The 115343-nt window shown below is 54.5% G+C and carries 106 protein-coding genes, 3 tRNA genes and 1 pseudogene (2 of these 110 running past the window's edge); 35 read left to right on the top strand and 75 right to left on the bottom strand.

Features of this window, described 5'->3' with window-relative positions; genetic code table 11:
• Positions 1-672 carry the 3' portion of an MFS transporter gene (locus tag LLF79_RS03710; protein WP_032675029.1) on the top strand. The gene continues 702 nt to the left of window position 1, outside the view, so the window shows 672 of its 1374 coding nt (coding positions 703-1374); its start codon lies off the left edge, out of view; the stop codon is at positions 670-672.
• A 50-nt stretch (positions 673-722) separates the two neighbouring features.
• Here the strand turns inward: LLF79_RS03710 and htpX are convergent, their stop codons facing one another.
• The 4 genes from htpX to LLF79_RS03690 form a co-directional block, all read right to left on the bottom strand.
• Positions 723-1604 (bottom strand): protease HtpX, encoded by an 882-nt coding sequence (gene htpX / locus LLF79_RS03705; RefSeq protein ID WP_014884290.1) that lies wholly within the window; start codon positions 1602-1604, stop codon positions 723-725.
• 193 nt (positions 1605-1797) lie between these two features.
• Positions 1798-3846, bottom strand: a complete 2049-nt coding sequence (prc, locus tag LLF79_RS03700; RefSeq protein WP_008500478.1) for a carboxy terminal-processing peptidase — start codon at positions 3844-3846, stop codon at positions 1798-1800.
• A 19-nt stretch (positions 3847-3865) separates the two neighbouring features.
• The gene (gene proQ / locus LLF79_RS03695) at positions 3866-4552 is read right to left on the bottom strand and encodes an RNA chaperone ProQ (protein WP_014884292.1); all 687 of its coding nucleotides are present in this window, start codon (positions 4550-4552) and stop codon (positions 3866-3868) included.
• A 99-nt stretch (positions 4553-4651) separates the two neighbouring features.
• Positions 4652-5146, bottom strand: coding sequence for a GAF domain-containing protein (locus LLF79_RS03690; RefSeq protein ID WP_227879108.1), 495 nt, complete (start codon positions 5144-5146; stop codon positions 4652-4654).
• 132 nt (positions 5147-5278) lie between these two features.
• Here LLF79_RS03690 and yebS point away from each other — a divergent pair, with 132 nt between their 5' ends.
• From yebS to LLF79_RS03670, 4 genes are all read left to right on the top strand, one after another.
• Positions 5279-6562 carry a membrane integrity lipid transport subunit YebS gene (gene yebS, locus LLF79_RS03685; protein ID WP_021240425.1) on the top strand — a complete coding sequence of 428 codons (1284 nt, stop codon included), beginning with the start codon at positions 5279-5281 and terminating at the stop codon, positions 6560-6562.
• A complete protein-coding gene (locus LLF79_RS03680; protein WP_227879107.1) occupies positions 6531-9164 on the top strand; it encodes a PqiB family protein in 2634 nt (877 codons plus the stop codon). Before yebS ends, LLF79_RS03680 begins: the two co-directional genes overlap by 32 nt.
• Before the next feature lie 77 nt (positions 9165-9241).
• Positions 9242-10684 (top strand): 16S rRNA (cytosine(1407)-C(5))-methyltransferase RsmF, encoded by a 1443-nt coding sequence (gene rsmF, locus LLF79_RS03675; protein WP_227879106.1) that lies wholly within the window; start codon positions 9242-9244, stop codon positions 10682-10684.
• Between the two features lie 106 nt (positions 10685-10790).
• Positions 10791-11030, top strand: coding sequence for a YebV family protein (locus LLF79_RS03670; protein ID WP_008500472.1), 240 nt, complete (start codon positions 10791-10793; stop codon positions 11028-11030).
• Positions 11031-11064: 34 nt separating this feature from the next.
• Here the strand turns inward: LLF79_RS03670 and pphA are convergent, their stop codons facing one another.
• Complete coding sequence (gene pphA, locus LLF79_RS03665) at positions 11065-11709, bottom strand: protein-serine/threonine phosphatase (protein WP_227879105.1); 645 nt, start codon at positions 11707-11709, stop codon at positions 11065-11067.
• A 176-nt stretch (positions 11710-11885) separates the two neighbouring features.
• Here pphA and LLF79_RS03660 point away from each other — a divergent pair, with 176 nt between their 5' ends.
• On the top strand, positions 11886-12827 hold the full coding sequence (locus LLF79_RS03660; RefSeq protein WP_227879104.1) for a VirK/YbjX family protein: 942 nt from the start codon (positions 11886-11888) through the stop codon (positions 12825-12827).
• Positions 12828-13232: 405 nt separating this feature from the next.
• Here LLF79_RS03660 and LLF79_RS03655 read toward each other — a convergent pair whose 3' ends face one another.
• The 3 genes from LLF79_RS03655 to yobA are packed head-to-tail and all read right to left on the bottom strand — an operon-like array spanning position 13233 to position 14830.
• Positions 13233-13571 (bottom strand): YebY family protein, encoded by a 339-nt coding sequence (locus tag LLF79_RS03655; protein WP_008500468.1) that lies wholly within the window; start codon positions 13569-13571, stop codon positions 13233-13235.
• Positions 13572-13587: 16 nt separating this feature from the next.
• Positions 13588-14457 carry a copper homeostasis membrane protein CopD gene (gene copD / locus LLF79_RS03650; RefSeq protein ID WP_063435833.1) on the bottom strand — a complete coding sequence of 290 codons (870 nt, stop codon included), beginning with the start codon at positions 14455-14457 and terminating at the stop codon, positions 13588-13590.
• 1 nt (position 14458) lies between these two features.
• Positions 14459-14830 carry a CopC domain-containing protein YobA gene (yobA, locus tag LLF79_RS03645; RefSeq protein ID WP_069598484.1) on the bottom strand — a complete coding sequence of 124 codons (372 nt, stop codon included), beginning with the start codon at positions 14828-14830 and terminating at the stop codon, positions 14459-14461.
• Positions 14831-14967: 137 nt separating this feature from the next.
• Here yobA and LLF79_RS03640 point away from each other — a divergent pair, with 137 nt between their 5' ends.
• The 3 genes from LLF79_RS03640 to exoX all read left to right on the top strand — a co-directional run bounded on the left by LLF79_RS03640 (position 14968) and on the right by exoX (position 16646).
• Complete coding sequence (locus LLF79_RS03640) at positions 14968-15198, top strand: DNA polymerase III subunit theta (RefSeq protein ID WP_008500465.1); 231 nt, start codon at positions 14968-14970, stop codon at positions 15196-15198.
• Positions 15199-15308: 110 nt separating this feature from the next.
• Positions 15309-15959, top strand: a complete 651-nt coding sequence (locus LLF79_RS03635; RefSeq protein WP_008500464.1) for a carbon-nitrogen hydrolase family protein — start codon at positions 15309-15311, stop codon at positions 15957-15959.
• A gap of 24 nt (positions 15960-15983) precedes the next feature.
• The gene (gene exoX / locus LLF79_RS03630; RefSeq protein WP_227879103.1) at positions 15984-16646 is read left to right on the top strand and encodes an exodeoxyribonuclease X; all 663 of its coding nucleotides are present in this window, start codon (positions 15984-15986) and stop codon (positions 16644-16646) included.
• On the opposite strand, the gene ptrB is transcribed toward exoX, so the two are convergent.
• On the bottom strand, positions 16643-18703 hold the full coding sequence (ptrB, locus tag LLF79_RS03625; RefSeq protein ID WP_023293953.1) for an oligopeptidase B: 2061 nt from the start codon (positions 18701-18703) through the stop codon (positions 16643-16645). The genes exoX and ptrB overlap by 4 nt on opposite strands.
• Before the next feature lie 85 nt (positions 18704-18788).
• Positions 18789-19439, bottom strand: a complete 651-nt coding sequence (locus LLF79_RS03620) for a tellurite resistance TerB family protein (RefSeq protein ID WP_021240435.1) — start codon at positions 19437-19439, stop codon at positions 18789-18791.
• A 171-nt stretch (positions 19440-19610) separates the two neighbouring features.
• Here LLF79_RS03620 and purT point away from each other — a divergent pair, with 171 nt between their 5' ends.
• The gene (purT, locus tag LLF79_RS03615; RefSeq protein ID WP_025910065.1) at positions 19611-20789 is read left to right on the top strand and encodes a formate-dependent phosphoribosylglycinamide formyltransferase; all 1179 of its coding nucleotides are present in this window, start codon (positions 19611-19613) and stop codon (positions 20787-20789) included.
• Between the two features lie 41 nt (positions 20790-20830).
• Here the strand turns inward: purT and kdgA are convergent, their stop codons facing one another.
• The 3 genes from kdgA to zwf form a co-directional block, all read right to left on the bottom strand.
• Positions 20831-21472: a bifunctional 4-hydroxy-2-oxoglutarate aldolase/2-dehydro-3-deoxy-phosphogluconate aldolase gene (gene kdgA, locus LLF79_RS03610; protein WP_008500459.1), complete on the bottom strand. Its 642-nt coding sequence runs from the start codon at positions 21470-21472 to the stop codon at positions 20831-20833.
• 39 nt (positions 21473-21511) lie between these two features.
• Positions 21512-23323, bottom strand: coding sequence for a phosphogluconate dehydratase (gene edd / locus LLF79_RS03605; protein ID WP_023325516.1), 1812 nt, complete (start codon positions 23321-23323; stop codon positions 21512-21514).
• A gap of 233 nt (positions 23324-23556) precedes the next feature.
• Positions 23557-25032 carry a glucose-6-phosphate dehydrogenase gene (zwf, locus tag LLF79_RS03600; RefSeq protein WP_008500457.1) on the bottom strand — a complete coding sequence of 492 codons (1476 nt, stop codon included), beginning with the start codon at positions 25030-25032 and terminating at the stop codon, positions 23557-23559.
• A gap of 356 nt (positions 25033-25388) precedes the next feature.
• Here zwf and LLF79_RS03595 point away from each other — a divergent pair, with 356 nt between their 5' ends.
• Both LLF79_RS03595 and pyk read left to right on the top strand, forming a co-directional pair.
• Positions 25389-26258, top strand: coding sequence for a MurR/RpiR family transcriptional regulator (locus LLF79_RS03595; protein WP_008500456.1), 870 nt, complete (start codon positions 25389-25391; stop codon positions 26256-26258).
• Between the two features lie 137 nt (positions 26259-26395).
• Entirely contained in the window at positions 26396-27838 is a 1443-nt protein-coding gene (gene pyk / locus LLF79_RS03590) for a pyruvate kinase (RefSeq protein ID WP_008500455.1), read from the top strand.
• A gap of 45 nt (positions 27839-27883) precedes the next feature.
• Here the strand turns inward: pyk and lpxM are convergent, their stop codons facing one another.
• The 3 genes from lpxM to znuA form a co-directional block, all read right to left on the bottom strand.
• Complete coding sequence (gene lpxM / locus LLF79_RS03585) at positions 27884-28855, bottom strand: lauroyl-Kdo(2)-lipid IV(A) myristoyltransferase (protein WP_008500454.1); 972 nt, start codon at positions 28853-28855, stop codon at positions 27884-27886.
• 120 nt (positions 28856-28975) lie between these two features.
• On the bottom strand, positions 28976-30295 hold the full coding sequence (gene mepM, locus LLF79_RS03580; protein ID WP_008500453.1) for a murein DD-endopeptidase MepM: 1320 nt from the start codon (positions 30293-30295) through the stop codon (positions 28976-28978).
• A 15-nt stretch (positions 30296-30310) separates the two neighbouring features.
• Positions 30311-31255, bottom strand: coding sequence for a zinc ABC transporter substrate-binding protein ZnuA (gene znuA, locus LLF79_RS03575; protein ID WP_025910050.1), 945 nt, complete (start codon positions 31253-31255; stop codon positions 30311-30313).
• Positions 31256-31332: 77 nt separating this feature from the next.
• On the opposite strand from znuA, the gene znuC reads away from it, so the two are divergent.
• Positions 31333-32088 carry a zinc ABC transporter ATP-binding protein ZnuC gene (gene znuC, locus LLF79_RS03570; protein ID WP_023344425.1) on the top strand — a complete coding sequence of 252 codons (756 nt, stop codon included), beginning with the start codon at positions 31333-31335 and terminating at the stop codon, positions 32086-32088.
• Positions 32085-32870: a zinc ABC transporter permease subunit ZnuB gene (znuB, locus tag LLF79_RS03565; protein ID WP_021240439.1), complete on the top strand. Its 786-nt coding sequence runs from the start codon at positions 32085-32087 to the stop codon at positions 32868-32870. The genes znuC and znuB overlap by 4 nt, the downstream gene beginning before the upstream one ends.
• 52 nt (positions 32871-32922) lie before the next feature.
• Here the strand turns inward: znuB and ruvB are convergent, their stop codons facing one another.
• The 6 genes from ruvB to aspS form a co-directional block, all read right to left on the bottom strand.
• The gene (gene ruvB / locus LLF79_RS03560) at positions 32923-33933 is read right to left on the bottom strand and encodes a Holliday junction branch migration DNA helicase RuvB (protein ID WP_008500449.1); all 1011 of its coding nucleotides are present in this window, start codon (positions 33931-33933) and stop codon (positions 32923-32925) included.
• An 8-nt stretch (positions 33934-33941) separates the two neighbouring features.
• Entirely contained in the window at positions 33942-34556 is a 615-nt protein-coding gene (gene ruvA / locus LLF79_RS03555) for a Holliday junction branch migration protein RuvA (RefSeq protein ID WP_008500448.1), read from the bottom strand.
• 80 nt (positions 34557-34636) lie between these two features.
• The gene (gene ruvC, locus LLF79_RS03550) at positions 34637-35158 is read right to left on the bottom strand and encodes a crossover junction endodeoxyribonuclease RuvC (protein WP_003859749.1); all 522 of its coding nucleotides are present in this window, start codon (positions 35156-35158) and stop codon (positions 34637-34639) included.
• Between the two features lie 34 nt (positions 35159-35192).
• On the bottom strand, positions 35193-35933 hold the full coding sequence (locus tag LLF79_RS03545) for a YebC/PmpR family DNA-binding transcriptional regulator (RefSeq protein WP_008500447.1): 741 nt from the start codon (positions 35931-35933) through the stop codon (positions 35193-35195).
• A 27-nt stretch (positions 35934-35960) separates the two neighbouring features.
• A complete protein-coding gene (gene nudB, locus LLF79_RS03540; RefSeq protein WP_008500446.1) occupies positions 35961-36404 on the bottom strand; it encodes a dihydroneopterin triphosphate diphosphatase in 444 nt (147 codons plus the stop codon).
• Between the two features lies 1 nt (position 36405).
• On the bottom strand, positions 36406-38178 hold the full coding sequence (gene aspS / locus LLF79_RS03535; RefSeq protein ID WP_025912290.1) for an aspartate--tRNA ligase: 1773 nt from the start codon (positions 38176-38178) through the stop codon (positions 36406-36408).
• A gap of 263 nt (positions 38179-38441) precedes the next feature.
• On the opposite strand from aspS, the gene LLF79_RS03530 reads away from it, so the two are divergent.
• The 5 genes from LLF79_RS03530 to cmoB are packed head-to-tail and all read left to right on the top strand — an operon-like array spanning position 38442 to position 42022.
• A complete protein-coding gene (locus LLF79_RS03530; RefSeq protein ID WP_227879102.1) occupies positions 38442-39008 on the top strand; it encodes a hydrolase in 567 nt (188 codons plus the stop codon).
• Complete coding sequence (locus LLF79_RS03525) at positions 39005-39823, top strand: DUF72 domain-containing protein (protein WP_227879101.1); 819 nt, start codon at positions 39005-39007, stop codon at positions 39821-39823. Before LLF79_RS03530 ends, LLF79_RS03525 begins: the two co-directional genes overlap by 4 nt.
• 51 nt (positions 39824-39874) lie before the next feature.
• Positions 39875-40270, top strand: coding sequence for an MAPEG family protein (locus LLF79_RS03520; protein WP_021240443.1), 396 nt, complete (start codon positions 39875-39877; stop codon positions 40268-40270).
• A 40-nt stretch (positions 40271-40310) separates the two neighbouring features.
• Positions 40311-41054: a carboxy-S-adenosyl-L-methionine synthase CmoA gene (gene cmoA / locus LLF79_RS03515; RefSeq protein ID WP_045908204.1), complete on the top strand. Its 744-nt coding sequence runs from the start codon at positions 40311-40313 to the stop codon at positions 41052-41054.
• Positions 41051-42022: a tRNA 5-methoxyuridine(34)/uridine 5-oxyacetic acid(34) synthase CmoB gene (gene cmoB, locus LLF79_RS03510; RefSeq protein ID WP_227879100.1), complete on the top strand. Its 972-nt coding sequence runs from the start codon at positions 41051-41053 to the stop codon at positions 42020-42022. The genes cmoA and cmoB overlap by 4 nt, the downstream gene beginning before the upstream one ends.
• A gap of 175 nt (positions 42023-42197) precedes the next feature.
• Here the strand turns inward: cmoB and cutC are convergent, their stop codons facing one another.
• Both cutC and LLF79_RS03500 read right to left on the bottom strand, forming a co-directional pair.
• Positions 42198-42941, bottom strand: a complete 744-nt coding sequence (cutC, locus tag LLF79_RS03505; protein WP_023344430.1) for a copper homeostasis protein CutC — start codon at positions 42939-42941, stop codon at positions 42198-42200.
• Positions 42942-43010: 69 nt separating this feature from the next.
• Positions 43011-43580: a VOC family protein gene (locus tag LLF79_RS03500; protein WP_023325525.1), complete on the bottom strand. Its 570-nt coding sequence runs from the start codon at positions 43578-43580 to the stop codon at positions 43011-43013.
• A 239-nt stretch (positions 43581-43819) separates the two neighbouring features.
• Here LLF79_RS03500 and argS point away from each other — a divergent pair, with 239 nt between their 5' ends.
• Positions 43820-45553, top strand: coding sequence for an arginine--tRNA ligase (gene argS, locus LLF79_RS03495; protein ID WP_227879099.1), 1734 nt, complete (start codon positions 43820-43822; stop codon positions 45551-45553).
• A 58-nt stretch (positions 45554-45611) separates the two neighbouring features.
• Here argS and LLF79_RS03490 read toward each other — a convergent pair whose 3' ends face one another.
• The 14 genes from LLF79_RS03490 to LLF79_RS03425 all read right to left on the bottom strand — a co-directional run bounded on the left by LLF79_RS03490 (position 45612) and on the right by LLF79_RS03425 (position 60994).
• Complete coding sequence (locus LLF79_RS03490; protein WP_025912283.1) at positions 45612-46004, bottom strand: flagellar protein FlhE; 393 nt, start codon at positions 46002-46004, stop codon at positions 45612-45614.
• Positions 46004-48082 (bottom strand): flagellar biosynthesis protein FlhA, encoded by a 2079-nt coding sequence (gene flhA, locus LLF79_RS03485; protein ID WP_008500434.1) that lies wholly within the window; start codon positions 48080-48082, stop codon positions 46004-46006. Before flhA ends, LLF79_RS03490 begins: the two co-directional genes overlap by 1 nt.
• Positions 48075-49223 carry a flagellar biosynthesis protein FlhB gene (gene flhB / locus LLF79_RS03480; RefSeq protein ID WP_021240449.1) on the bottom strand — a complete coding sequence of 383 codons (1149 nt, stop codon included), beginning with the start codon at positions 49221-49223 and terminating at the stop codon, positions 48075-48077. Before flhB ends, flhA begins: the two co-directional genes overlap by 8 nt.
• Before the next feature lie 148 nt (positions 49224-49371).
• The gene (gene cheZ / locus LLF79_RS03475; protein WP_008500432.1) at positions 49372-50016 is read right to left on the bottom strand and encodes a protein phosphatase CheZ; all 645 of its coding nucleotides are present in this window, start codon (positions 50014-50016) and stop codon (positions 49372-49374) included.
• 10 nt (positions 50017-50026) lie between these two features.
• Positions 50027-50416, bottom strand: coding sequence for a chemotaxis response regulator CheY (gene cheY / locus LLF79_RS03470; protein ID WP_008500431.1), 390 nt, complete (start codon positions 50414-50416; stop codon positions 50027-50029).
• Positions 50417-50433: 17 nt separating this feature from the next.
• A complete protein-coding gene (locus LLF79_RS03465) occupies positions 50434-51483 on the bottom strand; it encodes a chemotaxis response regulator protein-glutamate methylesterase (RefSeq protein WP_008500430.1) in 1050 nt (349 codons plus the stop codon).
• The gene (cheR, locus tag LLF79_RS03460; protein WP_008500429.1) at positions 51480-52346 is read right to left on the bottom strand and encodes a protein-glutamate O-methyltransferase CheR; all 867 of its coding nucleotides are present in this window, start codon (positions 52344-52346) and stop codon (positions 51480-51482) included. Before cheR ends, LLF79_RS03465 begins: the two co-directional genes overlap by 4 nt.
• Before the next feature lie 19 nt (positions 52347-52365).
• Entirely contained in the window at positions 52366-53967 is a 1602-nt protein-coding gene (tap, locus tag LLF79_RS03455; protein ID WP_023344434.1) for a methyl-accepting chemotaxis protein IV, read from the bottom strand.
• Positions 53968-54011: 44 nt separating this feature from the next.
• Positions 54012-55679: a methyl-accepting chemotaxis protein II gene (gene tar, locus LLF79_RS03450; RefSeq protein WP_025912282.1), complete on the bottom strand. Its 1668-nt coding sequence runs from the start codon at positions 55677-55679 to the stop codon at positions 54012-54014.
• Between the two features lie 84 nt (positions 55680-55763).
• Positions 55764-56729, bottom strand: a complete 966-nt coding sequence (locus tag LLF79_RS03445) for a spore coat U domain-containing protein (protein WP_023293967.1) — start codon at positions 56727-56729, stop codon at positions 55764-55766.
• Complete coding sequence (locus LLF79_RS03440) at positions 56726-59110, bottom strand: fimbria/pilus outer membrane usher protein (protein WP_227879098.1); 2385 nt, start codon at positions 59108-59110, stop codon at positions 56726-56728. The genes LLF79_RS03445 and LLF79_RS03440 overlap by 4 nt, the downstream gene beginning before the upstream one ends.
• Entirely contained in the window at positions 59086-59844 is a 759-nt protein-coding gene (locus LLF79_RS03435; protein ID WP_032652515.1) for a molecular chaperone, read from the bottom strand. The genes LLF79_RS03440 and LLF79_RS03435 overlap by 25 nt, the downstream gene beginning before the upstream one ends.
• A 16-nt stretch (positions 59845-59860) precedes the next feature.
• Positions 59861-60409 (bottom strand): spore coat U domain-containing protein, encoded by a 549-nt coding sequence (locus LLF79_RS03430; protein WP_227879097.1) that lies wholly within the window; start codon positions 60407-60409, stop codon positions 59861-59863.
• A gap of 12 nt (positions 60410-60421) precedes the next feature.
• Positions 60422-60994, bottom strand: a complete 573-nt coding sequence (locus LLF79_RS03425) for a spore coat protein U domain-containing protein (RefSeq protein ID WP_008500422.1) — start codon at positions 60992-60994, stop codon at positions 60422-60424.
• A gap of 430 nt (positions 60995-61424) precedes the next feature.
• Between LLF79_RS03425 and LLF79_RS03420 the strand changes: the two genes are divergently transcribed.
• Positions 61425-62690: a dicarboxylate/amino acid:cation symporter gene (locus LLF79_RS03420; RefSeq protein WP_008500421.1), complete on the top strand. Its 1266-nt coding sequence runs from the start codon at positions 61425-61427 to the stop codon at positions 62688-62690.
• Positions 62691-62786: 96 nt separating this feature from the next.
• On the opposite strand, the gene cheW is transcribed toward LLF79_RS03420, so the two are convergent.
• From cheW to flhD, 6 genes are all read right to left on the bottom strand, one after another.
• The gene (gene cheW, locus LLF79_RS03415; RefSeq protein ID WP_008500420.1) at positions 62787-63290 is read right to left on the bottom strand and encodes a chemotaxis protein CheW; all 504 of its coding nucleotides are present in this window, start codon (positions 63288-63290) and stop codon (positions 62787-62789) included.
• A 19-nt stretch (positions 63291-63309) separates the two neighbouring features.
• Positions 63310-65346 carry a chemotaxis protein CheA gene (gene cheA, locus LLF79_RS03410; protein ID WP_023293970.1) on the bottom strand — a complete coding sequence of 679 codons (2037 nt, stop codon included), beginning with the start codon at positions 65344-65346 and terminating at the stop codon, positions 63310-63312.
• Positions 65347-65350: 4 nt separating this feature from the next.
• Positions 65351-66280, bottom strand: a complete 930-nt coding sequence (gene motB / locus LLF79_RS03405) for a flagellar motor protein MotB (protein ID WP_008500418.1) — start codon at positions 66278-66280, stop codon at positions 65351-65353.
• A complete protein-coding gene (motA, locus tag LLF79_RS03400) occupies positions 66277-67164 on the bottom strand; it encodes a flagellar motor stator protein MotA (protein WP_008500417.1) in 888 nt (295 codons plus the stop codon). The genes motB and motA overlap by 4 nt, the downstream gene beginning before the upstream one ends.
• 123 nt (positions 67165-67287) lie before the next feature.
• Positions 67288-67866 carry a flagellar transcriptional regulator FlhC gene (gene flhC, locus LLF79_RS03395; protein WP_008500416.1) on the bottom strand — a complete coding sequence of 193 codons (579 nt, stop codon included), beginning with the start codon at positions 67864-67866 and terminating at the stop codon, positions 67288-67290.
• A gap of 2 nt (positions 67867-67868) precedes the next feature.
• The gene (gene flhD / locus LLF79_RS03390; protein WP_008500415.1) at positions 67869-68219 is read right to left on the bottom strand and encodes a flagellar transcriptional regulator FlhD; all 351 of its coding nucleotides are present in this window, start codon (positions 68217-68219) and stop codon (positions 67869-67871) included.
• Between the two features lie 795 nt (positions 68220-69014).
• On the opposite strand from flhD, the gene uspC reads away from it, so the two are divergent.
• Positions 69015-69443 (top strand): universal stress protein UspC, encoded by a 429-nt coding sequence (uspC, locus tag LLF79_RS03385; RefSeq protein WP_227879096.1) that lies wholly within the window; start codon positions 69015-69017, stop codon positions 69441-69443.
• Between the two features lie 15 nt (positions 69444-69458).
• Here the strand turns inward: uspC and otsA are convergent, their stop codons facing one another.
• The 5 genes from otsA to araF form a co-directional block, all read right to left on the bottom strand.
• Complete coding sequence (gene otsA, locus LLF79_RS03380) at positions 69459-70883, bottom strand: alpha,alpha-trehalose-phosphate synthase (protein WP_227879095.1); 1425 nt, start codon at positions 70881-70883, stop codon at positions 69459-69461.
• Positions 70858-71661, bottom strand: coding sequence for a trehalose-phosphatase (otsB, locus tag LLF79_RS03375; protein WP_008500412.1), 804 nt, complete (start codon positions 71659-71661; stop codon positions 70858-70860). Before otsB ends, otsA begins: the two co-directional genes overlap by 26 nt.
• Before the next feature lie 176 nt (positions 71662-71837).
• Entirely contained in the window at positions 71838-72827 is a 990-nt protein-coding gene (gene araH / locus LLF79_RS03370; protein WP_171843394.1) for an L-arabinose ABC transporter permease AraH, read from the bottom strand.
• Between the two features lie 11 nt (positions 72828-72838).
• Positions 72839-74353 carry an L-arabinose ABC transporter ATP-binding protein AraG gene (araG, locus tag LLF79_RS03365; RefSeq protein ID WP_008500410.1) on the bottom strand — a complete coding sequence of 505 codons (1515 nt, stop codon included), beginning with the start codon at positions 74351-74353 and terminating at the stop codon, positions 72839-72841.
• 71 nt (positions 74354-74424) lie between these two features.
• Positions 74425-75414, bottom strand: coding sequence for an arabinose ABC transporter substrate-binding protein AraF (araF, locus tag LLF79_RS03360; protein WP_008500409.1), 990 nt, complete (start codon positions 75412-75414; stop codon positions 74425-74427).
• Between the two features lie 788 nt (positions 75415-76202).
• Here araF and LLF79_RS03355 point away from each other — a divergent pair.
• Positions 76203-76706, top strand: a complete 504-nt coding sequence (locus tag LLF79_RS03355; protein ID WP_008500408.1) for a non-heme ferritin-like protein — start codon at positions 76203-76205, stop codon at positions 76704-76706.
• Between the two features lie 156 nt (positions 76707-76862).
• A complete protein-coding gene (locus LLF79_RS03350) occupies positions 76863-78206 on the top strand; it encodes an anaerobic C4-dicarboxylate transporter (RefSeq protein ID WP_008500406.1) in 1344 nt (447 codons plus the stop codon).
• Between the two features lie 42 nt (positions 78207-78248).
• On the opposite strand, the gene LLF79_RS03345 is transcribed toward LLF79_RS03350, so the two are convergent.
• Both LLF79_RS03345 and azuC read right to left on the bottom strand, forming a co-directional pair.
• Entirely contained in the window at positions 78249-78500 is a 252-nt protein-coding gene (locus LLF79_RS03345; protein WP_008500405.1) for a DUF2766 family protein, read from the bottom strand.
• Positions 78501-78608: 108 nt separating this feature from the next.
• Positions 78609-78692: a stress response protein AzuC gene (gene azuC, locus LLF79_RS03340; RefSeq protein ID WP_014884364.1), complete on the bottom strand. Its 84-nt coding sequence runs from the start codon at positions 78690-78692 to the stop codon at positions 78609-78611.
• 234 nt (positions 78693-78926) lie between these two features.
• Between azuC and yecR the strand changes: the two genes are divergently transcribed.
• Positions 78927-79265, top strand: a complete 339-nt coding sequence (gene yecR, locus LLF79_RS03335; protein ID WP_021240460.1) for a YecR family lipoprotein — start codon at positions 78927-78929, stop codon at positions 79263-79265.
• A gap of 203 nt (positions 79266-79468) precedes the next feature.
• Positions 79469-79966: a non-heme ferritin gene (gene ftnA, locus LLF79_RS03330; RefSeq protein ID WP_063417227.1), complete on the top strand. Its 498-nt coding sequence runs from the start codon at positions 79469-79471 to the stop codon at positions 79964-79966.
• 36 nt (positions 79967-80002) lie between these two features.
• Here the strand turns inward: ftnA and LLF79_RS03325 are convergent, their stop codons facing one another.
• Entirely contained in the window at positions 80003-80344 is a 342-nt protein-coding gene (locus LLF79_RS03325; RefSeq protein ID WP_045354288.1) for a hypothetical protein, read from the bottom strand.
• Between the two features lie 229 nt (positions 80345-80573).
• Here LLF79_RS03325 and tyrP point away from each other — a divergent pair, with 229 nt between their 5' ends.
• Positions 80574-81785: a tyrosine transporter TyrP gene (gene tyrP, locus LLF79_RS03320; protein ID WP_227879094.1), complete on the top strand. Its 1212-nt coding sequence runs from the start codon at positions 80574-80576 to the stop codon at positions 81783-81785.
• A gap of 33 nt (positions 81786-81818) precedes the next feature.
• Here the strand turns inward: tyrP and LLF79_RS03315 are convergent, their stop codons facing one another.
• Positions 81819-82487, bottom strand: a complete 669-nt coding sequence (locus tag LLF79_RS03315; protein WP_023293977.1) for a YecA family protein — start codon at positions 82485-82487, stop codon at positions 81819-81821.
• Positions 82488-82911: 424 nt separating this feature from the next.
• Here LLF79_RS03315 and LLF79_RS03310 point away from each other — a divergent pair, with 424 nt between their 5' ends.
• The 6 genes from LLF79_RS03310 (at position 82912) to LLF79_RS03285 (ending at position 88078) form a co-directional block, all read left to right on the top strand.
• Positions 82912-84033: a branched-chain amino acid ABC transporter substrate-binding protein gene (locus LLF79_RS03310; RefSeq protein ID WP_227879093.1), complete on the top strand. Its 1122-nt coding sequence runs from the start codon at positions 82912-82914 to the stop codon at positions 84031-84033.
• 99 nt (positions 84034-84132) lie between these two features.
• Positions 84133-85047: a branched-chain amino acid ABC transporter permease gene (locus tag LLF79_RS03305; protein WP_008500397.1), complete on the top strand. Its 915-nt coding sequence runs from the start codon at positions 84133-84135 to the stop codon at positions 85045-85047.
• Between the two features lie 11 nt (positions 85048-85058).
• Entirely contained in the window at positions 85059-86333 is a 1275-nt protein-coding gene (livM, locus tag LLF79_RS03300) for a high-affinity branched-chain amino acid ABC transporter permease LivM (RefSeq protein WP_025912272.1), read from the top strand.
• Positions 86330-87205, top strand: a complete 876-nt coding sequence (locus tag LLF79_RS03295) for an ATP-binding cassette domain-containing protein (RefSeq protein WP_021240464.1) — start codon at positions 86330-86332, stop codon at positions 87203-87205. The genes livM and LLF79_RS03295 overlap by 4 nt, the downstream gene beginning before the upstream one ends.
• On the top strand, positions 87202-87918 hold the full coding sequence (locus LLF79_RS03290; RefSeq protein WP_008500393.1) for an ABC transporter ATP-binding protein: 717 nt from the start codon (positions 87202-87204) through the stop codon (positions 87916-87918). Before LLF79_RS03295 ends, LLF79_RS03290 begins: the two co-directional genes overlap by 4 nt.
• A gap of 1 nt (position 87919) precedes the next feature.
• Positions 87920-88078 (top strand): hypothetical protein, encoded by a 159-nt coding sequence (locus LLF79_RS03285; protein ID WP_021240466.1) that lies wholly within the window; start codon positions 87920-87922, stop codon positions 88076-88078.
• A gap of 118 nt (positions 88079-88196) precedes the next feature.
• Here LLF79_RS03285 and LLF79_RS03280 read toward each other — a convergent pair whose 3' ends face one another.
• Positions 88197-88874 carry a DUF2076 domain-containing protein gene (locus LLF79_RS03280; RefSeq protein WP_063618094.1) on the bottom strand — a complete coding sequence of 226 codons (678 nt, stop codon included), beginning with the start codon at positions 88872-88874 and terminating at the stop codon, positions 88197-88199.
• Positions 88875-89025: 151 nt separating this feature from the next.
• Here LLF79_RS03280 and LLF79_RS03275 point away from each other — a divergent pair.
• Positions 89026-89250 (top strand): annotated as a pseudogene (locus tag LLF79_RS03275) (hypothetical protein); the annotation flags it as partial.
• Positions 89251-89546: 296 nt separating this feature from the next.
• Here the strand turns inward: LLF79_RS03275 and mzaE are convergent.
• From mzaE to uvrY, 18 genes are all read right to left on the bottom strand, one after another.
• Positions 89547-91343, bottom strand: a complete 1797-nt coding sequence (mzaE, locus tag LLF79_RS03270) for an MZA anti-phage system associated AIPR family protein MzaE (RefSeq protein ID WP_025912268.1) — start codon at positions 91341-91343, stop codon at positions 89547-89549.
• Positions 91330-92358: an MZA anti-phage system associated PD-(D/E)XK motif protein MzaD gene (gene mzaD, locus LLF79_RS03265; RefSeq protein ID WP_025912267.1), complete on the bottom strand. Its 1029-nt coding sequence runs from the start codon at positions 92356-92358 to the stop codon at positions 91330-91332. The genes mzaE and mzaD overlap by 14 nt, the downstream gene beginning before the upstream one ends.
• Positions 92342-95200, bottom strand: a complete 2859-nt coding sequence (mzaC, locus tag LLF79_RS03260; RefSeq protein WP_025912266.1) for an MZA anti-phage system associated Z1 domain-containing protein MzaC — start codon at positions 95198-95200, stop codon at positions 92342-92344. Before mzaC ends, mzaD begins: the two co-directional genes overlap by 17 nt.
• The gene (gene mzaB / locus LLF79_RS03255; protein ID WP_032667403.1) at positions 95197-96699 is read right to left on the bottom strand and encodes an MZA anti-phage system associated ATPase MzaB; all 1503 of its coding nucleotides are present in this window, start codon (positions 96697-96699) and stop codon (positions 95197-95199) included. Before mzaB ends, mzaC begins: the two co-directional genes overlap by 4 nt.
• Positions 96696-98747, bottom strand: coding sequence for a sigma-70 family RNA polymerase sigma factor (locus LLF79_RS03250; protein WP_025912264.1), 2052 nt, complete (start codon positions 98745-98747; stop codon positions 96696-96698). The genes mzaB and LLF79_RS03250 overlap by 4 nt, the downstream gene beginning before the upstream one ends.
• Before the next feature lie 434 nt (positions 98748-99181).
• Entirely contained in the window at positions 99182-100363 is a 1182-nt protein-coding gene (locus LLF79_RS03245) for a restriction endonuclease (RefSeq protein ID WP_227879092.1), read from the bottom strand.
• A 103-nt stretch (positions 100364-100466) separates the two neighbouring features.
• Positions 100467-101594, bottom strand: a complete 1128-nt coding sequence (locus LLF79_RS03240) for a PD-(D/E)XK nuclease family protein (RefSeq protein WP_025912263.1) — start codon at positions 101592-101594, stop codon at positions 100467-100469.
• A gap of 103 nt (positions 101595-101697) precedes the next feature.
• The gene (locus LLF79_RS03235; protein ID WP_155267964.1) at positions 101698-102189 is read right to left on the bottom strand and encodes a hypothetical protein; all 492 of its coding nucleotides are present in this window, start codon (positions 102187-102189) and stop codon (positions 101698-101700) included.
• Positions 102190-102230: 41 nt separating this feature from the next.
• Positions 102231-102986: a M48 family metallopeptidase gene (locus LLF79_RS03230; RefSeq protein ID WP_025912261.1), complete on the bottom strand. Its 756-nt coding sequence runs from the start codon at positions 102984-102986 to the stop codon at positions 102231-102233.
• The gene (locus tag LLF79_RS03225) at positions 102983-106267 is read right to left on the bottom strand and encodes a type I restriction endonuclease subunit R (RefSeq protein ID WP_227879091.1); all 3285 of its coding nucleotides are present in this window, start codon (positions 106265-106267) and stop codon (positions 102983-102985) included. Before LLF79_RS03225 ends, LLF79_RS03230 begins: the two co-directional genes overlap by 4 nt.
• Positions 106268-106288: 21 nt before the next feature.
• Positions 106289-107554, bottom strand: a complete 1266-nt coding sequence (locus LLF79_RS03220) for a restriction endonuclease subunit S (protein WP_025912259.1) — start codon at positions 107552-107554, stop codon at positions 106289-106291.
• Positions 107544-109067: a type I restriction-modification system subunit M gene (locus LLF79_RS03215; RefSeq protein WP_025912258.1), complete on the bottom strand. Its 1524-nt coding sequence runs from the start codon at positions 109065-109067 to the stop codon at positions 107544-107546. Before LLF79_RS03215 ends, LLF79_RS03220 begins: the two co-directional genes overlap by 11 nt.
• A gap of 260 nt (positions 109068-109327) precedes the next feature.
• Positions 109328-109414 (bottom strand) — tRNA-Leu (locus tag LLF79_RS03210).
• 11 nt (positions 109415-109425) lie between these two features.
• Positions 109426-109499, bottom strand: a tRNA-Cys gene (locus LLF79_RS03205).
• A gap of 46 nt (positions 109500-109545) precedes the next feature.
• A tRNA-Gly gene (locus LLF79_RS03200) sits at positions 109546-109621 on the bottom strand.
• A 152-nt stretch (positions 109622-109773) separates the two neighbouring features.
• Positions 109774-110322, bottom strand: coding sequence for a CDP-diacylglycerol--glycerol-3-phosphate 3-phosphatidyltransferase (pgsA, locus tag LLF79_RS03195; protein WP_008500348.1), 549 nt, complete (start codon positions 110320-110322; stop codon positions 109774-109776).
• Positions 110323-110378: 56 nt separating this feature from the next.
• The gene (uvrC, locus tag LLF79_RS03190; RefSeq protein ID WP_039024164.1) at positions 110379-112211 is read right to left on the bottom strand and encodes an excinuclease ABC subunit UvrC; all 1833 of its coding nucleotides are present in this window, start codon (positions 112209-112211) and stop codon (positions 110379-110381) included.
• A complete protein-coding gene (uvrY, locus tag LLF79_RS03185) occupies positions 112208-112864 on the bottom strand; it encodes a UvrY/SirA/GacA family response regulator transcription factor (protein ID WP_023293888.1) in 657 nt (218 codons plus the stop codon). The genes uvrC and uvrY overlap by 4 nt, the downstream gene beginning before the upstream one ends.
• Before the next feature lie 465 nt (positions 112865-113329).
• On the opposite strand from uvrY, the gene LLF79_RS03180 reads away from it, so the two are divergent.
• On the top strand, positions 113330-113554 hold the full coding sequence (locus tag LLF79_RS03180) for a DUF2594 family protein (protein ID WP_008500345.1): 225 nt from the start codon (positions 113330-113332) through the stop codon (positions 113552-113554).
• Positions 113555-113620: 66 nt separating this feature from the next.
• On the opposite strand, the gene sdiA is transcribed toward LLF79_RS03180, so the two are convergent.
• The 3 genes from sdiA to tcyL form a co-directional block, all read right to left on the bottom strand.
• Positions 113621-114343 (bottom strand): transcriptional regulator SdiA, encoded by a 723-nt coding sequence (gene sdiA, locus LLF79_RS03175; protein ID WP_227879090.1) that lies wholly within the window; start codon positions 114341-114343, stop codon positions 113621-113623.
• Positions 114344-114564: 221 nt separating this feature from the next.
• Positions 114565-115317 (bottom strand): L-cystine ABC transporter ATP-binding protein TcyN, encoded by a 753-nt coding sequence (tcyN, locus tag LLF79_RS03170; RefSeq protein WP_008500343.1) that lies wholly within the window; start codon positions 115315-115317, stop codon positions 114565-114567.
• A protein-coding gene (tcyL, locus tag LLF79_RS03165) for a cystine ABC transporter permease (RefSeq protein WP_227879089.1) crosses the window boundary here: on the bottom strand, positions 115314-115343 show its 3' portion. 639 nt of this gene lie beyond the right edge of the window; 30 of the gene's 669 nt are visible here — the last part of the coding sequence; its start codon lies beyond the right edge, outside the window; it ends in the stop codon at positions 115314-115316. Before tcyL ends, tcyN begins: the two co-directional genes overlap by 4 nt.

Genomic DNA, 115343 nt, shown 5'->3' with positions numbered 1-115343 from the left:
GGCGCGGAGCTCATCGCCCTGCTGGCGATCGGCTTCTTCTTTGTTCGCCGCCAGCTCACCCTCCCCGCGCCTTTGCTGCCCGTTGATCTGCTGCGTATTCCCCTCTTTTCGCTCTCCATTTGCACGTCCGTCTGCTCTTTTTGCGCCCAGATGCTGGCTCTGGTTTCTCTGCCCTTCTTTCTGCAGAGCGTGGTAGGCCGGTCAGAAGTGGAGACCGGACTGCTGCTCACCCCCTGGCCGCTGGCGACCATGGTGATGGCCCCGCTGGCAGGTTACTTAATTGAACGCGTTCATGCCGGTTTACTCGGGGCGCTGGGGCTGGCGGTGATGGCGACAGGCCTTTTCGCACTGGCACTGCTGCCCTCGTCGCCTTCCGATCTGGACATCATCTGGCGCATGATCCTCTGCGGCGCGGGGTTTGGGCTGTTCCAGTCCCCCAATAACCACACCATTATCACCTCAGCACCGCGACATCGTAGCGGAGGGGCCAGCGGCATGTTGGGAACCGCGCGTCTGCTTGGGCAAAGCACCGGTGCGGCGCTGGTCGCCCTGATGTTTAACCTCGCAGGCCAGAACGGCAACCATGTTGCCCTCCTCACCGCCGGTGTACTTGCCACCCTCGCGGCTATCGTCAGCGGCCTGCGGGTGACCCAGCCCAGGGTTCAGGCATAAAAAAAGCCGGGCGGAGTGTTCTCCTGCCCGGCTTATTGTGTTTTGTTGCGTTACTTCAGGTATTCCCCACTGCGCAGCGCTTCAATACGTTTATCCAGCGGCGGGTGAGACATAAACAGCTCGCTCAGCGATTTGGATTTACCGTTAATGCAGAAGGCCATCATGCTGTTCGCTTCCTGCGGCTCGTAGGAGGTTTTCAGACGCTGCAGCGCGGCAATCATCTTCTCGCGACCAACCAGCTTCGCAGAACCGGCATCCGCGTGGAATTCACGGTGGCGGGAGAACCACATCGTGATGATGCTCGCCAGAATACCGAATACCAGTTCCAGCACCATCGACACGGCAAAATAGATCAGCGGGTTGCCGTTGCTCTCTTCGCCTTCGTCACGGTTGCCGCCCATGAAGCCAGCGGCAATCTGCGCCAGAATACGGGAGATAAAGATCACGAAGGTGTTTACCACGCCCTGAATCAGGGTCATGGTCACCATGTCACCGTTTGCGATATGGCTGATTTCGTGGGCGATAACCGCTTCGGCTTCGTCACGGCTCATGTTCTGCAGCAGTCCGGTGCTAACAGCGACCAGTGACGCATCGCGACGGGCACCCGTGGCGAACGCGTTGATGTCCGGAGCATGGTAAATGGCCACCTGCGGCATGGCGATCCCGGCCTGACGGGACTGCTGAGCCACCGTATTCATCAGCCACTGTTCCATATCGTTACGCGGCTGTTCAATAACCTCACCCCCTACCGATTTCAATGCCATCCACTTTGACATCAGCAGGGAGATGAACGAGCCACCAAAACCAAACAGCAGCGCCATAATCAACAGACCCTGAACGCTGCTCGACTGAATTCCTGTCAGGCTTAGCACGAGCCCGAAAACCACCATCACCGCCAGGTTGGTGAGCAGGAAGAGCGCGATTCGCATCATAATTTTCTTTTTACCTCAGTTTAACAAAACGCACTATGCGATTACCCACATCGTATGGGTATTGAGGCTATTTTCAAGCATCCGGCGGGCGTAAGTCACCAGAAAGACACAACTTTACACAATTGAAAATCTGGCTGACGGAAGGATGAAGAACAAAAAGAAACAGGCACAATCTCTTGTGCCTGTTGGGAGGTTATTTTGCCGGAGCGGGCTGTACGGCAGGTTTCTCTTTTTCCTGATTCGCCAGGTCGAGCGCGATATGCACCGTCTCGTCGAGATACGGATCCGGCTCCTGGTAATCTTTTGGCAGATCGTCCAGTTTCTTGAGCAGAGGTTTACCTTCACGCTTGAAGCGATCGTTGATACGCGCCAGGCGGGTTGCATCGTCTTCGTTGTTCTCTTTTTCACGCTGAGCGTAGTTCAGAGAAACGATATTCCGCTTATCTTTCAGGGCATTGAATCGGGCAATATCCTTCAGGATGTACTGGAACTCCGGATCTTTCGCGATGCGGTCGTTATGCGCCTTCAGCAGCTCAGGGCCAAATTGCGTCATATCACCCGCTTTCACGTAGGTCGCGGCATTGATGCTGTCCCACGGCAACGCGTTATCTTCAAACTTCTCGCCAGTTTCCGTCTCCTGGGTGCCTGTCGGCATGATGATGTCCGGCGTGACACCCTTACGCTGCGTACTGCCGCCGTTTACGCGGTAGAATTTCTGAATGGTGTACTGAACCGAGCCCAGTGCAGGCCATTCCGGACGCAGCATTTGATCGTAAATCCGATTCAGAGAGCGGTACTGCTGAACGGTGCCTTTACCGAAGGTTGGCTCACCGACGATCAGCGCGCGGCCGTAGTCCTGCATGGCAGCGGCGAAGATCTCAGATGCAGATGCACTGAAGCGGTCAACCAGAACCACCAGCGGGCCTTTGTAGTAGACCACACCGTCATTGTCCGCATCTTCACGCACTTTACCGTTGTTATCGCGCACCTGAACCACCGGGCCAGATGGGATGAACAGGCCAGAGAGTGAAACCGCTTCCGTCAGCGCCCCTCCGCCGTTACTGCGCAGGTCGATGATGATGCTGCTGACGTTCTGCTTTTCAAGTTTCTGCAGCTGAACTTTCACATCGTCAGTCAACCCGACGTAGAAGCCAGGAATATCCAGGACACCCACCTTCTCTTTACCCACGGTTTTCACCGACATTTTCACCGCGCGATCTTCCAGACGGATACGCTCACGGGTCAGGGTAACGATACGGGTTTTGGTGCCTTTTCCGGCTGGCAGAATTTCCAGACGAACCTTGCTGCCCTTCGGACCTTTGATCAGCGCAACCACGTCATCAAGACGCCAGCCGATCACATCGACCATGTTCTGGCCGGTTTGTCCCACACCCACAATGCGATCGCCTACGCTAATGGCTTTGCTTTTGGATGCCGGACCACCCGCGACCATCGAATTGATCACCGTATAATCATCGTCCATCTGCAGCACCGCGCCGATACCTTCCAGAGACAGGCTCATTTCGGTATTAAACTGCTCGGTGTTGCGAGGTGAGAGATAGTTGGTGTGCGGATCAATTTCGTGCGCAAAGGCCGTCATGGCCAGTGAGAAAACATCCTCACTGTTGGTCTGTGCCAGGCGACGAATGGCAAATTTGTAACGACGCGTCAGCGTGTCACGGATCTCTTTTTCGTCTTTGCCGGTGAGCTTAAGGCTCAGCTCGTCGTATTTCACTTTGCCGTCCCACAGCGCATTCAGCTCGGCTTCATCTTTTGGCCAGGGCGCTTTGCTGCGGTCCAGATTGAAGGTGTCGTTGCCGGTGAAGTCCATCGGACGTTCCAGCACTTTCAGCGCGTACTGATAGCGTTCGAAGCGGCGCTTTTGCGACAGGTTGTAGAGATCGTAGAAGAGATCCAGCTTGCCTGAACGCAACTCGTCACCCACCTCGGATTTCCGCTTAGCGAACTGCTCGACATCGCTGGCGAGCAAAACGTTATGGCTGTAATCCAGCAAGTTCAGATAGCGGTCAAAGATTTTGGCCGAAAAGGCCTGATCGAGATCGAACTGACGATAGTGCGAACGGGTGAAACGTGAGGTCACGCGCTCGCTCACCGTCGCGTGCTGCGTCTCTTCCTTGAGTACCGGAATTTGATCAACACGCGTGATATCGTCCACTGCAAAGGCGTGACCTGTTATAGCAAACAGGCCCGCCAGCGCGGTGAGCTTAAAAAAAGTGTTCATGCCAGGCTTGGCCTCCGTTTCAGAACAACAAGTGTTCTGCGCGTACAATCATTGACATACCAGAAGTCAGCTGTACACGAACGCCATCTTTGGTGATTTCCAGTACGGTGGCGTCCATAGCATTGTTACCCGCTTTTACCTTCAGTGCCTGACCCACGCTCAGGGCGTTGATGTCAGAAACCGGCGTATGGCGCGGCTCTTCACGAGGCGCACGCGGGGCTTTTGCTGCTGGTTTGTCTGCACGCGGTTTGCGATCGTTATTATCGTGACGACGCGGCGCAGGGCGTGGTTTACGCTCACGACGAGGCGCTTCTTCCTGGCCGTTTGCCGCGGCGGCTTCGCGTTTTTTCGCTTGCTGTTCTGCACGTTGTGCCTGAACGCGTGCTTTGGCTTCTTCCAGCTGCTTGCGCGCGTGCTCAACGTGCTGCTCGTCCAGCTCACCGCAAGGGTTGCCGTCGAGATCCACGCGGGTCGCGCCAGGTTTGATACCGTACAGGTAACGCCAGCTCGAAGTATAAAGACGTAAGGCGGAACGCAGCTGAGTTTTGCTGAGGTTCATTTCCCCTTCAACACGCGCCACCAGATCCTGAAAAATACCGACTTTCAGGGGACGAGCTTCGCCTTCCGCGCTGAAGCACTGCGGGAAACGCTCGGCCAGAAATGCGATAACTTCTTTACTGCTATTCAACTTAGGTTGATTTTCCATGAAATTTCCTGATTACAACGGACGTTGCCAACAAGCGCAGGCATGAACAGGCGTCATTATAATGACGCTATCAGTAAATGCTACGTTATCCGTTGATTATCATGCGACGCTCGCAAAGAATTTTTGATAATCGGTTGCTGCGAGTACGTTTTCCAGATTCGCCACCAGCTCGCGCAGCCCCTGTTCGTCCTCGGTTGTAAAGCGACTGAAGACCGTACTGTCGATGTCCAGAACGCCAATAATCTGATTTTTGACCACCAGCGGCAGAACGATTTCAGAATTACTGGCGGCATCACAGGCGATGTGCCCGTCAAACGCATGAACGTCTTCCACACGCTGGACCTGATTCTCGGCCACCGCCGTGCCGCATACGCCACGCCCTACCGGAATACGCACGCAGGCCAGTTTGCCCTGGAACGGACCGAGCACCAGCGTTTCACCTTCCAGAAGGTAAAAGCCAGCCCAGTTCACGTCAGAGAGACGTTCAAACAGCAATGCGCTAGTATTTGCCAGAGTGGCTAAGAAGCTGGTCTCACCCGCCATCAATGCCTTAAAATCGCGGTTCAGATCCGCGTAGAATTCTGTTTTGTTCATTATTCAATCACTTAGTTGTCTTACAAAATTACCGCATAGCCTATTAAAATAAGCATTAAATGCGCTCATGCTCAAGATGAATCCGTTCATGAGTTATTATAACTTTCAACAATACTTATTTGTGCGCAGCTGATGGCCTTAAAAACAACCAAAATTACGCCGACAAGAAAGATAACTGTCCATACGGTAAGCGAAGCTTTGCCTCGTGCACATTATCAGCGTTGCCCCCAGTGCGATACGCTTTTTATGTTGCCGAAGATGAAATCGCACCAAAGTGCCTTCTGTCCCCGCTGTGACGCCAAAATTCGCGATGGCCGCGACTGGTCGTTGACCCGCCTCGCCGCCATGGCCGTCACCATGCTGCTGCTGATGCCCTTCGCCTGGAGTGAGCCGCTGCTAAAACTCTACCTGCTCGGCGTGCGCATTGACGCCAACGTGCTGCAGGGCATCTGGCAGATGACCCGTCAGGGCGATCCCATCACCGCCGCGATGGTGCTGTTCTGCACCGTCGGCGCACCCCTGGTGCTGGTTGCCGCCATTGCCTATCTCTGGTTTGGCAACATTCTTGGCATGAACCTTCGCCCGGTGCTGCTGATGCTGGACAAGCTCAAAGAGTGGGTCATGCTGGATATTTATCTGGTGGGCGTGGGGGTTGCGTCAATAAAGGTGCAGGACTACGCCTTTTTGCAGCCCGGCGTCGGACTCTTTGCCTTCATCTGTCTGGTATTGCTGAGTATCCTGACGCTGATCCACCTGAACGTTGAGCAGCTCTGGGAGCGATTCTACCCTCAGCGCCCCGCCACGCGTCCCGATGAAAATCTGCGCGTCTGTCTGGGTTGCCACTATACCGGGTTGCCCGACACGCGCGGACGCTGCCCGCGGTGCCACATTCCGTTGAGACTGCGGCGCAATAACAGCCTGCAAAAATGCTGGGCGGCGCTGATCGCCTCCCTGGTGTTTCTGATCCCCGCCAATATGCTGCCGATTTCCATCATTTACGTGAATGGTGGACGTCAGGAGGATACTATCCTTTCCGGGATTATCTCCCTTGCGCACAGCAATGTCGGGGTGGCGGCAATCGTCTTTATTGCCAGTATCCTGGTTCCCTTTACCAAAGTGGTGGTGATGATTACCCTGCTCATCAGCATTCACTTAAAGTGTGAACAAGGTTTACGGACCCGCATTTTGCTTCTGCGATTCGTCACCTGGATTGGCCGCTGGTCAATGTTAGATCTGTTCGTGATTTCGCTGATGATGTCGCTCATCAATCGCGATCAGTTACTTGCTTTTACAATGGGACCCGCGGCTTTTTATTTCGGCTCTGCGGTGATATTGACTATTCTTGCTGTGGAATGGCTGGATAGCCGCTTACTTTGGGATGCACATGAGTCAGGAAACCCCCGCTTCGCCGACTGAAGCGAGAATTAAAACAAAACGCCGCATTTCGCCATTCTGGTTGCTGCCCGTCATCGCCCTGATGATTGCAGGCTGGCTTATCTGGACAAGCTATGAGGATCGCGGCAGTACCGTCACCATTGATTTCCAGACCGCCGACGGCATCGTCGCCGGGCGAACCCCCGTACGCTTCCAGGGGGTTGAAGTGGGTACGGTTCAGGATATCTCCCTTGGAAAAGGGCTGAACAAGATTCAGGTGCGGGTCAGCATTAAATCTGACATGCAGGATGCCCTGCGCAGCGAAACGCAGTTCTGGCTGGTGACGCCAAAAGCCTCGCTGGCCGGTGTTTCCGGTCTGGATGCGCTCGTCGGCGGTAACTATATCGGCATGATGCCCGGCAAAGGTGAGCTGCAGGATCACTTTGTTGCTCTGGATACGCAGCCCAAATACCGCCTCAATAACGGCGATTTGATGATTCATCTCCAGGCGCCGGACCTCGGTTCCCTGAACAGCGGCTCCCTGGTCTATTTTCGTAAGATCCCGGTTGGCCGCGTGTATGACTACGCGATTAACCCGAATAAACAGGGCGTCACCATTGATGTGCTGATCGAGCGCCGCTTCACCAATCTGGTGAAAAAAGGCAGCCGCTTCTGGAACGTGTCCGGCGTGGATGCCGACCTCAGCCTGAGCGGTGCAAAAGTGAAGCTGGAGAGTCTGGCCGCACTGGTGAACGGCGCCATCGCCTTTGACTCCCCGGAAAACTCAAGCCCTGCCACGGCTGATGACACGTTCGGATTGTACGCCGATCTGGCGCACAGCCAGCGCGGCGTGATCGTCAAACTCGCCCTTCCCGATGCTAAAGGACTAAAAGCGGGTTCAACGCCGCTGATGTATCAGGGTCTGCAGGTCGGCCAGCTCACCAAAATGACGCTCAACCCGGGCGGTTCGGTCACTGGCGAAATGACGGTCGATCCGAGCGTGGTCGATCTCCTGCGCGAGAAAACGCGCATCGAAATGCGCAGTCCAAAGATCTCCCTGAACGATACCAGCCTCAGCACGCTGCTGACCGGCAATACCTTTGAGCTGATCCCCGGGGAAGGTCAGCCCAGCAATAGCTTCGTGATTGCCCCGGCGGATAAAGCCCTGCTGCAAAAGCCGGGCGTCGTGACGGTTACGCTCAATGCGCCAGAAAGCTATGGGATTGAAGCCGGTCAGCCGTTGATTTTACACGGCGTGCAGGTGGGACAGGTGCTGGAGCGGAAGCTCTCCGCGGATGGGGTGCAATTCTCCGTTGCCATCGACCCGCAATACAGAGACCTGGTACATGGCGACAGTAAATTCGTGGTGAACAGTCGCGTCGACGTGAAGGTAGGTCTGGACGGCGTGGAGTTTCTCGGCGCCAGCGCCAGCGAATGGGTGAACGGCGGCATCCGTATTTTGCCGGGGGATAAAGGCCCCGTGCGCGACAGCTACCCGCTGTATGCCAACCTTGAGAAAGCGATTGAAAACAGCCTGAGCGATCTTCCTACCACCACGCTGACGTTAAGCGCCGAGACCCTGCCGGACGTTCAGGCGGGCTCCGTGGTGCTGTATCGCAAGTTTGAAGTCGGGGAAGTGATCACCGTTCGCCCGCGTGCCGACGCCTTTGATATCGAACTGCACATCAAGCCGGAGTACCGCAAGCTGCTGACGCCGAACAGCGTCTTCTGGGCTGAAGGCGGCGCGAAAGTGCAGCTGAACGGTAATGGACTGACCGTGCAGGCCTCTCCGCTGTCACGCGCGCTGCGCGGGGCGATTAGCTTCGATAACCTCAGCGGAGCGGGCGCGAACCTGCGTAAAGGCGATAAGCGAATTCTCTTCCCGTCCGAGACCGCCGCACGCGCCGTGGGCGGGCAGATTACCCTGCACGCGTTTGACGCCGGCAAGCTGGCGGAAGGCATGCCCATCCGCTACCTGGGCATTGATATCGGGCAGATCCAGAAGCTGACGCTGATCACCTCGCGCAACGAGGTGCAGGCTACCGCCGTGCTCTACCCGGAATATGTGCAGACCTTTGCGCGCGCGGGTTCGCGCTTCTCGGTGGTGACACCGCAGATCTCGGCCGCAGGCGTTGAGCATCTCGACACCATTTTGCAGCCGTACATCAACGTTGAGCCCGGCCAGGGCAATGCCCGTCGTGATTTCGAGCTGCAGGAAGCCACGATCACCGACTCGCGCTACCTTGGTGGCCTGAGCATCGTGGTGGAAGTGCCGGAAGCCGGCTCGCTGAGCATCGGCACGCCGGTCCTGTTCCGCGGCATTGAGGTCGGTACGGTCACGGGCCTGACGCTCGGGACGCTCTCCGACCGCGTGATGGTGGCGCTACGCATCAGCGAACGCTACCAGCACCTGGTGCGTAATAACTCGGTGTTCTGGCTGGCATCCGGCTACTCGCTGGACTTCGGCCTGACGGGAGGCGTGGTGAAAACCGGGACCTTCAACCAGTTCATTCGCGGTGGTATTGCGTTTGCCACACCGCCGGGGACGCCGCTGGCGCCGAAAGCGCAGCCGGGTAAACATTTCCTGCTGCTCGAAAGCGAACCGAAAGAGTGGCGCGAATGGGGAACCGCCCTGCCGCGTTAATCTGCAAGGCTCCGGTGTCAACGCACCGGAGCCTTTATGTTACACTGCGCACCTGAACTTTTCCCTGTGGTGTGCCCGTGGCTCAAAACTCCGTATTTCTTCCTGAACAATTCCTGGCGCAGATGCGCGAGGCGCTTCCTTCTCACCTGTCGTTAGACGATTTTATCGCCGCCTGCCAGCGTCCGTTACGCCGCAGTATTCGCGTCAACACGCTGAAAATCAGCGTCGAGGATTTTCTGGCGCTGGTCGCGCCCTACGGCTGGCAGCTTACGCCGGTACCGTGGTGCGCTGAGGGGTTCTGGATCGAGCGCGATGACGAAGACGCCGTGCCGCTGGGAAGCACCGCTGAACATCTGAGCGGCCTGTTCTATATCCAGGAAGCCAGCTCGATGCTGCCGGTGGCAGCCCTGTTCGCCGATGGCAATTCGCCTGAACGCGTAATGGATGTGGCCGCGGCGCCTGGCTCAAAAACCACGCAGATTGCCGCCCGTATGGGTAACCGGGGCGCGATCCTCGCCAACGAGTTTTCCGCCAGCCGCGTGAAGGTATTGCATGCCAACATCAGCCGCTGCGGTATTCATAACGTTGCCCTGACGCACTTCGACGGCCGCGTGTTTGGCGCCGCCCTGCCGGAAGCCTTCGACGCCATTCTGCTGGACGCTCCCTGCTCCGGTGAAGGGGTGGTGCGTAAAGATCCCGATGCGTTAAAGAACTGGTCCGTGGAAAGCAACCTTGAGATCGCCGCCACGCAGCGGGAGCTGATCGAGAGCGCATTCCATGCCCTTCGCCCAGGCGGCACGCTGGTCTATTCAACGTGTACCTTAAACCGCGATGAAAACGAAGACGTCTGCCTGTGGCTGAAAGCGCAATACCCGGATGCGGTCGAATTCCTGCCGCTTAACGATCTGTTCGCCTCGGCACAGGAGGCGATTACGCCGGAGGGTTTCCTCCACGTATTCCCGCAGATTTACGACTGCGAAGGCTTCTTTGTGGCACGTCTGCGTAAAACGCAGGCGGTTGCTCCCCTGCCCGCACCCAAATTCAAGGTCGGCAACTTCCCGTTTGTCCCCCTCAAAGGTCGCGATGCAGCACAGCTTGTCGCCGCCGCCGAAAAGGTTGGCCTGATCTGGGATGAGAGCCTGCACCTCTGGATCCGTGATAAAGAGGTATGGCTGTTCCCGGCTGAGATCGAACCGCTCATCGGAAAGGTCCGTTTTTCCCGAATTGGGATCCGCCTGGCGGAAGTGCATAATAAAGGCTATCGCTGGCAGCATGAGGCCGTCATCGCCCTTGCCGGGCACGAGAATGCCTTTGCCCTGACGCATCAGGAAGCCGAAGAGTGGTACCGTGGTCGCGATGTCTACCCTGACAGCACGCCATCAGGCGATGAAGTGATCGTGACGTATCAGGGATACCCGCTCGGGCTGGCAAAAAAAGTCGGTTCACGACTGAAAAACAGCTATCCGCGCGAGCTGGTCCGGGATGGACGACTGTTTACCGGTAACGATCGCACGGCCTGAAAAAAAGCGCATTTTTTTACTGGCGATTTTGCTCTCCTTGTCTACGATCAAAAATGGGTGGCCGTACTGGTCATACCAGATTTTGACAACCGACCCGGAGAGCACTATGACGAAAACCAGCGTGCGTATTGGCGCTTTTGAGATCGACGACGCAGAACTGCGCGGCGAAGCGCAAGGCGATCGAACGTTAAGTATTCCCTGCAAATCCGACCCGGATTTGTGCATGCAGCTCGATGCATGGGATGCAGACACCAGCGTCCCGGCAATACTTGATGGCGAACATTCTGTTCTTTACCGTGAGCATTACGATAGTAAAACCGATGCCTGGGTCATGCGTCTTGCCTGACCTAAAGAGAACCCGCCCGAAGGCGGGTTATTTATTACTGCAGCTGCGCCAGCGTAAAGTAACCGTCAAATACGGCGCCCGTATCAATGTAGTGGAGATTGTCAAAATCATACCTTCTGTCGACGGGCGTATGTCCGAACCAGAAATGATCCGCACCGCTAATGCCCTGCCCTTTACCCACCATAAACCCCATCAACCGATCGCGATCCCATAAAACGCGCTGGGCGCTCACCGGTTTTTGCCAGCGGTATTCCGCTGCCGGATAATCCGCATGGGCAATCACGTTCAGACCGTTCGCACAGGTTATCTCGATGATATGCGGTAAATCGTGACAGGCCTCAAGCAACGACAGCGCAAGCTGTTGCTGGTCCCGTTCAAGTTGCCTGAACCATATTCCGCCATTCATTGTCCAGAGTGAAAAATCGTTATTATCCAGACTGTCGAGCGCCATTTGCTCATGGTTGCCCCGGACGGCACGAAACCATTTTTCATTGATAAGCTGTAATGATTTAACGCTGTCCGGACCGCGATCGATCATATCCCCAACGGAAATAAGCAAATCCTCATACGGATTAAAATGACGGCGTTTAAGCTCATCCATAAGCCGCTGATAACAGCCATGTATATCGCTGACAACCCAGACGTGACGCCACTTTCGACCATCTATTCGCTCATACATAGAACCTCCCACAAGAGAGTGTAGCTGCAGCTAGCATATGCGCAGGGAAGCTCCGCTGGAGCGCTTTTCATAAAGTTAAACAAACAGTAAACTAAGGATAAATAAATATTTCACCAGTATTAATACACTTTTGCATACCCCTAAAATATGCATTGCATAAACTTTGAGGTCTTTCCGTGTCAAATAAGCGCCTGCAAGAAGATGCGCCACATTCGCATCGTACCCATATCATTTCCGAACTGGTGAAAGGTAAACTCGTTCCAGGTCCTATCTGGCAAAAACGCGAGTACCGTCTCAAATTTCTGTTACGTTCACTGCTGTTCTGGTCTTCCACGCATCGCATGCTCGATGCACTGGCTCGCCGCAACGATTTCGACCAGCTGCTGGCTTCGCAAATCACCCTGCCGAGCAAAACGCATCGCCAGTATCTCATGCGGGGGATGAATGCCAACGCACGGGCCAATGCCATCATCACCCATTATCAGTGGATTGACTCCCTGAGAGATGCCGGGCTAATCGCCGCCTTAACCGGGCCGCAAGAACAATCCATTGTTGAGTTTCATGCTAAAGATGGCGTGAGCTATAACGTTAATGCCATGAACGCCAGTAAAGCAGAGCGTGAGGGCGAGTGTACGCTGTGGCTGCGTGATAACGAAAATACCCTGCTTGCGAGCGTGACGTTTTGCGTTACGCGTGAAAACGGAGAATATGCGCTGGTGATTGGGGGTCTTCAGGGCCCGCGCCGCAGCGTATCCCGCGATGTGATCAAACAGGCGACCCGTGCCTGCCATGGTCTTTTCCCGAAACGCGTGTTGATGGAAGTGCTTTGCCAGCTTGCAACCCTCTCCGGCATGAAAGCCATTTACGCAGTCAGCGATGAAGGGCATATCTTCCGCGCGCTGCGCTATCGTCTGAGTAAAGGTCGTCATTTCCATGCCAGCTACGACGAGTTTTGGGCTTCTATTGACGGTCAAAAACGCTCGACCTTCAGTTGGCAGCTCCCGCTGCATATGGAGCGCAAATCCCTTGAAGAAATTGCCAGTAAAAAACGCGCTGAATACCGCCGTCGCTTTGAGCTGCTTGATGAAATTGAGGCGTCGGTTAAATCGCACTTTTAGACCCCGCACGCGCTTTGTTGAATTGCACACGAAAATTTAACAAAACAGGCAAAAAGGGCTGGACTACAGCATGCCGTAGTGTGTTATGTTTTAACCAGACGTACAGGACGTGCGTTGCAGAAGTGAGACAACGAGAGGATTAGTCTTTTACTTTCATGCAGATAAAAAGAGACCGAATACGATTCCTGTATTCGGTCCAGGGAAATGGCTCTTGGGAGAGAGCCGTGCGCTAAAAGTTGGCATTAATGCAGGCTAAGTCGCCTTGCCTTTTAAGAATAGATGACGACGCCAGGTTTTCCAGTCCACAGCTAAAGCGGTCGGAAAAAAAGCGCCAGAGCATCATAAAATGTGAAAAACCGCAGTGCTTTCGCAAGCATCTGCGGTTTTTTATTGGAAACCTGAACGTTAGCAGAGCTTGTCGGCGCGCTCGATAAACGGGGCCAGGCTCATTTTCTGTCCCGGATTCGCCGGGTCATCGATCTGAATGATGCTAATCGGCTGGCCGCTGCTCTTGCCGCTGGCCACCTGCTGCTCGGCGGTTTCATTTAACGGGTATTGCACCAGCGTGCTCGGGTTAATCGCGTACAGCGCATGGCCCGGACGGCAGGTCAGCATCACCTCTTCGCGGTTGAACGCCCATTTGTCCTTACCCACTTCAAAACGGCTGACGGTGATAACCTGCGGTGCGGCAAACGCGCTCCCCGTGCAGGCCAGCAATATGAGAGAAAGTACTGTCTTTTTCATATGATATTTAACCTTGTCAGAAGGGTTCCCAGGTGGCGAACAGACTGACCGTTGCCAGTACCAGCGCCCCCAGCACCACTTCTGCCTGTGTCATCCTGATAAAAATCTGTTGTGCTCGCCCGGTCTCCGGACGAAACCGTGGCACCAGAAAATACCGATTTGCCAGCGCAATTACCACCATCAACGCCACCAGCGCACATTTGAACAACAAAAACTGCACGTAGTCAGCCTGCCAGGGAATATGGACGCCCAGTATCATGAGCGCATTGATCGCTCCGCTGAGCAGCACGCCCGCGACCGCATAATGGCCCACGCGCGAGAAGCGCATCATGGTATAGATGGCGGCATTCTGCCAGCGCCCTTTCGCCAGACGCATGCAGAACAGCAGGGGCAGTAATCCGCCAAGCCAGGTAGCAGCACAGATCAGGTGAAAAGCGTGATTAAGGCGCTGCAACGCCCCCATCGGACCGTCGTTCATCGCCGCGTGCCCTACCCCCGCCAGCAGGATAAGCTGCCCCATGGCGAGCAGCAGCAGCCGCGAACCTTTCAGCGGCGCGAGCCATGCTGCAGCGACCGTCATCGCAGCGAGAATCATTTGCCACAGCCAGACGCCGCCAAACTGTGTCCTCATTACGCCGGACCAGACCTGTGGGGCAAATACATCGCCCCAGCCGTTACCCATCTGCCCGCCCTGAAGCATAAACATCAGGAGTGCAGCCGCCAGGCTCACAAAAGCCGCCACTTTCTGCTGCAGCTGGAAACGTCGGCACATCAGCCGCTGGAGAGAGGAAGGCGCAAACCAGACGCTGTAAAGCGCGTTGCCAAAAATCAGCATCAGCGCCCCGAAATGGATAAAGCGCAACCCGATATAACACAGCGCCAGCATGCTATTTCACGCTAAAGTGATAGCTACCTTTGGTTTTATGACCGTCTACAGAGACGACATGCCACTCTACCTGGTACGTCCCTGGCGTCAGCGTTTGGTCCAGCGGAACGGTGAGCTGCGCCTTGTTCTTTTCGTCGCGCGTGGCGGTTCCCGTTTTGATGACCTGCTTTTGCGCATCCGTCACCACCACACCGCTAAATCCCGGTTCGATGCCTTCTGAAAAATTCAGCGTAAGTGCCTGCGGAGCGCTCACCACGCTGTCCGCTGCCGGGATCGGCTGCTTAAGGTGCGCATGCGCCAGCACGGAGGGGGTCATCATTGTAGAGGCCAGAAAAACCAGTGCGCATACCGCGCGGGAAGCGGAGAAACCCATCGCAATCATTCCTTTTTGTTATGTCTGTATGCTAAAGAATAACGCTGTATAATAAACGAGTCGAGGATCATCCTGCCTCCGCTTGTCATCGTCGTGCAATCGCGGTAACGTTGCCGCCGCATAAAAAGGAGAAGGTAATGAAGATCAATCTGGCCGCCCTTCCACAGGACGAGATGGATAAAGTGAATGTCGATCTCGCTGCCGCTGGCGTCGCGTTTAAAGAGCGTTACAACATGCCTGTCGTGGCTGAAGTCGTTGAACGGGAACAGCCCGCCCATCTGCGCGACTGGTTTCGCGAAAGACTCATCGCCCACCGTCTCGCCTCGGTCAACCTCTCCCGTTTACCGTACGAACCTAAAGTTAAATAAGCTTAACGAGCCGTTACACTTCCTTACGCTGAATCTGGCAGGATAAGAAAACCCTGATAAATTTAGGTGTATTCTTAAATCCCTGCGACTCAGTGTATAAGGAAGTCACGATGTCACATTGGAATATAGCGGCGGCCCAGTATAGCGGGCAGCATCAGAGTGTCGATGACCATATCACGCACCACCTGCGCTTCATCGCCGAAGCAGCACGGCAGGGGTGCGATCTGCTGGTGTTTCCTGAACTGTCATTAACAGGCTCGGGAACGACGACGTTACCTCTCCCACCCGGCGATGCCCAGCTGGAACCGCTGCTCGACGCGGCGCATCGTTACCGGATAACCGTGATTGCCGGGCTCCCCGTGGAGCGGGATGGTCAGCGCCAGAAAGGTCTCGCGCTCTTCACCCCCGCTCGTCAACGCATCCTTCGCTACCCGCAAGGTGGCGGAGCCAGCCTGGTGCCGGGAGAGAAACAGCTCAGCATTATTGATGCGCATGCCGATTCCCCCAATCTCGATCCCAGAGCGTCGCTGTTTACCAGTTGTCAGTCAGTGGAGGATAACCGCTGGCGGCAGTCCATCAGTACCCTGCAGCGCTTCGCGCATAAATATGCCATAGCGGTGCTGATGGCGAACGCCTGCGGCGGTAGCGCGCTGTGGGATGAAAAAGGCCAGCTGATCGTTCGCGCGGATAAGGGCGAGCTGCTGTTGACCGGCACGCTCGGCGGAGAGGGTTGGCAAGGCGATATCATTCCTTTAGGCTAGGCGTTTTAAGCTCAGGAGAGTTCAATGCTGCGCGTCATCGATACCGAAACTTGCGATCTTCAGGGCGGAATTGTGGAAGTGGCCTCTGTCGACGTGGTTGATGGTAAAATCGTCAACCCAATGAGCCATCTGGTGCGTCCTGACCGCCCCATCAGCCCTCAGGCGATGGCAATCCATCGCATTACCGAATCGATGGTGGCGGACAAGCCGTGGATCGAAGAGATCATTACCCACTATTACGGTAGCCCGTGGTACGTCGCGCATAACGCCAGTTTTGACCGCCGGGTGCTCCCTGAGATGCCGGGGGAATGGATTTGTACTATGAAGCTGGCGCGTCGCCTCTGGCCGGGCATTAAATACAGCAACATGGCGCTGTACAAGTCCCGCAAGCTCAGCGTCCGCACGCCTGAGGGGCTTCATCATCACCGCGCCCTGTACGACTGCTATATCACCGCCGCGCTACTCATCGATATTATGAACACCTCAGGCTGGACGCCGGATGATATGGCGACCATCACCGGCCGTCCCGCGCTGCTGACCACGTTTACCTTTGGTAAATACCGGGGCAGAGCGGTGTCGGATATTGCGGATAAAGACCCGGGCTATTTACGCTGGCTGTATAACAACCTCGACAAAATGAGCCCGGAACTGCGCCTGACGCTGAAACATTATCTGGGCGAAGCTTAACGCTCTGCACGGCCTGGCAGCGTCTCCTGCGCCAGGCCAATCAGGAAGGCATACTCCAGCGCCACCCCTTCATACGATTTAAATCGTCCCGATTTCCCGCCGTGTCCGGAATCCATGTCGGTACACAGCAGCAGCAGGTTGTCGTCGGTTTTCAGCTCCCGCAGTTTCGCCACCCATTTTGCCGGCTCCCAGTACTGCACCTGAGAGTCATGCAGACCGGTGGTGACCAGCATGTGGGGATAGGCTTTCGCCTCGACGTTATCGTAAGGGCTGTACGTTTTCATATAGCGATAGTAAATCTCATCCTGCGGATTCCCCCACTCTTCAAACTCCCCGGTCGTCAGCGGAATGGATTCATCGAGCATAGTCGTCACCACATCGACAAACGGCACCTGCGCGACAATCCCCTTAAAGCGTTCAGGACGCTGGTTGATAACCGCTCCCATCAGCATCCCGCCCGCGCTGCCGCCCATGCCAAAGCAGAGTTTCGGATCGCCATAGCCCTGATCAATCAGCGCATCGCAGACGTCGAGGTAGTCATTGAAGGTGTTTTTCTTTTTCAGGAATTTCCCGTCCTCATACCAGTGCTGCCCCAGCTCACCGCCGCCGCGAATATGGGCGATGGCGAAAACAAAGCCGCGGTCGAGCAGGCTTAAACGGCTGCTGCTGAAATCAGCATCCATGCTGGAGCCGTAGGAGCCGTAGCCGTACACCAGGATCGGGTTTTTGCCTTTCTGGAAATGGGCTTTGTGATAGACAAGCGAGACGGGGACCTCGACGCCATCCCGGGCGGTGACCCACAGGTGCTCGCTGCGGTAGTTTTCGGACTCAAACCCTTTAACCTCGGTCTGCTTTATCACCTGACGCTGCCCGGTATCCATGTCCAGCTCAAACAGGGTGTCCGGTGTGGTCATGGAAGAATAGCCGTAGCGCAGCCGCGAGGATTCAGGTTCCGGGTTGAAACCAATCCACGTCACATAGGCCGGGTCGTCGAATGCGATCCCCACCACTTCCCGCGTTTTACGGTTGATTTGCCGGATGCTGGTCAGCCCGCGCTGGCGCTCCTCCACCACCAGCCAGTCGGTGAACAGGGTAAACCCTTCCAGCATCACCTGATCCCGCGCGGGGATAAGCACCTCCCACTTGCGCTCATCGCGCACTTTGGTTTTATAGAGGCCAAAGTTTTTACCCTCGCGATTCGAGCGCAGATAAAAGCTGTGCTGGAAGTGATCCAGGCTGTACTCATGATCCTTTCGGCGCGGCAGGAAACAGAGCGGCTGGGCGTCGGGCAATTCGGCATCCAGCAGCAGGACTTCCGACGTCGTGGCGCTGGCCAGGAAGATGATCACATAATGGCGCGAAGAGGTTTTATGCAGGCTGACATAAAACGTTTCGTCTTTCTCTTCATAGACCAGCTCGTCGTCTGCGGAGTCCGTTCCGATGGTATGCCGCCATACCTGATAGGGCAGCAGCGTAGAGGCGTGCTTTTTGACGTAGTACACCGTCTCGGAATCATTCGCCCAGACAAAATCCGGGGAGACGTTTTCCAGCATTTCCGGATACCAGTTGCCGGTGTCCAGATTGCGAAAACGCAGGCCGTACTGGCGACGGGAGAGATAATCCTCCGCCAGCGCCATCACGGCGTTATCCGGCGAAATGGACATGCCGCCCAGAGTATAAAACTCGCTGTGGGCCGCGCGTTGGTTGGCATCCAGCAGAATATCCCACGCATCCCATTCGGCGCTCAGGACCGACTGACGCTGGTAGATGGGATACTCGTTGCCGGGCTCATAAATATGGCGATAGCGATAGCCATTTTTGGTCCAGGGCGCGGAGATATCGCGCTGGGGAATACGCTGCACCATTTCATTCAGCAGCTGGTCCTGAAGCGTCTGCTGGCTGGACATGACCTTGCGGCCATAGTCGTTTTCCTCGTGCAGGTAGTCGAGCACCTCTGGCCGGGAGCGCGAATCGTCCCGTAGCCAGTAATAGTTGTCTATACGCGTATCGCCATGCGTGGTGATCGCATAAGGTATACGTCGGGCTTTCGGTGGCATGTCGTCATTCTTTTTCGTTTTACACCCTATAAGGTTGGCAAAACCCACGCATGATGCAAGCGAAACAGGGTCGCAACGGCGAGAACTATCCCTGTAACGCCTGTTTTTGTTCCCGAATATCCCGCTCAATGCCCTCACGCACGTCCTGCGGGATCTTCAGCGCGTCGCCAAGCGCATTCAGGTAGCTCCGCTCCATAAAGTGATCGATATCGATGGCGGCACAGCTGAGGAAATAGAGTTCAAGCGCCTCTTCCTCATTTTTCACGCTTTGCGCCAGACGCTGCGGATCCAGGGGCTGTTCGATGGCCTGCGCCACCAGCGCTCTGCCCTTCTCTTCGACGCCGGCTTCGCGCAGCTGCTGTTCGATCGCCAGCCGTTCCTTATCGTCGATATGTCCGTCACTTTTCGCGGCAAAAACCAGCGCCAGGATCAGCCGTTCAGTACGCAGATCCAGCGGCGAAGTATGTTCGCCATAATGCGGTTCGTCGCTGTGCGCGGTCCGGACCCTGTCCTTGTATTTATTCCACAGGACGGTGCCCGCAATGGCGCCCCCACCGGCCAGCAGCGCGCCTGTCCCGTACTTTGCCAGCAGCTTGCGCGAGGATTTATTCGCGACCAGCAGGCCAGCCAGCCCGCCGAGCGCCCCGGGTACCAGCAGTTTACTGAGGTCCCGCTCGCCGGAAGACGATGTTTTCTGCCCTAACAGTGATTGCAATTGATTTAGCCAGCCAGACATGATTTCCCTCACTTAACGGTGAATATGTTCCACAGCGTAAGCGAGCAGGCGTCAGGAAATGTCTGGGCGGGCTAAAGAAGCGCAAATTTCTTCTCCACTCGCCTGGCCGTGCACAAGACAGACGCAAACGTTTTCGTTTATACTGCCCGCAACTTTTTCAGGGGGATTGTTATGATTCGTTTAGGAACCGCGCTGCGACCTGCGGCGACGCGAGTGATGCTGTTGGGATCGGGCGAGCTGGGAAAAGAGGTCGCCATTGAGTGCCAGCGTTTAGGCGTGGAAGTCATTGCCGTAGACCGCTACGCTGATGCACCCGCCATGCACGTCGCCCATCGTTCTTATGTGATTAACATGCTGGACGGCGATGCCCTTCGCGAGCTGATTTCACGCGAGAAGCCTGATTTCGTTGTACCGGAAATTGAAGCCATCGCCACCGATACGCTGATTGCGCTTGAGCAGGAAGGCCAGCGCGTGGTGCCCTGTGCGAAAGCCGCAAAGCTGACCATGAACCGCGAAGGCATTCGTCGCCTGGCGGCAGAAGAGCTGGGATTGCCCACGTCGAGCTATCGTTTTGCTGGCGATAAAGCCGCATTCCTGCAGGCCGTTGAGGAGATTGGGTACCCGTGCATCGTTAAGCCGGTGATGAGCTCCTCCGGTAAAGGACAGAGCTTTATCCGCGGCAGCAGCACGGTGGACAAGGCGTGGGAGTACGCCCAGCAGGGTGGCCGCGCAGGCGCTGGTCGCGTGATCGTTGAAGGGGTGGTGAAGTTTGATTTCGAGATCACCCTGCTGACCGTCAGCGCCGTTGACGGCGTCCATTTCTGCGACCCGATTGGCCACCGCCAGGAAGATGGCGATTACCGCGAATCCTGGCAGCCGCAGCAGATGAGCGCCCTGGCGCTGGAGCGTGCGCAGGCGATCGCCCGTAAAACCGTCCTGGCGCTGGGCGGCTATGGCCTGTTTGGCGTGGAGCTGTTTGTGTGCGGCGATGAGGTGATCTTCAGCGAAGTCTCCCCTCGCCCGCATGACACCGGCATGGTCACGCTGATTTCGCAGGATCTCTCCGAGTTCGCCCTGCACGTGCGCGCCTTCCTCGGCCTGCCCGTCGGCGGTATCCGTCAGTACGGCCCGGCCGCCTCGGCGGTGATCCTGCCGCAGCTAACCAGCCAGAACGTTACGTTTGATAACGTTGACGCGGCGGTGGGTGCCGGGTTGCAGGTCCGTTTGTTCGGCAAGCCGGAGATCGACGGTACCCGTCGTCTTGGCGTGGCGTTAGCCACCGGAGATAACGTTGACGACGCCGTGGCGAGAGCGAAAGCGGCCGCAGCAAGCGTTAAGGTAACGGGATAAAAAAACGGGCCGAAAGGCCCGTTTTTCATGCGGCGAATGACTTACTGCTTCGCGCCTTCTACCGCTTCGCGAGCCAGTTTGGTGATGCGATCCCAGTCGCCCGCTTCCAGCGCATCCGCCGGAACCAGCCATGAGCCACCGATGCACAGCACGCTTTTCAGCGCCAGGTAGTCACGGTAGTTGGCAGGAGAGATACCGCCCGTCGGGCAGAAGCGTACCTGAGAGAATGGACCGGCAATCGCCTGCAGCGCTTTGGTGCCGCCGTTCGCTTCCGCCGGGAAGAATTTGAACTCTTTCAGACCGTAGTCCATGCCCAGCATCAGTTCAGAGACGGTGCTGATGCCCGGGATCAGCGGAATAGTGCCTTCGGTCGCGGCTTTCAGCAGCGACTCGGTCAGGCCCGGGCTGATGGCAAACTGTGCGCCCGCTTCGGTCACTTCAGCCAGCTGTTTTGCGTTCGTTACGGTACCCGCACCGATAATGGCGTCCGGCACTTCTTTGGCAATCGCGCGAATGGCATCCATCGCGCAGGCGGTACGCAGGGTCACTTCCAGAACGCGAACGCCGCCCGCAACCAGCGCTTTCGCCATCGGTACAGCGTGCTCCAGCTTGTTTACCACGATAACCGGCACGACAGGGCCAGTGGTCAGGATTGCTTCTGCACTTGTTTTCCAGTTTTTCATCAGAGTCTTCTCTCGCCAGATCGTTAAAATCAAGTCGTCTTAAAACGTAATACAGGTTGCGCCCTGCTCAGCACCGGAGAGGTTCTCACGCAGTGCGCCAAACATTTCGCGTCCTGTTCCCACGCGCGACGCGCTCAGGTCAGGAATATGGGGCTGACGTGCCGCCAGCTCGGCGTCATCCACCAGCAGGGTTAACTCGCCTGTCTGACCGTTAACGCGGATCATGTCACCGTCACGCACTTTCGCCAGCAGGCCGCCGTCGTACGCTTCCGGCGTCACGTGGATAGCTGATGGCACTTTACCTGAGGCGCCAGAGAGGCGTCCATCGGTCACCAGTGCAATTTTGAAACGGCGGTCCAATAATACACCAAGTGGTGGCATAAGTTTATGTAATTCTGGCATCCCGTTGGCTTTAGGGCCCTGATGACGCACCACTACCACGCAGTCTTTGTCGAGCAGACCGGCGTCAAAGGCAGGTAATACGTCGTGCTGGCTTTCAAATACCACCGCTGGCGCTTCGATAATCTGATTCTCTTCCGGTACGGCAGAGGTCTTCATTACCGCGCGACCGAGGTTACCGCTCAGCACCTTTGTGCCACCGTGAGGAGAGAAAGGTTTGTCGATGGTGGCGATAACCTGCGCATCAAGAGATGCGGTCGCCCCTTCGCGCCAGTCCAGCTCGCCGTTGTTCAGCCATGGCTCCTGGGTGTAGCGCTGCAGGCCAAAGCCCGCTACGGTGTTAACATCTTCATGCAGCAGACCGCCCTTCAGCAGCTCGCGCATGAGCAGCGGTACGCCGCCGGCGGCCTGGAAGTGGTTGATGTCCGCCGGACCGTTTGGATACAGGCGCGCCATCAACGGCACCACGGAAGAGATCTCGGAGAAGTCATCCCAGTTAATCAGAATGCCCGCGGCACGCGCCATGGCCACCAGGTGCATGGTGTGGTTGGTCGAACCGCCGGTGGCCAGCAGCGCGACAATCCCGTTGACGATAACTTTTTCGTCGACCATTTTGCCCATCGGCATCCATTCGTTGCCGTTTCCGGTCAGACGCGTGACCTGACGGGCCGCGGCCTCGGTCAGCGCCTTGCGCAGCGGTGCATCCGGCTGGATAAAGGACGAGCCCGGAAGCTGCATCCCCATAAACTCCACCACCATCTGGTTCGTGTTCGCGGTACCGTAGAACGTACAGGTGCCCGGCGCGTGGTAGGATGCAGCTTCCGCTTCCAGCAGCGCCTGACGATCTGCTTTTCCTTCCGCGTACAGCTGGCGAATGCGCACTTTTTCTTTGTTCGGCAGGCCGCTTGCCATTGGGCCCGACGGCACGAAGATCGCAGGCAGATGACCAAACGACAGCGCGGCCATCACCAGGCCCGGAACAATCTTGTCGCACACGCCGAGATAGAGCGCGCCATCAAACATGTTGTGTGACAGGCCCACCGCCGCGGACATGGCAATGACTTCACGGCTCAGCAGGGAGAGTTCCATACCGTCCTGACCCTGCGTCACGCCGTCGCACATGGCGGGTACCCCACCCGCCACCTGGCCGACCGCATTCACGCTGTGCAGCGCTTTACGGATGATATCCGGGTAAACCTCATAGGGCTGGTGCGCGGAGAGCATATCGTTATAGGCGGTAATGATGGCGATATTGTTACGCAACATGCTTTTCAGCGACGCTTTATCGTCAGGCTGGCAGGCGGCGAAGCCGTGCGCCAGGTTACCGCAGGCCAGCTGGGAACGGTGAACGGTGTTGCTCTTCGCCTGTTCAATCCGGGCGAGGTAGGCCGAACGGGTCTCTTTCGAGCGCTCAATAATGCGCTGTGTTACGCGTAACAATGTCGGATTCATAAAAGCTCCTCTCATTTATCTGTCCGGGCTCGGGAGTTTACAAAGTCGCTGGCAGTTGTTAACAACGCTGAAACGCTTGCTGTCCGGAGCTCAGGGGCAAAATCACTTCCGGCAGTGTAATAAAAAAAGCTCCGCGGGTGAATCCACGCGGAGCTTAAAAGTTGAAAATTGTGCCACGAGCTGTGTTAGATCATGTTACCGGTAAAATAACACTTTCGGGCTAGCGGATTATCTTACTCAAACTCGTTCCAGGAGCGGCCATCACGGGTGATCATTGCCACCGACGCGACAGGTCCCCATGTGCCCGCCTGATACGGTTTTGGCGCATCCTGATCGGCAGCCCAGGCTTCGGTGATGGAGTCGACCCATTTCCACGCCTCTTCCACCTCATCGCGACGCACGAACAGCGCCTGGATACCGCGCATGGTTTCCAGCAGCAGACGCTCGTAAGCATCGGCCAGGTGTGTCTGGTTGAAGGTTTCGGAGTAGCTCAGATCCAGCTTGGTGGTCTGCAGGTTGTGTTTATGATCCAGGCCCGGCACTTTGTTCAGGATCTGGATATCCACGCCCTCGTCCGGCTGCAGACGAATGGTCAGCTTGTTCTGCGGCAGCTCCTGCCAGGACTCTTTGAACAGGTTCAGTTCCGGGTTCTTAAAGTAGACTACCACTTCGGAACATTTCGCAGGCAGACGCTTACCGGTGCGCAGGTAGAACGGAACCCCCGCCCAGCGCCAGTCGTCGATGTCCACGCGGATGGCCACGAACGTCTCGGTGTTGCTGGACTTGTTCGCGCCCTCTTCTTCCAGGTAGCCAGGCACCTTTTTGCCTTGCGCAAACCCGGCGGTGTACTGGCCGCGAACGGTCTTCTCGCGAACGTTGGAGCGGTCGATGCGGCGCAGCGACTTCAGCACTTTCACTTTGGCGTCACGGATGCTGTCCGCCGTCAGGTCAGACGGTGGAGACATGGCAATCATGCACAGAATCTGCAGCAGGTGGTTCTGAATCATGTCGCGCATCTGACCGGCCTGGTCAAAGTAACCCCAGCGACCTTCAATCCCCACCTCTTCCGCCACGGTGATTTCCACGTGGTCGATGGTGCGGTTGTCCCAGTTGTTCACAAACAGGGAGTTAGCAAAACGCAGCGCCAGCAGGTTCAGCACCGTCTCTTTACCGAGATAATGGTCGATACGGTAGACCTGGCACTCTTCAAAGAACTCACCTACCTGGTCGTTGATTTCACGCGAGGTTGCCAGGGACGTGCCCAGCGGCTTCTCCATCACGACGCGCGCCGGTTTGGCGTTCAGTTTGGCTTCGCCCAGGCCTTTGCAGATGGCGCCGAAGGTGCTTGGCGGCATGGCGAAATAGTTAATGGTGACACGGTTTTTCTGATCCAGCATCGCGCCCAAGCGAGCGAATGCGCTGACGTCATTCACGTCAAGGTTGCAGAAATCGAGACGACCGCTCAGGGTATCCCACAAACTTTCATCAATTTTTTCCTTCATAAAAGTTTCGAGCGCCTCGCGGACGACTTTGGTATAAGCGTCCTTGTCCCAGTCGGCGCGCCCAACACCCAGGATACGGGTATCCGGATGAATTTGGCCCGCTTTCTCCAGTTGATACAGGGAAGGCAGCAATTTTCGGCGTGCAAGATCGCCTTTCGCGCCGAAAATGACCAGGTCACATGCCTGGGCTGTTTGCGTTACCGCCATGTCATTCTCCTCAGTTGGATCACCTGGTACTTCTGCCAGGTATCGTTGTAATTTTATTACAATGCACTGTACTGCTTTTACGTCATTCCCGAAACCATTAGCGCTTATCGTCGCGTGCGATACCGCGATTTTTCACCCATCGGATGATTTCGACGGCTTAATGACGCAACAACCGTCGTTTCTTTGCGCAACAGGGTCATAGCAAAACCCGACATCGATCAAGTAATGAAAAAAAACAACAACATTATCTCGTCGATTGTTACCCTTAATGGAAGCCACAGGGGTAATATCGGCTAAATCAAATCACGATTTCATCAATTAATGAAATCGTTTACACCCATGAGCGTCCTGTTAACATGAACATGCTGGAAAAAATCCAGTTTCAACTGGAACACCTTAGCAAATCCGAGCGAAAAGTGGCCGAGGTCATTCTCGCCTCTCCCGCTCAGGCGATTCATTCAAGCATCGCCGCTCTGGCACAGGAAGCGGGTGTTAGCGAACCCACGGTCAATCGCTTCTGCCGCAGCCTGGAAACGCGCGGCTTCCCTGATTTTAAACTGCATCTGGCACAAAGTCTGGCTAACGGCACCCCTTATGTTAATCGTAATGTGGATGAAGACGACAGCGTTGATGCCTATACCGCGAAAATTTTTGAGTCGGCCATGGCTTCGCTTGACCACGTCCGTCAGTCTCTGGACATGAGTTCCGTGAATCGCGCAGTGGATTTACTCACCCAGGCCAAGCGAATTGCCTTCTTTGGGCTCGGGTCGTCGGCGGCCGTCGCGCATGACGCCATGAACAAATTTTTCCGCTTTAACGTCCCGGTGATTTATTCCGATGACATTGTCCTGCAACGCATGAGCTGTATGAATTGCAGTGAAGATGACGTCGTGGTACTGATTTCGCATACTGGCCGCACTAAGAGTCAGGTAGAACTGGCGCAGCTGGCCCGTGAAAACGATGCCATGGTGATTGCGCTGACCACGGCGGGCACACCGCTGGCCCGTGAGGCGACGCTGGCGATCACTCTCGACGTGCCGGAAGACACCGACATTTATATGCCAATGGTCTCCCGACTGGCCCAGCTCACCGTGATTGACGTGCTGGCGACCGGTTTTACCTTACGCCGGGGGGCAAAATTCCGGGATAACTTGAAGCGGGTCAAGGAAGCGCTGAAGGAATCGCGTTTTGATAAAGAATTGCTTATAAAGAGCGATGTTCGATAGTTGATAACGAAGACGTCACGAATAATGACGAAGTACCGATTTACGGCATTCGGTCCCCTCTCCACTGCCTTGCAGCAGATGAAGGCCGATTCAATGTTCACGCAACACCAAAGTTGTTTCAGTCAACGGAGTATTACATGTCCAGAAGGCTTCGCAGAACCAAGATCGTAACCACCTTAGGCCCGGCCACCGATCGCGATAATAATCTCGAGAAAATTATCGCCGCTGGCGCCAACGTGGTGCGTATGAACTTCTCTCACGGTACGCCAGAAGACCATAAATTACGTGCCGATAAAGTGCGTGAAATCGCAGCTAAACTGGGCCGTCACGTTGCGATCCTCGGCGATTTGCAGGGTCCTAAAATCCGTGTTTCGACCTTTAAAGAGGGTAAAGTTTTCCTCAATATCGGCGACAAATTCCTGCTGGATGCCAACCTGGGCAAAGGCGAAGGCGATAAAGAGAAAGTCGGTATCGACTATAAAGGCCTCCCGGCTGACGTCGTACCTGGCGATATCCTGCTGCTTGACGACGGTCGCGTACAGCTGAAAGTGCTGGAAGTTCAGGGCATGAAAGTGTTCACCGAAGTCACCGTCGGCGGCCCGCTCTCCAACAATAAAGGCATCAACAAGCTGGGCGGCGGCCTCTCTGCGGAAGCGCTTACTGATAAAGATAAAGCGGATATTGTGACTGCTGCGCTGATCGGTGTTGACTACCTGGCCGTCTCCTTCCCGCGCTGCGGCGAAGATCTGAACTATGCGCGTCGTCTGGCGCGTGATGCAGGCTGCGATGCCAAAATCGTCGCCAAAGTTGAGCGTGCGGAAGCCGTTTGCGATCAGGATGCTATGGACGACGTGATCCTTGCCTCTGACGTGGTGATGGTTGCGCGTGGCGACCTGGGTGTGGAAATCGGCGACCCTGAGCTGGTGGGTATTCAGAAAGCCCTGATTCGTCGCGCACGTCAGCTGAACCGCGCGGTGATCACCGCCACTCAGATGATGGAATCGATGATCACCAACCCGATGCCAACCCGTGCAGAAGTGATGGACGTGGCCAACGCCGTGCTGGACGGTACCGATGCGGTAATGCTCTCTGCGGAAACCGCTGCGGGCCAGTATCCGGCAGAAACCGTGGCCGCCATGGCACGTGTTTGCCTGGGTGCTGAAAAGATCCCAAGCATCAACGTCTCTAAACACCGTCTGGACGTGCAGTTCGACAACGTTGAAGAAGCGATTGCGATGTCTGCAATGTATGCGGCAAACCATCTGAAGGGCGTTACCGCGATCATCACTATGACCGAATCTGGCCGCACCGCGCTAATGACCTCTCGTATCAGCTCGGGTCTGCCGATCTTCGCCATGTCCCGTCACGAACGTACGCTGAACCTGACGGCGCTGTACCGCGGCGTGACGCCGGTACATTTCGACAGCACCAATGACGGCGTGGCCGCGGCGCACGATGCCGTAAACCTGCTGCGCGACAAAGGCTATCTGGTCTCTGGTGATATCGTCATTGTGACCCAGGGCGATGTGATGAGCACCATCGGCTCAACCAACACCACGCGCGTTATGACCGTCGAGTAATAACGTCTCTGTTAAAAAGCCCTCTCCAGATGGAGAGGGCTTTTTTTATTTCGTTGGATAAAGCTCTTTGCGTTTATACGGCTCTTTTTCACCCGGCTTACGCGTTTTAAGCAGCTTCAGGATCCACGTGTACTGCTCGGCATGCGGCCCTACCAGGATCTCCACCTCTTCGTTCATCCGACGGGCAATGGTGTGGTCGTCAGCGGTCAGCAGATCGTCCATCGGCGGACGAACCTCAATGCTCAGGCGATGCGTTTTGCCGTCATAGACCGGGAACAGCGGGATCACGCGGGCACGACACACTTTCATCAGGCGGCCAATCGCAGGCAGCGTCGCTTTATAGGTCGCAAAGAAATCGACAAACTCGCTGTGCTCGGGGCCGTGGTCCTGATCCGGCAAATAGTAGCCCCAGTACCCCTGGCGTACCGACTGAATGAACGGCTTAATGCCATCGTTGCGCGCATGCAGGCGTCCGCCAAAACGACGACGCACCGTATTCCAGACAAAATCGAAGATTTTATTGCCCTGGTTATGGAACATTGCCGCCATCTTCTGGCCCTGAGAGGCCATCAGCATCGCCGGAATATCAACGCCCCAGCCGTGTGGGACAAGGAAAATGACTTTCTCGTCATTGCGGCGCATCTCCTCAATGATATCCAGCCCTTTCCAGTCAACGCGATCGACAATTTTCTCCGGCCCTTTCAGCGCCAGCTCCGCCATCATCGCCATGGCCTGCGGTGCGGTGGTATACATCTCATCAATGATTGCCTCGCGCTCGGCGTCGCTCTTTTCAGGAAAACAGTAATAGAGATTGATCTGCGCGCGACGGCGGGCACTCTTGCCTAAGCGCCCGGCAAGACGGCCAATTTTACCCAGAACAGGATCGCGGACGGAAGCCGGCAGCAACGCTATCCCCGCAAAGGCGTAGACACCGAGCCAGGCGCCCCAGTTGCGCGGATGGCGGAAGGATTTTTCAAACTCAGGAATGTATTCAATATTGTTTTTTTGGGTTTCCATGCTGGATCCAGGGTCTGATGACGCAAAATTAATTCAGATAGTGTAGCGAGGCAGTCGTCCGCGCACAAAAGAAAAAGCCGGCGTCAGGGTGCGCCGGCTTTTTTAACAAAAACAGAGGGCTTAGTCTAAGCTCAGCTGCGGCAACACCTCTTTCACCTGCGCCAGGTAATCCGTACGATCTTTACCCGTCAGGCCTTCGGTGCGCGGCAGTTTCGCCGTCAGCGGGTTCACGGCTTGCTGGTTGATCCACACTTCGTAGTGCAGGTGCGGGCCGGTAGAACGACCGGTATTACCGGAGATCGCAATACGGTCACCACGCTTCACCTTTTGTCCTGGTTTAACCAGCAGCTTACGCAGGTGCATATAGCGGGTCGTATACGTGCGACCATGACGTACCGCAACATAATATCCGGCTGCGCCGCTACGTTTGGCCACCACCACTTCGCCATCCCCAACCGCGAGTACCGGTGTGCCCTGCGGCATAGCAAAGTCAACGCCACGGTGCGGTGCGACGCGTCCGGTGACCGGGTTCAGACGACGCGGGTTAAAGTTGGAGGAGACGCGGAACTGTTTCGCCGTCGGGAAGCGCAGGAAGCCCTTTGCAAGGCCCGTACCGGTGCGGTCGTAGAACTTGCCGTCTTCGGCACGGATCGCGTAGTAATCTTTGCCCTCGGAGCGCAGACGCACGCCCAGCAGCTGGCTTTGCTCGCGCTTGCCGTCCAGCATTTCGCGGGACATCAGGACGGAAAACTCATCGCCTTTTTTCAGCTTGCGGAAATCCATCTGCCACTGCATGGCTTTGATCACCGAACTGATTTCAGCGCTGGTCAACCCTGCGTCGCGCGCGCTGGAGACAAAGCTTGCGCCCACGGTGCCTTTGAGAACGCTGTTGACCCAGTCGCCCTTCTGCATTTCGCTGGTCATTTTGAAACCGGTTGCCGTGCGATCGTAGGTGCGGGTTTCACGGCGGGACATTTCCCAGGTCAGACGCTGGAGATCGCCATCGGCCGTTAACGTCCAGGAGAGCTGTTGCCCAATTTTCAGGTTGCGAAGATCTTTATCTGCCGCCGCCAGCTGGCTGATATTGCCCATGTCGATACCGTACTGGTTCAGCACGCTGCTCAGCGTGTCACCGGTAGAAACTACATATTCGTGGATACCCGCTTCGTTCTCGGTTTTATCGTCCAGTTCATCCTGTGGAATGGCTTCATCTTCCTGAGCCGACTGGTCGATAGGCTCACTGGCTTCAGGCAGCAAAGAGCGGATTTCGCTCTTTTCAAGCTCGATGGTTTTGATGATAGGGGCAGAACTCGGGTGGTAAACATAGGGCCGCCAGACGGCGACCGCTAAGGTGAGTACTGTAAGCGACCCCAGCATGACGCGGTGGGGTCGAGGCAGATTGTTAAATGCCAGGGCGACAGAGCGGGCTATCTGTTGCACGTATTCACTTCCTCGTTAATCTCCTTTCAGGCAGCTCGCATACTGGTTCGCCAGTTGGCTGAGGAACTGCGAATAGCTCGCTTTGCTCAACTGGATATTCGTTCCTAGCGGGTCAAGGGTCCCCATGCGCACGGATGTCCCCCTGGCCACGGCTTCTACGACCGCTGGCCTGAACTGTGGCTCAGCAAAAACGCATGTCGCTTTTTGCTCAACCAGCTGTGTTCTGATTTCATGTAAACGCTGCGCACCAGGTTGAATTTCAGGGTTGACGGTAAAGTGCCCCAGCGGGGTCAAACCGTAGTGTTTTTCGTAATAGCCGTAGGCGTCATGAAAAACGAAATACCCTTTTCCTTTCAACGGTGCGAGCTCATTACCTACCTGCTTATCGGTTGCGGCTAATTGTGCCTCAAAATCTTTCAGGTTGGCGTCTAGTTTGGCTCGACTTTGCGGCATAAGTTCCACTAATTTGTCATGGATTGCAACCGCTGAAAGCCGCGCTATCTCTGGGGATAACCAAAGATGCATGTTGTACTCGCCGTGATGGTGATCTCCATCACCTTTTTCACCGTCGGCAGCATGATGGTCATGTTCATCGCCGTCGTCATCCGTCCCTTTCATGAGTAACGGTTTCACGCCTGGGAGGGCGGCAATCGCGACCTGTTTTTCGCCCGCCACCTGTTTTGCTGACTTCTGCATAAACGCTTCCATTTCCGGACCAATCCAGACAACTAAGTCCGCGTTTTGTAAGCGTTTTACGTCTGAAGGGCGCAGGGAGTAGTCATGCTCGGATGCACCATCCGGGAGCAGAACCTGAGTTTCTGTTACCCCGTCAGCAATGGCTGACGCGATAAACCCGAGTGGTTTAAGCGAAGCGACAACCGCAGCGTTAACATCTTGTGCGGTTGTGCCCCAAAGGGCAGCGGATAATGCTGCGAAAAGAAGCGTATTTTTATGTAACATAATGCGACTAATCATCGTAGTGAATGCGTGGAATGTGATATTATAACATTCGTTGACTTCTTCAAGCTTAAAATGACATGACGACATTGGTTTCTCTTGAAAATATTTCGGTCTCATTTGGCCAGCGCCGCGTCCTTTCTGACGTGTCGCTCGATCTGAAGCCCGGCAAAATTCTGACGCTGCTCGGCCCCAATGGCGCAGGCAAATCCACCTTGGTTCGCGTGGTGCTGGGTCTGGTCGCACCCGATGAAGGCGTGATCAAGCGTGAGGAAAAATTGCGTATCGGCTATGTGCCGCAAAAGCTTCACCTTGACGCCACGCTGCCGCTGACGGTGAGCCGTTTCCTGCGCCTGCGCCCCGGCACGCGTAAAGCCGATATTCTCCCGGCGCTGAAGCGCGTGCAGGCAGGCCATCTTGTCGATGCGCCGCTGCAAAAACTGTCCGGCGGTGAAACGCAGCGCGTATTACTTGCCCGTGCGTTGCTCAGCAGCCCGCAGCTGCTGGTGCTGGATGAGCCGACTCAGGGTGTAGACGTCAACGGCCAGGTCGCGCTGTACGATCTTATTGACCAGCTGCGCCGGGAACTGAACTGCGCGGTACTGATGGTATCCCACGACCTGCATCTGGTGATGGCAAAAACTGATGAAGTGCTGTGTCTCAACCACCATATCTGCTGCTCCGGCACGCCTGAAGTGGTCTCCATGCACCCGGAATTTATCTCCATGTTCGGCCCTCGCGGCGCTGAACAGCTCGGCATCTATCGCCATCATCATAATCACCGCCATGATTTGCAGGGACGAATCGTTCTGCGTCGGGGAAATGGACACTCATGATTGAACTGTTACTGCCCGGCTGGCTGGCCGGGATTATGCTTGCCTGCGCCGCGGGTCCACTCGGCTCGTTTGTGGTGTGGCGCAGAATGTCTTACTTCGGCGATACCCTGGCGCACGCGTCCCTGCTGGGCGTGGCTTTTGGCCTGCTGCTGAACGTCAACCCGTTCTATGCGGTGATTGTGGTCACGCTGCTGCTGGCGGCCGGTCTGGTCTGGCTGGAAAAACGCCCTCACCTCGCCATTGATACGCTGCTTGGCATCATGGCGCACAGCGCCCTGTCGCTGGGTCTGGTGGTGGTCAGCCTGATGTCCAATATCCGCGTGGATCTGATGGCCTACCTGTTCGGTGACCTGCTGGCCGTCACGCCTGACGATCTCATCGCTATCGCCATTGGCGTTGTGGTGGTGCTCGGGATTCTGCTCTGGCAGTGGCGTAACCTGCTGGCGATGACCGTCAGCCCCGATCTGGCGTTCGTCGATGGCGTGAAGCTGCAGCGCGTTAAGCTGCTGCTGATGCTGGTAACGGCGTTAACCATTGGCGTGGCGATGAAGTTTGTCGGCGCGCTGATTATTACGTCGCTGCTGATCATCCCTGCGGCTACGGCGCGTCGTTTTGCCCGTACGCCGGAGCAGATGGCCGGTGTCGCCGTAATTATCGGGATGATTGCGGTAACGGGTGGGCTAACCTTCTCGGCCTTCTATGACACGCCTGCGGGGCCGTCCGTGGTGCTGAGTGCGGCGGTGCTGTTTATCTTCAGTATGATGAAGAAGACCGCGCAGTAGCGGGTATGTCCCCGGTGGCGCTTCGCTTACCGGGGCTATAAATTATCGCTGCTTACGGCATTGCCGGTGGCGTAATGCCGAAATGATTCCACGCCCGCACCGTGGCCATACGTCCACGCGGGGTGCGCTGCAGGAAGCCCTGCTGGATCAGATACGGTTCAAGCACGTCCTCAATGGTTTCACGCTCTTCCCCGATTGCTGCCGCCAGGTTATCCAGCCCGACCGGCCCCCCAAAGAACTTGTCCAGCACCGCCAGCAGCAGCTTGCGGTCCATGTAGTCAAAACCTTCGGCATCAACGTTCAGCATATCCAGCGCCTGCGCGGCGATCTCAGCGGAGATCGAACCGTTGTGCTTCACCTCAGCAAAGTCACGCACGCGGCGTAGCAGGCGGTTGGCGATACGCGGCGTACCGCGGGAACGCTTCGCCACTTCAAACGCCCCCTCTTCGCTCATCTCCAGCCCCATATAGCGGGCGCTGCGGCCAACGATGTGCTGGAGATCGGCCACCTGGTAAAACTCCAGACGCTGCACGATACCGAAACGGTCGCGCAGTGGAGAGGTCAACGACCCGGCTCGCGTTGTTGCGCCAATCAGGGTAAACGGCGGCAGATCGATTTTGATGGAGCGTGCCGCCGGACCTTCACCAATCATGATATCCAGCTGATAATCTTCCATCGCCGGATAGAGCACCTCTTCCACCACCGGTGACAGACGGTGGATCTCATCGATAAACAGCACGTCATGCGGTTCGAGGTTGGTCAGCATGGCCGCCAAATCGCCCGCCTTCTCCAGCACCGGGCCGGAGGTGGTGCGCAGGTTCACGCCCATTTCATTAGCGACGATATTCGCCAGGGTGGTTTTGCCTAAACCCGGCGGGCCAAAAATCAGCAGGTGATCGAGCGCATCGCCGCGCAGCTTTGCCGCCTGGATAAAAATCTCCATCTGGGAACGAACCTGCGGCTGGCCAATGTACTCATCAAGCAGTTTTGGGCGAATCGCGCGATCCACCACATCCTCTGCCTGAACAGTGCCTGCCGAAACCAGGCGGTCTGCTTCAATCATCCTTTACCTCACAATGCAGCGCGCAGCGCTTCACGAATCAGGGTTTCACTGCTGGCGTCCGGTTTGGCAATTTTACTTACCATGCGGCTGGCCTCCTGAGGTTTATAGCCCAGTGCCACCAGCGCGGCAACCGCTTCCTGCTCCGCGTCATCATCCGCCGCAGGCGCACCTGGCGAGGTCAGTACCAGATCGGCCGCCGGCGTGAAGAGATCGCCATGCAGGCCTTTAAAGCGGTCTTTCATCTCGACAATCAGGCGTTCTGCCGTTTTCTTACCGATGCCAGGAAGCTTAATCAGCGCCGCAGGATCTTCACGCTCAACGGCATTCACAAACTGTGGTGCAGACATGCCGGATAAGATCGCCAGCGCCAGCTTCGGCCCGACGCCGTTGGTTTTAATCAGCTCGCGGAACAGGGTGCGTTCCTGTTTGTTGTTGAAGCCGTACAGCAGCTGAGCATCTTCACGCACCACAAACTGGGTAAAGACAATCGCCTCTTTGCCCGCGTCCGGCAGCTCGTAGAAGCAGGTCATCGGCATATGGACTTCATAGCCCACGCCACCCACTTCCAGCAGCACTAACGGGGGTTGTTTTTCAATGATGATGCCTCTGAGTCTGCCTATCACGTGACGCTCCTGCGTTCTGGAAGAAATTAACTGCCGACATAATAAAAAAAGGCTGGATAAACATCCAGCCTGATTTGTCATTATCGTAACCTGCCTCGCGCCAGATTGAGCCGCGATTCGCTCATTTGCATCGCGTTCTGGCTGACGTGACAGTGGGTAATCGCAATCGCCAGCGCATCGGCGGCGTCGGCCTGCGGGTTCGCAGGGAGCTTGAGCAGGGTCCGCACCATGTGCTGCACCTGACTTTTCTCCGCGCTACCGATGCCCACCACCGTCTGCTTAACCTGCCTTGCCGCGTATTCGAATACCGGCAAATCCTGGTTCACCGCAGCGACAATGGCCACCCCGCGCGCCTGACCGAGCTTTAGCGCCGAATCGGCGTTTTTCGCCATAAAGACCTGTTCGATGGCGAAATAGTCCGGCTGAAACTGGGTGATGATCTCCGACACGCCCGCATAGATGAGCTTCAGGCGCGACGGCAGATCGTCCACTTTGGTGCGAATACAGCCACTGCCCAGGTAGGTTAACTGGCGTCCCACCTGACGGATAACGCCATAACCGGTGACGCGTGAGCCTGGGTCAATCCCGAGAATAATCGACATCACGCGTCTCCTGTAACGGATTTACACGCTCTCATCAGAGAGTCGCTGCAACCTCATCAGAGATTTCACCGTTGTGATACACTTCCTGCACGTCGTCGCAGTCTTCGAGCATGTCGATCAGACGCAGCAGTTTTGGTGCCGTTTCAGCATCCATGTCCGCTTTGGTGGACGGGATCATGGAGACTTCAGCGTTGTCCGCTTTCAGGCCCGCCGCTTCCAGCGCATCGCGCACGGCACCCATCTCTTCCCAGGCGGTATAAACGTCGATAGCGCCGTCGTCGAAGGTCACTACGTCTTCCGCACCGGCTTCCAGCGCCGCTTCCATGATCGCATCTTCGTCGCCTTTCTCGAAGGAGATGACGCCTTTTTTGCTGAACAGGTAAGCAACAGAACCGTCAGTGCCCAGGTTGCCACCGGTTTTGGTGAACGCGTGGCGCACTTCCGCAACGGTACGGTTACGGTTGTCGGACAGGCACTCAACCATCACCGCCGTACCGCCAGGACCGTAACCTTCATAAATGATGGTTTCCATGTTCGCGTCTTCATCGCCGCCCACGCCACGTGCGATAGCACGGTTCAGGGTGTCACGCGTCATGTTGTTAGACAGCGCTTTATCCACCGCCGCGCGCAGACGTGGGTTAGAGGCCGGATCGCCGCCGCCCAGACGCGCTGCCGTCACCAGCTCGCGAATGATTTTGGTAAAGATCTTACCGCGCTTGGCATCCTGTGCCGCTTTGCGGTGTTTGGTGTTGGCCCACTTACTATGACCTGCCATAAAAATATCCTCAAAGAGCGCGCCTTTTCAGGCAGCGTTAATTACAAATTCTTCAATCGCCTGCCGGTTGCTCCACGACTTGGTCAGTGCGGCGGCATCCGCCGCATTCACCCAGCGGTAGGTCAGGTGTTCCGTGAACACGATCTCCCGTTCATGGGGGAGCGCGAGACAGAACCACGATTCCGTATTGCGCTCGGTACCCGGCGCGTAGCGATGACGTAAATGGCTAAAAATTTCGAACTCCACCGTGCGCTGACAGTCCTTCAGGGTCAGTTGCTCGCGGGCAACGTCAATGGCGACCTCTTCCTTTACTTCACGCGCGGCGGCCTGCGGCGCGGTTTCCCCCTCTTCCAGACTGCCGGTAACCGACTGCCAGAATTCAGGGTCATCGCGCCGCTGCAACATCAGCACCCGCTTCGTGTCTTCTGCATAAATGACCACCAGGACCGAAACGGGGAGCTTATATGTCATATCAGTTTTTCTCTTCCTTCTTCACCACCTCAATTCCCAGCTCAGCCAGTGCGGCCGGGTTGGCAAAGCTTGGCGCTTCGGTCATCAGACACGCTGCAGCAGTGGTTTTCGGGAAAGCGATAACATCACGGATGTTATCGGTGCCGGTCAGCAGCATGGTCAGACGGTCAAGACCGAAGGCCAGACCCGCGTGCGGAGGCGTACCGTATTTCAGCGCGTCCAGCAGGAAGCCGAATTTCTCGCGCTGCTCCTGCTCGTTGATGCCCAGGATGCCGAACACGGTCTGCTGCATTTCACCGCTGTGAATACGCACGGAACCACCGCCCACTTCGTAGCCGTTGATGACCATATCGTAGGCGTTGGCGACGGCCTCTTCCGGTGCCGCTTTCAGCTCGGCGGCCGTCATGTCTTTCGGCGAGGTGAACGGGTGGTGCATCGCGGTCAGGCCGCCTTCACCGTCGTCTTCAAACATTGGGAAGTCGATAACCCACAGCGGCGCCCATTTGCTCTCGTCGGTCAGATTCAGGTCTTTACCGAGCTTCAGACGCAGCGCGCCCATCGCATCCGCAACGACTTTCTTGTTATCTGCACCGAAGAAGATCATGTCGCCGTCCTGCGCGCCGGTGCGCTCCAGGATCGCTTCCACGATGTCCGCGTTCAGGAATTTCGCAACCGGGCTGGTGATACCTTCCAGACCCTTCGCACGCTCGGTCACTTTAATATAGGCCAGACCTTTCGCGCCGTAGATCTTGATGAAGTTGCCGTAGTCGTCGATCTGCTTACGGCTCAGAGCCGCTCCGCCCGGTACACGCAGCGCAGCCACGCGGCCTTTGGCGTCGTTAGCCGGACCCGCGAAGACCGCGAACTCCACGTTTTTAACCAGATCAGCTACGTCCACCAGCTCCATCGGGTTACGCAGGTCTGGTTTGTCAGAGCCATAGCGACGCTCGGCTTCCGCGAAGGTCATGATTGGGAAATCGCCCAGCTCAACGCCTTTCACGTCATTCCACAGGCTACGCACCAGGGCTTCCATCACCTCACGCACCTGCTCGGCGGTCATGAAGGAGGTTTCCACATCGATCTGGGTAAATTCAGGCTGGCGGTCAGCACGCAGGTCTTCGTCGCGGAAGCATTTCACGATCTGATAGTAGCGATCGAAGCCGGACATCATCAGCAGCTGTTTGAACAGCTGTGGAGACTGTGGCAGCGCGTAGAATTTGCCTTTATGGACGCGGGATGGCACCAGGTAATCTCGCGCGCCTTCCGGCGTGGCTTTGGTCAGCATCGGGGTTTCGATATCGAGGAAACCGTGGTCATCCATAAAGCGACGCACCAGGCTGGTGATTTTCGCACGGGTTTTCAGGCGCTGAGCCATCTCCGGACGACGCAGATCCAGATAGCGGTATTTCAGACGCGCTTCTTCAGTGTTGACGTGGTTGGAGTCCAGCGGCAGCGCTTCAGCACGGTTGATGATCGTCAGATCGGACGCCAGCACTTCAATGGCACCCGTCGCCATGTCGGCGTTAACGTTTTTCTCGTCACGCGCACGCACGGTGCCAGTGACCTGAATGCAGAACTCATTACGCAGCTCAGAGGCCAGCTTCAACGCATCTGCGCGATCCGGATCGAAGAACACCTGAATGATACCTTCGCGGTCGCGCATATCGATGAAGATAAGGCTACCAAGATCACGACGACGATTGACCCAACCACACAGGGTGACCTGCTGTCCGACGTGGGACTGACGCAGCTGCCCGCAATATTCTGTACGCATGAGATATCCCTTAATTAGCCGCAGGCTAAATGTCGCCTGGTATGCAGGCTACTATGTCGCAGCTTTCTGTATGTCACAACTGGATGAAAAAAGGCGGCTATTATACTGGAAATTCCGCCGGACGATAAGAGCGAACCACGGCCAGGCGGTCGTTTGCTGCACTCTTATTGCGCATTCTCACAAAAATTAACAAAATTATGCGACCAATAACAGGCCATCACGTCGTATGGTGTCTGGAAGTGATTCATTTAACGGGAGTAACGATGTTAACCCTTGATACCAGCAAAACCGCGCTTGTGGTGATTGATTTACAGGAAGGCATTTTGCCCTTCGCCGGTGGCCCGCACAACGCGGACGATGTGGTCAGCCGCGCCGCCCGCCTGGCGGAAAAATGCCGTGCCAGCGGTGCCCCGGTTGTCATGGTGCGCGTCGGCTGGTCTGCGGATTACGCCGAAGCGTTAAAACAGCCCGTTGATGCGCAGACTCCCGCCCGCGCCCTGCCGGAAAACTGGTGGACGTACCCGGTCTCGCTCGGCAAACGCGACGGCGACATCGAAGTGACCAAACGTCAGTGGGGCGCCTTCTACGGGACCGATCTCGAGCTGCAGCTCCGCCGTCGCGGCATTGACACGATCATCCTGTGCGGCATTTCCACCAATATCGGCGTGGAGTCGACCGCCCGCAACGCGTGGGAGCTGGGCTTTAATCTGGTGATTGCCGAAGATGCGTGTAGCGCGGCCTCGGCGGAACAGCACCAGGGCAGCATGACGCACATCTTCCCGCGCATCGGTCGCGTGCGCAGCACGGACGAGATCCTTAGCGCGTTATGATGTATGTGGGCCTGCCCCAGTGGTCGCACCCGAAATGGGTGCGGCTGGGCATCACCAGCCTTGAGGAGTATGCCCGACACTTCAACTGCGTCGAGGGTAACACTACCCTCTATGCGCTCCCGAAAGCCGAGATTGTTGCGCGCTGGCGGGAACAAACGACCGACGACTTCCGCTTCTGCTTCAAGTTTCCGGCGACCATTTCTCACCAGGCTGCGCTGCGAAACTGCGGTGAGTTGACCGACGAATTCTTTGCCCGGATGGCGCCTCTGGCAAACCGCATCGGGCAGTACTGGCTGCAGCTTCCGGCCACGTTTGCTCCGCGCGACCTGCCTGCGCTCTGGCAGTTCCTGGATGCCCTGCCCCGGGAATTTACCTACGGCGTGGAGGTTCGACACCAGGACTTCTTTGCGAAAGGCGAAGCGGAAAAAGCGCTCAACCGCGGCCTGCTTGAGCGTTCCGTTAACCGGGTGATCCTCGATAGCCGTCCGGTGCACAGCGCGATACCGCATAACGAGGCCATCGTTGAAGCTCAGCGTAAAAAACCGAAAGTGCCGGTCCACGCCATCGTGACCGCGCAAAACCCAATGGTCAGGTTTATCGGCAGCGATAACATGCCGCAAAACCAGGCGATGTTCGCCGTCTGGCTGGAAAAACTGGCCTCGTGGGAACACACCACCACGCCGTATCTCTTTTTGCACACGCCGGATATTGCCCAGGCCCCCGAACTGGTCGATGCTCTGTGGCAGGCCTTGCAGGCTGCGGTGCCGTCCGTGGGCAGCGTCCCTTCCATCCCACAACAATCTTCTCTTTTCTGATATCACCCCCTATCATAGGGAAGTGCCATCTGCCAAAAACAGGGAGTTTGTATGGTCAGCGCGCTGTACGCGGTGTTAGGTGCATTACTGCTGATTAAGTTTTCATTTGACGTTGTGCGCCTCAGAACGCTTTACCGCGTTTCTTACGGTGACGGCGGCTTTTCCGAGCTGCAAAGCGCTATCCGCATTCACGGCAATGCGGTCGAATACATCCCCGCGGCCCTCATCCTGCTGCTGTTTATGGAGATGAATGGCGCAGAAACCTGGATGGTGCACATCTGTGGCCTGCTGCTTATCGCTGGCCGCCTGATGCATTATTACGGCTTTCACCACCGCTTAATCCGCTGGCGTCGTTCCGGCATGAGTGCAACCTGGTGTTCGCTTTTGCTGATGGTGCTGGCTAACCTGTGGTATATGCCGTGGGAGTTGGTTTTCTCCCTCCATTAGCGCACAATACGCCACTTTATTTTTCCCGGATTTTTACGTTATGTCAGATCGCGACACGCTTTTTTCCGCGCCTATCGCCAGCCTGGGCGACTGGACCTTCGATGAACGGGTAGCCGAAGTCTTCCCGGATATGATCCAGCGCTCTGTTCCCGGTTATTCCAATATTATCTCTATGATCGGCATGCTGGCTGAGCGCTTCGTTCAACCCGGCACGCAGGTCTATGACCTGGGCTGCTCGCTCGGCGCGGCAACGCTGTCGGTTCGTCGTAACGTTCACCACGAAGGCTGCCGAATCATAGCCGTCGATAACTCCCCGGCGATGGTTGAACGCTGCCGTCGTCATATTGACGCCTACAAAGCCCCTGTTCCGGTTGACGTGGTGGAAGGCGATATCCGCGAGATTGAGATCACTAACGCGTCCATGGTCGTGCTGAATTTCACGCTGCAGTTCCTGGTGCCGGAAGACCGCCAGTTGCTGCTGGACAAAATTTATCAGGGGCTGAATCCTGGCGGCGCGCTGGTGCTCTCAGAGAAATTCAGTTTTGAAGATGCCGAGGTTGGCGAGCTGCTGTTCAATATGCACCACGATTTCAAGCGTGCGAACGGCTACAGCGAGCTGGAGATCAGCCAGAAGCGTAGCATGCTCGAAAACGTGATGCTGACGGACTCCGTAGAAACCCACAAGGCGCGCCTGCGTCAGGCCGGATTTGAGCATAGCGAACTGTGGTTCCAGTGCTTCAACTTTGGTTCGCTGGTGGCGCTGAAAGCGGGGAAACCGGCATGATCGCGTTCAGCAACTTCTATCAGCTGATTGCCAAAAATCACCTCTCCCACTGGCTGGAGACGCTGCCTGCGCAGATTGCCGCCTGGCAGCGGGATGAGCAGCACGGTCTGTTAAAGCAGTGGTCAAATGCGGTGGAGTTTCTGCCGGAACTGACCCCGCATCGTCTGGATCTCCTGCACAGCGTCACCGCAGAGAGTGAAGAACCGCTTCCGCCAGGGCAGATCAACCGTATCGAAACGCTGATGCGCAACCTGATGCCGTGGCGTAAAGGGCCGTTCTCGCTGTACGGCGTGAACATCAATACCGAATGGCGCTCAGACTGGAAATGGGATCGCGTTCTGCCGCACCTTTCCGACCTGACCGGGCGCACCATTCTGGACGTGGGCTGCGGTAGCGGCTATCACATGTGGCGCATGATTGGCGCGGGCGCGCATCTGGTGGTCGGTATCGACCCGATGCAGCTGTTCCTGTGTCAGTTTGAAGCGGTACGTAAGCTGCTGGGTAACGACCAGCGCGCGCACCTGCTGCCGCTGGGTATTGAGCAGCTGCCCGCACTGAAAGCCTTTGATACCGTGTTCTCCATGGGCGTGTTATATCACCGCCGTTCCCCACTGGAGCACCTGTGGCAACTGAAAGATCAGCTGGTCAGCGGCGGCGAGCTGGTGCTGGAAACGCTGGTGATCGAAGGCGATGAACATGCCGTTCTGGTACCGGGCGATCGCTACGCGCAGATGCGCAACGTTTACTTCATCCCTTCCGCACTGGCGCTGAAGAACTGGCTGGAGAAGTGCGGATTTGTGGATGTGCGGATTGCCGATGTCAGCGTGACCTCTATCGAAGAGCAGCGCCGGACCGAGTGGATGATCACCGAATCGCTGGAGCAGTTCCTCGACCCGGCCGATCACAGCAAAACCATTGAAGGCTATCCGGCCCCGATGCGAGCGGTGTTGATTGCGACCAAGCCGTAGCCTGTTAGCCGGGTGGCGGCTGCGCCTTACCCGGCCTACTCCCGATTTTCCAGGTCCGGTAAGCGAAGCGCTACCGGGCGCAGGAGAAAAAAAGGCCCCTGTGTAATTTGCAGGGGCCTGGTACAAGCAAGCATCATATTGGGCGACATGATGCGCGGTAAAAATCGGTACGTTGCTACACGTGATGGCGCTCAATCAGCGACTTCATTTCCGCAACCGACTCTCCCTCTACGCCGTAGCGTGAATACTCATCCGCTTCAGCATCCGTCGACATTGACAATCCTGTATTGCGATAACGCATGGGTGACGGCATCCATTTGCCTGCCGAGCTGTGCAGCTCTTCTACCCCGGCGTTTAAAAACCGTTCCAGATTGCTGGCACGGACTCCCGCACCCGCCATTATTATTGGAACACCGGAATGTGCTTTTAGTTCCGTAATTAATTGCAGTCCTTTTTCAGCGGACGGCTGTTGACCCGATGTCAGAATGCGCGCCACGCCAAGTTCTCCAAGCGTTTCAAAGGCCTGAAGCGGATCTTTACACATATCAAATGCGCGATGAAAAGTGACGGCGAGCCCCTGCGCGGCGCTCATGACCTGACGCATGCGCGGGAGGTCGATATTGCCGTCTTCATCCAGCAGGCCGGTGACCAGCCCGGGGAACCCCAGGTCGCGCACGAGGGCGATATCATCAAGCATGGCACCGAACTCGCCCGCCGTGTAACAAAAATCACCGCCGCGTGGACGAATAATCGGGTGAACGGGAATCGTGACGGCCTGACGGGCAGCCTTCAGCACGCCGTAAGAAGGCGTCAGCCCGCCCTCTTTGGGTGCCGCACACAGTTCAATGCGGTCAGCTCCGTAATTTTGCGCGGTGACGGCACACTCCACGCTGTAACAGCAAATCTCCAGCAGCGCCATGTAATCCTCCTTAAATTCCACCAAACGCACCATCATGACACGCCGTCTGTTTTCAGTCCCGGCGGGAACTCACATCTCTTGCGCCTCACTGGCAACGATTTGCTCAATGGTCCAGGGATGAAACTTCACCGTGACCTGCCCGTCCGTGACGGCCAGCGTCGGGTTGGGTAACCGCTCGCGTTCGCCTTTGGGCGAACTGGTCTTCACAAAAATCCCCGGCTGGCTTAAGCCTTCGTCAGCTAACAGGGCCAGCGCGCGCGCGTTTAATGTCTCCGGCTCACCCGGCAGGACAATTTCAATGTGCTCCCACCCTTCGTGCGGATAGCGCTTCTCGCCCGGCCACGGCAGTTCAACCACGGTGAATTGCCAGTGGGCCACGCTCACCGGCTCACGCAGCCTGAACAGGCAGATGGGGCGACCGTTAATGATATTCTCGGACAGTAACTCGCCGCACTGTTCGAACCCGCGACGCCAGCGTTCTGCGGTGGCATTCTGATGGCAGCGCAAAGAGATGTGATCGGCCTCAAGCGGCGCAATATCCAGGCCGAGACGGGTGGCAAGTTCTGTGAACGCCTGGGTGAAGCGCGGTAAATCTGCGGAAATATCATGCAGTTCGTCAATGGATTGCCAGTTCGCCATAAGTCACTCTCTTTTCGTGTCGCAAAGCCGCTAATTTACTCTGTTGCTCTGTTTTGACCAACCGCAGAATCCGGCTTTTTACGACTGCATGTTTATGCATACCTTCTTAGCCTGGATTCTGAGCAATCTTCAGGCCCCGCGATGCTGACGGCAGAAGGCATTTGCAGTATACTCCCGCCCTAAATTCTCTAACTGGCGCGGGTGGTTGTGAGCCCGCATCAAAAAAGTAAGGTATCCAGGTGAATATTCAGGCTCTTCTCTCCGAAAAAGTCAGTCAGGCACTGATTGCCGCAGGCGCGCCTGCGGATTGCGAACCGCAGGTTCGTCAGTCAGCAAAAGTACAGTTTGGCGACTATCAGGCTAATGGCGTGATGGCAGTGGCTAAAAAACTGGGTATGCCGCCGCGACAGCTCGCTGAGCAGGTACTGACGCATCTGGATCTCGCCGGCATTGCCAGCAAAACCGAAATCGCCGGCCCGGGCTTTATCAACATCTTCCTTGAGCCTGCCTTCCTGGCAAGCCACGTTGACGCGGCGCTGAAATCCGATCGTCTGGGTGTTTCCCAGCCGGAAGCACAGACCATCGTGATCGACTACTCTGCCCCGAACGTGGCGAAAGAGATGCACGTTGGCCACCTGCGCTCCACCATCATCGGTGATGCCGCGGTGCGTACGCTCGAGTTCCTCGGTCACAAGGTGATCCGCGCGAACCACGTGGGCGACTGGGGTACCCAGTTCGGGATGCTGATTGCTTACCTGGAAAAACAGCAGCAGGAAAACGCGGGCGAAATGGCGCTGGCGGACCTGGAAGGGTTTTATCGCGAAGCCAAAAAGCACTATGACGAAGATGAAGCCTTTGCCGAGCGCGCGCGCAGCTACGTGGTAAAACTGCAGGGCGGCGATCAATACTTCCTCGAGATGTGGCGCAAGCTGGTTGACATCACCATGTCGCAGAACCAGCTTACCTATAACCGTCTGAACGTCACCCTGACCCGTGATGACGTAATGGGTGAAAGCCTGTACAACCCAATGCTGCCCGGCATTGTGGCGGACCTGAAAGCGAAAAACCTGGCGGTGGAGAGCGAAGGCGCAACGGTGGTGTTCCTTGATGAGTACAAAAACAAGGAAGGTGAACCGATGGGCGTGATCATCCAGAAAAAGGATGGCGGCTATCTCTACACCACGACCGACATTGCCTGCGCGAAATACCGTTATGAAACGCTGCACGCCGACCGCGTGCTGTACTACATCGACTCCCGTCAGCACCAGCACCTGATGCAGGCGTGGACCATCGTACGTAAAGCCGGATACGTACCGGACAGCGTTCCGCTGGAACACCACATGTTCGGCATGATGCTGGGTAAAGACGGCAAGCCGTTCAAAACCCGCGCGGGCGGGACCGTGAAGCTCTCCGACCTGCTGGACGAAGCGCTGGAACGCGCCCGTCGTCTGGTGGCTGAGAAGAATCCGGACATGCCGGCCGACGAGCTGGAAAAACTGGCGAACGCCGTGGGTATCGGCGCGGTGAAATACGCGGACCTGTCCAAGAACCGTACCACCGACTATATCTTCGACTGGGACAACATGCTGGCGTTTGAAGGCAACACGGCGCCGTACATGCAGTACGCCTACACCCGCGTGCTGTCGGTATTCCGTAAAGCCAATATCGACGAAAGCGTGCTGGCAAACGCCACCGTGACCATCACGGAAGATCGTGAAGCGCAGCTGGCCGCGCGTCTGCTGCAGTTCGAAGAGACGCTGACCGTGGTTGCGCGTGACGGCACGCCGCACGTGATGTGTGCTTACCTGTACGATCTGGCGGGTCTGTTCTCCGGCTTCTACGAGCACTGCCCTATTCTCTCTGCGGAGAGTGAGTCGGTCCGCAACAGCCGCCTGAAGCTGGCGCAGCTGACGGCGAAGACCCTGAAGCTGGGTCTGGATACCCTGGGTATCGAAACCGTAGAACGGATGTAATACAAAAAACCCGGCAAACGCCGGGTTTTGTTTTTTTGCAGTCCTGATAATTCGACCGTCAGCGATAGTTCACGATGACAGAATTACTCTGCACCTTAAGCGCCGGGATCAAACGCCCCCCGCCCGGCACTTCCCAGATGAAACGCAAAGGCTCAATAGCCGGCACGCCGCTGAACGCCTGCGTCGTCCCATTTTCGCCGTCAATTTCCGTACAGCGCGTCTGAGAGCAGAGGCGCACCCGCAGGCCCGCTGGCGTAGGGCCAATCAGCCGGTAGTTCCAGACCACCAGGCCCATCTGCCCGGAAACCCCTTCCGAGGGCGACAACGGTCCAGACGACATGGCAACACCGCGGTTGCTGAGGGTCACCCCCATGCTGCTTGCCTGCCAGGTGCCTTCCCCGGCAGCCTGCGCCGCCAGCGGGAAGAGCAAAATCCATAGCCATTTGCGCATTATTTTCCTCCAATCGTCGCGGTCATGCGGATATGACGGTTATCCGACAGCTCGAGATTCGACAGCACGACCAGCTGGCTCAGGCTGCGGCGCAGGAAGCGGGACAGCAGCGGACGCAGCGCGTGGTTCACCAGCAGCACCGGCGGCGCGCCGAGCATCTCCTGACGCGCCAGCGCCTCCTGGGTTTGCGCCAGCAGGCGATCCGCCAGGCCCGGCTCCAGGCCGCCTCCGCCCTGCAGAGCCTGCAGCAGCAGACGCTCAAGCGGCGTATCGAGGCCAATAACCTGCACCTCTCCGGTTCCCGGGAACCACTGCTGGGTAATGGCGCGTCCCAGCGCCACGCGCACCACCGCCGTCAGCTCGTGCGGATCGCTTTGTATTGGCGCGTGTTCGGCAAGGGTTTCCAGAATGGTGCGCATATCGCGGATCGGCACCTTCTCGTCGAGCAGGTTTTGCAGCACCTTATGCAGCGTGGTTAAGGTCAGCACACCCGGAACCAGATCTTCCGTCAGCTTCGGCATCTCCTGCGTGACGCGGTCCAGAAGCTGCTGCGCTTCCTGACGGCCAAACAGCTCCGCCGAGAATTGCCCAATCAGGTGGTTAAGGTGGGTTGCCACCACGGTGCTGGCTTCAACAACCGTGTAACCCTGGATCTGCGCCTGCTCTTTTAGCGCGCTTTCAATCCAGATCGCGGCCAGACCAAAGGCCGGATCGATGGTTTGCTCGCCCGGCAGCGTGCCTGCGGCGGTGCCGGGGTTAATCGCCAGCCAGCGGCCCGGATAGGCATCACCGCTGCCAATTTCAACGCCTTTCATCAGGATGCGATAGCGCGCTGGCGGCAGGTCCATATTGTCGCGGATGTGTACCACCGGCGGCAGGAAGCCCATGTCCTGGGCGAATTTTTTACGGATACTGCGGATACGGCCGAGCAGCTCGCCGTCCTGCTGGAAATCGACCATCGGGATCAGGCGATACCCGACTTCCATTCCCAGAGAATCCTCCAGTTGAACGTCGTTCCAGGTCGCTTCGACGGCCTGATTATTCTCCGGCATTTTGACCGGAACAGGTTCCGCTGCCGGTTTGGTTTCACGGCCACGCATCCACCAGGCAAGGCCCAGCAGCGCCGCCGTAAACAGCAGGAAGACGAGGTTTGGCATACCCGGCACCAGGCCGAGCAACCCGAGCACCGCCGCGGCCAGCAGCATCACGCGCGGGTTACTGAACAGCTGGCCCACCATCTGCTCGCCAACGTCCTGATCGGTGCTCACGCGGGTCACGATGACACCCGCCGCAGTGGAGATCACCAGCGCCGGGATCTGCGCGACCAGACCGTCACCGATGGTCAGCAGCGTATAGCTTTCCGCCGCGTGGCCCATGTCCATCCCGTGCTGCAATACGCCCACCAGCAGGCCGCCGACCACGTTAATCACCATGATCAGAATGCCCGCGATGGCGTCACCGCGCACAAACTTACTCGCACCGTCCATGGAGCCGTAGAAGTCCGCTTCCTGCGTCACTTCCGCACGGCGCTTTTTGGCTTCATCTTCGGCGATTAGCCCGGCGTTCAGGTCGGCGTCGATCGCCATCTGCTTGCCCGGCATCCCGTCCAGCACAAAGCGCGCGCCCACTTCCGCAATACGCCCTGCACCCTTGGTGATGACCATAAAGTTGATGATCACGAGGATGACGAACACCACGATACCGATAGCGAAATTACCGCCCACCAGGAAGTGGCCGAACGCTTCCACCACTTTACCTGCCGCTGCCGCCCCGGTGTGGCCTTCCATCAGGATGATACGCGTGGACGCCACGTTCAGCGCCAGTCGCAGCAGGGTGGTAAACAGCAGAATGGTCGGGAACGCGGCGAACTCCAGGGTACGCTGGGTGAACATCGCCACCAGCAGCACCATAATGGACAGCGCGATATTGAAAGTGAAAAGCAGGTCGAGGATGAACGCCGGGAGCGGCAGTACCATCATCGACAGAATTAGCAGGATCAGAATCGGCCCGGCCAGGATCTGCCATTGGGTCGATTTCAGGTTGCCGGGCAGGCGCAACATTGCCACCAGATTAGCCATCAGTGTCCTTCTCGTTCATAAAATCCAGCGCGGCAGGCACCGGAAGGTTCTCAGGTTTCACAGGCCGTTGACCGCCGGCCAGACGCCAGCGCTTCAACTGCCATACCCAGGCCAGCACTTCCGCCACGGCGGCGTAAAGTTGTCCCGGGATCTGTTGTCCAATATCCGCATGGCGGTACAGGGCACGCGCCAGCGGAGGGGCTTCGAGGATCGGCACGCGGTGTTCGGTGCCAATTTCACGGATACGCAGCGCGATCAGTCCCGCCCCTTTCGCCACCACTTTCGGCGCGCTCATTTTGTTTTCGTCATAGCGCAGCGCAACGGAATAGTGTGTCGGGTTGGTAACGATGACGTCGGCCTTTGGCACATCGTCCATCATGCGGCGACGGGCGGCGGCACGTTGCATCTGGCGGATGCGCCCCTTCACGTGCGGGTCACCTTCCATCTGCTTATATTCGTCACGGATATCCTGACGCGACATCCGCAGCTTCTTGAAGTGGGTATAGAGCTGGAAGATCACGTCAAAACCCACCATCGGGATAATGCTGAGCACCACCAGCAGCGCGCAGAGCCCGACCAGATTCAGTGCGTTGCTCATCGCGGTGAGCGGCGATTCGCTGATAAGACGCATCATTTCCGGCCAGTGGTACCAGAGGTAAAACCCCGCGGAGCTGCCCATCAGCACCGATTTGAGAATGGCTTTGAGCAGCTCGGCCCCGGTCTGGGCAGAGAACATTTTCGCAATACCCGGCAGCGGGTTGAGTTTGGAAAATTTCGGCTGCAGCGATTTGGCGCTGAAGACCAGACCGCCGAGCATCACCGGCGAGACCAGCGCGACCAGCACAACCCCGGTAATGAGGGGCAGCAGCGCAACCATGGCCCCTTTAATCAGCTGAATAATCTGGCTGAGGATCAGATTCGGATCGTTGACCATACTGTGGTCAAAACGGAGGCCGGTTGAGAGCATGCCCGCCAGCTTGCGGGCGAGCGACTCCCCGCCCCACCAGATAATGCACACCCCTACGATAAGGATCAGCAGGGAGGTCAATTCTCGGGATCGGGGGATCTGCCCTTCCTCACGCGCCTTTTCTAGTCGGTGGGGTGTGGGGGCTTCCGTTTTGTCGTCGTTCTCTTCTGCCACTGTGCACGCTCAGCCCATTACGTCACGGGTATCATGCCAGCGCAGAGGAAATCCAATGGCGGGAAAAGCCCGTTTATTCGGGCTCTTTTCGGTGATTTTGTCGCAAACCGCCCCAGGCGGCGTTAACCCCCTGAAGCGGAATGGACCATCAGAAGCCGAGGCTGTCCAGCAGGTCGTCCACCTGATCCTGGCTTGCCACCACGCCCGCCTTGCTGGCGTCGAGCTGTGGACCATTGAGCAGGCTTTCGTTCTCGCGTTTTGGACGGGCTGCCGGTTCCGGGATGTTCTCCAGCAGCACCATCAGCAGCTGGCGCTCAATCTCCTGGATCACATCCATCATGCGCTTGATCACCTGACCGGTCAGGTCCTGGAAATCCTGCGCCATCATGATGTCCAGCAGCTGGGCGTTGGTGAAGCTAGTGTGGCCGGGCACATCCCCCAGGAACTGACGGGTGTCGGTCACCAGTTCGCGGGCATCCGCCAGCTCGATTGGGTTCTCAAACCACTCGTCCCAGCGTTTGGTCAGCGCTTTCGCACCCTTTTCCATCGCATCCTGGTGCGGTTGTGACGCTTCAACGCTGTTCAGCGCACGTTCCGCGGCCTGAGCGGTCATCTGCACGACGTAGTCCAGACGATCGCGTGCATCAGGAATCGCTTCCGCCGCTTCGGCAATTGCCTGATCCAGACCCAGCTCACGCAGGCTGTCACGCAACATGCGCGTCAGGCTGCCGATGCGGACGATAATGTCGCTCGGCGAGTGTTCTTCAACGGGTTTCATAGCAGGTTGCATCATAACCAACACCTCACATGCCGAGTTTCTCGAAGATCTTACCGAGCTTCTCTTCCAGGGTCGCCGCCGTGAATGGCTTCACCACGTAGCCGCTTGCGCCCGCCTGTGCAGCGGCAATGATGTTCTCTTTTTTCGCTTCTGCCGTGACCATCAGCACCGGCATGGACGCCATTCCCGCATCAGCACGAATGGTTTTCAGCAGTTCCAGACCGTCCATGTTTGGCATGTTCCAGTCGGAGATCACAAAACCAAACCCGCCCGCCTGCAGCTTGTTCAGCGCATCCACGCCGTCTTCTGCTTCTTCAACGTTATTGAAGCCCAGCTCTTTCAGCAGGTTGCGCACAATGCGACGCATGGTGGAAAAGTCATCCACAACCAAAAACTTAAGCTCTTTATCCGCCATAAAATAATACTCCTGAGTCAAATACGTATTGCCTGTCCGGCACTGATTTTCGCCAGCATCTGCTGGCTTACCTGGCTAAGATCGACCACTTCGCTCACGCCACCCATATTGATGGCCTCGCGCGGCATGCCGAACACCACACAACTTGCTTCATTCTGCGCAATCGTCCAGGCGCCAGCCTGGTGCATTGCAAGCATTCCGGCGGCCCCGTCGTTGCCCATCCCCGTCAGGATCACCCCCACGGCGTTGCGCCCCGCATGTTTCGCCACCGAATGAAACAGCACATCCACCGACGGACGGTGCCGGTTGACCGGCGGTCCGTCATGAATTTTGATTTGATAGTTAGCGCCGCTGCGCGCCAGTTCCATATGCTTGTCGCCAGGGGCGATATAGGCATGTCCCGGCAGCACGCGCTCGCCGTCTTCCGCCTCTTTCACGCTGATCTGGCACAGCTTGTTCAGGCGTTCGGCGAACGAACGGGTAAAGCCTGGCGGCATATGCTGCGTGATCAGAATACCCGGACTTGAGAGCGGCAATGGCTGGAGTACATGACGAATTGCCTCTGTTCCTCCGGTTGACGCCCCAATGACCAGCAGTTTTTCCGAACTGAGTAAGGGACCGGCCTTCAGGGTCGCAGGCGCGGCCATCGGCGTGTGGGCGGCAAGCTTTGCCCGCGACGCGGTGCGGATCTTCTCGGCGATCATCTCGCTGTACGCCAGCATCCCCTCGCGAATGCCGAGCTGCGGCTTGGTGACAAAATCCACCGCTCCCAGCTCCAGCGCGCGCAGGGTGATTTCCGATCCTTTCCCGGTCAGGGAGGAGACCATCACCACCGGCATGGGCCGCAGCCGCATTAATTTTTCGAGGAAATCTATGCCATCCATGCGCGGCATCTCGACATCCAGCGTTAGCACGTCGGGGTTATATTTTTTAATTAAATCCCGCGCTACCAGCGGATCGGGGGCGGTTGCCACCATCTCCATGTCGCTGTGGCTATTGATAATTTCAGTCATGATCTGACGCATCAGCGCTGAATCATCGACGGACAATACCCTGATTTTACTCATGCTTTTTCCTTACTCAGCGCATATACCGTTTGCCCACGCAGGCTAAACTCACGCACGAGGTTGCTGAAGTTTTCCGAGTGCCCGGCAAACAGTAAACCGTCAGGCTTGAGCAACGGAACAAACCGACGCAAAATGTCCTGTTGCGTCGTTTTATCAAAATAGATCATGACGTTACGGCAAAAAATGGCGTCGAAAGGCCCCGGCACGTTGTACTGCTTATCCAGCAGGTTAACGGGCGCGAATTCGACGCAGTTCGCCAGCTCCTGGCGTACGCGTACCAGGCCTTCATGCGGGCCCGTGCCGCGCATGAAATAACGCTGCAGCTGCTGCGGCGACAGCGTTTTCAGTTCATCCTGGCGATAAACGCCGTTACGCGCCTTCTCCAGCACTTCGGTATCGATATCGCTGGCGTAGACCTTCCAGCGTCCCGGCGCCATCCCCAGCGTATCGGCAAGGGTGATCGCCAGCGAGTACGGCTCTTCCCCCGTCGAGGCGGCCGCACTCCAGACGCGATACTCCCCGGTGCGCCGGCGCGCATGCTCGGCCAGGACCGGGAAGTGGTGGGCCTCCCGGAAAAACGCCGTCAGGTTGGTGGTTAACGAGTTAATAAAAGCCTGCCACTCGGCGCTGTTCTGGTTCGCCTCAAGCATGCTCAGATAGCGACCAAAATCATCCAGCCCCAGCGTACGCAAGCGCCGCACCAGACGGTTGTAGACCATGTCCCGCTTATGATCCGCAAGCACGATCCCCGCACGCTGGTAGATTAACTGACATATCCGACGAAAATGCGCGTCGGACAGCGCGAGGCGCTGTGTCATCTGCAACAATAATGACGTTTGCCCAGGGGGCATTGGTGATGTCATAGCGCCTTCTTAATTACATTCAGGATACAACTGGCACGGCCTGCGACCGCCCGACTTCTGTTACTGCTTCAACGTGCTCTTTCACATTAAATACCGCGACCAGCCCGGTCAGACGATCCGCCTGGCTGGCCAGCTGATCGGTTGCCGCTGCCGCTTCCTCAACTAACGAGGCGTTCTGTTGCGTCACCTGATCCATCTGGGTGACCGCCTGAGCAACCTGCTCAATCCCGCGACGCTGTTCATCCGACGCCGAGGCAATCTCGCCCATGATGTCGTTCACTCGCGTCACGGAGGTGACGATTTCGTGCATGGTTTGTGCCGCCGTATCCACCAGGGCAGAGCCTTGCTGAACCCGTGACACCGATTCTTCAATCAGCACCTTAATTTCTTTCGCCGCGTTGGCGCTGCGGCTCGCCAGGTTACGCACTTCACCCGCTACCACCGCAAACCCGCGCCCCTGCTCCCCGGCACGCGCCGCTTCAACGGCAGCATTCAGCGCCAGTATGTTGGTCTGGAACGCGATACCGTCAATCACGCTAATGATGTCACCAATTTTCTGTGAACTGGTGGCGATCTCCTGCATGGTGCTGGCGACATGGGACGCCTGGTCGCCGCCCTTCTTCGCCGTCATCGCCGCCTGTTTTGACAGGTCAGACGCCTGACGCGCGTTATCGGCGTTCTGGCTAACCGTCGCGGTCAGCTGCTCCATGCTGGCTGCCGTCTGCGCCAGCGAGGCCGCCTGCTGCTCGGTGCGGGATGAGAGATCGTTGTTACCCGCCGCAATCTCTGAGATCCCGGTGTGCATGGCATAACTGCCCTGACGCACGTCGGATACCGTTTCCCTCAGCGATCCCTGCATCGCCTTCAGGCTGGCAAAAATTGCCGAAATTTCGTTCTTGCCGAACACCGCCACCGGACGCGCCAGGTCGCCTTTCGCAATGCTGTCGAAGTGGCTGCTGATAATCGCCAGCGGCTGCACAATCATTTTGCGTGACCAGAGCAGCGCGGCGCCGGTCAGCAAGCCCGCCAGAATCACCATCACGCCGAAGATGACGCCCGACATGTGATAGCTGGTGCGGCTTGCTTCACCGGCGCGCAGAACAGACTGATTGATATCCTGCTGCCATGCGTCAAAGCTGCCGTCAAACGCCGCCTGTGAGGCCTGAACCGGCGCGGTCATAAAGTCCGACAGCTGGTTGTTCTCAAGCCACGTCGCCTGATGGTCGAGATCGCTGTACCACTGTTCAAAGTGGGTCTTCATGGCGGCCTTCAGCGCTTTCTCTTTCTCGCTGCCGGTGGCCTGTGCCGCAAAGGCCTTAAACTGTGCGTCAGCCTGTTTCAGGCTGTCGCGTGCGGTGGCCATCAGCGCCTTAATGTCATCCGGCGGATAACTTAGCGCGGTTAAGGTTCCCGCCTTGTTCAGCGCAGTGCTTGCCTGCAGCAGCACGGCACGGGTTTGTGCCAGTGCGGAGCGCTGCTGATTACTCGCCTCAACGTCCTGCAAATTCTGATAGCCATCGCGAAACGCCCAAAAAGACAACCCGTTACTGCCAACCTGCAACACACCGCAAAGGATCAGAATCAAAAACAGTGTGGTCGAGATACGAATACGATTTAACATCCACGCTCCCATCAAGCGGCAAGCAGCCGCGGTTTAATTGTCAGTCAAAATGTTTCCCAGTTTTCATCTTGTCCGGTCGCCGCGGTACGCGTACGGTTTGCAGCCGTTTCAGCGGCTGGCGCGCGGTACGTCGCCTGCGGGGTGACCGTGTTTCCAGCGAGTGAAGCGAGACGAAACGCCGAGACGGCCATCTTCAGACGGCTCGCCTGGTCTTCCAGCGCAGCGGCCGCCGCAGCGGACTCCTGCACCAGGGCGGCGTTTTGCTGTGTCACGCGATCCATTTCCGATACCGCCAGGGCAACCTGGTCGATACCACGACTCTGCTCATCAGACGCAGAGGCGATTTCACCCATGATGTCCGTCACGCGGGTGACGGCATTCACGATGTCATTCATGGTCTCCCCGGCGCTTTCCACCAGCACGGAGCCGGTATCGACGCGGGAGACGGAATCTTCAATCAGCGATTTGATCTCTTTTGCCGCGTTGGCGCTGCGGCTGGCCAGGTTGCGCACTTCCCCGGCCACCACGGCAAACCCGCGTCCCTGTTCGCCCGCGCGCGCCGCTTCCACGGCGGCGTTCAGCGCCAGAATGTTGGTCTGGAAGGCAATGCCGTCGATGACGCTGATGATGTCGGCGATTTTCTTCGAGCTCTCGGCGATGTCGTGCATGGTTTTCACTACGCCATCCACCACGCGACCGCCGCGCTGCGCCGTCTCGGAGGCGCTTTCCGCCAGCTGAGACGCCTGGCGGGCGTTATCGGCGTTCTGCTTCACGGTCGCGGTGAGCTGCTCCATGCTGGCCGCCGTTTCTTCCAGGGCGGACGCCTGCTGTTCAGTGCGCGATGAGAGGTCGTTATTGCCCATCGCAATTTCGCTGGTGCCGGTATAGATGGCATCCGTGCCGCTACGCACGTTGGCGACGGTATCGATAAGCGAACGCTGCATATGGTCAACGCTGTTTGCCAGCTCGGTGATCTCATTGCGCCCGGACACGGTCAGCGTTTTGGTCAGGTCACCGCCGGCAATGTCACGAATATGGGCGATGACGCGACCGAGAGGGTTCAGCAGGATATGGCGAATGCCGTACCAGACCGCGATCAGCACAATGACCAGCGCCAGCGCCAGCACCGCCATCTGCCATTTCGCAAAGCGGTAGTCATTCTGGCTTTCAGCAAACGCGGAGTGATACAGATCGCCACTGACCTTTGCATATTCCCCCAGCGCCGCGCCGAGGGCGTTTTGCATCCCCTGCGTCGGCTGCGCGAAATAGGCGTCCATGTTGCCGCTCTCCAGGAACTGAATCAGCTCTGCCAGACCGGCATGGTAGGCGTTGTATTTTTCGTCGATATTCTGGCTCACCTGCTCCATCGCAGGCTGCGGGGTGATTTTCTTAAAGGCCTCGTAATGCTTTGCGGCATCCGCAAGTGTCGCCCGGGCATTTTTCAGCAGATCGGTTTTCGCGCTGCTCTGCTGATTGTTGGGATCCATCATCATGCGCGCGGACGAGCGGCTCAGGTTGATACGCGTTTGCAGCATCAGATCCCACGTTGAGGTGAGTTCACTCTGCTGCAGGCGGAGATCGTTCGAGGCCGCAAAGCTGTCCTGGTTCTGTTTTAATGACGAGAAAAAAAGCCCGCCGGAGATAAGCTGAAGTAGTGCGAAAATGACCAGCACCATCATAAGCATTGTGACAACGCGGATACGGTTCAACATACAACACCTTCTCATAGATTTATTAACGGTGTTATCGGCACAGCCAACAGGAACTTTACATTTGAGAAAGGGAAAAGCGCGGGGTTAGAAAGCCACGTCGACAATCAGCGTATCGGTGTAGGTTCCGGCGGGTGGCGTGGCCTGATTAGTCAGCACTTTCGCGGTGTAGTTGTAGGTACGCAGTAAACCGTCGGCACTGACCTGCGACGACGTCGCGCTGGTCCAGCGTTCGCTGCCGCTGCCGCCCCAGCGGTTACCCGTGGCTTCTTTATAGATGTCATAACTGAGGTAGTTACTGCCGCTTACCATCCGGCGCACGTTATTCAGCGCGTTAGCACCGTTGTTAATGCCGATGGTATACGTACTGCCTTTGGTACAGGTGACGGCTATCGCCTGTGAGACGGTGGGGAAACTTTGTACCAGCGGCGCGCTGTTGAAGTTGACGTCCGGCGTGGTCATGGCGCTACAGTCGTTGGTGACGGTCATATCCAACGTGATGCTGGTTCCTTTCGTTCCGGTTTGCAGTCCCGACAAACACGCGTTGAGCACGCCCACCGAGCAGACTCTATAGGTGATATCGAAGTTTAGCGTCACCTGATAAGGACCCGCGGTCACATTTTGCCCCGGTACCGTGCGGAAATAGAGAGGGATATTGTATTGTTTGCCGCCGATCAGATTTAACAAGGTACTGCTGTCCCAGGTATAGGTTTTACTGGTCTGTACTTCGCTGTTGTTAGCGCAGCCCGACTGCCCGCACAGGCGCGTCGGGATCACATCGGTGATGGCCGCGTTGTCGGTGCGCTTCATGGTCGCACGACCATTGGCCGAAACGGTTGCTGAGACAAAATTCAGCGTGATGGTGTCCCCGGTCAGCAAGTTCACCAGCGCATCACAGGCTACGACCAGTGTACCGGTGGTTGCCACTTCGCCAGAACCACTCAGCGCGAATGAGGTTACACTCCCAAACGCGGCGTTGACCGTACTGACTCGACAGTCAGCCCAACTGCCGCTGGCCACCAGCAGCAGAAGCATAAACAGCAGGCGCGTCATGGCGCCTCCCGACACACCAGCGGACCGTAGGTTTGCAGCTTGTGCTCCGGGTTGGCTCCCACGGTCAGGGTGACCTTGCAGCGTTTTCCGTCAGGCGCGATCACCTCCAGCGGATTCACATCGCTAAGGTTTTCCAGCCAGGCAATACCGTCATACCCCACCACCGCATTGCTGCGCGAGGCACGCCGGACCTGGCTTCCCACCGGCAGCGCCTGGCCGCGCGCATCGTGGAGGATGACGCTTGCCACCCTCTCCTGCTCCATCGGGAAATCGACCAGATAGCCGCTGTGACGCCGAATCGCAATTCGCCGCTCGGTCTCTTTCAGCCGGGTGTCCGCCGGCAGGTTCAGGGTATCAATGCGGTAGCTTGCCGGGTAATACGCCGACACCCCGCTGACCAGCAGGTAACCGTTGTTATTCGTTTTGCCAACGGGCTGGTTCTCATAGCTGACGGGCACGTCCGGATGACCGTCGGTACTGATGACCACAAACGCATCGTTGATCTTATTCGCCGCGAACAGCTCGCCGTCCATCAGAACAATCGCGCCCATCGCCTCGCCCCACCAGGTCATCATGTCCCTTTCGCCGTAGCCGCCGCCCTGCAGTTCAATATTGTTATTACGCCAGCCCAGCGTGCCCTGCTGATAGTCACTGGATTTTGACTGGTTGGCCCAGGCCATGTTCCAGCTAAAGCCGCCGTCAGACGGCATGGAATGGTTGTAGTTAATGCGCTGGGTGTTGCCCGCATCCGGGGTGTTTTCGACGGTGAACGCGGCGCTGTCGCGTGCCCCCAGCGGCACCTGTAGCGACAGCGCGACCGTCCAGTCTCCCCGCTGCTGGTCCCGGCTCCCGGCGAGGTAAATACTGCTCGCGCCCCACAAATTACGGCTCCATGAGAGATTAAGCAGCTCGGTTTTTTGACTGTCAAAACTCTCCACGTCAATCCAGGCTGCGCCGATGTTGCCGTACTGTCCCAGGTTGAAGGTCAGAGAATACTGGTCCGTATTGCGGCTGAAGCTGGCGATGGGTTTATCGTTCTCGTCATACACCGTAGGCTGGTCGTACAGGGCCAGATTGCCAAAGCCGCGGTCCCGACGCGTGTGCTGGGTGGCCACGCTGAACTCGCTGGTGCTGTACTGGTAACCCCAGTTGATTTGCCCGCCCGCCTCCCCGCGCATGCGGCTTTGCGAGTAAGAGGTATTCACCACGCCAAACTGGCCGAGTTTAATCACCGTCCCAGCCCCGCCCAGTGCCAGCGCCTCCGCCCCTTCGGCATGACCCTCCAGCGTCAGCCAGTCCGTCACCCCGTAGCGATACGAACCGCTGCCTGCCGCCGGGCCGTAGTCAAAATTCTTGATACCGTAATTACGCCGCAGGCTGCCCAGCGTCACGGCGCCGTCGCTCAGCCCTTTTTTAAGCAGGTCGCTGGAGACGTAAAACGGCAGCGTGGTGCTGACCTGGCGCCCTAATGCATCCGTCGTGACCAGTACCGCATCCCCGGCGCCGTTGATATAGGGCAGATTGGTCAGGGTGAAGGGGCCCGGCTGAAGCTGGGTTGAGCCGGACCGATAGCCGTTGATAAAGAGATCCACCGAGGTGAGTACCGCCGCTTCCCCCGCGAATTCGGGCAGCGGCCACGTCACCAGGTCAGGGCGCAGGGAGAAATCTCGCCCGACGCTGATCCCTCCCATCCGCACGCTGGAGTTCCAGCTCAGGGCATCGCTGATCACGTCCCCGACGCTCCAGCTCATTGCGTCATCCTCATTCGTGAACAGCAGGGTCGTGTCATAGCGGACATACCCTTCCTGCTGACCGTCGTTACCGGTGAAATTTTCCCGGGCATAGCCGGTGGAGGAAAACGAGCCGTTCTCATTGAAATAGCGGAATTCATGCCAGAGGGACGCCTGTCCGCCGATATGCTCCGTGTGGTTGGTGTAGAGATCGTAATTGAGCAGCGCGCCGCGCCCGAAGTGCGGTTTGGCCTGCGCCGTTTGCGCGCCGAACGGCGTCACGCGGGATGCGACCCAGTCCCGGGGAACGGTCAGCAGCAGGCGCTGCCCGGCGCTGTCGTACTCCACCCGAACCTGAGAAAGCGATGAGAGATTCACCTCTCCGGCAGGAACATGTTCCGGGGGCAGCCCCGCGCGCAGCAGGTCAGCGCTGGAGATAAAGAAAGCGCCTTTGCGCTGCGTCACGGGCACGACCAGACCGGTATCGTAGTGGTTGAGCACGAGGGCAAGCTGGAAGACCGCTTCATCATGTATCGCCTGTGCCTGGGGCGGCGGCGGAAGGCTGTCATCGCCGGGCTCAGCCCAGGTCGCGGAACTGACGCAAAGCAGTATCATCATCGCCGGCTTCAGTTGACGGGCGTCGACTGCCATTGTGCGTCCCTGGCATTAATCTGCGCGCTCATCCGCTCTGGCTGACGAACGCCTGCGGGTATCGGCCAGCTGCGGGTGCTGCCGGGAAGTACGTAACCCAGCAATCCCTCCGCGACCGTGCGTTTCTGCCCTCCCTGCTCCAGCGCCACCTGGCTCAGCCTGACATGGACATCCCCCCGATTCCGAACCTCCAGTACCGGCTGCCCATCCGCTCGCGTCACCCGCCAGCTCAGGTTCCGGGTCTCCACCAGCGCGTGATGCGCCCCCTCTTTTATTGTCGGGATCCCCTGGCCATACACAAACAGCGGAATGGAGTAACGCATCTGCAACTTGAGGCCGATGGCGGGTTCTGCTTTGGCATCAGGCTGAGGAATTTCATCCACGATAATGCGGTAGGCCTGTTCGACGCCTGCGGGAACGGGGGCCTGCTTAATAAGACGGATAAGCTGCTTGCTGCCTGTGCCAATCGTGACGATGGGCGGGCTGGCGACCACATCCTGCTGCGCGGCGTAGCGTTCGTGTCCGTCCTCCTGCTTCCAGCGCACAATACGCACCTGCATCGTGGTGGCGCTGTTTCCCTGGTTCTGGATCCACAGCTCCGTGGCGTTGGCGTCTGCCGCAAGCCACGGGTCGATAGGCCAGAGCAGAATGGTGGCTGCCGCCTGCGCCTGACCGGTTGCCACAGCCATTCCCAACGCGCCCGCCAGACAAACAGGTCTGAAAACTGGCTTCATCAACACTCTCCCTTTATTACCATGACAAGGTCACGGTGAGCTGATCGGAATACGTTCCTGCCGGGCTAAATCCGGTCAGTAGCGCCACGCCAAAAAGCGGCAGCGCGATGTTATTGCTGTTGCTATAGGTCACCGGTATCGCCTGGTTGACGCCAATTTCGCTGTTCGCGGCCAGCGAGCTGCTGCTGTAAAGCCGGTATCCCACCACGTCGGCGCCGTTCGAGCGCTTCATGCGGCGAACGGTTGAATAATTCTGTCCGCCATTAATGCTCATGCTCAGCGCCACGCCCGGCGTGCAGGCGATAGACAACGCCCCGTTTGGCACAAAGCTGGTGCTGACCGGCGCGCTCTCGACGCCGTTATGGGTGCCAAAATCCAGCGTCCCGAGCACCCCTCCGCTGCCGGCGGCCACCGCGCATCCCGGAACAATCGTCGCGCTGACCTTAAAGGACTGTGACGTCACCGCCTCCGCCGCGGGCGTCATCAGCAATCCGACGATCAGCGCGAAAAAAGGCTGCACGTGTCCCTCTGCGCATATGCGCAGACCAGTAAGAGTTGCCTTCATGGCGGTGCAGGACTAATAGGTGACGCTGACGTTAATCGTGTCGGTGTAGGTGCCCGGGACGACCGTCACGCTGTTACCGCCGCCGGTAATACGCCCGTAGAGGGTGTAACTGTCCACCCCTCCGGCCGTAGAGGCGATCGGCAGCGCGGTGTTATTGGCAATCACGCTGTTAAACCCGCTGTCGCTGTACAGGCTGTATGCCACGCCCTGTGCCGCGTTGGCGGTGTTAACCAGATAGCGCGCAGGGGTTCCCGGGGTGCCGACAACGGTGCCGGGTGCGGTGGAGTTGGTGTTGCCGGTGATCGCCACCGTATAGCTGGCGGTCGTACATTGAATAGTGAAGGTGTTTCCGCCGCTGGCGCCGGTGAGCTGCGTGGTCAGAGTGGAAAACGTTGCGGGATGGGTGCCGAAATCCAGTGTCCCGAAGTTAATGCCGTTTTGCGTGGGCGATCCGTTTATCAGACAACCGTTCGTGAGCGTCAGCGTCGCGCCGATGGTGCCGCTACTGGTGACGGCCAGCGCCTGATGGACCGTTGTCGCAGTCAGTAAGGTGCCTGCGCAGATCAAAAGGAGTTTTCTTTTCATTTACCACCCTCCAGAAGACGTCTCCGTTCCCTTGCCACGTTTTATTTTTGTCGTTCAAGATGTTAGCCCCGCTTAATGTTCCTCTGAGGGGGGTTATTGAGAATTTAGTTTACGGATATCGCTTCGACCACCTGCCCCTTAACGCATAAGCACTTTGTCTTATTGACTTCTTATTGCCTTAAATAACAGAGAGTTAAATTATTTTTTTCAGCATTTTCATGCTATCAGGAGAGAATATATCCATTAAAGTGTGATGCAGATCACAATATATCGTCAGGGCAATAACAACAAAATTAATAAAACTTAAAAAGGAGTTGTATCCCCCTACGCTTTGCGTCAATTTATGTGCCGAATAATTTCCCGCGTCGTAATAAAAAATTTATATGTAACGGTGCGGGCTACATCTGAAGCGCATAGAGGGTCTTTTTTCGTGGCAAGTGCAAACAAACTCACACTCTTCATCGTGATATTCATGCTGGCGGGTATTCTTTCAGGAGCAGCAATTCATGAATATGCATCTGCGGATGCCATCAAAGCCTGGTCGGATAATATTACCCTTCTGACCGATATTTTCCTGCGACTGATCAAAATGGTCATTGCACCGCTGGTCTTCAGTACGCTCACCGTCGGCATTATGAAGCTGGGCGAAACCTCCACCATTGGCCGCGTCGGCGGCAAAGCGATGGTATGGTTTATCAGCTCATCCGTGCTCTCAATTCTGGTCGGCCTGTTTATCGTCACGCTGGAGCATCCGGGCAGCGGACTGAACCTGACCGTCCCGACCGAGGCGGTGGATACCGGTCTGGCCGTTGGGGGCATGACGCTGAAAGCGTTCCTGTCTCACACCATTCCGACCAGCATCGCGGGGGCGATGTCGAACAATGAGATCCTGCAGATTGTGGTGTTCTCAATGTTCTTCGGCATTGGCGGCGCGTCGCTGGGGCAGAAGTTCAACGCCCCGCTGGTGGCCGCGCTGGACGTGGTTTCTCATATTATGCTGAAGGTCACAGGCTACGTAATGTACGTTGCGCCGCTGGCCATTTTCGCGGCAATCTCCTCCGTCATCGCCACGCAGGGCCTGGGCATTCTGTTGAACTATGCCTCCTTTATTGGCGGCTACTATGTTGCCATTCTTCTCACCTGCATGGTGCTGCTGGCCGTGGGTTACATGGTGCTGAAAAAAGAGGTGTTCCGCCTGGTCAGCATGCTGAAAGATCCGGTTCTGGTGGCGTTTACCACCAGCAGTTCTGAAGCGGCCTACCCTAAAACGCTGGAGCAGCTGGAGCGTTTTGGCTGCTCGCGCAACATCGCCTCTTTCGTACTGCCGATTGGCTACTCCTTCAACCTGGTGGGGTCGATGGTGTACTGCTCTTTCGCCTCGATGTTTATTGCGCAGGCGTACAACATTCATCTGAGCTTCTCTGAGGTGACGGTGCTGATGCTGACCCTGATGCTGGCCTCAAAAGGGATTGCGGGCGTACCGCGCTCCTCGCTGGTGGTGCTGGCCGCGACGATCCCAAGCTTTAACATTCCGGTGGCCGGTATTCTGCTGCTGATGGGGATCGACCACTTCCTGGATATGGGCCGTTCCGCAATTAACGTTCTGGGTAATGGTATTGCGACCGCCATGCTGTCGCAGAATGAAGGCGCGCGGGACGCGGAAGCTGAAGCTGAACTGGTAAAGCAGGAAGCGTAATGGCATGAAAAAGCCGGGTGGCGGCTTTGCCTTACCCGGCCTACAAATGGCCCGAACGCGTAGGCCGGGTAAGCGTCAGCGCCACCCGGCTTTGTTTTAGGCTACGTGACTCGCGGCGATATCCAGCAGCGCCATCTCATCGCTGTTCAGCAGCTTCTCAATGTTCACCAGAATCAGCATACGCTCGCCGAGCGCGCCCAGACCGGTCAGGTATTCGGTCGACAGCGTGACCGCAAACTCTGGCGCAGGACGAATCTGATCAGAGGTCAGAGAAAGCACGTCAGACACGCCATCCACCACGATCCCCACCACGCGCTGCCCCAGATTCAGGACGATCACCACGGTGTTGTCGTTGTAGTCAACGTCGCCCTGGCTGAACTTCACGCGCAAATCCACGATGGGCACAATGACGCCACGCAGGTTGGTGACACCTTTAATAAACGCAGGCGTGTTAGCGATGCGGGTAACCTGGTCGTAACCACGGATTTCCTGCACTTTCAGGATATCGATGCCGTACTCTTCATCGCCTAAAGTGAATACCAGAAATTCCTGTCCTGATGGCTCGCCCGCCAGTTTCGTTACATTACTCATACCGGTCATGTTATTACCTTCTACTTAATCAGGCGGCTGTGTACGCCACACGTTGTTCACGATTTAATCCCTGAAGCGCCGACACGTCGACGATCAGCGCCACGCTACCATCACCCAGAATGGTGGCGGCAGAAATACCCGGCACTTTGCGGTAGTTGCTTTCGAGGTTCTTCACCACCACCTGGTGCTGACCGATCAGCTGATCGACCAGCAATGCGTAGCGGCGGCCCGCGCTTTGCAGGATCACCACGATACCCTGCGTGGCCTCGGTCTTCGCCCCGTCCACTTCGAACACTTTCCACAGTTCCACCAGCGGCAGGTACTCACCGCGCACTTCGAGGACGCGCTCGCCGCCCGCCAGCGGATGCAGATCTTCCTCACGCGGCTGGAGGGATTCCATCACGGCGTTCAGCGGGAGGATAAAGACTTCGTCCGCCACTTTGACTGACATGCCGTCGAGGATCGCCAGCGTCAGCGGCAGCAGGATGCGAATGGTCGTGCCGGAACCCTGTTTGGACTGAATCTCAACGTGGCCGCCCATCTCCTGGATGTTACGTTTCACCACGTCCATGCCCACGCCGCGCCCGGAGACGTCGGTCACCTGCTCTGCGGTAGAGAAGCCCGGTGCGAAGATCAGCATGCCCACTTCTTCGTCGGTCATGTTTTCATTGACCGCCATTCCCTGCGAAATCGCTTTTGCCAGGATGCGCTCGCGGTTCAGACCTGCGCCGTCATCGGTCACTTCAATGCAGATGTTTCCACCCTGATGTTCCGCAGACAGGATCAGATTCCCGACCGGGGATTTCCCTGCGGCAATGCGGTTTTCCGGCAGTTCGATACCGTGGTCGAGGCTGTTACGCACCAGGTGCGTTAACGGGTCAATGATGCGCTCGATCAGGCTTTTATCCAGTTCGGTTGAGCTGCCCATCAGGGTCAGTTCAATCTGCTTGTTCAGCTTGCTGGCGAGATCGCGAACCAGACGCGGGAAGCGGCTGAAGACATATTCCATCGGCATCATACGGATGGACATGACCGATTCCTGCAGATCGCGGGCGTTACGCTGCAGCTGGCCCATGCTGGTAATCAAATCCCCGTGGGTGACCGGGTCGAGTTCGTTTGAACGTTGCGCCAGCATCGACTGGGTGATCACCAGTTCGCCCACCAGGTTAATCAGCTGATCAACCTTCTCAACGGCGACACGGATGCTGGTCGACTCGCTGGAGCGCGCGGCAGGTTTTTCACCACGGCCCGGTGCAGCAGCCTCTTTTGGCACCGCCTTGAGCGCCGGAGCCGCAGGCGCCACAGCCGGTGCGGCAGCCTGAGCGACAACAGCCGCCTCTTCCACAGCCGCAGGAACGTCAACCGCGACCGTTTCGGTTTCGAAGGCGATTTGATCGGCTTCAATCACAAAGCACAGCACCGCCACGATATCGTCCTGGCCAATACCGTCATCAAGCGTCGCGGCCAGGCTGTCTTTGCCTTTAACCACGTTGCTTAATTTCGCCAGGTTACCCAGCTCTTCTTCCAGCAGGTTAACTTCATTCTCTTTCAGGCGAGACAGCACCACGCGCAGTTTGCCCGCCGGTGCGTCGGCAGGGGCAGACGCCTGCGCGGCAACCGTATCCACAACGCTCAGTTTTGCGGCAGGAACCACGGCTGCGGCAACCTCACCTTTGGCTTCCAGCGCGAGCTGGCGCAGCGCATTGCAGATGTATTCAAAGCTGGCGGCGTCAGGCTCTGCCGAACTTTTATAGGCGTCGAGCTGTTCCTGCATAATATCTTTGGTTTCCAAAAACAGGTTGATAATGTCGGTATTGAGCTGCATCTCACCGCGTCGTGCTTCATCAAGCAGGTTTTCCATTAAATGGGTCGTTTCCTGCAGGATGGTAAATCCAAACGTTCCGGCTCCGCCTTTAATGGAATGCGCCGCACGGAAGATGGCATTGAGCTGCTCGGAATCCGGTGCTTCGGGCACCAAATCGAGCAAGTGTTGCTCCATATCGGCCAACAATTCGTCGGCTTCATCAAAGAATGTCTGGTAAAAATCGCTAATATCCATGCTCACGCTATCACCTCGGATTGGCTGGTGGCGATGTTGGAACGGCAGCCGAAGGAACGGCCCCAGGCTGTTTTAAATCGTCCAGTGACTCATTCTGACTTTCGGCGTTTTCATGCAGGATGGCCTGCTCCGCCTGCTGGTTCAGCACTAAAAGACTGATACGACGGTTGATGGCATCATCCGGCCCGCGGTCGGAAACGCGCATGGTTGCGGCCATGCCGACTACGCGCAGTACCTTGCCATCATCAAGCCCACCTGCCACCAGCTCGCGGCGCGAGGCGTTGGCACGGTCGGCAGAAAGTTCCCAGTTGCTGTATCCCTTCTCCCCACTGGCGTACGGGAAATCATCCGTGTGGCCTGACAGGCTGATTCGGTTAGGAATGCCGTTCAGCACCGGTGCAATGGCACGCAGAATATCGCGCATGTACGGTTCGACTTCCGCACTCCCGGTTTTAAACATCGGGCGGTTCTGGCTGTCGATAATCTGGATACGCAGCCCTTCCTGCACCAGGTCAATCTTCAGATGCGGTCGCAGCGCGCGCAGCTTCGGATCCGCTTCAATCAGCTGATCGAGATCTCCACGCAGTTTTTTCAGGCGCGCCTGTTCCATCTTTCGTTTCAGCTCGTCGATGTTCGGCTCTTTTTTCACCTCACCCTTCTGCTGGGTGTAATCATCGCCGCCGCCCGGGATCGGGCTTTCGCTGTTAGAGATACGCGGCCCGCCGGCCACCGCCGTTGCCAGCGGCGTGCGGAAATATTCGGCAATTTGGATCAGTTCTTTTGGGCTGGAGATGGAGATCAGCCACATCACCAGAAAGAACGCCATCATTGCGGTCATAAAATCGGCGTACGCGATTTTCCACGAGCCGTGCGCGCCATGCCCGCCGCCCTTGTGCTTGCGTTTTTTTACGATGACGATCGGATGGGACTGGTTTTTCATGCGTCCTCAGTTGTCGTCTGTTGGTTTGGGTTTTTCACCGCACGCACGTGTTCTTCAAGCTCGATAAACGACGGACGCTCGCTGGAGTAAAGCGTTTTACGGCCAAACTCAACCGCGATCGGTGGCGCATAACCGTTGAGGTTAGAGAGCAGCGTGATCTTCACGCACTGCATCATTTTGGTGGTTTCCGCGCTCTTCTGGCGCAGCACGCTGGCCAGCGGAGAGATAAAGCCATACGCCAGCAAAATACCGAGGAAGGTGCCCACCATCGCATGGGCAATCAGCGCGCCGAGCTCGGCTGCCGGACGGTCTGCCGAGGCCAGGGCGTGCACCACCCCCATGACCGCAGCAACGATACCGAATGCCGGAAGCGAGTCGCCGACCAGCGCCAGGCTGTTAGCCGGCACTTCCGATTCGCTTTCATGGGTTTCAATCTCTTCATCCATCAGCGCTTCGATTTCGAAGGTATTCATGTTGCCGCTGATGATCAGTCGCAGATAGTCGACGATGAAATCCAGCATCATGGCATCAGCAAGAATGCGCGGATAGCTGGCAAAAATTTCGCTCTCTTTTGGGTTTTCAATATCCCGCTCAAGCGAGAACATGCCCTGCTGACGCGACTTCGCCATCAGGCGATAGAGCAGTGCCAGCAGATCCATATACATGCTTTTGGTGTATTTTGAGCGACGGAACAGCAACGGAATTGCTTTCAGCGTGCCCTTGATCGATTTACCGTTGTTGCCAACGATAAAAGCCCCTACCCCTGCGCCGCCGATGATAATAAGTTCAGCCGGTTGATAGAGTGCTCCAAGGTGCCCGCCGGTCATCATGTAACCGCCGAAAACTGTACCGAGAACTACCAGGTAACCTAATAAGATAAGCACGACATCATCCTTCCGCTAGTGACTATGGCAAGGACGTCCAGCTCGCAGCGTTGACCGTTCGCGGGGTAAAAAAAAGCAGCGGTAATCGCTTACCGCTGCTGGAATCTTTCCCACACGTTCGGGTTAAACAGCTTGTTCGATCTGTTCATCCAGCAGTTGTGGAATAATATCGGCAGCATCCCGGGAAAGTTTACGTCTTTTTACTGCACGGGAAGGAGGCTGACATAAACTACAGGCGAAGCTGCCTGCAGGTTGGTGAGCATGGGTAATGAAATTGCCGTTGCAGCAGTTGCAGCGCGACAGCTCAAGCATTCCGCTCTCAACAAAACGCACCAGCGTCCATGCGCGGGTCAGCGCCAGCAGAGGACCTTCTTCCTGCTGTGGGCATTGTTCAAGGTAAAGTTTGTAGGCTTTGATCACGGCGTCAACGCCGCTACACAAACCGGTTTTGAGAAGATACTGCCAGGCATTACAGAACATGGAAGCGTGAATATTCTGCTCCCACGTCATAAACCAGTCGGTAGAAAACGGCAGCATGCCTTTCGGCGGGGGACTACCACGTAACTCTTTGTACAGTTTGATGAGACGACCACGGCTCAACTGCGTCTCGCTTTCCAGCATTTGTAAACGAGCACCCAGCGTAATCAGCTCCATGGCCAACTGTATGTCACGCGCTTCCTGAACAATGCTTTTCTCGCTCATTGCTAGGCCCTTTTCTTACGGGCTACGTCATCAGGCTGGCTGATTTCGTTAAGCAAGCGAGTAGAGAGAAGAATACCGGTATGGATCTGTTGAAGATCGTCTACACGGGACTCCTGCGTCAGACGCGTTATAGTCTGAGAGTCATCGAAACGGAACTGGCAAACCAGTTGATTCGTTTCAGCCAGTTTAACCATCTGCGGGAGGGTTAAACCGCCCAGCATGGTTGCCATCTCTTCGTTAATACCCAGACGAAACATCGCGGACGCCTTGTCCTGACTAATCAAACGCTGCGCGAGCAGTAAATACGACAAATTGATGTCATAGATATGTTTTAGCAACTCGGATGTATGCATTGTTCCCATCCCGAATAACCAACTATTATTTTTATGCGGAAAGACCGCACCCCGTGATGTCGCCGGGAAATCACCCGGTATAAAAAAGAAAAGGCTAAATGCATAGTTGAATTTAGGTTTGTATTCATCGAAACGCGTAAGAGAGGAAACGCGAATGCGTCTCTTACATGTTTTATCATTTCTTACAAATAACTAAGATTTTTCCTAATTCGACGCAAACTCTACTCGTCAGTTTTGACAAATACAATCCAGCCATCCTCAAATTTAAAAAAAATGTGATCTACGTCACACAATTTAAGTGAATATGACCCATAAATCCATCAGTATGACTTGTAATTTGTTCAATTATTAACCAATCGACACTGTTTTGTATTCTTAATTGACGAATACTCATGCAGAAGGGGGATCAGAACTGGCATGCAACGTGCTTTTCCTCGGGTGGACGTCGCGCGGAAAAATTTACATCATTCACCCCTCCGGGAAACATTTTTCTTACTGTGAAAAAACATAGAGTTATGCAGGCAGCCCAAAAAAGATGTTTCAGAGCGTGATCATTCGAAATGATTTTGTAACGCATCAAAACTATTCAACAGTCAAGGCATAAAATTGTGTGATTTACGTTAAGTTGTTAATTTTTTTCATTTAGGCGCATTTTTCAGTTATTCTTCTTATAAGAATAATTAATGAATAATTATGATAAGCTTCACACTAATGTCGTAATCAGCCCTTGCAGAACCCGGAAAATCGCGGTAAAGGTGATCAAACGCTGTCACTCAGACACCCAAGGAGTGCGCCATGAGTTACTCCCATCTACTTGTTTCTGTTGCCGTTTCCCCAGAAAGCCATCAACTCGTCGCCCGGGCAGTTTCCATTGCCAGACCCCACAATGCCCGCATCAGCCTCATCACGCTTGCGGCCGAACCCGAGATGTATAATCAGCAGGCTGCCCCCATGCTGGAGGATATTCGTGATGTACTTCAGGAGGAAACGCAGCAATTTCTGCGCGAGCTGGTCGAAAAGGCACACTATCCTGTCTATGACACCGTAATTGCGACAGGAGAACTTAATGCCCATATTCTCGACATGTGTCGTAAACAGAATATTGATTTAGTGATATGCGGGAATCATAACCACAGCTTTTTATCGCGCGCGGCCTGCGCGGCGAAATCCATTGTCGCATCAAGTCAGGTTGACGTGTTATTAGTGCCGCTTGGGGGGCGTTAACCCCCCAGGGAAATATCAGGCAAGTTTAGGGAAAGTTGCGATCTTTTTTTGTAAATCGCCTTCATGGCTTTGTGGGGCGATATCGCGGAGATCCTGAATAAAACGCGCCTGCCAGTGGTTAATATCGTTCTTCCGGATCGTCTCCATCATTTCAGCATGGCGGGAAATACGTTCCGTGAGCGGCATGGTCAGCGCGCGGTTCAGGGCATTCGCCACGTCATCGCGATCGTAAGGGTTAACTATAAGCGCCGACGTGAGCTCATTCGCGGCCCCGGCAAACTGGGAAAGCACCAGGACACCCGGATCGGCGGGGTCCTGCGCTGCCACATACTCTTTCGCGACCAGGTTCATCCCGTCGCGCAGCGGCGTCACCAGGCCGACGTCCGCGTAGCGGAAGACTTTCATCAGGATCTTGCGGTCGAAGTGCTGATTCAGATAAAACAGCGGCGTCCAGCCCAGCTGCCCGTAGCGGCCATTAATGCGCCCGGCTTCTGTCTCCAGCTGATGGCGAATGTCCTGATAGGCCTGAACCTCACCGCGCGACGTCGGCGCAATCTGGGTATAACGGATTTTACCGTGATGCTCCGGATATTTATCCAGCAGCGTTTCATACGCCAGGAAGCGTTCAGGCAGCCCTTTAGAATAATCAAGACGCTCGACCGAGAAGATATTTTTCACGTGCTTGAGTTCATTCTTAAGCTGCGCCAGCTTCGGCGGCAGCGGGCCGGAGGCCTGCTCCGCGATTTCGTCAGGTTTAATCCCTATTGGATACACTTCGGTGTGGAACGTTTTTCCCCACGCCGTATGGGTTTTCCCGCCTTTGGTCACCAGACGCGCTTTCCCTGACACGGAGTCAAGGAATGCCAGGCGGTCATTTTCCGTCTGGAAGCCCAGCAAATCGTAGTCACACAGCGCCTCCAGCAGCTCTTCATGCGGCGGCAGCGCGGTAAAAATTTCCGGCGTCGGGAACGGGATGTGCAGGAAGAAGCCAATCCGGTTATTCACTCCCCTCTTTCGCAGCTCTCTCGCGAACGGCAGCAGGTGATAATCGTGGATCCATAAAATATCGTCTTCCTCTATCAATGGCAGCAGTTTATCCGCCAGCAGCGCATTCACGCGCGCGTAGCCTTCGAAGGATTCACGCTGGAATTTGACCAGGTCAAGACGATAGTGAAACGCCGGCCACAGCACGGCATTCGTGAACTGCGAGTAATACTCGTCGTAGTCTTTCTCTTTCAGTGCAAACGACGCCCACGTAATGTTACCGCGCGTCACTTTTGTGAGCGGTTTCTCTTCTTCACTGATTTCTCCGCTCCAGCCAAACCACAGCCCGCCAGCGGCTTTCAAGGCACCTAACACCCCTACCGCCAGGCCACCCGCACTGGCTTTTTTATCATCAGGCGGTGCGATTCGGTTAGAGACGACGACTAAGCGACCCATAATGGTTTCCCCCTTTGTTTTGCGCTATTTGTTGTTGTTGCTGGTTAGCGATATCAGATACCCACTGCCAGACGCTGGCGACATCCGCCAGCCGCCATTCGGCGACAGTGTCACCAGGCCCTACCTTAACGGCGATCCCTCCGGCCTGATTAACCACACGGAACCCGGCCTCGTCGGTCAGGTCATCCCCTAAGAAAACAGGCGTCCGGCCCTTAAATGGCGCCTCCGCCATAAATGCGGCGATGGCAGCGCCTTTATTAATCCCCTTCGGCTTTAACTCCACCACGCATTTGCCCGGCTGCAGCGCCAGCTGTGGATGCGCATCCGCAACCGTCTGAGCAAGCGCGAGCACGGTATCTCCGTGCTGCGGTGCCTGGCGATAATGCAGGGCAAAGGCCATGCCTTTGGCTTCCAGTTCGGTGCCAGGCAGGTCGGCCAGCGCAGCAGAGAGCCGCTTCTGGAGCGTTTGCGTAAGTGCGTCGGGGAGTGAAACGATATGCGTTTGATCATGGATGTCGCGGCGCTCCGCTCCGTGTACACCGGCCAGCGGAAAGTGGTATGGACTGGCGAGCAGATCCAGCTCGGCCATTGAGCGCCCTGATATCAATGCCAGTGCTCCCTCATTCATGAGCGAGAGCTGATGCAAATCCTGTAACACCGCCTCCGGAATAGACACCTGATCGGGGTGCGGTTTTATCCCGGCGAGCGTGCCGTCGAGATCAAAAAAGAAAGCATAATGTCCGGGCAGTACAGGCGGTGCGGTTAACAAGTCAGCCACCCTTTTCCTCCTTACGGTTGACGAGAGGTAAACGCCTTTACCTCTTTCATAGCCATGTAAGTATAGACAGTGTGACGTCGCTCGCCATTTGCCACCCGCCCCGCCAGTTTTACTGGCGGGGCGGTGAAGGGGTCAACTATGGTTATAAGTTGAGCAATAAAAGAGGTGCAGAACGGTTACACGGTACGCTTCGCTTTTTGCTTGTAACGGTCGAAAATCACCGCTGCCAGCAGGATCAGACCACGCACCACGTACTGCGAGAACGGCGAAATATTCAGCAGGTTCATGGCGTTCTCTACCGTGCCCAAAATCAGGATACCGGCCACCACATATGAGATTTTTCCGATGCCTCCCTTGAGGGAAACGCCCCCTAACACGCAGGCCGAAATAACGATCAGCTCATAACCGATAGAGGTCATTGGCTGGCCGCTGGTCATACGCGACGCCAGAATAATCCCCGCCGCGGCAGAAACGAGCCCCGAGAGCACAAAGATAATAATCTTGGTGCGCACCACCGGCACCCCGGCCAGACGGGCGGCCTCTTCGTTACCGCCAATCGCCAGCGTATTACGGCCAAAGGTGGTCCGGTTAAGCAGGAAGCCGAACAGGATCAGGCAGGCCACGGTCAGCCAGATAGGCGCAGGCAGACCCAGCCAGTTGGCGTAACCCAGCGTAAAGAAACGCTCGTCTTCAATCCCCACCGCTTTACCGTCGGAGATGATATAGGCCAGCCCGCGGACAATTTGCATTGTCGCAAGCGTCGTGATCAGGGCGTTAATCTTCAGGCGCGCGATAACAAAACCGTTCACCAGGCCGCTGATGACGCCGAGTAACAGACCGGCAAAAACGCCAATCCACAGGCTCTCCGTCATGTTGATCACCACGGCCGTCGTAACGCCTGCACAGGCAATCACCGACGCCACCGACAGGTCAAAATCGCCGGAGGCCAGACAGAACAGCATCCCGCAGGCCACCATCCCGGACATGGAGATGGCGAGACCCAGCCCCTTCATATTAATGAAGGTGGCAAAGTTGGGGACAAAGATCGCGCAGGCGACGAACAGTGCGGCAAACACCACCAGCATGCCGTACTGATCCCAGATACGCCCAACGCTCAACGCCGACTTCGACTTCGGCACTCCGGATGTAGTAACAGAGGACATCATTAACTCCTTACTCAGGCGACGGCCTGGCTAACTTTAGGCATGGCGAGGTTCAACGCCTGTTGTTCATTCGCCTGTTCATGAAGTAATTCGCCGGCAATTTCGCCTTCACGCATCACCACAATGCGGTCGGCCACGCCCAGCACCTCCGGCAGATCGCTGGAGGCGAAGAGCACCGCCACGCCGCGTTTTGCCAGCTCATAGATCACGTTATAAATCTCGTGTTTTGCCCCCACGTCGATACCGCGCGTCGGCTCATCCAGTAAGATGACCTTCATGTCCTCCGACAGCCAGCGGCCCAGAATGGCCTTCTGCTGGTTTCCGCCTGACAGATTCATGATCAGCTGTTCCGGACCCGGCGTTTTGATATTCAGTGAACGAATATGGTGGTCGGCATTGCTCGACTCCCAGCTATCGTTTATCAGGCAACCTGCGCGAATAAACTTACGGCGGGCAGAAATATTGATGTTGTCGCGTACCGAGTGCACCGGAATAATGCCCTCTGCTTTCCGGTCTTCCGGACAGAGCATCATTCCCGCCCCGATCGCGTGGGCCGGTTTCTGAATGTCTACCCGCTCGCCGTCAATGGAGACCTGCCCATCGGTAATACGGGTACCGCCGAACAGCCCTTTCATCAATTCGCTACGCCCCGCGCCTACCAGACCAAACAGGCCGACGATTTCACCGCTGCGTACGGATAACGAAATCGGCGTTCTGACGCCCGGCGCTTTTACGCTATCGAGGCGCAGACGCTCAGGGCCGTACTGGCGAGGCTGCCAGTGATAGATATCACCCAGATCGCGTCCGACCATCGCCTGAACAAGCTGGTCATGGTTAACCTGCGCCATGTCGGTAAAAGTGCGCACATAGCGTCCATCTTTAAACACGGTGATGGCATCGCTGAGAGCAAATATCTCTTCCATGCGGTGCGAAACGTACAAAATCGTCCGGCCTTCCTGACGCAATTCGCGGATCACGCGGAACAGATTTTCGATTTCACGCTTCGAGAGCGAACTGGTGGGTTCGTCGAAGGCAATAATTCTGGCGTTACGCGCCAGCGCCTTGGCAATTTCAACCATCTGCCACTGGCCGATGGAGAGATATTTCAGCGGCGTCTGGGGATCGACGTCCAGCCCCAGGTGTTTTAGCTGCAGCCCCGCTTCATAATTAAGTAGCGAACGATTCACCACGCCGCCTTTGTGCGGGAGCTGTCCTAAATAGATGTTTTCCGCCACGGTCATCTCAGGGATGAGGTGCAGCTCCTGATAGATAATGGCCACCCCGGCATTGAGCGCCGCCGTGGTATCGGCAAAAGAGACCTCTTCGCCGCGGATCGCCAGCGTGCCGGTTGTTGGCGAGTAGTTGCCGCTGAGGATTTTCAACAGCGTGGATTTTCCCGCACCGTTTTCCCCCATCAGTGCGTGAACCTGGCCGGCATAGCAGTCGAAGCTGATATCGGTCAGCGCGTTCACACCGGGGAAGGTTTTCCCGATGCCGCGAAAAGAGAGATACGGATCAGACTGTCGCATAACGTCTCCGTGATTCCTGTAGTGTGTACGTCAGGCCCCTCACGCAGGATGAGGGGCACAATCACCGCGTATTACTTCCCGCCCAGTCCTTTTTTCGCCAGCTCCTCTTTGAAGTTGTCGCGGGTAATGAGCACCACGTCGGTCACTTCGGTAAATTTCGGCGGTTCAGCTCCTTTGGTGACCCAGTTGTAGAGCATCTCGCTGGATTTATAGCCGTGAACGTCCGGGCTTGGCAGCAGTGAGCCGTAGAAGCCGGTGGCCTGCGCTTTGGACAGCTCGCTGACGGCGTCAACGCCGTTGATGCCAATCCCGATCACGTCAGGTGCCTTGAAGCCCTGACCTTCCGTCGCGCGCACGCCGCCCAGCACGGTGTTGTCGTTCATGCCGACCACCAGCCAGTGTTTGACCTCCGGATGCTGAACCAGCATGGAGTTGGCGGCGTCGAAAGCGCCCGGGATATCGTTAGATTTGGTGGGGACTTTGTAGATTTGTTTTTCCGGGAAGCCGGCCGCCTTCAGCGCGTCCATTGACCCGGTCGTACGACGACGCGCCGTGTCCAGCTCATCCGCTGTAATAGCCATCACTGCGGTCTCTTTGACGTCCCAGCCGCGTTTTTGCATCTCTTTATAGAGTTCCTGGCCCTGACGTTCGCCGATTTTTGTCGCGGCCATCATGACCAGCGGGACGCTGTCCATCGGCTTGCCTTTGGCGTTCACGAACTGATCGTCAACGGCAATGACCTTCATGTCGTAACCGCGGGCTTTTGCCGCGATGGCCGAGCCCAGCTTTGGATCCGGCGTACAGATAACGAAACCTTTCGCACCGCTGGCCGCCAGGCTGTCGATGGCGTTCAGGGTTTTCTCACCGTCAGGCACGGCGATTTTAATCACTTCAAAACCTAAATCTTTCCCGGCCTTATCGGCGAATTTCCACTCCGTCTGGAACCAGGGCTCTTCGGGCTGTTTTACCAAAAAACCGAGTTTTAAATTCTCAGCAATAGCGGATTGTGACATAACGGCAGCCAGACCGATGGCCGCCAGCGCTTTAGTAAATTTGTGCATGGTAAACTCCAGCTTTAGCTTTCTTTTCTGTAGGGAATATGTGCGTGCTTCTTATTTAATCGGACTTAAAACAAGGCATTAGCGCTTACCTCGTTATAAGCGTTATTGCTGGTGATAGTTTTAGCGGGAAATTAATCATCCATAAGAGAGCCCCATCACACCGCAGAATTACAGTAATTGCGTACATAAATTCAGCGAAAAATGACATAAAAAAGGCAGTATTTGTCAGACAAATGAAATGAGGGTAAGCAGGATTATCCATAAGATTAGCTAAGATATCCCTGATGCCCCGGATCGGGCACGAGAACGCCGGACGTCAGAAAAGTGCAGTATGTTTTTCATCAAAAATGCCACACGCACTGAAAATTATTTACTCCACAGAATTTGATTTAGCGCAATTTTATTAATGCACCTGATATACGGAATAATTAATCCGTGATTCATTTTTTTACAGAGCATTATTCCGGTTTAATATTCCCGAAAGAGTAACAGCATATCTCTTCGATAAAAAATGTTGATTATCAGAGGATTATCTAAACACCGATCTATGGCGAGCTAATTGTATTTCTGTACTATATTAAAGTTTGTAATGTATGGTAAACACAGCCAATTTAAGAGTTTTCTTAGACCAAAGACAAGGGTATGCTTATTTATATCGAACACAGGAAGTGAATTTCGGTCGACTTCGGTTACTGCAGAAAGCGTATTTCTGCTCTTTTTCTTCGTACTTGCCTGGTGCTCAGGTTAAGCAACGGACATCACGTCCCACCGTCAATAAGGATATGAGTATGGCTACCCAAACGATGATGCAAAAACTTAACGCGCAGATGAACCTTGAGTTCTACGCCTCCAACCTGCACCTTCACTTAAGTGCCTGGTGCGCTGAGAATAGCCTCACGGGCTCTGCCACCTTCTTTCGCTCTCAGGCACAAAGTAACGTCACCCATATGATGCGCGTTTTTAACTTCCTGAAAGCTGCAGGGGCAAACCCTGTCGTTAAAGCCCTTGATGGGATAAATGAGAGCTACTCTTGTCTGGAAGAACTGTTTCAGAAAACGCTTGAAGAGTATGAACAACGCTGCAGCACCCTCAACAAACTGGCCGATGAAGCCAAAGCGCAGCAGGACATTACGACGCTCAGATTCTTACGCGATATGGATAAAGAGCAGCAGCAGGATGGCCTGCTGCTGAAGACGCTGGCGGATGAGCTGCATAACGCGCAGCAGGCAGGCTTATGTCCTGAGCAAACCGACCGTCACCTGCTCGACATTGTGGCGGTGCAGCACCACTGAGTTTTTGGCCTGCTTCCGTCCCGGGGAGCAGGTCCCCTTACCCTCTCCAACCTTCTGCTTTTGCTGAAATTTAACAAATCAGATCTGGCTCCCAATGATTAACCACACAACGTGTGATGATTTATTTAATTACATAATCATTGACGAGGGAGCATCATGATCACTATCGAGTTTGTTGTCATTCTCCTCTGCCTGCTGACGGGTACGCGTTTCGGCGGTATGGGGCTTGGGTTAATCAGCGGTATTGGTCTTTTTATTTTATGTTTCGTCTTTGGTCTGCAGCCGGGTAAACCGCCGGTTGACGTCATGCTGACCATCCTCGCGGTGATCGGCTGTGCCGCTACCCTGCAAACGGCGGGCGGTCTCAACGTCATGATGCAGTTTGCGGAACGTCTGCTGCGCAAACACCCGCAGCACATCACTCTGCTCGCCCCGTTTACCACCTGGATGCTGACCTTTCTGTGCGGCACCGGCCATGTGGTCTACACCATGTTCCCGATTATTGCGGATATCGCCCTGAAAAAAGGGATCCGCCCGGAGCGCCCTATGGCCGTGGCGTCGGTCGCGTCGCAGATGGCGATCACGGCCTCCCCCGTTTCCGTTGCCGTCGTGTCGCTGGTGTCCATCCTGGCGGCCCAGCATGGGATCGGCCACGCGTGGGGAATTCTGGAAATTCTCGCCGTGTCGGTTCCCGCTTCACTTTTCGGCGTGGCTATTGCTGCACTGTGGAGTTTACGCCGCGGGAAAGATTTGGCGGACGACATGGAGTTTCAGGAAAAGCTAAAAGATCCTAAGCAGCGCGAGTTTATCTACGGCGGAACAGAGACGTTAATGAATCAGCGTTTCCCAAAACAGGCCTACTGGTCCACGTGGATTTTCTTTGCCGGCATTGCCGTGGTCGTTCTGCTGGGGGCCTTCCCTGAGCTGCGCCCCGCCTTTGAACTGAAAGGCAAAATGACGGCGCTGTCGATGAACCTTGTCATCCAGATGATGATGCTAATTGCGGGTGCCGTGATGCTGATGGCCTGTAAGGTCAATGCCTCCGCGATTTCCAACGGCGCGGTGTTCAAGGCCGGTATGGTTGCGATCTTCTCGGTATTCGGCGTGGCGTGGATGAGCGATACCTTTTTCCAGGCGCATCTCGACGAGTTAAAGCTGGCCCTGGAAGGCGTGGTGAAAAGCCACCCGTGGACATATGCGATTGTGCTGTTTCTGGTGTCAAAACTGGTGAACAGCCAGGCGGCGGCGCTGACGGCGGTGGCGCCGATGGGGTTGATGTTGGGCATCGACCCGAAAATGCTGATCGCCTTTTTCCCGGCGTCTTACGGCTATTTTGTCCTGCCGACCTATCCCAGCGATTTGGCCTGCATCGGCTTTGACCGGTCAGGCACGACCCGCATCGGTAAATTTATCATCAACCACAGCTTTATTTTGCCAGGGCTGATTGGGGTAAGCTGCGCGTGTGCCGCGAGCTACCTGCTGGTCCAGACGTTCTTCTGATAACATCAAAGGGCGACGCATGCCGTCGCCCATTTCCCTGCGTCAGTGGGACTCACCCTGCGGCGTGAATCGCAGCTCGATCAGCGCGATGGCTTTCTGGATCGCACGAAGCGTTACCGGGTCAGCGGCAGCAGGATGGCTGGCGAAGTCGATGTTTTTCAGCTGGGTAGACATCTTCTCGCGCACTTCAACCGGCGCAATCACGTCCAGAACATCCAGGATTTGCTTGATAACCAGCTGGCAGGCGACAACGTCAGAGACCAGTTCCTGATCGGCGCTCAGGTTTTGTGACATGGGGTTTCTCCTTATTTAAAGGCCGCCATAGTATCAAAACACGCACCCTGACATCTTCCCTTCAACGTCTGCAGGTATAAAAAAACCTGCCGAAGCAGGTTTTTTTTATCAGAACATGGCGCCCGGCGGCACGTCTTTGAACGTGCGGCAGTAATTGGCCCACATACTTTTCAGGATTTTACGCAGTTTCACAGTGATGCTCCATCAACTTGTTATACAACTTTATCGTCAATGCGCCTATAATATGACCACCATCACAAAAATCAATGCTTTTGTGATAGAAATCACAATTTAATCAGAATGGGGTCTGATCGCGTTCACCATCAACCCGTTGCGAAGAGTGAGGGCAGATTGTCCGGCTATTCCAGCCATTGCGGCGGGCATCTGCGGGTACGATAACGTATTTCCATCCACTCAGAGCGAACCATGAAAAGAGTCATTGTAGCCGGCACACTCCTCCTGCTCGCGGGGTGCAGCATTAACCGCCAGGCTGAAGTCAGCAGCCTCGATGCGCCGAACGGCATCGTCCGCCTTAACTACGGTCAGGCAGCGCTGCAAAATGCGTATTCCGATGAGTATGTGAATAACGGTACGGCGGCAAAAGCGTGTCAGAGCATGGGGTACGCCACGGCCTCAGCCTATGGTCAGCCCATTAAAACCTGCACCCTCATTAGCGGCTCGTTGTGTCTGAACGAGAGCGTGACTATCCAGTATAAATGTATGGGTTATGCCGTTAACCCTAAGTCAAACAATCCGTGGTATTAATCCAGACTGCCAGCGCAGGCTGGCAGTTTATTTCATTACGAACAAAAACAATTCTCATTAATAAATGATAAAATCGCCAATGCGTTTTATTCCCATTCGTATTTTAAATAAATAAAATAAATATTTTACGTTTTGCAAATAATTAAATAACAAATTATAGTGTCGCTCATTGTGAACCAGAAATAATGACCCGGAGCGCCACCATGCTGAAAACTGAAATGATCGACAAGCTCAACGCACAAATGAATCTTGAGCTGTATTCATCCCTTCTCTACCAGCAGATGAGCGCCTGGTGCAGCTATCACAGCTTCGAAGGCGCTGCCGCGTTTCTGCGTCGTCACGCGCAGGAAGAGATGACCCACATGCAGCGTCTGTTTGATTATCTGACGGATACCGGCAGCCTGCCGCGCATTGAAACCGTGACATCCCCATTTGCTGAATATAATTCTCTCGATGAACTGTTCCGCGCCACCTACGAGCACGAGCAGCTGATCACCCAGAAAATTAACGAACTGGTTCATGCCGCGATGACCAGCCAGGATTATCCAACCTTCAATTTCCTGCAGTGGTATGTCGCCGAACAGCATGAAGAAGAGAAGCTGTTTAAATCCGTGCTGGATAAATTATCTCTGGTGGGGAAATCAGGCGAAGGTCTTTACTTTATTGATAAAGAACTTTCCACGCTGGATACGCAGAATTAATTTCAGCGCGGTGCGGGTTCCCTGCACCGCGTTAATTTACATACACCCAGCGCAGCTGGTGCAGCGCCAGTCGTGAGGATTCACGGCCTGGTAAAAATAGCGGTAGCTGGCCGTCTCCAGCGCAATTCCCATCTCGAAAAACATATCCGTCAACCAGTCGACATTCGCTATGATCCACTCATCTTCCTGTAAGCCTTGTGCAAAGGTCTCATCCTCAGGATCAATAACCGAATAGATTCCCCAAGTGCCCATATCTTTTTCGCGGCGGGACTCCGGAAGTATCAGGGGCTGGTTCTGCCAGTGGATTATCCAGTGGCCATGGCACAACAGGTTGCCTCCACGGCTCCATGCCGCGGTAAAAGGATTCTCCTCCGCCATAAAACCCTCACTTTATTTGATAATTTATATTTATTGTTTACGTTACGCCGAAATGTTGCTCAGCAACATTGCCCTCATGTAGTAGGCGGAAGCCTATAAAGGGTCAGAGGAACATTAATGTGTAAAACATTCATTACACCACTTGTAACGGTGATTTGACGAGTTACGGCTTTTCCCTTACTCTGCGCCGCAGATTTTGTCGCGGTTAAGAAGCGTTGTAGAGGAAAGCGTGAAAAACAGAACTCTGGGAAGTATTTTTATCGTCGCCGGAACGACGATTGGCGCAGGAATGCTGGCCATGCCTCTGGCAGCCGCGGGCGTGGGATTTGGCATGACCCTGCTGCTGCTGGGGACGCTCTGGGCGCTGATGTGCTACACCGCCCTGCTGTTGCTTGAGGTTTACCAGCATGTGCCCGCCGATACCGGTCTGGGTTCCCTCGCGGCGCGCTACCTGGGACGCTACGGCCAGTGGATAACCGGCTTCAGCATGATGTTCCTGATGTACGCCCTGACCGCCGCCTACATCAGCGGGGCCGGGGAGCTGATCGCCTCAAGCGTTAACGACTGGTTTGGCTCTGACATTACCCCGGCGACGGGTGCCATCTTCTTTGCGCTCATCGGCGGCGGCGTGGTCTGTGTGGGAACATCGCTTGTCGATCTGTTTAACCGTTTCCTGTTCAGCGCCAAAATTCTGTTCCTGATTGTCATGCTGGTCCTGCTGGCACCGCATGTTCATCAGGTCAATCTGCTGACGCTGCCGCTGGAAAAAGGGCTGGCGCTTTCCGCCATCCCGGTCATTTTCACCTCGTTTGGCTTCCACGGCAGCGTGCCGAGCATCGTCAGCTATATGAACGGCGATATTCGCAAGCTGCGCCGCGTCTTTGTTATCGGCAGCGCGATCCCGCTGATTGCCTACATTTTCTGGCAGCTGGTGACCCTGGGCAGCATCGACGCTTCAACCTTTATTGGCCTGATGGCACAGCACGCAGGCCTGAACGGTTTTCTGCTGGCGCTGCGCGAGGTCGTCACCTCCCCGCACGTGGAGCTGGCGGTACACCTCTTTGCCGACCTGGCGCTGGCAACCTCGTTTCTGGGCGTGGCGCTTGGCCTGTTTGACTATCTGGCCGACCTGTTCCAGCGCCGCAATACCGCCGCAGGACGGTTACAGACCGGGGCCATCACCTTCCTGCCGCCGCTGGCCTTTGCGCTGTTTTATCCACGCGGGTTTGTGATGGCGCTGGGGTATGCGGGGGTGGCGCTCTCGGTCCTTGCCCTGCTCCTCCCTTCCCTGCTGGCGTGGAAGAGCCGCCAGCAGCATCCGCAGCAGGGTTACCGCGTGGCGGGGGGAAAAACGCTGCTGTGCATTGTGTTTGGCTGTGGGGTAGTGATTATTCTGGTGCAAGTGTTGATTGCAGCCGGGATGCTGCCGGAAGTGGGTTAATAAAAAAAGGGGCTGTCATCAGCCCCTTTTTTATCAGTGCAAACAGCAGCTCTTGAACTTCTTCCCGCTGCCGCAAGGACACGGATCGTTACGCCCAACCTTCGTGCCGTTCACCATCGGCTTCTTCACCTCCGGCTGCTGCGGATTGTTCACCCAGTAGTTATACAAGCGCAGCGCCGCAGGCTGAATACGTTCAATGCTGGCGGTATATTCTTCTTCGGTCAATTCATCCAGCTGGTCGCCGATCTCTTCGCTACCGTGCAGCGCAATCACATCCAGATCGGCCTTCAGCTCGTCCGGCAAGGCTGACCAGTCCGTCAGCGCCACGCCGCGCATGTAGCCGTAGCACCACTCTTCCACCACGGTATAGCTCTCACCGTCAATGTCGTTATAGCCAAACATCGGTTCAAACTGGTCCGGATATTCGCTCAGGCGCTCGGCAATATCGTTCATATGCTTAAAGCAAAGATCGATAAAACGGTTCATCTCGCGATCGTTTTTCCAGCGCGGAATGTATTTCTCGCCACCCCACACCGCCACCAGCCAGGTATCTGGCTCAACGACAACAGGACCGGAAAGCACTGCGGTAAACATGCCGTCCAGTTCAGACACGTCAAGCACGGACGCATCGTCATGACCGTAAGACATTAACGTCTCTTCAAGCCACGCCATTTCGCTTTCATTTAATGGGCCTTCAGTCATCGCTGACACTCCTGATAAAAAGGAAACGATCCTAACACATATCTCACGCCTCTCCGGGCTGAAGTTTAGGTCTTTATTGCTGCAAAAACGTGCAAATCGTGACCTTTGCACAACTTATGGGCTTTATTGTTAACGATATGTGATCTCCGCTGTAATTTCTTCTCCTCCCGCAAGGCGGCATAACGCGGCGCTCTATACTCAAACATGTCACAGGCTCGTCAATGGGTTAACCATTCTGGCAACGTTTTTGCTTAATGTTCTTCGCGCGACGCTGCGCAGGGAAACCTCGCCGTATATGCAGGATGCCGTCTGTATCTTGTTCGTTTAGTGCATTTTGTTCTTGCTCGTGTTTCGGATTGGCTGCGCCGTCGGGCGTTCGGGTTTACGCCGTGGTGCAAAAACCTCTTTGCTAAGGAACATAATAATGTCGCTGAAATTTATCAGAACTCCGCATTCTCTCGTGTTGGCCGGTTGCCTGGTGACGGCGTTTTCCGCCAGGGCAGATATCGTGATTGGCGTGGCCGGGCCGTTCACGGGTCCTAATGCCACCTATGGCGATCAGTACTGGCACGGCGCAACGCAGGCCGCTGAAGACATTAACGCCGCCGGCGGCATTAACGGCGAGAAGATCAAACTGGTTCAGGGGGATGACGCCTGCGAGCCTAAGCAGGCGGTGGCGGTGGCCAACCGCTTAGTCGACCAGGATAAAGTCAACGCCGTGGTCGGTCATTTCTGCTCCTCTTCCACCATGCCCGCCTCCGAGGTTTACAGCGATGCGGGGATCATCGCTATTACCCCCGGTTCAACCAACCCCCTGATTACCGAACGCGGCATGAGCGACATGTTCCGCATGTGCGGCCGCGATGACCAGCAGGGCCAGGTGGCCAGCGACTTCATCATCGACAAGCTGAAAGCCAAACGGGTGGTGATTATTCACGATAAAGACACCTATGGTCAGGGCCTGGCTGACGCCACCAAAGCGGCGCTGGCGAAACGCGGGGTTCAGGATGTGATGTACGAGGGGTTATCCCGCGGTGAAAAAGACTTTAACGCGCTGGTCACTAAGATCGGCGCGCAAAAACCAGACGTCGTGTTCTTCGGTGGCTGTCATCCGGAAGCCGGCCCGCTGGTTCGCCAGATGCGTGAGCAGGGCGTGCAGGCGAAATTCTTCTCCGGGGACTGTATCGTCAACGAAGAGATGGTGACCGCGGCGGGCGGCCCGCAATATACCAATGGCATTTACATGACCTTCGGTAAAGATCCGCGCCTGATCCCGGACGGCAAAGCGGTAATCGAGAAATTCCGCGCCGGTAAATTCGAGCCGGAAGGTTACACCCTCTACTCCTACGCCTCGGTACAGGCGATTGCCGCGGCCTTCAAGGCCACCGGCGGCAAGGACTCTGCCAAAGCCAGCGAGTGGCTGAAGGCCAATTCCGTCGACACGGTGATGGGCAAAAAAGCCTGGGACAGCAAAGGCGATCTGAAAGTCTCTGACTACGTGGTTTACCAGTGGGACGACAAAGGAAAATATAAGGAAGTGGAGTAACGGGACGGAGTCACGCTCAACGTCGATGGGCTCGCCCGTCGGCGCGTAATAAACATCAGGCTGCGCGGCTCGCGCAGCCTATAAAACGAGCGCGCTAAGATGAGTACATTCTTCCTGCAACAGTTAATCAATGGCTTAACGCTGGGTTCCGTCTACGGCCTGATCGCCATCGGCTACACCATGGTGTACGGCATTATCGGCATGATTAATTTCGCCCACGGCGAAGTGTATATGATTTCCGCCTATCTCTGCGCCATTGGCCTGGCGCTGCTCTCATTCTTCGGCCTGCAGTCCTTCCCGCTGCTGATCCTCGGCACGCTGGTGTTCACCATTGTGGTCACCGGGGTGTACGGCTGGACCATCGAGCGTATCGCCTATAAGCCGCTGCGCAACTCCACGCGCCTGGCACCGCTGATCTCCGCCATCGGGATATCGCTTATCCTGCAAAACTACGCGCAGCTGAGCCAGGGCCCGCGCCAGCAAGGGGTACCAACCATGCTGGACGGCGTGATTCGCCTGCATCTGGGCGAAGGGTTCGTGCAGATAACCTACACCAAAGTGTTTATTCTGGTGGCCTCGTTTGCCGGGATGCTGGTGCTCACCTGGATAATCAACCGTACCCGGCTGGGGCGGATGTGCCGTGCGGTGCAGCAGGATCGCAAAATGGCCTCCATTCTGGGGATTAACACCGACCGGATTATTTCGCTGGTCTTCGTCATCGGCGCGGCGATGGCGGGCCTGGCGGGGGTGCTGATCACCATGAACTACGGCACCTTTGATTTCTACGTCGGGTTCGTGATCGGCATTAAAGCTTTCACGGCGGCGGTACTTGGCGGCATCGGCTCCCTCCCCGGCGCCATGCTCGGTGGCCTTATCCTGGGCGTGGCGGAAGCGCAGTTCTCGGGCATGGTGAACTCGGACTATAAAGACGTCTTCTCGTTTGGCCTGCTGGTGATGATCCTGATTTTCCGCCCTCAGGGGCTGCTCGGGCGCCCGATTGTGGCCAAAGTGTGAGGGAGACAATGATGACGTCACACGGTTTTTCACTTAAACGCTGCATTCTGGACGCGATTTTCTCCGGGCTGATTGCGCTGATTATCTTCGGCCCCATTGCAGGCGTGGTGCTGGACGGATATAGCTTTACCTTCGCCGGGCAGCGCCTGGCCTGGATGGTCGGTATCGTCATGGCGGGGCGTTTTCTGCTGAGCGCTTTTTTAGGTACCGCTGCAGGTGCTCGTTTCCAGGCGCGCTTCGAGGCCGACAGCGCGGGCGTATATGTCCGCCCCCCGGAATATAAAAGCCGCATGCGCTGGATTATTCCCCTGGTGATTACCCTTGCGATTTGCTTTCCGTTTGTCGCCACCAAGTATGTTCTGACCGTCGCCATTCTGGGGCTGATCTACGTGCTTCTCGGTCTGGGGCTGAACATCGTCGTGGGCCTGGCCGGTCTGCTGGATCTGGGGTATGTCGCGTTCTATGCGATTGGTGCGTACGGCCTGGCGCTGGGATACCAGTATCTCGGCCTGGGCTTCTGGAGCATGCTGCCGCTCGCGGCAATCATGGCCGCTGCCGCAGGTGCCCTGCTCGGCTTCCCGGTACTGCGCATGCACGGTGACTATCTGGCCATCGTCACCCTCGGCTTCGGGGAGATCATTCGCCTGATACTGAACAACTGGCTGACCTTCACCGGCGGCCCCAACGGCGTGTCTGCCCCTCCCCCCACCTTTTTCGGTCTTGAGTTTGGGCGACGCGCAAAAGAAGGCGGCGTGCCCTTCCACGAGTTTTTCCACCTGACCTACAACCCGAACATGAAGTTTATCTTTATCTACGCGGTGCTGTTTCTGGTGGTGATGCTGGTGCTTTACATCAAGCACCGCCTGACGCGCATGCCGATTGGTCGGGCGTGGGAAGCCCTGCGCGAAGACGAAATTGCCTGCCGCTCAATGGGGTTGAATCATGTTCTGGTTAAGCTTTCCGCCTTTACGCTGGGCGCGTCCACCGCAGGCATTGCCGGGGTGTTCTTCGCCACCTATCAGGGGTTCGTGAATCCGACCTCCTTTACCTTCTTTGAATCGGCATTGATCCTCGCCATTGTGGTGCTGGGCGGTATGGGTTCTACGCTTGGCGTGGTGCTGGCCGCCTTTGTGCTCACGGTCACGCCGGAGCTGCTGCGCAGTTTTGCCGAGTACCGCGTCCTGCTGTTTGGCATGCTCATGGTGGTGATGATGATCTGGCGTCCACGCGGTTTGATCCGCATTAACCGCAGCGGGTTTGCCGTGCGTAAGGGCGTCGCACCATGAACGAAACGATATTACGCGTTGAGCATCTGATGATGCATTTTGGCGGGATTAAGGCGCTAAACGACGTCAACCTGGACGTGCAGCGCGGCTCCATTACCGCCCTGATTGGCCCCAACGGGGCGGGCAAAACAACCGTGTTTAACTGCCTGACGGGCTTCTACAGAGCCTCCGGCGGCAACATTTTGTTTAATACCCGCCATAAAACGACCAACGTGATTCAGGTCCTCGGGCAAAAATTCCAGCCCGGCGACTGGATTAACCCCGCGCAGTTCGGGCAGCGTCTTTTCTACAAAATGTTCGGCGGAACCCACCTGGTCAACCGTGCCGGGCTGGCGCGCACGTTTCAAAATATCCGTCTTTTTCGCGAGATGTCGGTCGTGGAAAACCTGCTGGTCGCGCAGCATATGCGCGTTAACCGTAATCTGCTCGCCGGGATCTTAAATACGCCGGCATACCGGCGGGCGGAAAGCGACGCCCTGGACAGAGCCTTCTACTGGCTGGAAGTGGTGGATCTGGTGGAGTGCGCCAATCGCCTGGCGGGAGAGATGTCGTACGGCCAGCAGCGGCGACTGGAAATCGCGCGGGCAATGTGTACCGGGCCGGAAATGATCTGTCTGGATGAACCCGCCGCCGGGCTTAACCCGGTTGAAACGCACAAGCTGAGCGGCATTATTCGCTTTCTGCGGGATCATCACGACATCACGGTATTGCTGATTGAGCATGATATGGGGATGGTGATGGACATTTCGGACGACATTATCGTGCTCGACCACGGCGATGTTATTGCCAGGGGGAAACCCGAGCAGATCCAGCATGATGAAAAGGTCATTGCCGCCTACCTGGGCACGGATGAAAGCGAGGTCTCCCTATGAGCGAACCGCTGCTGGCTTTTCGCGAGGTGGATGTGTTTTACGGCGTCATTCAGGCGCTGAAGCAGGTCTCTCTTGAGGTGAATAAGGGGGAAACCGTGGCGCTGATTGGCGCAAACGGCGCGGGTAAATCGACATTGCTGATGTCCATCTTCGGCCAGCCCCGTATACGCAGCGGGCAGATCCTGTTCTGTGGTGAAGACATCAGCCATCAATCCACCCACTACGTTGCGTCCGGCGGCATTGCGCAGGCACCGGAAGGCAGACGTATCTTCCCGGATATGACCGTTGAAGAGAACCTGCTGATGGGGACCATTCCCATCGGCAATCAGTTTGCGGCTGAAGATATGCAAACCATGTTCGACCTTTTCCCTCGCCTTAAAGAGCGACGCAAGCAGCGCGCGATGACCATGTCCGGCGGAGAACAGCAGATGCTGGCGATCGCCCGGGCGCTGATGAGCCGTCCGAAGCTGCTGCTGCTGGATGAGCCCAGCCTGGGCTTAGCCCCGATTGTGGTGAAGCAGATCTTCCAGACGCTGCGCGAGCTGGCCCGCAGCGGTATGACCATTTTTCTGGTGGAGCAGAATGCGCACCATGCGTTGAAGCTGTCTGACCGCGGGTATGTAATGGTGAACGGACAGATCCGGCTGAGCGGCAGCGGTGAGGAATTGCTGGGAAATCAGGAAGTGAGAAAGGCGTATTTGGGCGGGGTGTGATGTGACACCTGCCGAATGGGCTTATGCCGTGATGGATCATTTCGGCACATACGGGATAGAAGAACTGGAGGATACGTTAGTCGATATCGCCTCTTTGTTTGGATTGCTTCCGGCAATTCTTACAGGTTTGTTAGTAAGAAAAGCAGTAAAAAGAATGTGATTTATGAGCCTTCAGGCTTAGCCTAGAAGGCTTTTTTGACCCGGAAAAGCAAAACCCCGAAAATTGGATACCCAACTTTCAGGGTTCACTTCATTTCGGTAGTTTCACGATAACGTCGTTAAATAAAACTGTCGTCGTCATTGCTGTAGTCGTCATCTACATCGTCGTTCTGCCAGACGTCGTTATTACTGCCGAACGGATCGTTCTGGTTGAGGAAACGGGTGTCAGAGACGTTATTAACATCGCCGTATTGATTACCGACAAACGGTTCACCACCGACGGGCATTGTCGGCTCTTCGATGATGTTCACGATCTCTTCCGGCCGCGACTGATGGAACATGCTGGTAAGCATCTCAGCAAGCGCGATGCCACCGGCCACGCCAGCGGCTGTCTGGAGCGCGCCAGCCATAAAACCACCGCCGCGAGTAGCCGACGCTGGCGCCCGAGAGTAATCCTGCGCCGGCGGCTGTTGCGGCTGGGCATTCCAGCTGTTGTCTGGCTGCGGGTTACTTTTCCCGCCACCAAACAGGCCGCCGAGGAAGCTGCCGCCCGTCGAGGGTTTGCTTTTTTGCGCGGCTAATTCGCTTTCAAGCTCCAGAACCCGGGCCTGCAGGCGTTTCAGCGCCGCTTCCTGAATCAAAATCGACTGCGCCATATAGTAGGGGGCCGCAGGCTGCTGTCTGACAAATTCAGCGATCTGACGCTCTGCATCTGCATCCCGTTGGCTGTTTTGTTGTCCGGCCTGTTTAAGACGCTCGAAAAGGCCGTTGATAAGCTGCTGTTCTTCATATTGCATGACAATAACCTTCCGCTCTCCAGGGTGGATACCAACCAGTTTATCAGCGGCGGCAACCTGTGTCTGGTGAGTGAAATGTTTGTTTAAGATTGGTTGCAGGTTAGCTGAAAATCGCCCTGCTTTCCGGGCTTGATATTAGAGAGTTAGGCTTAACGTTCTGGTATGGCAGCAAATTTCCGGGCACAGCACGATCGTGATGACGATGAGATACGCTCACTTCGCGCTAAACTGGAGGCACAAAAAAACCACCTTTCGGTGGTTTCACGACACTGCTTATTGCTTTGATTATTCTTTGTTTCCCATGGTAGCCGGAGTGGGACTTGAACCCACACAGCGCGAACGCCGAGGGATTTTAAATTCTATTTATAATCAATGAGTTATATAGCGATGCATTGCGAAACTTTGCTGCAATTGTTTATTTATTTTTTGTAATTGGCAGTAAATAGATAGACTTGGATAACGTTGAGCACAGAAAAAGCACAGGAGAACAGTTTCCTGCCTGAGAATCTTTTAAAGAATGATGATGTGAAGCGCCATGGGGCTACCAGCGTTGCAAGGTGATGTGTAATCTAAGTCTTCCACTAAGAAAAAGTTCGGTTTATTCAACAAAGCCCCGCTGCGAGCAATCCATAACACATACGCGGGGCTTCGATCATGAACTCAGTGGACAATTTAACTACTCATATGATCTTCCATTTTTCCATGTGCGGAGAAATAGATTTTACTGCGCACATACTCCCAGCATTCAGGCTTCTTCGCCCACTCCGATATCATCCTTCCATTCGCGGATTCAATCAGAAGACTATTCACCCGATGTGCTAAGCTGACAAGCCGGTTGCCCATCGTTTCCTCAATGCCCTGTTGATTCCAAATCTCTGCCAGGTCCGTTTCGTTACCATAAAGATATGAATAGGCGGCAACAGTATAGGCGGCGATATTCGCCTTAAATGCGGGGAAAAGTGAATTAATCAACTTATAGGCTTTCTTATAAATAATGGCCTGAGCGATATAATTTTTAAAAGTTTCAATATTCAGTTCATCCCCATAACGCTCAGTATCCTTGTCAATCATCGTCATTAATGCGGCAAAGTTTTTCTGTCCGCCGAGGCTGACTAAATCCGGACGCTGGAGCCAGGCACAGTGATATTTTGCGAAATCCGTTTTCGTTATCCGACGAGATGGAGGAATGGCGTCTTTTAACCGTTTAATTCCCGCTGGTGTTTTACCTTCTCGTTCCAGCATAACCTTATAACTGCCGTTTGCTCGCTCGTAAAACCAACGACTGTATCCGTCCGGGCAATACACCGTGTTTGCCATTTTTTCCAGCTGTACATGTACCGGTCGATTGGCTGACAGATCGGAAATATTGACTTTATTCTGGCTATTCGAGAAGCGCGAAATATCCGCAATTAACATCTCTTCTTGTGCATTATTCGTCTGTTTCAGCACAATGACTTTTGCGGGTACACGCACGTTACGCAGATTGGTTGCCGGGAATTTCTTTTTGGTGAAAAACATGGAAGCCGTCGTCTGCCCACCGTTGACGATCTGCATCCCCTGCATCCACGCAATACCAGGGCCACCTCCCGGTGCTTCACCAAGCCTGACCTGATCGGCAACAATCACAATGCCGTTGTTATAAGCCATAAAACGCTCAGGCTGCTCACGTAAAGTGTCACGAATCCCTTTGTTGACTTTCCCCGTCTGGCTCAGAAATGAGCGAACGTTCGCTTCCAGAATCCGGTTGCCATATTTTTCATAGATAAATCGCAGCGTCTCGCCCGGAACCACCGTCAGCGCATAATCATATTCACCCATTTCATCCGGGATCCAGACACAGGGAAGTGCGCCCCCCGCCACCTCATCAAAATTAATCTGCAGTTCGTCGCGTGGCTTACCTTCCTGCCAGTGGTTAAACAGGCGGACAATGTCCATAACCTCTAATTTAATGGTTTTACCGGCAACGTCACGGGACTGATACCAGCGGGTTTTCACCTGACCATCGGTCAGAACATAAATTCTGATTTGCTCCAGTTCCGTATAGGACTGTTCGATGGTCGTCACCAGTTGCCAGGCATCATTGGACTGATCGAGCGTGGATGATAATTTACCGTCAACGCACTTCTGCAAAAATTGAATGCAGTGACCGGCAATCGCTTTTGTCTCTGCATCCGGGACGTGGCAAAGCTCGTCGCTACCGTGATAAATGCTGACAAAAAGGTCAAGTTGATCACCATCTTCTGAGAAGGCATAACCGCTGAGACGCACATTGTGTCCACTGACTTTCGCCATAAAGTGACACGTCTCGGCATCATCGAATGTCATACCGATATCGGCCATATGACGCATAACAATATCGGTAAAAATCAGCTCCGGAAAAGGCGACTCAACCCCTGGCTGAGCCATTTGGTCCTGATATTCCTTGCGAATCTCATTCTGGGTTTGACGTAAAAAATCAATAAGTTCCATGCGGTAATCCTGCAAAGTGTGACAAGCAATGGTTAAAATCTTGGGCCTGAGGAATAAGTGTCTGGAGTTCGAGTTGATAGCACGCACTCACCACCGGCAACGGGACATTTGCATGCGTCAAAGAGGGGAAATCCGCTTCAATGGGGAGTGCGAACGCCTCTGTCAGCAAGAAATGACGTGTATAGAATTCAGCATGTTCAGTGAAATATCCGACGTGACAAAGCGATCCCTCAAAAAGACAAGCCGCCGTAGCGTTCCCCTCAAGCCGTTGACGAAGACGGCTAATGATGTCATTCAGGGTTGCACCGGTGGGATGCTCGCTGAAGCGCAAACCACACAATACAAGCGATCCTGCCCGCAGCCAGTCTAGTTGTTCAAGAGAGTGGATAGTTACGCAAAAGCCCTGCGCTGCAGTGGTGCTTTTTATCTCAATGGCGCGTTCATCAAGTGCAAAATCCTGTAGCCCATGCTGCGGTCCTATCCATGCTTCGACTGCCGTTGACGAAGCAAGACCGCTCTCGATCAACCGCTCCAGACACGTCAATTCCCCGATTAACCCAACTTCTTCTTCTTGACTAAGTGGACGGGTATCGCGCTCCATAAACGCCTGCCATAAACGAATCCGACGAAGCAGAGTTTCAAACAGGCGCGGTCTCGAAACGTTCAGGAGCGAATGGAGAATATCCAGAATCATCGTCGTAAAGACATCCACATTCCCTGTTTGCTGGCGACGGAGCATCAAACCGTTCTGCCACCCCTCCTCTGTTCCGGCCATCTCAACGCGGAATCCTTTACAAGATGGCAGCGCCGCCGACCCAGGCGAAAGAGGATGAGGAAACACGGCAATCAGCATTTCTTCATTATCAGGCTGACGACGCCCGGCATGAAAGCTACAGCCCTGGTGCGTAAAAAGCCGAATCCCACGCCAGCCCTGAGCGCCAGGCAGTTCGTCTATCTGAGATCGATCTAAGGCTTTCCAGGCCGCCAGCAGATCGTCTTTACTCAGCCGCACCATACTCTTGCTCCCATAGTACGTTGTTCACTTTGTACTCCACCGTTACTCCACTGCGGCTTCCTGGAAAACTGATGCCAAAAGCCACCACAGGTAAGGCATCGTCATGATATTCCGCTGCCGACAATGCCTGCTGCGGGTCCAGTAAGTAAATGAGCAATAAACCTTTTTGACGCTGTGCTGGAATGTCGTTAATGCCAAATCCTTTAATCCGACGCAGTACCACGCCACCTGGAACGACGGGCTCCTCTCGCCCTTCATTGCGTCCGGGATCGGCATGAAAAATACGCTGCGTTTCTTCCAGCGCAGCAAGCCAAGTTGATTCATCACAGTCAATCCCTTCATCGCGTGGGGAAAGTAAACGGCCAATGGAATAACGGTCAGTGATCCCTTCAGACGCTTTACGCATCATAAGCGGTACGGAAAAGCCGCAAACATCGTGATGACGATCGATGCCACCTCCTATCACCGCCACCGTCCATTGGGTGAGTTCATCAACACGATTCATCCGCATAACAAAATCCGCCAGTAGTTTGCTGTTAGCTTTTCTGGCCTGAGCATGGGTCTCATATTCCGTTAAGAAATCGATGATCGGCTCAGGGGAGATATTTTGCCAAATGACCCCATTCCATTTTTCAATCTTATCTCCGCGTCGTCTCTCAGGTATCGGCGCGCCAGCACCGACGCGCCCGGTCAGACGCTGGAAAGCCACGTAGTTACGCTTGTGATACTCCTGTTCTTTAAACAACGAAATCGTTTCGACCACCGTGCCGCTGAAAGAGAGCCATAGTGAACGCGCGCTACGCATTTTTAAGGGCGAGGTCACCATTAACACAGGGTGTGATTTCACTTTTAGCCCGAAATCGCGTGGGGTGCCGCCGCTGGCGACCATATTGTCAAACTCTTCCCGCAGCTCTTCTGACGCATCCGCAATGTGCTCAAACCATTCAATCAGCTCATCGGTGGTATAAAGCCGGCATACATCCAGATATCCCTGGCGATAACCAAACCAACGCCCCATCTGCATTAACGTGTCATACATGCGGGAGGCGCGTAAAAAATAACTAGTGCATAATCCCTCAAGCGTTAGCCCTCGAGCCAGTTTGTCTCCGCCAATCGCAATGACTTTTAAGCCTGTCGCACTGTCCGAATAATCAAGCGCATCCTTCGCCGTTCCGTTTATCATTCGTACCGACACGTTTTCTATCACGGTGTACAGCTTGTCGACGATCTCCTGCCATTCGAAGGCGTCGTCCGGAACCTGCTGCGGCATAACGTCGCGGATCGCCTGATTCGTCGGCAAAAAATCGGCCTGCCAGAGTGACTCAAGCTGATATAAAAAAGGTTCGTGTCCAATCCTTCGCGTCAGTCGCTGCCTCGCGTCCTGAATGTAGGCGTCAATATTTTCATAAACAACCGATTGCACCTTATTGAAGCGAGTCACATGGACCAGCATCGAACTGTGTTTTTCTCCCTGACCACGTAATTCTCTGACACAGCATGCTAATAAAAAACTGTCGATGGCGTGTTTTAACGAGTCCGGGAAATGAGTTAGCGTATCCAGTGTGGGATAGTGCGAACTCTTATGAGAAACCGGCATCCACCCCCTTTTTCCGTCATCGCTACAGTGATCACTCACTCGCCTAATCAAAGGCAACTCTCCGGTCCGGCCTTCCGCGGTGGCCCGCCCAAATACCCTTGCAGGGCCGATGTAGTTAGAGGGTGCGCCGAGATTAATGATAAAGGCGGAAGGGAACAAATCCGGACCTTCGTCACGTGTTTCATTGCTCTCGTGAATAAAAATATTGGCAAAGGGCGTAGCGGTATATCCGACATACGCCTTACGGCTAAACTGCATCAACAGCTTACGAATCAGACTATTTATTGCCGTTGGCTGATGTTCAGCATCCGGTTTTCCATCGTCATCGTAGACAATTTCCCCCGTATCAACTGAGGCGTTATCCGCTTCATCATCAATCATCAGCAGCGGTAATTCCGAAACAAAACGCTTTCCGGTGATTGGGTCAACGCTGGTGGCAACATGGTTCTCAATCCAAGTATGCAGGCGCTTCAAAATAGACTTATTTTTCTTTACTACGAACAGCCAGGGCCGTTGCTCGGGGCTGATCCCCAGATTCTTAGCCACTCCGGCGCTGAAGTCGCCCTTTTCAGATCGGTTAGTGACGTAATTGGGACGAATGACAGGATCGCTATCAATATCGCCCACCCCAATAATGGTCACTTTTTCTCTGAGTGGGCTCGTCTCGTAACCAAGAAATCCTTCATCAAGACGCATTTGGGTCTGAGAGCGGAGGTTGTTATGCAAACCAGCGAGCACAATGATTATCTTATATCCCGCATCCGCGGCTTTACAGATTAGACCGGTATAGTGGCTGGTCTTCCCCGACTGAACATGGCCGACCACCAGCCCACGTCGGTCCCAACGCCCTTCCCGCCCCGGTTGCTCAAGTAATCCCAGAACACGATCCGTTGAACGGTCAAGGGTATCCAGGACTCCCCAAGGCATCGTTTTGCCAAGCCACTGGCGATATCGATGCCAGTAGCGCCACTCGCGTTTCGCATCAGCGGTCAGCCAGGGTTGATGCCCTTCGTCATTACTCAGAGAAGAATCTTCTCCCATCCAGATGCTGTAACGGCGGATCAACTCTTCGACCAGGATCTCCCGACTATCAAGGCGGCTCCACTCAGGTTTCATCTGACAAACCATATCAATATGTTGGCGCAAAATACCGGGCGTGATCGTGCTTTTATCCTGACTTTGCAGGAACGTTTGCACAATCTGCAATACACTCAGTTGCGTGTCATCCAAGGGATTAAGACTCATAGCGATTTCTCATGTTGATCGTCGGGGAGTTGTGCAATTAATTCGGGATAATTATCGAAGGGTTCCATATTTTGCAGGTGCTGTTTCGCCAGCGCCGGTGACATCGCCTGCTGTCCAACCATAGTCTGGTACATGACCTGCAATACGGACAACACCTCTGCGGGCGGTGCAGTTTCAAAACCTGTCCGCGGCGTCTCTTTTGTCTCAGCCGTATCAAGCCAGATTTGCTGAACTGGAACGGTTTCCTCAATCAGTCTTAGCATGGCCTGAATTTGTGGAGATAACTCACCGGCCTGCGAAAGGACATTGCTGATAACAGGATGTTGTAACGAAATCTGATAACGAACACCGGATGGCGTCTTCTGCGCTTGCCAGAGCTGAACAAGTTCCTCGCCGGGCTTGCGCTTATTCATTTTCCCGCGTTTTGCAAATGTCCGTACCGCACGGTCACGCGTTGATTGCGCCAGTTGGGTTAACCAAGGCCGCAGCGATACCGGTGGGCGGGCCATCGACTTACGAATATCAATCTTCCAGTCTATGTCGGCATCATTAGGGATATCCAGACGGATTCGCGCAAGGCGGTGGGTTTCATCTTTCGTCCAGGCCCGGGGACTTCCGAGTCCAAGCCAGTTGCCCGCCACCAGCAATCGCTCATTCCGGTATACATAAAATCCTTGCTGGGCCGTCCAGCCTGCCGGTCCTTGAGCCTGTTGATACTCCTGCGTCGTCAGGTGATCCTGATGCGGCAGAACATGACACTCCACCTTCACGGCAGGAGCGCCTGGCGCCATTGCCGAAGGCGAATGCCAGGGCTTGGAAGGATGCCCGCTGAGAAAGGGATCCCAGGCTTTAATTTTGCGACCATTGAGGGTTAGAGTGAGTCGGGGAGCGTTCCCCTCAAGGAATCGGTGAAATACCATCGCCAGATGTTGTTCAACGCCATCCATTAGATTGAGGAAATCTTTCTCACCGTAGCCGGGGGTGACAATTCGGTCTAAAACGTCCCACAGCACCACCGTACCGTGGGAGTCAGGTTCCGCATTTGCTAACGCCTCCTGACTTCCTGGGTCAGCGCCTTCAAGCAAATACCAACCGTCGTCCGTACTGGCGGCGAGAATGTCCAGATCCCACCGCAGGATGGTCGTTATCCCCTCTTTTTTGGAGGCGACCGTCAGACGGCGACATTGCGAAAAGGAGGCGGTTTTGAGTCCCAGACCGAAGCGGCCCAGATCGTGTCCTGAACGCTTTGTCAGCGGGTTTTTGACCCCCAGCCGCATCGCAACATCCAGTTCAGCGGCCGACATGCCGCAACCATTATCCCGAACCACGATATAGCTATCCGACTCACGCCAGTGAAAGGTCAGATCGACCTTACGGGCACCGGCACTAATGCTGTTGTCGATGATGTCAGCCAGTGCGGTGGCGGTGTTGTAACCGAGCCCTCGCAGCGCTTCGATCATAATGGCTGCATTCGGTGGCGCATGGCGCATGGCCGTCATTCTTCTTCTTCCTGCATCTCGCTCAACGCGGTTTCCCACTGTTCGACGAAGCCGCCTAATTTCGACGCCCGGCTGTGATAGCGGAGCTTACGGAGCGCTTTGGCTTCTATCTGACGTATCCTTTCTCGCGTGACATCAAACTGTTTACCCACCTCTTCCAGCGTGAAATCTTGCGTCATACCGATGCCAAAACGCATTTTTATGATCTGTGTTTCGCGTGGCAACAGCGTATTCAGAACAGATGAAATATGTTCTCTTATCTCCAGAGACTGAACGGGAGCACTGGTGAAATCCCATCTGGTCAGCAGCGCGTCTCCCGACAATGCTGCTTCGCGGTCCTGAGCGTCGTCATGAAAATCACCAATCAGCACCGTCTGTTCTTCATATTTAGCCATCTGAAGAAGTTGACGCTCTGGCAGGTCGGTCATTTCCTGCAACCGTCTGAGGGTTGGCGTTATCCCCTGGAGATGCAGCAACTGATCCCTACTGCTCCGCCAGCGCCTGAATTGCTCATAGAAGTGAACGGGTAAACGAATGAGCCGAGCCTGATCGGCAATCGCACGGGTAATCTTCTGGCGGATCCACCAAGAGGCATAGGTGGAGAATTTGAATCCACGCCTATAGTCGAATTTTTCAACGGCCTTGATCAAGCCCAGATTACCTTCCTGTATCAGGTCCTCGATATCTAATCCTCGCCCGCAGTGTTTTTTCGCAATCGCGACCACAAGACGTAAATTGGCGTGGATTAACCCCTCCCATGCGTCTCTGTAACTACTGACATACAGACTGACTTTGTGGCATTCATCAGGGATGAGCGTTTGGGCGCGCTCGACTATCTGCTGCAGGTCACGGTACTCCGGGCGAGGGATGTGAGTCTCCTGGTATTCTTCAGCTTTCCCACTTCTCAGCAGAATGAGCAGATCGTTAAAGGTGATGGCGTCATCGTCATCGGCTGCGGAAGAGATATCCTCATCCGCTTCTTCCGCGTCGTCTTCCTCTTCAGTAACCTCAGGCGATGTCGAGGGAAGGCAATTCGGATGCAGCAACTGTAGATATTCTGCTTCAGGTAATCTCACCAGGATCGTCATCAAGTTGATAAGCGCCGTATCCATGCGCTGCCCGAGTCGCTCTTCCTTTGTTTTATCGACGACATCCCATTGGCGAATGTCCAAAAGATAGCGTTCAAATATGCCGGACTGCCGCAATGCACCGAAAGCGTCAAACCATGGCTCGAGATCATCACTCGCCGCTAATTCCCAACAGGCATCACTTTCCGGGAAAGCATCATCGCTATCCACAATCAAAGGTAAGTCCTTGATCAATGCCTCTACGCTGACCTGGAATTCAGGCCACGGCATGCCGAAATCATCTTCCCCGGCAGACCTGATGTCACGAACAGAGACACGACCGGCATCCAGTGCGCTAGTGAGCAACGTTGAGAAATGGGGATAATTTTGCGGAGAGAGAGAAACTGGCGTCGGCGGGTCTGGAAGCGAGAGTTCGATATCGATCCACTCAGCCGCGTTATCTATAGGGCGATAGTGGGATAACAATCGCTGAGCCTCAGCGGAAGCGTGTCGTAATGTCAGATTATCATCGGCGGGTTCCGATTCGATTTCAGCATCCCACTGCATAAAATCCATTGCGTCTTCGGTTTCGGGTAGTTCTGTTTCAACATCGGCTTCAATTACAACCTCAATGTTTGCCTCATCATCTAACCCCCCTGCTAGTTGCTGCCCGGCAGACGGAGGAGATTTCCGATAACGAGCTAACAGATCACGCAGCGTTTGCTCCTGCGCGAGGTCACTGGCGCGAAACCCGAGGTTGTTTTGATGCTCAACATCGACACCCGCGCACAACAACATTTCGCAAATAGCGAAATGCCCATTCTGGGCCGCAATCATCAATGGGCTATTTCCCAGAGAATCTCGTGAATCTTTCGGCAATCCCCTGCTGAGATGAAACTCCACCACGGAGGCGACTCCGCTTTTTAGCGCACGAATAAGTAGAGGGGGGATGCGATAAAACTCAGAAACAGAGCGATGCATGCTGACAGCCTTTCCTTGTAAACCACACCCGCGGAAATGCAATCTATCTTATATGGAGAAAATCGAATTTGGTACTGTATATATAAGCAACATATCATTTTTGGTGATCTTCATCGCCAATTGGGCTTTGATGAAAAAATCGAGCTTTGGCTGAGCTGAAGGAACTGTTAAAGCATTTGCTGACAACACATGCAGTCATGTAGTAAACCAGAGGTTCAGAACCACCAATTGTCACACCGACAAAAAGCCCTGCTCAACCTTGGCTCAATGGCTTTCTGGCTGGATGACGAGGCCATTATGTCTCATAGGAATGAAGTGGTTTAGTGAATTTGGCCACCTGAGCAGAAGTGCTTTACTCACCTCAGAACAACACAGGTAAGTCTCCCTCTCAAGGAGGCCTACCTGTGCTTTGCTATATCTATATGACTGCAAAGTTACGAGTTTGACTGGAAATCTTCGATTATCTTCTGATTGTAATCATCCAGATACTTTTGCAGTTCATCCCTGTCGATCAGACGTACCAAGGCTGACTCAGCTAACTCTTTAGCAGAGCGTGTGAAGTAGGAATTAGTCACAACCATCGCCTCATCACAACCATAGAACGTTTTTGCAGAGATCACCTGCTGCACCGCCGAGTTACCTACAGAACCAGAATAATTTTTCGCCTGAATAACCATACCCTTACCAAATCGAGTGACGAAAAGATCTGCACCCTGATCTTGCGTTCTCTTAGTTTCTTTGACGTCATAACCCATAGTCTGGAATATTTCCACAAGGAAATCTTCGAACTGGAAACCGTCCATTGCATCAACTAAATACATGGTGACGAATTTATTAGGGTTAAAATGCTCAAGGCGTATAGCTAATCTATCAACCAGAATATCAAAATAAATACGTTCGCACACAGCTAAGTATTTTTTTACTTCATCAAATAAAACCAAAGGGACACCAGGCGTGGCCTCCGCTTTTTCATTGAATTCTACTGATGAGAACTCTATCTTATTGCGCCATATATAGAATAAAAATAATGAAAGATCTGCCCGAAAAGTGGTACCCGCTTCCTCAATCCATGACCTCAAGGATTCAGTAACTGTAGATTTAATATGCCGTTTAACTTCCTTAGCGAAACCATAATATAGAGCGTTAAATGACGTGGTAAGGAGTAGTTTATCTAATAGCTCAGGTAATTCCTCAAGCTCATTGAACCCTTTTCTGACCAACACCTCACGGAAAAGTTGTAATTCGGAGTATGTACCATTATCTGTTGAGAAATCTGCTTCCGATTTATTATTATGTGAGAATCTGGAAGTGTAAATGAAGTTAGTAAAATATGGATCCTTTAAACTGGAGTATTTTTCGAGAACATTTTCAAGCAATTGATTAAGCTGAGTTTGTTCTTTTTTCTTCCCAAACAGATCTTCCAGTACACCCTTTGAACGATACTGAAACTCCGGATAAAACGATGGATTCAATGGCGTCATACGTTGTATATCTACTGCTTGTGCGGTCGATGATGCTGAACCCCATGCAGTTGTTTTAACAGGTGAAACTCCGCTACACCAGGGACAATTAACCTCAAAAGTCGTTCTACTGCACGTATTACACTGATAAATCATTTGAATATTCTCCTTTTATTTCAATATCTTTTCATTCGATACTTTAATTCCCAGCCTAATAATCCCCAAGTTAAAGCAGAGCGTTTTCACTCAGTGATGTTACTTATGTTCGTATTTTTGAGTCAATCCACTTAGTCATATCCTTAAGAAGTACCAGTGCATCTTTTTTGCTTCTCGTATTCCCCCAAAAGCTCAGCTCAAGTACTTGTCCCTTCCCTGTAATTAATACCTCGTAGTCTTCAGGGCTGGCAGTTGGAATAAAATTACCAGTACTTAAAGCAACTCGTATTTCTTCTTTTAGTGCATTAACTTCAGAGTAATCATCTGAATGTATCCAACCATTTACGTAGAATTCTGCTTCACCTCTTCCATCTTCATTAGGGCGGTAAACTAGTGTAACTCCTGTTTTACCTTGCCCCCAGCATCCTGGCATAAGATGAATTGCTTTATAGTAACCCTTCCAGTTATTAATTCCTGTTGCTATATGAATATCAGGCAGTACTTCTGAGACAACCGATTTCGCTTCCTCCGTGATTGCATTTTGGTACATTTCCAGCAATTTAACCGACTTTATCAAAGCCGAGAAATTTTCAGTAACAAACTCAACATTTTTATCAGATACATTATCCATACCAGCCTCACTCAATTTTTTAAGATGACTTAAAAACTCCTGATAAAAAACTGTCCACTTGCTGAAATCTTGATTCATCATCTCTAACCCCAGACGTCGGATGGCGCTTTCCAGCAGCAATGAATAATTGATCAGTCGCCAACCGTCTACGCCTTTAGCGCAGTTACCATCAGGCTTTAATATACAACGAAAAAGATTTTGATTGTTGCCGCCGTAGCTATCAATGAGACTTACATAGCTGGGAAAAGGATTATATGTATCAGCCAAAACTTTATGCTCAATACCTATGATGAATTCATCATGTCTGATAAGAATATCAAGATATTTCCCATCCTCTGTTCTGGCCTCTCTCATTAATTCCAGAGAGGTGAAATCAATTTCATCAACATCGAGGGAATCATCCAGGCAACATAACAATGCTTTTAGCAACCATGGCGGCACCATTTTCTGGGCTCCCATAAACAAAGCCATCAAATCCGTTGTTGGGTTTTCGAGATATCCGGAACCTCCCAATTCAAAAAAATTGAATTCAACATCATCCTCAACCGAGATGCCTTTGAGTTGTTCAATAAATTCGATAGCCAACGCTTCAGAATGCAATTCAACCTCCCTTTAACAATCATGTTTACTATGCCATTTGTTTGATATTTTAGTTATTGAAAACTGTCAACATTAATCAATATCTATGCAGAAAACTCAAACATTATTCATTAATCCTCTTGCGGACAATATTTATCTCTATCGCCATTTTAATTTCATGTTTCTGGGATTGTATAATCCTGATATCTTTTTCCATACTTTCAATTAAAACATTAAGTGTTTTTCTTTTTTCAGGGTCATTTTCATATTTTAACTTTACCTCCGACTCAATCATTTTCATTCTTATTGCATGAATTTGTTCGTTAAGAGGTTTTGTTTTTTCATTTATGATTCTGTTTTTCTCATTGAACCAGTGCATGCCTTCATTAAAACGTTCCAGCCCGGCATTTGTATCATTTAGCACCCTGGCTACGACATTTGATACTTCTCCTGATTTACTCTTTCTTTTACCGAGAAGTTTCATTAATAATCCAGAAACAACAATCACCGGAATAGCCACATAAGTTAAACAGACACCAACATAGCTGACAGTTAGTAATGTCAGGACATAAAGAATCAGAGTGGTATAAAAAATATACTTTGATACTGAATACATAACTTCCCCGATTAGTTTCTAAATTAGAATAAGCCCCAAAATCACATATCAGCCAACAACATCCCAGCCATCCCGTCCAGCCGTTTCTTAACCTTTTCCCAGCCCGGCATAACCTGCCCCATCAGACGGTAAAACTCCTCGCTGTGGTTGTGCTCAGCAACATGGCATAACTCATGTAGCAAGACATAGTCGATACATTCTGAGGATGCCTTAACCAGCCATGGATTCAGGGTCAGACAGCCTTTTGCTGAACAGTTACCCCATTGCGTTTGCATCGCCCGCAAACGTATCGGGGGACGCTCACTAACCCAAAGGGTCTGCGGTATCAATAAATCTAGTCTGCGTTGGAAGACATCTCTGGCGCGTTCCCGATACCATTCGGCCAGCAACGCTTTAACTTTTTCTGCCGATTTGTGCCTGACCGACACTTCCAGTCGCCCACGCAACATTTTCACTCGTTGCGGCACCGTAGCGTCTTCTGTCACTTTCAACTGATATTGCCTGCCAAGATAGTAATGGCTTTCTCCGCTGACATACTGACGCGGAACAATGTGCGTCTGTTGCTCCCTGAAATCACGCAGTTGCTGGTATATCCAGCGACTTCTTTTTTTCAGCGCAGACAACACCTCGTGCTCCGGTGTTTCTGGCGGTACAGAGGCCACAACCCGGCAGTCCGGATGCACCTTGATGAGCACCCTGCCCTTAACGACCTGACGCGGAACACACTGTATGGCAATGGCTTCATCACCATAGACAATGCGTATAGCTTTCATTGCTGGCGACTCTTTTTCACTCATGATTTCATCAAACCAACGCGCAGTATCTGGATGATAGTTTCCACAATACGGTTTACCTGGTTCATTCCGGCCCCTATTTCCCGGCAGGCCGTAAACAGCAGCGGTAAGAGATTTGTCTTGACTGCTTTCTCGATATCCTGAGGGTTCAGGGAGTTTTCTGCCACTGCTTTGACGATAATGCAGTCCACTTCAAAAGCCAGCTTCGTCCACTTCTCCTGCACCTGAATGTCGTTAATCGCAAAAACCTCCGGTAGCTCTTTTTTAAATACACCGTAATACGCCTGAGCATGCTTGTTTACCGCCAGTGCATCCGGGATATCGCCGAGCTCACGGGCTTCAACTTTTTCTTCAAACTCACGGAATAGGAGGTATTGTTTCAGTGGATGGTCGAACAGTTTTTCAGCCTCTTCGATTGCCATGCGCAGGAGTTTGGAAAAGGCCTCCTGAGCATACGGGTCATCACGCAGCTCCTGCTCAATCATCTTTGTCACACGGGTTTTAATGATGTCGGTTTCATTGCGGGTTTTATTGTTGTCCCACTCTTCGGGCTTTTCACTCTTGCCCATTTTACCGACTTCATACACGCCATCCGGTTCACGAACCTCAACGCCGGTGACATGCTTATCCAGCAGTTTTTTCACCTGCTCAGCGTAGTCGTCATAATTGACCTGCTCGCCGCTGACCTGCATTGCCCACTGTCGCAGGCTGGACATCTGTTTTACGGTTTCTTTATAGAGATTTCGGTCTTGTTCCGTAAAGCTCTTATCGGTGAAGAAGGTAGCGGACTGCAGTGCCACTTTCAGGCATCCGGCAAAGGCCGTTAACACCTCGAAGAAATCATCACGGGTTTTCTGATGGATATCGACCATCTCTCCGTCACGTTCTTCCATTTTAGGCACCAGTACCGCACGTAACTGCTCAGTATCATTTTTGTTTTTGACACCAGCAAATATGGCCCACAGCTGGTTATACAGATGCGGCAGGCGCTTGTATTCAGAGCTCATGGCGCTGTACAGCCCGTCAATATCCTTGATGTCGTATCCTCCCTGGGTTCGGGAGGCGAGATCCTGATATTTACCGATAGTGGTGTCCAGCTCAGCCAGAATGCCGCGATAATCAATCAGCAGGCCAAACTTTTTCAGTGGATGCAGTCGGTTCACCCGGGCAATCGCCTGGATTAGGTTGTGGGACTTAAGCGGTTTGTCGATATACAGCACGGTATTCTTCGGTTCATCAAACCCGGTGAGCAGTTTATCAACTACGATCAGCAATTTGAGCTTATCATCGGTATCGAAACGGCTAATGATATTGCGGGTATACACAGACTCATCCTGGGTGCCGACGTTATCCTTCCACCATTTCGTCACTTCCGGTAGTTTGCTTTCATCTACCTCGGTGTTCCCTTCCCTGGTATCCGGCGGGCTGATCACCACTGCTGATTCAAACAACCCGGCTTCATCAAGATACTTTTTATACTTAATGGCGGAGATTTTGCTGTCGCAGGCAAGTTGCCCTTTCAGCCCGTCATTAATGTATTTCGAAAAGTGAGTGGCGATATCCAGCGCGATCAGTCGGATGCGGTCATCTGCACTGTAAACCTCACCTTTACGGGCGTATTTACGCTTAAGGTCGTCTTTTTGCGCTTCACTTAACCCATCGGTAATACGGTCAAACCACGCATCTATTGCCCGGTCGTTTACCTCAAGATCAGGAATACGTTCCTCATAAAGCAGAGGCGTCACGGCCTGATCTTCTACCGCCCGCTGCATGGTATAAGCATGGACAATCGGCCCGAATTTATTGGTGGTCTTATCTTCTTTTAGTAATGGCGTTCCAGTAAATGCCACAAAGGCGGCGTTCGGCAGTGCCAGTTTCATTCGCACATGGTTCTCCCCCCCCTGGCTACGGTGTCCTTCATCAATCAGAACGATGATGTCGGGGCTGGTGTTGACGCATTCAGGCAATTTTGTCGCTGAGTTAAATTTCTGGATAAGGGTAAAGATTATACGTTCTTTACCAGAGCCAATTTGCAGTGCCAGCTTCTGACCTGAGGTCGCCATCGCTTTGGCCTTATCATCCTTCCCGGCCAGTTCTCCACCAGAAGCGAAAGTACCGCTGAGCTGCCCTTCAAGATCGACACGGTCCGTCACCACCACAATGCGACACTGCTTCAGGCTGTCATGAAGGATCAGCGCCTTGCTGAGGAAAACCATGGTGTACGATTTACCTGACCCCGTGGTATGCCAGATCACCCCACCTTCCCTGCCCCCATCCGGTCTGCGAATACTGATGCGTTCCAGCAGTCTTTTAATCCCGAACACCTGCTGATAGCGGGCGACAATCTTGCCGGTCTTTTTATCAAACAGGGTGAAGAAGCGGGTCATCTCCAGCAGACGTTCCGGCGAAAGCAGGCTGATAAGCAGCTTATCCTGTCCACTGACAGCCAGTTCACCAGCGGCTACTAACTGTTGGTACCAGTCGAGATCGGCTGAAGGACGATGATCAAACAACGCATGAATTTGTTCAGTCGATAACTTATGGTTGCGCAGCGCATACATCTGCGCGTCAGTAATATCTTCTTCGCGCCATGCCGCCCAGAATTTCATTGGTGTATGACAGGTACCGTAGCGCCCGTCATGCCCGTTAATCGACAGTAATATCTGGCTGTAGGCAAACAGCTGCGGGATTTCATCATTGAGCTGATTTCGGATACTCTGGGATATCCCCTCGTCAATGGTTGGCCCTTTCTTGCCGTGACCAGCCGGGCTTTTCGCTTCAATAACAGCCAGCGGAATACCATTAACAAAACAGACAATATCCGGTCTGCGGGTTTCAACACCGCCTGACCGCAATACCGTAAATTCTTCAGTAAAGTGGAACTGGTTATTTTCCGGATGTTCCCAGTCAATCAGCGCAATGGTGGGGTTGACCTTCTTACCATCGACAAACTCGGTCACGGCGATCCCGTAGAGCAGATGGTTATACATCCGCTCATTGGCTTTCAGCAGCCCTTCGTTCAACGCCGGAGAACAAACCTGCGATATCAGGTTATCCAGTGCCTTTTCCGATAACTGGCAAGTTTTACCGCTCGCCATAAAGGAACGCTTCGACAACGCCTCACGCAGAACCGGACGCAGCACCACCTCATCCTGTTTATAACCACGATAACCCATGATCTGTTTCGGGGATAAAACCGTCCAGCCAAGGCTGGTTAGTAATGTCAGCGCCGGAATTTTGGCGCTGTATTCTTCCTGGAACTTTGGCGTGTACGTCTGGTTCATGAGCTTTCCTTGTTCTTCGCGTTAAGCACTCACGGCTTCTTCAGCTTCTACTTTGACACGACGTTTCCCGGTCAGTAATTGCTGCATCAGGGCTTTTTTCTCGTCTTTCAGGCAGGCGATTTTTTTCTCCAAGGTGGAGATTTCGGCGTCGGCAGCGGACAGGACAGCGGCGATTTTTTGTTGTTCAGCTAATGAGGGTATACTAAATCCCATCGTTTTAAATTCTGTTTTGCTGATTTTCGGTAGGCCTGTACCACTTTTTATTTTATCTATTTCTTTTTGACCAACATCGCTATCTAGTAAATAGTAAATGAACTTAGAATCATTTTGATGATTCACTCTCAACACTACTAAATTTGGCGCAACAGTAGCTGGCTTACTCAATTTTGGCATATAGTAAACCCTACCTAAATCACCGATATTTACAAAAAGAATATCACCTTCATAAAGATTGGATTTTTTAAGAAACTCATAACTTTTTTTGTCAACCCACTTCAAATTATCATTCTTAAATCTCGCAGATAAATCAGTTTGTCTCACATAGTGAGCAAAATCTTCATCATCTGATACTGAAACATTTTCTCTTAACGAGGCAAAGCTACCACTGGCGACATAATCAGTAATAATGCTAAATACTGAGGCTATTGATAGATATGACCAATTCGCATGGAATCTTTCGCCATTCTCACTAAATAGTCTTTTCTTCCCTGTTAGCAATTGTTGCATCAGGGATTTTTTCTGCTGCTGGCTGTTGGCGAGAAGCTTTTCCGTCACCGCAATTGCCTTATCCCAAGTTGACAGAATTTGGGCGATTTTTTTCTGTTCAGGAAGAGGGGGAAGAACTACAGGTAAAGCTAACAGCTTCTCTCTCGTAAGATGAGCAATACTTGTTCGAGTTGTGTAATCATCCAGTAACTTTGTTCCAGCAATACTCTCAATATAGGCTTGAAAAAAATAAGGACTAACTTTTCCTTTGCTACGAAGTCGATGTAAAGCTTTTTGATAATAAATATGTTCTTCTTGGCCCTGCCAAATTGCGCAACGCCCGACCTCACCACCTTCACACATAACGATATCATCAACTCTTAACGAAAATTTATTAATTTCTCTTTCATTAAAAAACATCGTATTTAGGTTTGATAGTTCAAAGCTTCCCCATTTGACATTGGAGTTGCCCAAATATTTAAACTGAGGTCCTTTTGCCTTTGCCTCTTTATTAAGCATTTTCCCAAGCTGGACCTCAAATAAGTCACTTACATGTACGATTGACCACCCCTTAGGCACCATAACCCAACTCCTTCAGATACCCCGCCATCTCCGTTTCCAGTTTCGCCAGTTCCGCCTTCAATTCCTCGCGTTCAACGCGAACAGCCAATAAATCAATCTCATCCTCTTCCTCGAAAGTATCAACATAGCGTGGAATATTGAGGTTATAGTCGTTGTCCTGAATCTCTTTCAGGCTGGCAAGGTAGGCATATTTCTCGACGTTATCGCCTTCTTGATAGGTTTTAACGATCTTCTGGATATTTTCTACGCTGAGTTGGTTCTGATTTTTACCCGCCTTAAATTCGCGGCTGGCGTCAATAAACAGCACCTTGTCATCCACTTTCTGCTTCTTGAAAATCAGAATCGCAGCGGGAATACCCGTACCGTAGAACAGTTTTTCAGGCAGGCCAATCACAGCATCCAGCAGATTTTCATCAATCAGTTTCTGGCGAATTTTACCTTCGCTGGAGCCACGGAACAGCACACCGTGTGGTACGACTACGCCCATACGACCTGTCCCCGGTTTCAGGGTTTCTATCATATGCGAGATAAAGGCGTAATCGCCTTTAGTCTTCGGCGGCACACCGCGACGGAAACGACCAAACTTATCGTTCTCGGCCTCGTCATGTCCCCACTTATCCAGGCTGAACGGCGGGTTAGCGGTCACTATATCAAACAGCATCAGGTCGCCATTTTTATCGAGCAGCTTCGGGTTACGAATGGTATCGCCCCATTCGATTTTATGGTTGTCTTCCCCGTGCAGGAACATATTCATTTTCGCCAGCGACCACGTAGAACCGATCGCTTCCTGACCAAACAACGCATAATTACGGCTGTCATGCCCGGAGACAATTTTACGCCCACACTTCATTAACAACGAACCAGAACCACAGGCAGGGTCACAGATGGTGTCACCCGGTTGCGGATCAAGCAGTTCAGCAATCAGGTCCGAGACCTCCGGAGGGGTATAGAACTCACCGGCCTTCTGTCCACCACTGGCAGCAAAGTTTTTGATCAGATATTCATAGGCATTACCGATAACGTCCAGCGTACCTACACGGCTTGGCTTCAGGTTAAGATCTTCACCGGCAAAGTCTTCCAGCAGCTGGCGCAGGATGGTGTTCTTCTGTTTTTCTTCACCCAAGCGGTCAGTGTTAAACGAAATATCCTGGAACACGCTTTTCCCGGCATCTTTCAGTTTGGTGCCGTTGGCTTCTTCAATAGCGTGTAGTGCCTGATCAATACGCTCACCGTTACCCGGCTCATGACGGCGTTCATACAGCGCATAAAAGCTGGCGCTTTTCGGTAACACAAAACGCTCGTTTGCCATCATGGCTTCAATCAGCTCCGGCGCATCGCCATAATGTTCTTTATATTCGTCATAGTGATCCTGCCAGACATCAGAAATGTACTTGAGGAACAGCATGGTAAGGATAAAGTCTTTATAGGTATCAGCACTGATGGTGCCACGGAACGTATCACACGCGGCCCACAGGGCTTTATTGATCGTATCCTGACTGATTTTGTCGTTCATGAATCATCCTGGTATGAGAATGCCAGCCCGAAATGCCGGGAAATATAGAAGGAAATAGGGTTTTGATAATACCTGAAAACACGCAATCGGACACGTTAAGTCACTATGTTTTGACCCAAAACGCGCACGTAAAATGAGTTAATTAAATCGAGGTCATCCGGGGAATATGTGCAGTTAATACGTGAATTGCAGATACAAAAAAACCACCTTTCGGTGGTTTCACGACACTGCTTATTGCTTTGATTATTCTTTGTTTCCCATGGTAGCCGGAGTGGGACTTGAACCCACACAGCGCGAACGCCGAGGGATTTTAAATCCCTTGTGTCTACCGATTCCACCATCCGGCCAGGGAAGAAAGTGGAGGCGCGTTCCGGAGTCGAACCGGACTAGACGGATTTGCAATCCGCTACATAACCGCTTTGCTAACGCGCCGTAAAACTTTTCAAACTGACACCCGCTAATGCGCATGTCTTTAATCTGGAGCGGGAAACGAGACTCGAACTCGCGACCCCGACCTTGGCAAGGTCGTGCTCTACCAACTGAGCTATTCCCGCATGTCATCAAGTAAATCTCTAACCACTTGATTTCATTATCGTCCGGCTTGCTGTGCCGCCGTTCGATGCGTTGCATTCTACTGATATGACGTTATGAGTCAACGTTATTTTTTGCATCCCCGGATCGTTTGCTGAAAATTACGGCGAAACGATCACTGATCAAGCAAATCTCCGCGCGCAGCGTTCAAATATTGCAGCATTGACCATAGCGTCAGCACTGCCGCCACCCACAGGAGGCCAATCCCCGCCCACTCAACCCAGGCGTTCGGACGCCACAGCATCCAGACCAGCGCCGCCATCTGCGCCGTCGTTTTCACTTTACCAATCCACGAGACCGCCACGCTGCTGCGTTTCCCCAGTTCCGCCATCCACTCGCGCAGCGCAGAGATAATAATCTCACGGCCGATCATGGTTGCCGCAGGCAGCGTCACCCACCAGGTGTGATAGTGCTCGGCCACCAGCACCATCGCGATAGCAACCATCACCTTATCCGCCACCGGATCGAGGAAAGCGCCAAAACGGGTGCTTTGATTCCAGCGGCGGGCCAGATAGCCATCAAACCAGTCTGTTACCGCTGCAATAAGGAAGATCAATGCGCAGGCAAAGGGTGCCCAGACAACCGGCAGGTAAAACGCCAGCACAAAGAACGGGATGAGTACGACACGAAAAAGAGTGAGCAACGTAGGGATGTTATATTGCATAGTGACGGTAACTATTTGTTGTCAGTAAAATTTAGCTCTATGTTGCTACAGAGCCCTCAATGTTTCAACGAGTAGTAGATCTTTTCTGCCAGCCCTTGCGAAATACCCGGCACTTTTGCAATTTCCTCCATGCTGGCGTTGAGTAATCCTTGCAATCCGCCCATATACTTCAGCAGCATCTGGCGACGTTTTGGCCCCACGCCTTCGATCGTCTCGAGTGAGCTGGTGTTTTTCACCTTCGCCCGTTTTTTGCGGTGACCGCTGATGGCGTGATCGTGCGATTCATCGCGAATATGCTGAATGACGTGCAGCGCCGGAGAGTCCGGCGGCAGGCTGAAGCCCTCACCTTCCGGCTCGAAGAACAGTGTCTCCAGACCGGCCTTACGATCGGCCCCTTTTGCGACGCCCAGCAGCAGCGGATGGTTTTTATCCCAGCTGACATCAAGCGATTCAAATACCGCTTTCGCCTGGCCGAGCTGCCCTTTCCCGCCGTCAATCAGGATCACATCGGGGATCTTGCTCTCTTCTATGGCTTTACCATAGCGACGACGCAGCACCTGATTCATCGCCGCATAGTCATCGCCCGGCGTGATGCCGGTGATGTTATAGCGGCGATACTCGGCGCGCAGCGGACCGTTAGCATCAAACACCACGCAGGACGCGACCGTCTGTTCACCCATCGTATGGCTGATGTCGAAACACTCCATCCGTTTCACTTCCGGCAGCTTCAGCAGCGCCGCCAGGGCCGTTAAACGCTGGTGCACCGTCGACTGCTGCGACAGCTTCGTGCTCAGCGCCGTTGCCGCGTTGGTCCGCGCCAGCTTCAGATAACGCGCGCGATCGCCGCGCGGTTTGGTTTGAACATTGACCCGGCGCCCCGCCAGTTCAGAGAGCGAATCGGCCAGCAGGGTTTTATCGTCAAGATTAAAATCGAGCAGGATCTCAGAAGGCAGCGTGCGCATCTGGCTCCCCTGCAGATAGAACTGGCCGACAAAGGTTTCCACCACTTCGCCCAGTTCGGTACCGCCAGGCACTTTCGGGAAATAGCTGCGGCTGCCGAGCACTTTGCCCTGGCGAATAAACAGCACGTGCACGCAGGCCATTCCGGCGTCAAAGGCCACGCCGATGACGTCGAGATCGTCACCGGTATTTGAGACAAACTGTTTCTCAGTCACTCTGCGCACCGCCTGGATTTGATCGCGGATACGCGCGGCCTCTTCGAACTCGAGTGCGGCGCTGGCTTTTTCCATCCGCGCAATCAGCTGGGTTAAGACCTGATCGTCCTTGCCGGCTAAGAACAGGCGCACATACTCCACCTGCTGGGCATACTCGTCTTCACTGACCAGCCCGGCCACGCACGGCCCCAGGCAGCGTCCAATCTGGTACTGCAGGCATGGCCGCGAACGGTTACGGTAAACGCTGTTTTCACACTGGCGGATCGGGAAGATTTTTTGCAGCAGCGCCAGCGTTTCTCGCACGGCATAGCCGTTGGGGAACGGCCCGAAATATTCACCCTTCGCATGTTTTGCACCACGGTGCATGGCGAGGCGCGGATGGGTGTCGCCGCTCAGAAAGATAAACGGATAGGATTTATCATCACGCAGCAGGACGTTATAGCGCGGCTGGTAGAGCTTAATATAGTTGTGCTCAAGCAGCAGCGCTTCTGTCTCCGTGTGCGTGACGGTAACATCAATATTCTGAATGAGTGAGACCAGCGCTTCGGTCTTACGGGAGGCCAGGTTGCTGCGAAAATAGCTGGAAAGGCGTTTTTTAAGATCTTTTGCCTTCCCCACATAGATAACCGTACCGCCAGCGTCATACATGCGATAGACGCCAGGCTGGCTGGTTACGGTTTTCAGAAATGCTTTTGAATCGAACACATCACTCACTGACTTAACAACGTCTCCGCATTACACAAACCATGTCGGATGGCCAGATGCGTCAGTTCGACGTCACCATGAATGTTCAGTTTACTGAACATCCGATAACGATAGCTGTTTACCGTTTTCGGGCTGAGATTCAGCTGTTCCGAGATCTCATTCACCTTCTGACCTTTGGTGATCATCAGCATAATCTGCAATTCACGCTCGGACAAACTGGCAAAGGGTGATTCGGTTTTCTCGGGCTCGATCTGACTCAGCGCCATCTGCTGAGCGATGTCGGACGCAATATAACGCTGTCCGGCATACACAGAACGGATAGCATTGACAACCTCCTGCGGTGCAGCACCTTTACTCAGGTAACCCGCCGCGCCCGCCTGCATCACTTTCGCGGGCAGTGGATTTTCGGTATGCACCGTCAGCATGATGACTTTAGTGTCTACAAAGGTACGCGCGATTTTGCGTGTTGCTTCAAGACCACCGATACCGGGCATGTTCATATCCATCAGCACCACATCAGCGGAGTGGGTACGGCACCATTTTACCGCATCTTCGCCACAGCATGCCTCACCGGCAACTTTAATACCTTTAATATCTTCAAGAATGCGTCGTATCCCTGCGCGCACCAGTTCGTGGTCATCAACAAGAAGGACGTTGATCAAAGGAAATGTCTCCAGAATAGGGATAACGCTACTGTGTGATAATTTGGTTTATATTAACGGTTTTCCTGACAAGATTAAAACGTTAAAAAACCGGCTATTCGATTTTGCTCTCGTTTTTGGAAATTAGGCTGTACAGGCGGTGGAAAGAGAGCCCGTGCATTCAGGGCTCTTGCAGCTTTTTTTAACCATCTGTATTCAAAAAGTTACAAAAAACGGGCTGGCTTAACCTGCGCAAAAACAGGGTTCAACTTTTTGTAACAATAATTAACGGCAAGCGAACCCGAAGTAAACAATTAATAATCATTAAGCGGGTTGAGTTTACCGGTACGATCTGTTTACGCAATTAAACATCGGCGTAAAAGTACGAAAAACAACCGCTGCATTTTTTGCTTCAGCTTGTGGTATACTCCGCCGCCTTGACTTTCGTCGTCGCGCTTTAGCGCCGTTTAATAATGAGGAAAATAAATGAGCACACCTGAATTTGCCACTGCGGAGAATAACCAGGAACTGGCACAGGAAGTAAACTGCCTGAAAGCGCTGCTAACGCTGATGCTGCAGGCGATGGGCCAGGCTGATGCCGGTCGTGTGATCATTAAAATGGAAAAACAAATCGCGGAGATGGAAGACCAGGCTGAATCAGCGGTATTTGCTAACACCGTTAAGCAAATCAAGCAAGCGTACCGTCAGTAACAAAAAACGGCTGGATGCAGTGCATTCAGCCGTTCGCTCGTCTGTCACGCAGAACGTTTTACTGCGTCAAATCAGTCCCGTTGCCGCCGCATAGCACGCGATCTGCGTCTTGTTGGGCGCGTTGAATTTCTTCTGCATATTCTTCTGATGGAAGTTAACGGTATTCTCTGAGATCGAGAGAATGATCGCTATTTCCGCTGACGTCTTCCCTTCCGCAGTCCATTTCAGAATTTCACGCTCGCGCTTGCTGAATTTCATTTCCGGCGGCATGACCATCTCATCGTCAAAACGCATCAGCGAGGTTAAGGCCATTTGCACCAGCATTTGCAACCGCAGCTCTATTTCTTCATGGGCTAATGGCCCTTCCTGTACACGCGTACGAGACACGGACAGGAAACCAAGCGCATGATTTGGCAGCATCAGGCACTGCGTTATTCCCGAGCGTAAACCGTGATCCTGGGCGCTGTGCCATAATTCCTGCGCCTCGGCGAATAATGCATCTGTCCAGGGGAGATGGCCCTGAATGAAATTCTCCGGTTTTAAAACCGGATCAATCGCGAAATAGTTCGCGGATTGATATTGCGCCATCCACAACTTTGGGTAAGTGGTTTGCAGGGAGATCTTAGGGCGGGTAAATGGCACGGGATGGCGCACGCAGAGCGCGTAATAATCGAATTCCAGCGACTGAGTTTGTCGCTCCAGCTCCTGATATACCTCGGCGGCACAGGTCAATTCCTGAAACCGGAGGGAGCAATCCCGTCGCCAGGTGAAAAAGTCTAAATCCTTCATACTTACTAAATGAAGCCTCTGAACAGATAATCATTATTATGGTGAATATAAGCTAACACATAAAACTTTTTTCTAGCCACAAAATATCGGCAATAGCACAATTAACTTTACTATCGATAAGGTTTATCCGATCTGGATGGAATAAAAAAACAGAAGCCCTCGCGCAGAGGGAGAATAATTTGCTCCAGAGTCAATTTCTGGAGCAAATGCGTGCAAAAATGCTACTGCATAAGGAATTTTTCAAGGAATTGACGGGTTCGAGGCTGTTGAGGGTTAGCGAACAGGCTTTTCGCTGGCCCCTGCTCCACAATCCGTCCCTGATCCATAAAGATGGCTCTGTCAGCGACATCGCGCGCAAAGCTCATTTCATGGGTCACGATCACCATCGTACGTTTCTCCTGTGCCAGCTGGCGAATGGTGTTCAGCACCTCGCCCACCAGTTCCGGATCGAGCGCAGAGGTCGGTTCATCAAACAGGATCACGTCCGGGCGCATCGCCAGCGCGCGCGCAATCGCCACGCGCTGCTGCTGCCCGCCCGACAGGCGACGCGGATAGCTGGTCTCTTTCCCCGCCAGCCCGACTTTGGCGAGCAGTTCGCGAGCCCGCGCCGTCGCTTCCTCTTTAGGCTCACCTTTGACGATCACCGGCCCTTCGATGATGTTCTCCAGCACCGTACGATGCGGGAAAAGGTTGAAGTTCTGGAAAACAAAGCCGACATGCTGGCGCAGGCGGCGAATCAACCCTTTCTGTTGGCTGATGGATTTCCCGGTATCAATCGTGATCTCCCCGACGCGGATGGTACCGCCTTCCGGCTGTTCAAGCAGGTTAATGCTGCGCAGCAGCGTCGTCTTTCCCGAACCGCTCGGTCCAATAATCGCCACCACTTCGCCCTGCTCGACCTCCAGATCGATCCCGTGGAGCACCGTTTGACCGTGGAATTTCTTCACCAGGTTTTTGACGTCAATTGCACTCATTTTGGATCACGCTCCTGGCGGTTAAG

Source organism: Enterobacter cloacae complex sp. 2021EL-01169 (assembly GCF_020733125.1).
GTDB classification, from domain to species: domain Bacteria; phylum Pseudomonadota; class Gammaproteobacteria; order Enterobacterales; family Enterobacteriaceae; genus Enterobacter; species Enterobacter roggenkampii.
The sequence above is the reverse complement of the archived record's forward strand: the minus strand, read 5'-3'. Positions and strand labels throughout refer to the sequence as shown.

Bases quoted from the DNA above. Each gene is read 5' to 3' on its own strand.
- htpX (WP_014884290.1), bottom strand. From the start codon at position 1,604: ATGATGCGAATCGCGCTCTTCCTGCTCACCAACCTGGCGGTGATGGTG.
- prc (WP_008500478.1), bottom strand. From the start codon at position 3,846: ATGAACACTTTTTTTAAGCTCACCGCGCTGGCGGGCCTGTTTGCTATA.
- proQ (WP_014884292.1), bottom strand. From the start codon at position 4,552: ATGGAAAATCAACCTAAGTTGAATAGCAGTAAAGAAGTTATCGCATTT.
- LLF79_RS03690 (WP_227879108.1), bottom strand. From the start codon at position 5,146: ATGAACAAAACAGAATTCTACGCGGATCTGAACCGCGATTTTAAGGCA.
- yebS (WP_021240425.1), top strand. From the start codon at position 5,279: ATGGCCTTAAAAACAACCAAAATTACGCCGACAAGAAAGATAACTGTC.
- LLF79_RS03680 (WP_227879107.1), top strand. From the start codon at position 6,531: ATGAGTCAGGAAACCCCCGCTTCGCCGACTGAAGCGAGAATTAAAACA.
- LLF79_RS03670 (WP_008500472.1), top strand. From the start codon at position 10,791: ATGACGAAAACCAGCGTGCGTATTGGCGCTTTTGAGATCGACGACGCA.
- pphA (WP_227879105.1), bottom strand. From the start codon at position 11,709: ATGTATGAGCGAATAGATGGTCGAAAGTGGCGTCACGTCTGGGTTGTC.
- LLF79_RS03655 (WP_008500468.1), bottom strand. From the start codon at position 13,571: ATGAAAAAGACAGTACTTTCTCTCATATTGCTGGCCTGCACGGGGAGC.
- copD (WP_063435833.1), bottom strand. From the start codon at position 14,457: ATGCTGGCGCTGTGTTATATCGGGTTGCGCTTTATCCATTTCGGGGCG.
- yobA (WP_069598484.1), bottom strand. From the start codon at position 14,830: ATGGGTTTCTCCGCTTCCCGCGCGGTATGCGCACTGGTTTTTCTGGCC.
- LLF79_RS03640 (WP_008500465.1), top strand. From the start codon at position 14,968: ATGAAGATCAATCTGGCCGCCCTTCCACAGGACGAGATGGATAAAGTG.
- LLF79_RS03635 (WP_008500464.1), top strand. From the start codon at position 15,309: ATGTCACATTGGAATATAGCGGCGGCCCAGTATAGCGGGCAGCATCAG.
- exoX (WP_227879103.1), top strand. From the start codon at position 15,984: ATGCTGCGCGTCATCGATACCGAAACTTGCGATCTTCAGGGCGGAATT.
- ptrB (WP_023293953.1), bottom strand. From the start codon at position 18,703: ATGCCACCGAAAGCCCGACGTATACCTTATGCGATCACCACGCATGGC.
- LLF79_RS03620 (WP_021240435.1), bottom strand. From the start codon at position 19,439: ATGTCTGGCTGGCTAAATCAATTGCAATCACTGTTAGGGCAGAAAACA.
- purT (WP_025910065.1), top strand. From the start codon at position 19,611: ATGATTCGTTTAGGAACCGCGCTGCGACCTGCGGCGACGCGAGTGATG.
- kdgA (WP_008500459.1), bottom strand. From the start codon at position 21,472: ATGAAAAACTGGAAAACAAGTGCAGAAGCAATCCTGACCACTGGCCCT.
- edd (WP_023325516.1), bottom strand. From the start codon at position 23,323: ATGAATCCGACATTGTTACGCGTAACACAGCGCATTATTGAGCGCTCG.
- zwf (WP_008500457.1), bottom strand. From the start codon at position 25,032: ATGGCGGTAACGCAAACAGCCCAGGCATGTGACCTGGTCATTTTCGGC.
- LLF79_RS03595 (WP_008500456.1), top strand. From the start codon at position 25,389: ATGAACATGCTGGAAAAAATCCAGTTTCAACTGGAACACCTTAGCAAA.
- pyk (WP_008500455.1), top strand. From the start codon at position 26,396: ATGTCCAGAAGGCTTCGCAGAACCAAGATCGTAACCACCTTAGGCCCG.
- lpxM (WP_008500454.1), bottom strand. From the start codon at position 28,855: ATGGAAACCCAAAAAAACAATATTGAATACATTCCTGAGTTTGAAAAA.
- znuA (WP_025910050.1), bottom strand. From the start codon at position 31,255: ATGTTACATAAAAATACGCTTCTTTTCGCAGCATTATCCGCTGCCCTT.
- znuC (WP_023344425.1), top strand. From the start codon at position 31,333: ATGACGACATTGGTTTCTCTTGAAAATATTTCGGTCTCATTTGGCCAG.
- znuB (WP_021240439.1), top strand. From the start codon at position 32,085: ATGATTGAACTGTTACTGCCCGGCTGGCTGGCCGGGATTATGCTTGCC.
- ruvB (WP_008500449.1), bottom strand. From the start codon at position 33,933: ATGATTGAAGCAGACCGCCTGGTTTCGGCAGGCACTGTTCAGGCAGAG.
- ruvC (WP_003859749.1), bottom strand. From the start codon at position 35,158: ATGTCGATTATTCTCGGGATTGACCCAGGCTCACGCGTCACCGGTTAT.
- LLF79_RS03545 (WP_008500447.1), bottom strand. From the start codon at position 35,933: ATGGCAGGTCATAGTAAGTGGGCCAACACCAAACACCGCAAAGCGGCA.
- nudB (WP_008500446.1), bottom strand. From the start codon at position 36,404: ATGACATATAAGCTCCCCGTTTCGGTCCTGGTGGTCATTTATGCAGAA.
- aspS (WP_025912290.1), bottom strand. From the start codon at position 38,178: ATGCGTACAGAATATTGCGGGCAGCTGCGTCAGTCCCACGTCGGACAG.
- LLF79_RS03530 (WP_227879102.1), top strand. From the start codon at position 38,442: ATGTTAACCCTTGATACCAGCAAAACCGCGCTTGTGGTGATTGATTTA.
- LLF79_RS03525 (WP_227879101.1), top strand. From the start codon at position 39,005: ATGATGTATGTGGGCCTGCCCCAGTGGTCGCACCCGAAATGGGTGCGG.
- LLF79_RS03520 (WP_021240443.1), top strand. From the start codon at position 39,875: ATGGTCAGCGCGCTGTACGCGGTGTTAGGTGCATTACTGCTGATTAAG.
- cmoA (WP_045908204.1), top strand. From the start codon at position 40,311: ATGTCAGATCGCGACACGCTTTTTTCCGCGCCTATCGCCAGCCTGGGC.
- cmoB (WP_227879100.1), top strand. From the start codon at position 41,051: ATGATCGCGTTCAGCAACTTCTATCAGCTGATTGCCAAAAATCACCTC.
- cutC (WP_023344430.1), bottom strand. From the start codon at position 42,941: ATGGCGCTGCTGGAGATTTGCTGTTACAGCGTGGAGTGTGCCGTCACC.
- LLF79_RS03500 (WP_023325525.1), bottom strand. From the start codon at position 43,580: ATGGCGAACTGGCAATCCATTGACGAACTGCATGATATTTCCGCAGAT.
- LLF79_RS03490 (WP_025912283.1), bottom strand. From the start codon at position 46,004: ATGCGCAAATGGCTATGGATTTTGCTCTTCCCGCTGGCGGCGCAGGCT.
- flhA (WP_008500434.1), bottom strand. From the start codon at position 48,082: ATGGCTAATCTGGTGGCAATGTTGCGCCTGCCCGGCAACCTGAAATCG.
- cheZ (WP_008500432.1), bottom strand. From the start codon at position 50,016: ATGATGCAACCTGCTATGAAACCCGTTGAAGAACACTCGCCGAGCGAC.
- cheY (WP_008500431.1), bottom strand. From the start codon at position 50,416: ATGGCGGATAAAGAGCTTAAGTTTTTGGTTGTGGATGACTTTTCCACC.
- LLF79_RS03465 (WP_008500430.1), bottom strand. From the start codon at position 51,483: ATGAGTAAAATCAGGGTATTGTCCGTCGATGATTCAGCGCTGATGCGT.
- cheR (WP_008500429.1), bottom strand. From the start codon at position 52,346: ATGACATCACCAATGCCCCCTGGGCAAACGTCATTATTGTTGCAGATG.
- tap (WP_023344434.1), bottom strand. From the start codon at position 53,967: ATGTTAAATCGTATTCGTATCTCGACCACACTGTTTTTGATTCTGATC.
- tar (WP_025912282.1), bottom strand. From the start codon at position 55,679: ATGTTGAACCGTATCCGCGTTGTCACAATGCTTATGATGGTGCTGGTC.
- LLF79_RS03445 (WP_023293967.1), bottom strand. From the start codon at position 56,729: ATGACGCGCCTGCTGTTTATGCTTCTGCTGCTGGTGGCCAGCGGCAGT.
- LLF79_RS03440 (WP_227879098.1), bottom strand. From the start codon at position 59,110: ATGGCAGTCGACGCCCGTCAACTGAAGCCGGCGATGATGATACTGCTT.
- LLF79_RS03435 (WP_032652515.1), bottom strand. From the start codon at position 59,844: ATGAAGCCAGTTTTCAGACCTGTTTGTCTGGCGGGCGCGTTGGGAATG.
- LLF79_RS03430 (WP_227879097.1), bottom strand. From the start codon at position 60,409: ATGAAGGCAACTCTTACTGGTCTGCGCATATGCGCAGAGGGACACGTG.
- LLF79_RS03425 (WP_008500422.1), bottom strand. From the start codon at position 60,994: ATGAAAAGAAAACTCCTTTTGATCTGCGCAGGCACCTTACTGACTGCG.
- cheW (WP_008500420.1), bottom strand. From the start codon at position 63,290: ATGACCGGTATGAGTAATGTAACGAAACTGGCGGGCGAGCCATCAGGA.
- motB (WP_008500418.1), bottom strand. From the start codon at position 66,280: ATGAAAAACCAGTCCCATCCGATCGTCATCGTAAAAAAACGCAAGCAC.
- flhC (WP_008500416.1), bottom strand. From the start codon at position 67,866: ATGAGCGAGAAAAGCATTGTTCAGGAAGCGCGTGACATACAGTTGGCC.
- flhD (WP_008500415.1), bottom strand. From the start codon at position 68,219: ATGCATACATCCGAGTTGCTAAAACATATCTATGACATCAATTTGTCG.
- uspC (WP_227879096.1), top strand. From the start codon at position 69,015: ATGAGTTACTCCCATCTACTTGTTTCTGTTGCCGTTTCCCCAGAAAGC.
- otsA (WP_227879095.1), bottom strand. From the start codon at position 70,883: ATGGGTCGCTTAGTCGTCGTCTCTAACCGAATCGCACCGCCTGATGAT.
- araH (WP_171843394.1), bottom strand. From the start codon at position 72,827: ATGATGTCCTCTGTTACTACATCCGGAGTGCCGAAGTCGAAGTCGGCG.
- araG (WP_008500410.1), bottom strand. From the start codon at position 74,353: ATGCGACAGTCTGATCCGTATCTCTCTTTTCGCGGCATCGGGAAAACC.
- araF (WP_008500409.1), bottom strand. From the start codon at position 75,414: ATGCACAAATTTACTAAAGCGCTGGCGGCCATCGGTCTGGCTGCCGTT.
- LLF79_RS03355 (WP_008500408.1), top strand. From the start codon at position 76,203: ATGGCTACCCAAACGATGATGCAAAAACTTAACGCGCAGATGAACCTT.
- LLF79_RS03350 (WP_008500406.1), top strand. From the start codon at position 76,863: ATGATCACTATCGAGTTTGTTGTCATTCTCCTCTGCCTGCTGACGGGT.
- LLF79_RS03345 (WP_008500405.1), bottom strand. From the start codon at position 78,500: ATGTCACAAAACCTGAGCGCCGATCAGGAACTGGTCTCTGACGTTGTC.
- yecR (WP_021240460.1), top strand. From the start codon at position 78,927: ATGAAAAGAGTCATTGTAGCCGGCACACTCCTCCTGCTCGCGGGGTGC.
- ftnA (WP_063417227.1), top strand. From the start codon at position 79,469: ATGCTGAAAACTGAAATGATCGACAAGCTCAACGCACAAATGAATCTT.
- LLF79_RS03325 (WP_045354288.1), bottom strand. From the start codon at position 80,344: ATGGCGGAGGAGAATCCTTTTACCGCGGCATGGAGCCGTGGAGGCAAC.
- LLF79_RS03315 (WP_023293977.1), bottom strand. From the start codon at position 82,487: ATGACTGAAGGCCCATTAAATGAAAGCGAAATGGCGTGGCTTGAAGAG.
- LLF79_RS03310 (WP_227879093.1), top strand. From the start codon at position 82,912: ATGTCGCTGAAATTTATCAGAACTCCGCATTCTCTCGTGTTGGCCGGT.
- LLF79_RS03305 (WP_008500397.1), top strand. From the start codon at position 84,133: ATGAGTACATTCTTCCTGCAACAGTTAATCAATGGCTTAACGCTGGGT.
- livM (WP_025912272.1), top strand. From the start codon at position 85,059: ATGACGTCACACGGTTTTTCACTTAAACGCTGCATTCTGGACGCGATT.
- LLF79_RS03295 (WP_021240464.1), top strand. From the start codon at position 86,330: ATGAACGAAACGATATTACGCGTTGAGCATCTGATGATGCATTTTGGC.
- LLF79_RS03290 (WP_008500393.1), top strand. From the start codon at position 87,202: ATGAGCGAACCGCTGCTGGCTTTTCGCGAGGTGGATGTGTTTTACGGC.
- LLF79_RS03280 (WP_063618094.1), bottom strand. From the start codon at position 88,874: ATGCAATATGAAGAACAGCAGCTTATCAACGGCCTTTTCGAGCGTCTT.
- mzaE (WP_025912268.1), bottom strand. From the start codon at position 91,343: ATGGAACTTATTGATTTTTTACGTCAAACCCAGAATGAGATTCGCAAG.
- mzaD (WP_025912267.1), bottom strand. From the start codon at position 92,358: ATGGTGCGGCTGAGTAAAGACGATCTGCTGGCGGCCTGGAAAGCCTTA.
- mzaC (WP_025912266.1), bottom strand. From the start codon at position 95,200: ATGAGTCTTAATCCCTTGGATGACACGCAACTGAGTGTATTGCAGATT.
- mzaB (WP_032667403.1), bottom strand. From the start codon at position 96,699: ATGACGGCCATGCGCCATGCGCCACCGAATGCAGCCATTATGATCGAA.
- LLF79_RS03250 (WP_025912264.1), bottom strand. From the start codon at position 98,747: ATGCATCGCTCTGTTTCTGAGTTTTATCGCATCCCCCCTCTACTTATT.
- LLF79_RS03245 (WP_227879092.1), bottom strand. From the start codon at position 100,363: ATGATTTATCAGTGTAATACGTGCAGTAGAACGACTTTTGAGGTTAAT.
- LLF79_RS03235 (WP_155267964.1), bottom strand. From the start codon at position 102,189: ATGTATTCAGTATCAAAGTATATTTTTTATACCACTCTGATTCTTTAT.
- LLF79_RS03230 (WP_025912261.1), bottom strand. From the start codon at position 102,986: ATGAGTGAAAAAGAGTCGCCAGCAATGAAAGCTATACGCATTGTCTAT.
- LLF79_RS03225 (WP_227879091.1), bottom strand. From the start codon at position 106,267: ATGAACCAGACGTACACGCCAAAGTTCCAGGAAGAATACAGCGCCAAA.
- LLF79_RS03220 (WP_025912259.1), bottom strand. From the start codon at position 107,554: ATGGTGCCTAAGGGGTGGTCAATCGTACATGTAAGTGACTTATTTGAG.
- LLF79_RS03215 (WP_025912258.1), bottom strand. From the start codon at position 109,067: ATGAACGACAAAATCAGTCAGGATACGATCAATAAAGCCCTGTGGGCC.
- pgsA (WP_008500348.1), bottom strand. From the start codon at position 110,322: ATGCAATATAACATCCCTACGTTGCTCACTCTTTTTCGTGTCGTACTC.
- LLF79_RS03180 (WP_008500345.1), top strand. From the start codon at position 113,330: ATGAGCACACCTGAATTTGCCACTGCGGAGAATAACCAGGAACTGGCA.
- sdiA (WP_227879090.1), bottom strand. From the start codon at position 114,343: ATGAAGGATTTAGACTTTTTCACCTGGCGACGGGATTGCTCCCTCCGG.
- tcyN (WP_008500343.1), bottom strand. From the start codon at position 115,317: ATGAGTGCAATTGACGTCAAAAACCTGGTGAAGAAATTCCACGGTCAA.